The 115,343-nt window shown below is 36.3% G+C and carries 98 protein-coding genes and 1 tRNA gene (2 of these 99 running past the window's edge); 36 read left to right on the top strand and 63 right to left on the bottom strand.

Annotated elements, in window-relative coordinates; genetic code table 11:
• Both HW347_RS00930 and miaB read right to left on the bottom strand, forming a co-directional pair.
• On the bottom strand, positions 1-419 hold the beginning of the coding sequence (locus tag HW347_RS00930; protein WP_214610095.1) for a sigma 54-interacting transcriptional regulator. It extends 850 nt beyond the left edge of the window; 419 of the gene's 1,269 nt are visible here — the first part of the coding sequence; its start codon is at positions 417-419; the stop codon falls past the left edge of the window.
• A gap of 30 nt (positions 420-449) precedes the next feature.
• Complete coding sequence (gene miaB, locus HW347_RS00925) at positions 450-1,895, bottom strand: tRNA (N6-isopentenyl adenosine(37)-C2)-methylthiotransferase MiaB (RefSeq protein ID WP_214610094.1); 1,446 nt, start codon at positions 1,893-1,895, stop codon at positions 450-452.
• A 203-nt stretch (positions 1,896-2,098) separates the two neighbouring features.
• Between miaB and HW347_RS00920 the strand changes: the two genes are divergently transcribed.
• The 9 genes from HW347_RS00920 (at position 2,099) to HW347_RS00880 (ending at position 15,121) form a co-directional block, all read left to right on the top strand.
• Entirely contained in the window at positions 2,099-3,580 is a 1,482-nt protein-coding gene (locus tag HW347_RS00920; RefSeq protein WP_214610093.1) for an FG-GAP repeat domain-containing protein, read from the top strand.
• A 225-nt stretch (positions 3,581-3,805) separates the two neighbouring features.
• Entirely contained in the window at positions 3,806-5,098 is a 1,293-nt protein-coding gene (locus HW347_RS00915; protein WP_214610092.1) for an LVIVD repeat-containing protein, read from the top strand.
• Between the two features lie 121 nt (positions 5,099-5,219).
• Positions 5,220-7,733 carry a type I DNA topoisomerase gene (gene topA, locus HW347_RS00910; protein ID WP_214610091.1) on the top strand — a complete coding sequence of 838 codons (2,514 nt, stop codon included), beginning with the start codon at positions 5,220-5,222 and terminating at the stop codon, positions 7,731-7,733.
• A 111-nt stretch (positions 7,734-7,844) separates the two neighbouring features.
• Positions 7,845-9,002, top strand: a complete 1,158-nt coding sequence (locus tag HW347_RS00905; protein WP_214610090.1) for a formimidoylglutamase — start codon at positions 7,845-7,847, stop codon at positions 9,000-9,002.
• Between the two features lie 123 nt (positions 9,003-9,125).
• Positions 9,126-10,481 (top strand): T9SS ring complex lipoprotein PorK/GldK, encoded by a 1,356-nt coding sequence (gene porK / locus HW347_RS00900; RefSeq protein WP_214610089.1) that lies wholly within the window; start codon positions 9,126-9,128, stop codon positions 10,479-10,481.
• Positions 10,482-10,741: 260 nt separating this feature from the next.
• Positions 10,742-11,398, top strand: a complete 657-nt coding sequence (gene porL, locus HW347_RS00895; RefSeq protein WP_214610088.1) for a type IX secretion system motor protein PorL/GldL — start codon at positions 10,742-10,744, stop codon at positions 11,396-11,398.
• A 53-nt stretch (positions 11,399-11,451) separates the two neighbouring features.
• Positions 11,452-13,011 carry a type IX secretion system motor protein PorM/GldM gene (gene porM / locus HW347_RS00890; RefSeq protein ID WP_214610087.1) on the top strand — a complete coding sequence of 520 codons (1,560 nt, stop codon included), beginning with the start codon at positions 11,452-11,454 and terminating at the stop codon, positions 13,009-13,011.
• Between the two features lie 60 nt (positions 13,012-13,071).
• Positions 13,072-13,974 (top strand): type IX secretion system ring subunit PorN/GldN, encoded by a 903-nt coding sequence (porN, locus tag HW347_RS00885; RefSeq protein ID WP_214610086.1) that lies wholly within the window; start codon positions 13,072-13,074, stop codon positions 13,972-13,974.
• A 94-nt stretch (positions 13,975-14,068) separates the two neighbouring features.
• Entirely contained in the window at positions 14,069-15,121 is a 1,053-nt protein-coding gene (locus tag HW347_RS00880) for an NAD(P)/FAD-dependent oxidoreductase (RefSeq protein WP_214610085.1), read from the top strand.
• Here HW347_RS00880 and HW347_RS00875 read toward each other — a convergent pair.
• A complete protein-coding gene (locus HW347_RS00875) occupies positions 15,099-15,515 on the bottom strand; it encodes a DUF983 domain-containing protein (protein WP_214610084.1) in 417 nt (138 codons plus the stop codon). The genes HW347_RS00880 and HW347_RS00875 overlap by 23 nt on opposite strands.
• 136 nt (positions 15,516-15,651) lie before the next feature.
• Here HW347_RS00875 and HW347_RS00870 point away from each other — a divergent pair, with 136 nt between their 5' ends.
• The 7 genes from HW347_RS00870 to HW347_RS00840 all read left to right on the top strand — a co-directional run bounded on the left by HW347_RS00870 (position 15,652) and on the right by HW347_RS00840 (position 25,914).
• Positions 15,652-17,559 (top strand): ABC-F family ATP-binding cassette domain-containing protein, encoded by a 1,908-nt coding sequence (locus tag HW347_RS00870; RefSeq protein ID WP_214610083.1) that lies wholly within the window; start codon positions 15,652-15,654, stop codon positions 17,557-17,559.
• Between the two features lie 184 nt (positions 17,560-17,743).
• Entirely contained in the window at positions 17,744-18,616 is an 873-nt protein-coding gene (locus tag HW347_RS00865) for a leucine-rich repeat domain-containing protein (RefSeq protein ID WP_214610082.1), read from the top strand.
• Between the two features lie 171 nt (positions 18,617-18,787).
• Complete coding sequence (locus HW347_RS00860; RefSeq protein WP_214610081.1) at positions 18,788-19,924, top strand: efflux RND transporter periplasmic adaptor subunit; 1,137 nt, start codon at positions 18,788-18,790, stop codon at positions 19,922-19,924.
• Positions 19,924-23,229 carry an efflux RND transporter permease subunit gene (locus tag HW347_RS00855; RefSeq protein WP_214610080.1) on the top strand — a complete coding sequence of 1,102 codons (3,306 nt, stop codon included), beginning with the start codon at positions 19,924-19,926 and terminating at the stop codon, positions 23,227-23,229. The genes HW347_RS00860 and HW347_RS00855 overlap by 1 nt, the downstream gene beginning before the upstream one ends.
• A 2-nt stretch (positions 23,230-23,231) precedes the next feature.
• Complete coding sequence (locus HW347_RS00850; RefSeq protein ID WP_214610079.1) at positions 23,232-24,596, top strand: TolC family protein; 1,365 nt, start codon at positions 23,232-23,234, stop codon at positions 24,594-24,596.
• Positions 24,597-24,702: 106 nt separating this feature from the next.
• Entirely contained in the window at positions 24,703-25,722 is a 1,020-nt protein-coding gene (locus HW347_RS00845) for a Gfo/Idh/MocA family protein (RefSeq protein ID WP_214610078.1), read from the top strand.
• A 9-nt stretch (positions 25,723-25,731) separates the two neighbouring features.
• Positions 25,732-25,914, top strand: coding sequence for a CPXCG motif-containing cysteine-rich protein (locus HW347_RS00840; RefSeq protein WP_155598117.1), 183 nt, complete (start codon positions 25,732-25,734; stop codon positions 25,912-25,914).
• Positions 25,915-25,916: 2 nt separating this feature from the next.
• Here HW347_RS00840 and HW347_RS00835 read toward each other — a convergent pair whose 3' ends face one another.
• Positions 25,917-26,597, bottom strand: coding sequence for a head GIN domain-containing protein (locus HW347_RS00835; protein ID WP_214610077.1), 681 nt, complete (start codon positions 26,595-26,597; stop codon positions 25,917-25,919).
• A 216-nt stretch (positions 26,598-26,813) separates the two neighbouring features.
• Here HW347_RS00835 and HW347_RS00830 point away from each other — a divergent pair, with 216 nt between their 5' ends.
• From HW347_RS00830 to HW347_RS00805, 6 genes are all read left to right on the top strand, one after another.
• A complete protein-coding gene (locus tag HW347_RS00830; protein WP_214610076.1) occupies positions 26,814-27,875 on the top strand; it encodes a formylglycine-generating enzyme family protein in 1,062 nt (353 codons plus the stop codon).
• Between the two features lie 43 nt (positions 27,876-27,918).
• Positions 27,919-28,455 carry a YceI family protein gene (locus HW347_RS00825; RefSeq protein WP_214610075.1) on the top strand — a complete coding sequence of 179 codons (537 nt, stop codon included), beginning with the start codon at positions 27,919-27,921 and terminating at the stop codon, positions 28,453-28,455.
• Between the two features lie 58 nt (positions 28,456-28,513).
• Positions 28,514-29,701, top strand: coding sequence for a M20 metallopeptidase family protein (locus HW347_RS00820; RefSeq protein WP_214610074.1), 1,188 nt, complete (start codon positions 28,514-28,516; stop codon positions 29,699-29,701).
• Between the two features lie 73 nt (positions 29,702-29,774).
• The gene (locus tag HW347_RS00815; RefSeq protein ID WP_214610073.1) at positions 29,775-30,389 is read left to right on the top strand and encodes a hypothetical protein; all 615 of its coding nucleotides are present in this window, start codon (positions 29,775-29,777) and stop codon (positions 30,387-30,389) included.
• A gap of 16 nt (positions 30,390-30,405) precedes the next feature.
• Positions 30,406-30,900, top strand: a complete 495-nt coding sequence (locus tag HW347_RS00810; RefSeq protein WP_214610072.1) for a (2Fe-2S)-binding protein — start codon at positions 30,406-30,408, stop codon at positions 30,898-30,900.
• A gap of 2 nt (positions 30,901-30,902) precedes the next feature.
• Entirely contained in the window at positions 30,903-33,065 is a 2,163-nt protein-coding gene (locus HW347_RS00805) for a xanthine dehydrogenase family protein molybdopterin-binding subunit (protein WP_214610071.1), read from the top strand.
• A gap of 52 nt (positions 33,066-33,117) precedes the next feature.
• Here HW347_RS00805 and HW347_RS00800 read toward each other — a convergent pair.
• The 6 genes from HW347_RS00800 to HW347_RS00775 form a co-directional block, all read right to left on the bottom strand.
• Positions 33,118-33,191: transfer RNA gene (locus tag HW347_RS00800), tRNA-Arg, on the bottom strand.
• A 165-nt stretch (positions 33,192-33,356) separates the two neighbouring features.
• Entirely contained in the window at positions 33,357-33,752 is a 396-nt protein-coding gene (locus HW347_RS00795) for a response regulator (protein ID WP_214610070.1), read from the bottom strand.
• A gap of 4 nt (positions 33,753-33,756) precedes the next feature.
• Positions 33,757-35,319 carry a sensor histidine kinase gene (locus tag HW347_RS00790; RefSeq protein ID WP_214610069.1) on the bottom strand — a complete coding sequence of 521 codons (1,563 nt, stop codon included), beginning with the start codon at positions 35,317-35,319 and terminating at the stop codon, positions 33,757-33,759.
• 260 nt (positions 35,320-35,579) lie between these two features.
• Positions 35,580-37,697, bottom strand: coding sequence for a methylmalonyl-CoA mutase (gene scpA / locus HW347_RS00785; protein WP_214610068.1), 2,118 nt, complete (start codon positions 37,695-37,697; stop codon positions 35,580-35,582).
• 29 nt (positions 37,698-37,726) lie between these two features.
• Positions 37,727-39,115: a methylmalonyl-CoA mutase subunit beta gene (locus HW347_RS00780; protein ID WP_214610067.1), complete on the bottom strand. Its 1,389-nt coding sequence runs from the start codon at positions 39,113-39,115 to the stop codon at positions 37,727-37,729.
• 187 nt (positions 39,116-39,302) lie between these two features.
• Positions 39,303-40,136, bottom strand: coding sequence for a hypothetical protein (locus HW347_RS00775; protein WP_214610066.1), 834 nt, complete (start codon positions 40,134-40,136; stop codon positions 39,303-39,305).
• A gap of 428 nt (positions 40,137-40,564) precedes the next feature.
• Here HW347_RS00775 and HW347_RS00770 point away from each other — a divergent pair, with 428 nt between their 5' ends.
• Positions 40,565-41,344: a hypothetical protein gene (locus tag HW347_RS00770; RefSeq protein ID WP_214610065.1), complete on the top strand. Its 780-nt coding sequence runs from the start codon at positions 40,565-40,567 to the stop codon at positions 41,342-41,344.
• A 79-nt stretch (positions 41,345-41,423) separates the two neighbouring features.
• Here the strand turns inward: HW347_RS00770 and HW347_RS00765 are convergent, their stop codons facing one another.
• The 13 genes from HW347_RS00765 to HW347_RS00705 all read right to left on the bottom strand — a co-directional run bounded on the left by HW347_RS00765 (position 41,424) and on the right by HW347_RS00705 (position 57,563).
• Entirely contained in the window at positions 41,424-42,662 is a 1,239-nt protein-coding gene (locus tag HW347_RS00765; RefSeq protein WP_214610064.1) for a glycosyltransferase family 4 protein, read from the bottom strand.
• Positions 42,663-42,770: 108 nt separating this feature from the next.
• The gene (locus tag HW347_RS00760; RefSeq protein WP_214610063.1) at positions 42,771-43,952 is read right to left on the bottom strand and encodes a glycosyltransferase family 4 protein; all 1,182 of its coding nucleotides are present in this window, start codon (positions 43,950-43,952) and stop codon (positions 42,771-42,773) included.
• Between the two features lie 2 nt (positions 43,953-43,954).
• Positions 43,955-45,409 (bottom strand): oligosaccharide flippase family protein, encoded by a 1,455-nt coding sequence (locus tag HW347_RS00755; RefSeq protein WP_214610062.1) that lies wholly within the window; start codon positions 45,407-45,409, stop codon positions 43,955-43,957.
• A gap of 21 nt (positions 45,410-45,430) precedes the next feature.
• Positions 45,431-46,531, bottom strand: a complete 1,101-nt coding sequence (locus HW347_RS00750) for a glycosyltransferase family 4 protein (protein WP_214610061.1) — start codon at positions 46,529-46,531, stop codon at positions 45,431-45,433.
• Positions 46,532-46,699: 168 nt separating this feature from the next.
• Complete coding sequence (locus HW347_RS00745) at positions 46,700-47,188, bottom strand: serine O-acetyltransferase (protein ID WP_214610060.1); 489 nt, start codon at positions 47,186-47,188, stop codon at positions 46,700-46,702.
• 42 nt (positions 47,189-47,230) lie between these two features.
• On the bottom strand, positions 47,231-48,145 hold the full coding sequence (locus HW347_RS00740; protein WP_214610059.1) for a DUF1574 domain-containing protein: 915 nt from the start codon (positions 48,143-48,145) through the stop codon (positions 47,231-47,233).
• Positions 48,146-48,149: 4 nt separating this feature from the next.
• A complete protein-coding gene (locus HW347_RS00735; RefSeq protein ID WP_214610058.1) occupies positions 48,150-49,571 on the bottom strand; it encodes an MBOAT family O-acyltransferase in 1,422 nt (473 codons plus the stop codon).
• 67 nt (positions 49,572-49,638) lie between these two features.
• The gene (locus HW347_RS00730) at positions 49,639-50,742 is read right to left on the bottom strand and encodes a glycosyltransferase family 4 protein (protein ID WP_214610057.1); all 1,104 of its coding nucleotides are present in this window, start codon (positions 50,740-50,742) and stop codon (positions 49,639-49,641) included.
• Positions 50,739-52,067, bottom strand: a complete 1,329-nt coding sequence (locus tag HW347_RS00725; RefSeq protein ID WP_214610056.1) for an O-antigen ligase family protein — start codon at positions 52,065-52,067, stop codon at positions 50,739-50,741. Before HW347_RS00725 ends, HW347_RS00730 begins: the two co-directional genes overlap by 4 nt.
• Position 52,068: 1 nt before the next feature.
• Positions 52,069-54,471: a GumC family protein gene (locus tag HW347_RS00720; RefSeq protein ID WP_214610055.1), complete on the bottom strand. Its 2,403-nt coding sequence runs from the start codon at positions 54,469-54,471 to the stop codon at positions 52,069-52,071.
• A gap of 61 nt (positions 54,472-54,532) precedes the next feature.
• A complete protein-coding gene (locus HW347_RS00715; protein ID WP_214610054.1) occupies positions 54,533-55,282 on the bottom strand; it encodes a WecB/TagA/CpsF family glycosyltransferase in 750 nt (249 codons plus the stop codon).
• A 26-nt stretch (positions 55,283-55,308) separates the two neighbouring features.
• On the bottom strand, positions 55,309-56,130 hold the full coding sequence (locus HW347_RS00710) for a polysaccharide biosynthesis/export family protein (protein WP_214610053.1): 822 nt from the start codon (positions 56,128-56,130) through the stop codon (positions 55,309-55,311).
• Positions 56,131-56,207: 77 nt separating this feature from the next.
• Positions 56,208-57,563 (bottom strand): exopolysaccharide biosynthesis polyprenyl glycosylphosphotransferase, encoded by a 1,356-nt coding sequence (locus tag HW347_RS00705; protein WP_214610052.1) that lies wholly within the window; start codon positions 57,561-57,563, stop codon positions 56,208-56,210.
• A gap of 793 nt (positions 57,564-58,356) precedes the next feature.
• Between HW347_RS00705 and HW347_RS00700 the strand changes: the two genes are divergently transcribed.
• The 5 genes from HW347_RS00700 to HW347_RS00680 all read left to right on the top strand — a co-directional run bounded on the left by HW347_RS00700 (position 58,357) and on the right by HW347_RS00680 (position 66,219).
• A complete protein-coding gene (locus tag HW347_RS00700) occupies positions 58,357-58,860 on the top strand; it encodes a T9SS type A sorting domain-containing protein (protein WP_214610051.1) in 504 nt (167 codons plus the stop codon).
• 201 nt (positions 58,861-59,061) lie between these two features.
• On the top strand, positions 59,062-61,041 hold the full coding sequence (locus HW347_RS00695) for a T9SS type A sorting domain-containing protein (RefSeq protein WP_214610050.1): 1,980 nt from the start codon (positions 59,062-59,064) through the stop codon (positions 61,039-61,041).
• Positions 61,042-61,045: 4 nt separating this feature from the next.
• Positions 61,046-61,789, top strand: coding sequence for a hypothetical protein (locus HW347_RS00690; RefSeq protein WP_214610049.1), 744 nt, complete (start codon positions 61,046-61,048; stop codon positions 61,787-61,789).
• Positions 61,786-64,002 (top strand): hypothetical protein, encoded by a 2,217-nt coding sequence (locus HW347_RS00685; protein WP_214610048.1) that lies wholly within the window; start codon positions 61,786-61,788, stop codon positions 64,000-64,002. Before HW347_RS00690 ends, HW347_RS00685 begins: the two co-directional genes overlap by 4 nt.
• Before the next feature lie 480 nt (positions 64,003-64,482).
• Entirely contained in the window at positions 64,483-66,219 is a 1,737-nt protein-coding gene (locus tag HW347_RS00680; protein ID WP_214610047.1) for a c-type cytochrome, read from the top strand.
• Between the two features lie 19 nt (positions 66,220-66,238).
• Here HW347_RS00680 and HW347_RS00675 read toward each other — a convergent pair whose 3' ends face one another.
• The 15 genes from HW347_RS00675 to HW347_RS00610 form a co-directional block, all read right to left on the bottom strand.
• On the bottom strand, positions 66,239-67,552 hold the full coding sequence (locus HW347_RS00675; protein WP_214610046.1) for a phenylacetate--CoA ligase family protein: 1,314 nt from the start codon (positions 67,550-67,552) through the stop codon (positions 66,239-66,241).
• 183 nt (positions 67,553-67,735) lie between these two features.
• Positions 67,736-68,977 (bottom strand): WcaI family glycosyltransferase, encoded by a 1,242-nt coding sequence (locus tag HW347_RS00670; RefSeq protein ID WP_214610045.1) that lies wholly within the window; start codon positions 68,975-68,977, stop codon positions 67,736-67,738.
• Positions 68,978-69,105: 128 nt separating this feature from the next.
• Positions 69,106-69,669, bottom strand: coding sequence for a WcaF family extracellular polysaccharide biosynthesis acetyltransferase (locus tag HW347_RS00665; RefSeq protein WP_214610044.1), 564 nt, complete (start codon positions 69,667-69,669; stop codon positions 69,106-69,108).
• Complete coding sequence (locus HW347_RS00660; protein ID WP_225901787.1) at positions 69,666-70,856, bottom strand: glycosyltransferase; 1,191 nt, start codon at positions 70,854-70,856, stop codon at positions 69,666-69,668. Before HW347_RS00660 ends, HW347_RS00665 begins: the two co-directional genes overlap by 4 nt.
• Complete coding sequence (locus HW347_RS00655; protein ID WP_214610043.1) at positions 70,843-72,027, bottom strand: glycosyltransferase; 1,185 nt, start codon at positions 72,025-72,027, stop codon at positions 70,843-70,845. Before HW347_RS00655 ends, HW347_RS00660 begins: the two co-directional genes overlap by 14 nt.
• Before the next feature lie 98 nt (positions 72,028-72,125).
• Positions 72,126-73,244 (bottom strand): acyltransferase family protein, encoded by a 1,119-nt coding sequence (locus HW347_RS00650; RefSeq protein ID WP_214610042.1) that lies wholly within the window; start codon positions 73,242-73,244, stop codon positions 72,126-72,128.
• A gap of 155 nt (positions 73,245-73,399) precedes the next feature.
• On the bottom strand, positions 73,400-74,779 hold the full coding sequence (locus HW347_RS00645; protein ID WP_214610041.1) for a hypothetical protein: 1,380 nt from the start codon (positions 74,777-74,779) through the stop codon (positions 73,400-73,402).
• 52 nt (positions 74,780-74,831) lie between these two features.
• A complete protein-coding gene (locus tag HW347_RS00640) occupies positions 74,832-75,869 on the bottom strand; it encodes a CgeB family protein (protein ID WP_214610040.1) in 1,038 nt (345 codons plus the stop codon).
• Positions 75,866-77,239 carry a lipopolysaccharide biosynthesis protein gene (locus HW347_RS00635; RefSeq protein WP_214610039.1) on the bottom strand — a complete coding sequence of 458 codons (1,374 nt, stop codon included), beginning with the start codon at positions 77,237-77,239 and terminating at the stop codon, positions 75,866-75,868. The genes HW347_RS00640 and HW347_RS00635 overlap by 4 nt, the downstream gene beginning before the upstream one ends.
• 14 nt (positions 77,240-77,253) lie before the next feature.
• Positions 77,254-79,530, bottom strand: a complete 2,277-nt coding sequence (locus HW347_RS00630; RefSeq protein WP_214610038.1) for a GumC family protein — start codon at positions 79,528-79,530, stop codon at positions 77,254-77,256.
• A gap of 352 nt (positions 79,531-79,882) precedes the next feature.
• Positions 79,883-81,238 (bottom strand): exopolysaccharide biosynthesis polyprenyl glycosylphosphotransferase, encoded by a 1,356-nt coding sequence (locus HW347_RS00625; protein WP_214610037.1) that lies wholly within the window; start codon positions 81,236-81,238, stop codon positions 79,883-79,885.
• Between the two features lie 752 nt (positions 81,239-81,990).
• A complete protein-coding gene (locus tag HW347_RS20730) occupies positions 81,991-82,122 on the bottom strand; it encodes a hypothetical protein (protein WP_262886101.1) in 132 nt (43 codons plus the stop codon).
• 8 nt (positions 82,123-82,130) lie between these two features.
• Positions 82,131-82,607, bottom strand: a complete 477-nt coding sequence (locus HW347_RS00620) for a hypothetical protein (protein WP_214610036.1) — start codon at positions 82,605-82,607, stop codon at positions 82,131-82,133.
• Positions 82,608-82,648: 41 nt separating this feature from the next.
• Positions 82,649-83,467, bottom strand: a complete 819-nt coding sequence (locus tag HW347_RS00615) for an SDR family NAD(P)-dependent oxidoreductase (protein ID WP_214610035.1) — start codon at positions 83,465-83,467, stop codon at positions 82,649-82,651.
• 44 nt (positions 83,468-83,511) lie between these two features.
• Positions 83,512-84,330: an SDR family oxidoreductase gene (locus tag HW347_RS00610; RefSeq protein WP_214610034.1), complete on the bottom strand. Its 819-nt coding sequence runs from the start codon at positions 84,328-84,330 to the stop codon at positions 83,512-83,514.
• Positions 84,331-84,571: 241 nt separating this feature from the next.
• Here HW347_RS00610 and HW347_RS00605 point away from each other — a divergent pair, with 241 nt between their 5' ends.
• From HW347_RS00605 to HW347_RS00580, 6 genes are all read left to right on the top strand, one after another.
• Positions 84,572-85,084 (top strand): peroxiredoxin-like family protein, encoded by a 513-nt coding sequence (locus HW347_RS00605; protein WP_317195295.1) that lies wholly within the window; start codon positions 84,572-84,574, stop codon positions 85,082-85,084.
• A 173-nt stretch (positions 85,085-85,257) separates the two neighbouring features.
• The gene (locus tag HW347_RS00600) at positions 85,258-85,701 is read left to right on the top strand and encodes a hypothetical protein (protein ID WP_214610033.1); all 444 of its coding nucleotides are present in this window, start codon (positions 85,258-85,260) and stop codon (positions 85,699-85,701) included.
• A complete protein-coding gene (locus tag HW347_RS00595; RefSeq protein ID WP_214610032.1) occupies positions 85,702-86,457 on the top strand; it encodes an alpha/beta fold hydrolase in 756 nt (251 codons plus the stop codon).
• 237 nt (positions 86,458-86,694) lie between these two features.
• The gene (locus HW347_RS00590; RefSeq protein WP_214610031.1) at positions 86,695-91,620 is read left to right on the top strand and encodes a translocation/assembly module TamB domain-containing protein; all 4,926 of its coding nucleotides are present in this window, start codon (positions 86,695-86,697) and stop codon (positions 91,618-91,620) included.
• 1 nt (position 91,621) lies between these two features.
• Positions 91,622-93,943: a translocation and assembly module lipoprotein TamL gene (gene tamL, locus HW347_RS00585; RefSeq protein WP_214610030.1), complete on the top strand. Its 2,322-nt coding sequence runs from the start codon at positions 91,622-91,624 to the stop codon at positions 93,941-93,943.
• A 213-nt stretch (positions 93,944-94,156) separates the two neighbouring features.
• The gene (locus tag HW347_RS00580; RefSeq protein ID WP_214610029.1) at positions 94,157-94,597 is read left to right on the top strand and encodes a BLUF domain-containing protein; all 441 of its coding nucleotides are present in this window, start codon (positions 94,157-94,159) and stop codon (positions 94,595-94,597) included.
• Between the two features lie 89 nt (positions 94,598-94,686).
• On the opposite strand, the gene HW347_RS00575 is transcribed toward HW347_RS00580, so the two are convergent.
• On the bottom strand, positions 94,687-95,187 hold the full coding sequence (locus tag HW347_RS00575; RefSeq protein WP_214610028.1) for a Dps family protein: 501 nt from the start codon (positions 95,185-95,187) through the stop codon (positions 94,687-94,689).
• A 218-nt stretch (positions 95,188-95,405) separates the two neighbouring features.
• Between HW347_RS00575 and HW347_RS00570 the strand changes: the two genes are divergently transcribed.
• Positions 95,406-95,900 (top strand): YciE/YciF ferroxidase family protein, encoded by a 495-nt coding sequence (locus tag HW347_RS00570; protein ID WP_214610027.1) that lies wholly within the window; start codon positions 95,406-95,408, stop codon positions 95,898-95,900.
• 4 nt (positions 95,901-95,904) lie between these two features.
• Here the strand turns inward: HW347_RS00570 and HW347_RS00565 are convergent, their stop codons facing one another.
• The 13 genes from HW347_RS00565 to HW347_RS00505 form a co-directional block, all read right to left on the bottom strand.
• Positions 95,905-96,231 (bottom strand): DUF3817 domain-containing protein, encoded by a 327-nt coding sequence (locus HW347_RS00565; RefSeq protein ID WP_214610026.1) that lies wholly within the window; start codon positions 96,229-96,231, stop codon positions 95,905-95,907.
• A gap of 2 nt (positions 96,232-96,233) precedes the next feature.
• Positions 96,234-96,692 carry a hypothetical protein gene (locus HW347_RS00560; RefSeq protein WP_214610025.1) on the bottom strand — a complete coding sequence of 153 codons (459 nt, stop codon included), beginning with the start codon at positions 96,690-96,692 and terminating at the stop codon, positions 96,234-96,236.
• A 65-nt stretch (positions 96,693-96,757) separates the two neighbouring features.
• On the bottom strand, positions 96,758-97,351 hold the full coding sequence (locus HW347_RS00555) for a TetR/AcrR family transcriptional regulator (protein ID WP_214610024.1): 594 nt from the start codon (positions 97,349-97,351) through the stop codon (positions 96,758-96,760).
• Positions 97,352-97,540: 189 nt separating this feature from the next.
• Positions 97,541-98,569 carry a helix-turn-helix domain-containing protein gene (locus HW347_RS00550; RefSeq protein ID WP_214610023.1) on the bottom strand — a complete coding sequence of 343 codons (1,029 nt, stop codon included), beginning with the start codon at positions 98,567-98,569 and terminating at the stop codon, positions 97,541-97,543.
• A 42-nt stretch (positions 98,570-98,611) separates the two neighbouring features.
• Positions 98,612-98,758, bottom strand: a complete 147-nt coding sequence (locus HW347_RS00545; RefSeq protein ID WP_214610022.1) for a hypothetical protein — start codon at positions 98,756-98,758, stop codon at positions 98,612-98,614.
• Positions 98,759-98,976: 218 nt separating this feature from the next.
• Complete coding sequence (locus HW347_RS00540; RefSeq protein ID WP_214610021.1) at positions 98,977-101,973, bottom strand: PAS domain-containing protein; 2,997 nt, start codon at positions 101,971-101,973, stop codon at positions 98,977-98,979.
• A gap of 5 nt (positions 101,974-101,978) precedes the next feature.
• Positions 101,979-102,425: a response regulator gene (locus HW347_RS00535; protein WP_214610020.1), complete on the bottom strand. Its 447-nt coding sequence runs from the start codon at positions 102,423-102,425 to the stop codon at positions 101,979-101,981.
• Positions 102,426-102,434: 9 nt separating this feature from the next.
• The gene (locus HW347_RS00530; RefSeq protein WP_214610019.1) at positions 102,435-102,998 is read right to left on the bottom strand and encodes a helix-turn-helix domain-containing protein; all 564 of its coding nucleotides are present in this window, start codon (positions 102,996-102,998) and stop codon (positions 102,435-102,437) included.
• A gap of 301 nt (positions 102,999-103,299) precedes the next feature.
• On the bottom strand, positions 103,300-103,491 hold the full coding sequence (locus HW347_RS00525) for a hypothetical protein (protein WP_214610018.1): 192 nt from the start codon (positions 103,489-103,491) through the stop codon (positions 103,300-103,302).
• Between the two features lie 27 nt (positions 103,492-103,518).
• Entirely contained in the window at positions 103,519-103,680 is a 162-nt protein-coding gene (locus tag HW347_RS00520) for a DUF1328 family protein (RefSeq protein ID WP_214610017.1), read from the bottom strand.
• Between the two features lie 167 nt (positions 103,681-103,847).
• Positions 103,848-104,588, bottom strand: coding sequence for an SOS response-associated peptidase family protein (locus HW347_RS00515; RefSeq protein WP_214610016.1), 741 nt, complete (start codon positions 104,586-104,588; stop codon positions 103,848-103,850).
• A gap of 76 nt (positions 104,589-104,664) precedes the next feature.
• Complete coding sequence (locus tag HW347_RS00510) at positions 104,665-105,114, bottom strand: ferritin-like domain-containing protein (RefSeq protein WP_214610015.1); 450 nt, start codon at positions 105,112-105,114, stop codon at positions 104,665-104,667.
• 199 nt (positions 105,115-105,313) lie between these two features.
• Positions 105,314-106,384 (bottom strand): DNA topoisomerase IB, encoded by a 1,071-nt coding sequence (locus HW347_RS00505; protein ID WP_214610014.1) that lies wholly within the window; start codon positions 106,382-106,384, stop codon positions 105,314-105,316.
• Between the two features lie 238 nt (positions 106,385-106,622).
• Here HW347_RS00505 and HW347_RS00500 point away from each other — a divergent pair, with 238 nt between their 5' ends.
• Positions 106,623-106,796 carry a hypothetical protein gene (locus HW347_RS00500; protein ID WP_214610013.1) on the top strand — a complete coding sequence of 58 codons (174 nt, stop codon included), beginning with the start codon at positions 106,623-106,625 and terminating at the stop codon, positions 106,794-106,796.
• Positions 106,797-106,853: 57 nt separating this feature from the next.
• Here HW347_RS00500 and HW347_RS00495 read toward each other — a convergent pair whose 3' ends face one another.
• The 11 genes from HW347_RS00495 to HW347_RS00445 form a co-directional block, all read right to left on the bottom strand.
• Positions 106,854-107,954, bottom strand: coding sequence for an AI-2E family transporter (locus HW347_RS00495; protein WP_214610012.1), 1,101 nt, complete (start codon positions 107,952-107,954; stop codon positions 106,854-106,856).
• A gap of 79 nt (positions 107,955-108,033) precedes the next feature.
• Positions 108,034-108,933: a mechanosensitive ion channel family protein gene (locus HW347_RS00490; protein WP_214610011.1), complete on the bottom strand. Its 900-nt coding sequence runs from the start codon at positions 108,931-108,933 to the stop codon at positions 108,034-108,036.
• 11 nt (positions 108,934-108,944) lie between these two features.
• Positions 108,945-110,768 (bottom strand): SLC13 family permease, encoded by a 1,824-nt coding sequence (locus tag HW347_RS00485; protein WP_214610010.1) that lies wholly within the window; start codon positions 110,766-110,768, stop codon positions 108,945-108,947.
• Positions 110,769-110,814: 46 nt separating this feature from the next.
• Positions 110,815-110,976: a hypothetical protein gene (locus tag HW347_RS00480; RefSeq protein ID WP_214610009.1), complete on the bottom strand. Its 162-nt coding sequence runs from the start codon at positions 110,974-110,976 to the stop codon at positions 110,815-110,817.
• Positions 110,977-111,014: 38 nt separating this feature from the next.
• The gene (gene hpf / locus HW347_RS00475; protein WP_214610008.1) at positions 111,015-111,314 is read right to left on the bottom strand and encodes a ribosome hibernation-promoting factor, HPF/YfiA family; all 300 of its coding nucleotides are present in this window, start codon (positions 111,312-111,314) and stop codon (positions 111,015-111,017) included.
• Positions 111,315-111,426: 112 nt separating this feature from the next.
• Positions 111,427-112,083 carry an NADPH-dependent F420 reductase gene (locus tag HW347_RS00470; RefSeq protein WP_394370269.1) on the bottom strand — a complete coding sequence of 219 codons (657 nt, stop codon included), beginning with the start codon at positions 112,081-112,083 and terminating at the stop codon, positions 111,427-111,429.
• A 43-nt stretch (positions 112,084-112,126) separates the two neighbouring features.
• Entirely contained in the window at positions 112,127-112,732 is a 606-nt protein-coding gene (locus HW347_RS00465; RefSeq protein ID WP_214610006.1) for a nitroreductase family protein, read from the bottom strand.
• Between the two features lie 156 nt (positions 112,733-112,888).
• Positions 112,889-113,917: an AI-2E family transporter gene (locus tag HW347_RS00460; protein ID WP_214610005.1), complete on the bottom strand. Its 1,029-nt coding sequence runs from the start codon at positions 113,915-113,917 to the stop codon at positions 112,889-112,891.
• A 28-nt stretch (positions 113,918-113,945) separates the two neighbouring features.
• Complete coding sequence (locus HW347_RS00455) at positions 113,946-114,185, bottom strand: DUF7218 family protein (RefSeq protein WP_214610004.1); 240 nt, start codon at positions 114,183-114,185, stop codon at positions 113,946-113,948.
• A 24-nt stretch (positions 114,186-114,209) separates the two neighbouring features.
• Positions 114,210-114,953: an SDR family oxidoreductase gene (locus tag HW347_RS00450; protein ID WP_214610003.1), complete on the bottom strand. Its 744-nt coding sequence runs from the start codon at positions 114,951-114,953 to the stop codon at positions 114,210-114,212.
• A 153-nt stretch (positions 114,954-115,106) separates the two neighbouring features.
• On the bottom strand, positions 115,107-115,343 hold the end of the coding sequence (locus HW347_RS00445) for a YihY/virulence factor BrkB family protein (protein ID WP_214610002.1). Its footprint extends 669 nt past the window's final position; only the last 237 of its 906 coding nucleotides appear in the window; its start codon lies off the right edge, out of view; the stop codon is at positions 115,107-115,109.

The following is a 115,343-nucleotide window of genomic DNA, read 5'->3' as shown; positions in this document are numbered from 1 at the left end:
GAAGATCCTACTTTTAAAAACTCCCCATTTTCAAGCACCCTCAATAATCTAACTTGTGTGGTAAGGGGCAATTCTCCAACTTCATCAAGGAAAATAGTTCCGCCATCGGCTACTTCAAAATAACCACTTCTGGTTTGTGTAGCACCTGTAAAGGCTCCTTTTTCGTGACCGAAAAGTTCACTGTCAATAGTTCCTTCTGGAATAGCACCACAGTTTACGGCAATATATTTGGCGTGCTTTCTGTGAGAAAGTGAATGAATTATTTTAGGGATAGCTTCTTTACCAACTCCACTTTCACCTGTTACTAAAACAGAAATATCAGTAGGGGCTACCTGAATGGCTTTCTCTATAGCGCGATTGAGTTTTTGGTCGTTACCAATAATCTCAAATCGTTGTTTTATGGCTTGTATATTTTCCATTGTTCTGTGGTTCGGGGGTGTTGTTGGTATTTAATTATTTTCTGAATATCCTACGGCTTCTCCAATTAAGGTAGCAGAAGTGCATTCATCCATTCGTACCATAACAAAATCACCAACTTTATAATTCTCTCTAGGGAAAACGGCAACAGTGTTTTGTGAGTTGCGACCCATGAAATGTTCGTCTGATTTTTTTGAAGTACTCTCAATTAAAATCTCTTGAACTTTACCTAAGTGTCTTTGTGTGCGTTCTTGGCAATGTTGTCTTTGAAGAGCGATGACTTCTGAAAGCCTTCGTTTTTTTGTTTCTTCCGGAACATCATCTTCCATTTTACGCTCAGCCATAGTTCCCGGTCTTTCAGAATACGTGAACATATAACCAAAATCATATTTCACATACTCCATTAAAGACATTGTGTCTTTATGGTCTTGTTCTGTTTCTGTTGGGAAACCGATAATCATATCTTGTGAAATGGAACAGTCAGGAAGAATTCTACGGGCATTATCAATAAGTTCAAAATATTCTTCGCGGGTATGAAGCCTGTTCATCTCTTTTAAGATACGATTGCTTCCACTCTGCACAGGAAGGTGAATGGCGTTACAAATATTTTTATGCTTGGCCATGGTATGAATAACATCCAAAGTCATATCCTGCGGATTGGATGTTGAAAAACGAATACGCATTTTAGGGTAAGCCAAAGCGGTTCTTTCCAGTAATTGCGAAAAGTTTACCGCGGTAGCTTTTTGCATTTCTGTAGCTTTTTCAAAGCCTTTTTTTAATCCGCCACCATACCATAAATAACTATCTACGTTTTGGCCTAAAAGTGTAATTTCCTTGAAGCCTCTTTCGGAAAGGTCGTTCACTTCGTCTAATATAGATTGTGGGTCACGACTACGTTCACGGCCTCTGGTAAATGGGACCACGCAGAACGTACACATGTTGTCACAACCTCTGGTAATAGAAACAAATGCAGTTACTCCGTTAGAGTGAAGCCTTACAGGGGAAACATCTCCATAAGTTTCGTCCTTAGAAAGAATAACATTTACGGCATTACGGCCTTCATCTATCTCTTGGATTAAATTAGGCAAGTCTTTATAGGCGTCTGGTCCTACGACCATGTCCACTATTTTTTCTTCCTCTAAAAATTGATGCTTTAAACGCTCTGCCATACAGCCAAGTACACCAACCTTCATATGAGGGCGGTCTCTTTTTATAGCATTGAATTTCTCTAAACGCTTACGAACCGTTAGTTCAGCTTTCTCCCGTATAGAACAGGTGTTTACTAAAACTAGGTCTGCTTCATTCAGATTTTGTGTTGTGTCAAAGCCTTCGTTGGCTAGGATGGATGCAACGATTTCACTATCTGAAAAATTCATTTGGCAACCATAACTTTCAATATAAAGCTTCTTGCCATTAGCGTTTTTCTTCTTAAGTGCCAGGGCAGAACCCTGAAGCGATTCGTCTATAATTTTCTCCATATCTATTGTAACCTTTCTAAACTAACGGGCAGCAAAGATAACGCTAAAATCAAACTGATGACAAATTGACAGGTGTAAAGTTTTTATAAAAATTCTAAAATTGGCTGTTTGAGTAGTTTAAGAAAAAACAAAACACCTTAATAAAAACAATATGTTTTGATTTTTAATCATCTTTACATTTACTATAATTAATTTGTTTGAGTTTGAAGATTACGGTCACTTATAAGAATCCCTACAATTGGTTGTTGCCTGCTATTTTACTCTTTTCGCTAGTAAGTTGCGAGCCAAAGCAAAAACAATCTGAAGGAGAAGTGTTGGCAAGAACACTATGCGCTTCATGTCATATGTTTCCAGAACCATCCTTACTGCCCTCAAACATTTGGCTTTCCCAAACATTACCAGAAATGGGTTTAAGATTAGGGATGTCTAATCATGGTCCTGAATATTATGAAAAAGGTTCATCTGGAGATGTCTATCCAAGTAAACCACTACTATCTCAGAAAGAATGGGAAAAGTTGGTTATGTATTACAAAATAACGGCACCCAAGGGAATTGAGCTTTATAAACAACCTATTTTAAAAGACAACTCTATATTTAAAATTAAAACATTTTCTTATGATAGCATTCCTTCCTCAATAGTTACAATGCTAGATTATAATCCTAAAACAAGAAAATTGTATTTAGGTGATGGTAGAAATTCTTCTTTAATACAAGCTACTGTTGATGGAGAAATAGTTAAAAAAGAAAAGTTAGAAAGTCCACCCGTGAGGATTTCTTTTCTCAAAGAGGAACAATCTTTATTGACAATAGGGTCTTTGTATCCCTCGGACGAAGAGAGTGGGGTGTTGAAATTAGGAAACATATTTATTGATGGATTAAGGCGACCGGTAGATTTTTTGCAAAATGATGTTAATGGCGACGGGTTTGAAGATGTTGTGGTTTGTGAATTTGGAAATACAGTAGGTAGCTTGGCTTGGTATGAAAATAAGGGTGATTTATCCTATGAAAGGCATCTTATAAAAGAACTTTCTGGTAGTATAAAAATTGAATTCGTAGATATTGATAATGATGGCAAGGAGGAGTTATTAGCCTTGTTTACACAGGAAAGCGAAGCGTTATTTGCTTTTTCTTTTGAAAGGAATGAGGTTACTTCTAAAAAACTTCTACAGTTTCATCCAGCTTTTGGAGTGAATGATTTTGAAATTGTGGATATGAATAATGATGGAGATTTAGATATTATCGTTAGTAATGGCGATAACGCAGATTATTCTGAGGTATTAAAGAATTACCATGGAGTTCGTGTTTATGTGAGTCAAAATAAAGGAGGGTTTTTGGAATCATACTTTTATCCTTACCACGGTGCAAGTAAAATAAGGGTGGCAGATTTTAATTTAGATGGTAGAAAAGATATTATTACGATTTCTAATTTTGGAAATTTAATAGATGAAAACTTTAAAAGTATTGTTTTGTTGATAAATGAGGGAGGAGATAAGTATAAACCAACAAGTGTGGCTAATGCTCCAAAAATTGGTTGGCAAACTATAGATGTAGAGGATTATGATAAAGATGGAGATGTAGATGTTTTTGTTGGAGCTTTTGGGATAAAACTTGGTCCAAAAGAATCTATGTCATCGGATGAAAACAAAATATCATGGATGAGACTTGAAAATTTAACGAATGACTAAAAACTCTAATAACGTATAAATTAACCGTAGTCATGGGATTCTTATACCATAATATTTGAAACAATTTCGACTGGCTTAATATTTAAAAAAGAGTAAGCCTTGCTAGGCAGTTCAACGAATAAGTAAGTTTTTTCCATTTAGATACGCAACTTATATTAAGTTGGTGTATCTGATTTGTAGATGAGTCGGTAAGCATATCGACTGTTTTTTAAAAAAAGCCAAACTATGAAAAAGAACCTTTGTTTAATATTGATTGCAGCTATAGTAACTCTTTCTTCCTGTAGCGATGATAAAGATGATGTATCTGGAGAAGAATATCTAGTAGCAACACCGGTAACTACAGATTTAAAAAGATTTAAGGAAGAGGCTGTTGAGGTTACTGAACCTGTACCTATTAATGAATCTGGTAAAATTTATGCATACCAAGACTATGTTTTTGTTAATGACGTTAACAGAGGTTTTCATGTTATAGATAATAATAATCCCGTAAATCCAGAAGCTGTTTCATTTATAAAGCTTGAAGGTAATCATGATATTTCCATAAAAAATGACCGCTTATATGCAGATAGTTATGGTGATTTGGTCATAATGAATATTTCAGACATCAATAATATAACAATGGTACAAAGAATAGAAGACGCTATCTATCAGCAATTCTGGTGTACTGTTGGTTTTGATGTAGATTGGCCACAAGCAGATTTTTATGATTATGGAGACTTTGACGCTAGCAAAGAAGCAATTGTGGGTTGGGAAGTTAAATCTCAACGACTTTCGGAAGAAGAACTTAAAACTAAATATGGGGTTAATGATTCTAATGTTGATATAGCACTCAATGATAGTGCTGCGGAATCAATATCTGGGGGTGATACTGGGCAAGGCGGGTCCTTGGCTAGATTTAAAATTGTTGAAGATTATTTGTATGCAGTAGAATGGTCTAGTATTAGCGTTTTTGATATTTCAGATTTAGATAATCCAAAGACCCTTGAGGATGTTTATGTTAACGGTGCCATTGAAACAATATATAATCAAGGTGATATTTTATTTGTAGGTGGAACACAAGGCATGTATATATATGATATCTCATCACCTGAAAAACCGGAATATATTTCAGAGTTTGTACATGGTACGGCTTGCGACCCGGTAGTAGTAGATGGCGATTATGCTTTTGTAACCCTAAGAGGCGAAAATTCTTGCGGTGGTACTGAAAGCGGACTTTATATAGTAGATGTTTCTAACTTAGCAAACCCTGAACTGGAGAAGTTTTATCCATTAAAAGGTCCTTATGGTATAGGTTTTAAAGATAATTTGCTTTTTGTTTGTGATGGAGATGATGGTTTAAAGGTGTACGATAAGACAGACGTAAACGACTTGAAGTTGGTAAGTCATTTCAAAGATATAATTACTTATGATGTTATACCTCTTGATGATTCTCTCCTGATGATAGGGGATAAAGAGCTTTATCAATATAAATATTTAAACAACGATATAAGCTTGCTCAGCACGTTCAGTTTAAAGTGAATAACTGTCAAATGAATTAAAAACACCTCTATTTATTGGGGTGTTTTTTTATACCTATTATATAAGGTATGGCATCTAATTAAAAAATTCAATTACTTTTGTTTTATCAAACAAACCATGAATGGCTAAGAATTTAGTAATAGTAGAGTCCCCCGCAAAGGCAAAAACGATAGAAAAGTTTTTAGGAAAAGACTTTAAGGTAGAGTCCAGTTTTGGGCATATCGCAGATTTGCCTTCCAAAGAACTGGGTGTAGATGTAGAGAATAATTTTGAACCAAAATATATTGTCGATACAGACAAGAAAGCCCTGGTTAAAAAACTAGGTGACCTTGCAAAGAAAGCGGAGACTATATGGCTCGCGAGTGATGAAGATAGAGAGGGTGAAGCTATTTCTTGGCATTTGGCCGAGACTTTAAAATTAGATAAAAGCAAGACTAAACGTATTGTTTTTAACTCCATTACCAAATCGGCTATTCAAAAAGCGATTGAAAATCCACGTGAAATAAACTATAACCTAGTAAATGCCCAGCAGGCAAGACGGGTTTTAGACCGTCTGGTGGGTTACGAGCTTTCTCCTGTATTGTGGAAAAAAATAAAACCAGGCCTTTCTGCCGGTAGAGTTCAATCTGTTGCCGTCCGTCTTATTGTTGAACGTGAACGTGATATTGAAGGTTTTACTGCGGAAGCATCATTTAAAATATCAGCGGTTTTCAAAACCTTAGAAGGTAGTGTGTTTACAGCAAAGCTGAATAAAACATTCTCTTCGCAAAAAGAGGCTCAAGCCTTTTTGGATGAAAATATAGGAGCAGATTTTTCGGTTGGAAATTTAGATAAGAAACCGGCTAAAAAATCACCTTCAGCACCTTTTACAACTTCAACCTTACAACAGGAAGCTTCAAGAAAGCTCTATTTTTCAGTAGGTAGAACCATGCAAGTTGCACAAAGATTATACGAAGCAGGTCTTATTACCTATATGAGAACTGATAGTGTTAACCTTTCTAGTGAAGCCATTACGGCAACTAAAGATGCTATTATAGATAACTACGGTGAGAAATATAGCACCGTTCGTAAATTTAAAGGGAAAGCTAAAGGAGCACAAGAAGCTCACGAGGCAATTAGACCTACAGAAATTACAAATCAGTTTCCATCGCTTGAACGTGATCAGTCCAAATTATATGAATTAATTTGGAAACGTACCATAGCATCGCAAATGAGTGATGCCCAATTGGAGCGTACTAATGTAAAAATTCAAGCAAGTACGCATTCAGAACAGTTTACCGCTAATGGGGAGGTCATCAAATTTGATGGTTTCCTAAAGGTATATATGGAAGGGCTTGATGAAGAAGATACTGCTGAAGAGCAAGAAGGTATGCTTCCAGCAATGAAAGTAGGTGAAGCTTTACAGAATAATTATATAACGGCAACCGAGCGTTTTTCAAGACCACCATACCGCTTTACAGAAGCATCATTGGTTAAAAAGCTTGAAGAATTGGGTATTGGTAGACCGTCTACATATGCACCAACTATTTCTACTATTCAGAATAGAGGTTATGTAGAGAAGGGTACTATAGAAGGAACAGAAAGAGCTTATGTACAATTACTTTTAGAAGAAGGGGCTGTACAAGTAAAAAATCTCTCTGAAATGGTAGGTTCCGATAAAGGTAAGCTTGTGCCTACTGATATTGGAATGATTGTAAATGACTTTTTGGTAAGTCACTTTGCTACTATCCTTGACTATAATTTTACGGCGAAAGTAGAAGAAAACTTTGATGAGATAGCCGAGGGAGAAGAAGATTGGCAAAAAGTGATGAAGGATTTTTATAAAGACTTTCATCCTAATGTACTAGATGTTCAAGAAAATGCCGATCGTGCTAGTGGAGAACGTATTTTAGGTGAAGATCCTAAATCTGGCCGTCAGGTATCTGTTCGATTGGGTCGTTTTGGGCCAATGGTTCAAATGGGTACTGTTGATGATGAAGAAAAACCAAAGTTTGCAAGTCTATTGCCTGAGCAGTCATTGGCTAATATTACCTATGATGAGGCTATGGAGCTTTTTAAGCTTCCAAGAAAGCTAGGGGTTTATGAAGGGGAAGAGATAGAAGCTAATGTGGGAAGGTTTGGACCTTATGTGCGTTTTGGAAAGAAATTTGTCTCATTAGAGAAAGGTGAAAGTGCCTTTGATGTAGATTTTGATCGTGCCGTAGAGTTAATAAAAGAAAAGCAAAAGGCAGATGCACCTATATATACCTATGAAGATAAAGAGGTAACAAAAGGTACAGGTAGATTTGGACCGTTCATTAAATGGGACGGTATGTTCATTAACGTTAATAAGAAATATGATTTCGATAACCTTTCGAATGATGATCTTATTGAGTTGATTGAAGCTAAAAAGCAGAAAGAGATTGATAAAGTTGTGCAGAATTGGCCAGATGAAGGTATTCGTATCGAAAAAGCTAGATGGGGCCGTCACAATATCTTAAAAGGTAAGATTAAGGTAGAGATCGCTAAATCTGTAGATGCAACAAAAATATCTTTGGACGAGGCTAAAAAGCTTATAGAGCAAAAAACTCCTAAGAAAAAAGCTAAAGCAAAACCAAAGGCTAAGGCTAAAGCGAAGCCAAAAGCGAAAAAGTAACAGTCCTAAGTACGCAGGTATTGGTTATTAATTAATAGTTTTATAAGATAGAAAATAGAGACGCATTATATGCGTCTCTATGATTTAAACATAAATAATCTTTAAGAATAAATGGCATTTGATTTTTTAGTTCCAGTAGAAGACAAAGTAATGGCTCACTGTGAACTATTTGCCGCCCAATCTTTGGGTAAGCATACAAGAATACATAATAAAAGAGATGGTCTTCCTGATCTAGAAAATGTTTCCATTGCCCTTTTAGGGGTAAAAGAATCTAGAAACGCTTTTGAAAAGAAGACAGAAAAGCTAGATGTTTCCGCTATTCGTATTCAGCTTTATAAGCTATTGTTAGGAAACTGGAATTCAAAATTGGCCGATATGGGCGATATTGAAGAAGGTGCAACAGTAGAGGATACCTATTTTGTAGTAAAGAATACACTCACGGCACTTCTTGAAAAGAAGATAATTCCCATTATAATAGGTGCAACTCAAGATATCACATATCCTGCCTACCGTTCTTTTGACGGTATTGTAGACTTGGTAAACTTGGTTGCGGTAGATAGTAGATTTGACTTTGGCATGGATGATGAGCTTATCTCATCACATTCATACATGAGTAAGATCATTACTGATAAACCTAATAACCTGTTCAATTTTTCTAATATAGGATATCAAAGCTATTTTAATGCGCAAGAAGAAATAGACCTAATGGAGCGTCTTTTTTTTGATGCCTACCGTTTGGGAGAGCTTGGTTCAGATATTTCTTTGGCCGAACCTGTGTTGCGTAATGCACATATGATAAGTATGGATGCCCGTGCAGTTAGAGCTAGTGAAATTGGATTATCAAATGATTTTTCGCCCAATGGATTTACCGGAAGAGAGATATGTGCCATAGCCAGATATTCGGGAATTAGTGATAAAGTGAGTATTTTTGGCATCTATGAAATGGAAAATACCAATCAATCTTGTCAGCTGATGGCCCAGATAATATGGTATTTCATCGAAGGTTACAATTTTAGAAGAAACGAATCGCCTTTTGAGAGTAGTGAAAACTTTACAAAGTATATTGTACCCACAGATACCGAAGAGCTTACCTTTCACAAGAGTCACCTAACAAATAGGTGGTGGGTAGAGGTACCTTCTATACTAACGCCGCATACTAAATCAAATTCATCGGCGTTATTACCATGCACTAAAAAGGACTATTTGGAAGCGTGCGACCAAAACATTCCTGAACGGTGGTTCAAGGCCTATAAAAAAGGTTTTAATTGAGTAAAAAAAATATATAGTATAATTGCTATCGATACAATAATTTGATTAAATCACAGTTTTAGAGTGTAGAATTAAATCATAGTATTTGCAGTTTATAACCAGAATCGAAATTTAACCTAAAGTATGAAAAAGCTATTGTTATCATCTATAGCGTTTGTTTTTTTGCTCAGCAGTTGCGGATCAAAGACAAAGGGAGAGCTAGTTGGGGTCCAAGGAAAGAAGTGGTATCCTGAGAAACCTCATGGGATGGAACTCATTCCAAGAGGATCCTTTATTATGGGAAAATCCGAAGAGGACCAAGCAAAAACTCTGAACGCGCCAACAAAGACCGTAACGGTCAGATCGTTCTACATGGATGACACCGAGATTACGAATAGCGAGTATCGCCAGTTCGTAGAATGGGTACAAGATTCCATTACTAGAACAAAATTGGCCATATTGGCAGACGAATTAGGTCTAGGGCCAGAGGATGAAGGTATTGGCGAGTATGCATTTAAAGATGCGGATACGACTAAACTTTCGGCTTATGACAAGTATATGTTGGATAATTATGCCGGCATGGGCGAGACTGGTTTTGAAGGACGTGGATTGAATAAAGACCAAGATCTTGTTTGGAATATTTCAGATTATCCAGATGAGTACTATACAGAGGTTATGGATTCATTGTACATTCCTGAAGAAGAGTCTTATAACGGTCAACGTACTGTTGATGTTACAAAACTCAAGTATAAGTATAGCTGGATGGATATTGAAGCTGCTGCACGTTCTAGAACAGGAAGCAGAAAAGATTTTATCCGTCAAGAAGAATTAGAAATTTATCCTGATACAACAGTTTGGATTCGTGATTTCGAATATTCGTACAACGAACCGATGCATAATGATTATTTCTGGCATGATGCATACAGTGAATATCCAGTTGTTGGTATTTCTTGGGAGCAAGCGAAAGCATTTTGTAATTGGAGAACGAAATTCAAGAATGACGATCAAAAAAGTAAAGGAAAACAATTTGTGAATAAATTCAGATTGCCAACCGAAGCAGAATGGGAATATGCTGCAAGAGGTGGTATCGAAGGAGGAACTTACCCTTGGGGTGGTCCTTATGTAATAAGTGACACAGGTTGCTTTATGGCAAACTTTAAACCACAAAGAGGAGATTATGCAGCAGATGCAGCTTTATACACTGTAGAAGCTAAATCATATGAGCCTAACGACTTTAACCTTTACAACATGGCCGGTAACGTGTCTGAATGGACAAACTCTAGTTATGATCCATCATCTTACGAATTCGTTTCAACTATGAACCCTAACGGTGGCGATGGGGCAAATGCTAGAAAAGTTATACGAGGTGGTTCTTGGAAAGATGTTGCTTACTTCTTACAAGTAAGTACAAGAGATTACGAATATGCAGATTCTGCACGTAGCTACATTGGTTTTAGAACCGTTCAAGATTACATGGGTGAAGAAGATTCAACTCAATAGAATGTAAAAAGTAAATGCTATTAAAGGATAACATAGCTGGCTAAAAGTATTGCCTACAGTACAGGAAAACCAGTAGATAAAAATACAATATTAGTAGTATTTCAAAAATCAAGTCGGAATACTACTTTAGTAAAAGTTTTAAATACACAAATACAAATACACCATTGGATTCTTCTAGCCATAGAAGATGACGATAAACAAATCAAACAGTAAACCAAATCTTTATTATTAACATTAATTTTTAAATTAAACCTTAAATTATGGCACAGTCAAAATCAACAAAAAAATTATTTAACATGGCCTACGGCCTTGGTGCATCGGTAGTAATTATTGGAGCATTGTTTAAGATTCTTCACTGGGAGTTCGGACCTTTAACAGGTGGTCTTCTATTAGCGGTAGGTCTTATTACAGAAGCTCTTATTTTTGCAATTAGTGCATTTGAGCCAGTAGATGACGAGTACGATTGGTCTTTAGTATATCCAGAATTAGCCGGTGGTGCTTCTATGGGAGTTGCAAGAAGCAACGAAGCTCAAGAAATTAAAGAAGCAGAAGCTTCATTGTCTGGGAAATTAGACGACTTATTAAAAGAAGCCGGTGTTGACGCTAGCTTAATGGAAAGTCTTGGATCTAGTATCCGTAATTTCGAAGGTGCAGCTAAGGGTATTGCCCCAACAGTTGACGCTATGGAGTCTACAAGAAAGTACTCTGATGAAATGGTACAAGCTGCAGCTCAAATGGAGTCTTTGAACAGCTTATACAAAGTACAATTAGATAGTGCTAGCAGACAAGCTTCAGTTAATGAAGAAGTAGTACAAAATGCATCAGCTCTTAAAGATCAGATGGCATCTTTATCTACTAACCTTTCTTCTTTAAACGGAGTTTACGGTGGTATGTTAACCGCAATGACTAGAAACTAATTAGAGATTAGTTAACCCCAAATCAATTAATTAATCAAACCTAATTAGAAAACATGGCAGGAGGAAAAGCAACACCACGTCAGAAGATGATCAATCTAATGTATTTGATCTTCATCGCTATGCTGGCGTTAAACATGAGCAAAGAAGTACTTGCAGCTTTCGGTATTATGAACGAAAAGATGGAAGCTTCAAACGAAAAGACTACAGAAAGTAACCTAGCTTTCTTAGGTGGTCTAGAGACTAAAGCTGGAGAAGATTCCGAGAAATACGGAAAGCTTTATAAAGATGCTGAGAAAATCAAGCAGATGTCACAAGAGTATTATGACTATCTAGAAGGCCTTAAAGAAGGCATGACAGAAGGTTTAGAAGATGCTACTGACTATGCAAGAATGGATAATTCTGATTTCTTAGATCAAAAATTCTTTCAAGGAGATAATCTATCGGAAGGTGGAAAGGAATTCATGAGTAGAATTAGTGATTACCGTACACAAGTTGCGGCTATTGTACCAAAAGATTTGAAGGAATCTGTAAACGCTCGTTTCAAGACCGGTGATGAAAACGGTAAAGAAGAAAAGAGAGATGGTAGCAAGCAAGATTGGATCAATTACCACTATGAAGGTTATCCTTTAGTAGCATCTTTAGCTAAACTTACGGCGCTTCAAGCAGACGTAAAAGCTACAGAGGAAGACGCTCTTAAAAGAATGTTGGAAGGTGAGTTAACGAGCCAAGTATCGCTTAAGAATTTTGCAACATCATTACAGGCTAGTAAATCTGCTTTTTACTCTGGTGAAAAGTATGACGGTAAGATTATCATTAGTAAAACTGATAATTCTTCTACACCTGTAAAAGCTGAGTTAACGTTAGACGGAAGAAAACTTTCTGAAGGTTCTGACTATAAATTAGAAGCTGGTGGTGTTAAGATGTTGATTGGAGCAGGTTCTGCTGGTGATCATACTGTAGAAGGTACATTGTACTTTAAGCAGGATGGTGAAGAGATTCCAGTAGAAGTTAAAAACAGTTTTGCAACTATAAGCAAGCCTAACGCTGCTTTAATTGCTGCTGATAAGATGAACGTTGTTTATCGTGGTGTAGCTAACCCAATGTCTATATCTATACCAGGTATACCTAATAACAAAGTAAGTGCTCGTGCTCCAGGTTTAAAACCTGTAAGCGGTAGTAAGTACATTATGAATCCTGGTACGGGTAGAACGGTTACTATTACTGCTTCTGGTACATTGCCAGATGGTCAGGGTGTGTCTTCTAAGTCTGAATTTAGAATTAAGGATATTCCAAGACCTGCAGGTTCTGTAAGTAAGCAGACTGGTAGTACTAAAATGCCTAGATCTAACATGGAAATTGCTACTGTTGGTGCAATGTTAGAAGACTTTGATTTTGATTTAAACTTAAAAGTTAGTGGTTTCAAATTCAAAGTTCCTGGTCAGCCTACTGTAAGTGTTAACGGAAGTAGATTGAACGCTAATGCCAAATCAGCCCTTAAGAGAGCTAAAAGAGGTGATGCTGTTCAGATATTTGATATCCAAGCTTACATTACAAATAACAAGAGTTATAAATTGAAGAAAGTATCTCCGGTTGTAGTGGAGATTACAAACTAATAACAACTAGTAAAAACCGGGCAATCTTTTGATTGCTCGGTAATTTAAAATATTACAAAGATGAATTGGAAAAATGCTTTAGTAATTGGTGCAGTAACATTGTTGCCAGTTTCCATGATGGCTCAGGCGAACATTTTGAACGCTAAAAAGCCAGAGGAAATAGGCATTAAGACCGAAGCTCAAAAAGCTTTGGACAATGATGCTCCCCTCAAGTATGGTTATGTAGATGATCGTGACATTCTTTGGTCTAAGACCGTATGGGAAGTTATTGATCTAGATGAAAGGGTAAACTTTCCCTTATATTATCCTACTGATACTATAGATATAGGTAAAGATAGAAGGTCATTGTATGATGTTCTTTTGAAGAACATTCAGAATGGTACGCTAAAAGATGTTTATGCAGATTCTTATTTTACGGATAAGCGTAAATTTAGTGACCTTTCTAGTACGTTGCAAAAGGTAGATACTACAGATTATGGTTACGAACAGATCAACGCAGGTGAAGCACTTTCTCCTGAATATGTTATGAAGAGGGACCTTTCTGCCGCAGATATCGAAGAATACCGTATAAAAGGTATGTGGTATTTTGATAAACGCCAAGGAGAATTAAAATACCGTTTATTAGGTATTGCTCCAGTTGCACCAGACGTTAACTTTATCGATGATGAATCTATGAATCCAGGTGATGCAAATGTTGAGCTTTTTTGGGTATGGTACCCAGATGCACGGCAGATTTTGCACGAGGCTAAGGTTTTTAACCAGAGAAACTCTGCGCAACCTATCTCTTTTGATATGTTGTTAAACGCAAGAAGATTCAATGGTGTAATCTATAGAGAAGATAACGTTCATGGCGATCGTAAGGTAAATGATTATGTTACCGACAATGCCTTGTTTCAGTTGTTAGAAGCCGGTAGAATTCAAGAGGTCATAAGAGACCGTGAACAAGACATGTGGGCCTACTAGTCCCTAGAATATTCCAATTCAAATAGTATTGAACGCCCTGACAATTTTTGTCGGGGCGTTTTTTTTGATTGGCAATTTTCTACCTTTGCTATATATGATAGATTATTTAATTGTAGGGCTTGGTCTTGCAGGTATTTCGTTTTGTGAGCAATTAGAAAAGAACAACAAAACTTTTAAGGTAGTAAGCGATGCTTCTCAAACTTCTTCAATCGTCGCAGGAGGTCTATATAACCCAGTCATTCTGAAACGTTTTACATTGGCCTGGCAGGCGGAAGAACAACTTAAGCTAGCTAAGTCCTTTTATGCGGATTTAGAGCGTAAATTAGGGGTGAAACTGGATTATACCCTTCCTGTCTATCGTCGGTTTCATTCTGTGGAGGAGCAAAATCAATGGTTTGTAGCTTCTGATAAAAAAGGCTTGGACGTATTCTTAAATACCACGATTAAGCCAAATGTGAATAGCAATATAGATGCTCCGTTCGGATATGGAGAAGTTATGCATACCGGAAGGATCGATACTAAAAAACTGGTTTTGTCTTATAAAAAGTACCTTCAAGAAAAAGGCTTGCTGTCTGAGGAGACTTTTGATTTTGATGATTTACATCTTACTGAAAATGGAGTTGATTATGGTTCCTTTTCTGCTAAGCAAATTGTTTTTGCCGAAGGTTTTGGATTGAAGACCAATCCTTTTTTCAATTATTTACCAATGCAAGGCTCTAAGGGGGAGTATCTTTTTATAGAAGCTCCTGATTTAAAAGAAGAAAGAGCCATAAAATCTTCTGTGTTTATTATCCCTCAAGGAGATGATATGTATCGGGTAGGTGCCAATTATGAGCACAATGATAAAACTAATTTGCCTACAGAAAGTGCAAAAGAAGGTCTTTTGGCAAAATTAAGGACTGTGCTTAAATGTGAGTTTAAGGTTGTGGGCCAAGTAGCAGGTGTGAGGCCAACTGTGACGGACAGGAAGCCTTTGGTTGGTAGACATCCTAAATTTAAACAAATGTATGTGCTCAATGGTTTTGGCTCACGTGGGGTGTTAATAGGTCCCGCAGCATCAAAACAATTATACGCTTACGCTGAAAACAACGAAGCATTGGACCCAGAGTTGAACATAGCCAGATTTACTCAGAAATTTTTTCGCTAAGCTTTTTCTTGTATTTGGCCGGGGCGTTGGGGTCGTAATGAATAAAAAAGTTAATCCAGATGTTTCTGGAAAGACGGACAATTAGAGGCATGAAAACAATCATGGTGCCCACAATAGCAATAAATGTGTGAACCAATGTGGCGCCAATAAATAAGAAGCTAATAACAAATGCGGCCACGGCAAAAGCAATTCCCACACCATAACTAACATACATAGCACCATAAAAAAACGAGGGTTCTATTTTATATTTTGTTCCGCAGATAGAACAGCGCTCGTGCATATTGAATATTTTACCCAAATGATACGGGTTTTTGTCTTCGTACATGCTCTCTTCATGACATTTGGGACAACTTCCTGTTAAAATGCTGTATAGTTTGTTTCCTTTTTTTAACATTTGCAAAACTTTAGGTAAAAGTACAATTTTGACTTTTCTTTGGACGTAACGATCATTACAAAATATTGTTATTTTTCACAATTAGTAAACTACCTTTTAGGCATGATGCCTATTTGAATCTAGAATTTTTTAAAGTATGTTGAACATTCATAACCTTTCCGTTTCTTTTGGCGGAGAATATCTTTTTGAGGAAATATCCTTTCGTTTGAACGGTGGTGATCGCGTTGGTCTGATCGGAAAAAACGGAGCGGGTAAGTCAACGCTTTTAAAAATGCTTTCCAAAGATATGCCTATAGATTCGGGTACAATTGCAATGGAGAAAAACATTAAAATTGGATTTCTTCGTCAGGATATAGATTTTGTTCTAGGCCGTACCGTACTAGAAGAGGCTTATCAGGCTTTTGTAGAAATAAAGGCTTTAGAGCTTAGGCTAGATGATATAAACCATCAATTGGCAGAGCGAACGGATTATGAGAGTGATATTTATCATCAGCTCATGGTAGATTTGAGTGATATAACCCATCACTATGAAATACTTGGTGGTTATAACTATCAAGGAGAAACAGAAAAAATATTATTAGGTCTTGGTTTTAACCGTGAAGATTTTGATAAGAAAACGGATACGTTTTCGGGCGGTTGGAGAATGAGAATCGAATTAGCAAAACTTTTACTGCAAAGTAATGATGTGTTGCTACTGGATGAGCCTACCAACCACTTGGATATTGAATCTATTATTTGGTTAGAACAATTTTTAAAAGGGTATACAGGTGCAGTTGTGATTGTTTCTCACGATAAAATGTTTTTAGATAACGTAACCAACCGTACTATAGAAATTTCTTTAGGTCGTATCTACGATTACGGTAAGCCTTATTCAGAATTTCTTCTTCTTAGAGGAGAAATAAAAGAGCAACAAATGAATGCTCTAAAGAATCAAGAAAAGGAAATTCAGCAAGCAGAACGTTTAATAGAGAAGTTTCGCGCCAAAAGTTCCAAGGCCTCCATGGCACAATCTCTTATCAAAAAATTAGATAAGATGGATCGGATTGAGGTGGATCAAGATGATAACGCTGTAATGAATTTACGTTTTCCGGTGTCTATAACACCTGGTAAAGTAATAGCAGAAATAGACGAGCTTTCTAAAAGCTACGGAGAAAAACATGTTCTAAAAGGTGTAAATTTACTTTTAGAAAGAGACAGTAAGACGGCTTTTGTTGGGCAGAATGGGCAAGGGAAATCTACATTGGCTAAAATAATGGTAGGTGATCTTGACTATGGTGGTAAAATGAAGTTGGGGCACAACGTTCAAATTGGATATTTTGCCCAAAACCAAGCTGAGTACCTTGATGGTAGTAAAACTATCTTAGATACGATGATTGATGCTGCTAATGAGAAGAACAGGAGTAAGGTAAGAGATATTCTAGGTTCCTTTTTGTTTAAGGGAGACGAGGTAGAGAAATATGTAAAGGTACTTTCTGGTGGTGAGCGAAACCGTTTGGCACTTGCCAAAATGCTTTTGCAGCCTTTTAACGTTTTGGTGATGGATGAGCCAACTAACCACTTGGATATTCAATCTAAAAATGTATTAAAGCAGGCTTTACAGAATTTTGATGGAACGCTGGTTCTTGTTTCTCACGACAGGGATTTTCTTCAAGGGCTGACCAATAAAGTTTATGAGTTTAAAGACAAGGTAATTAAAGAATATTTAGGTGATATAGATTATTACTTGGATCAACGTAAGGTAGAAGATTTTAGGGCAATCGAAAAAAAGCAAGAACAACAAAAGAAAACCGCCGCTCCAAAATCTAGTGCAACAGATTTTAAGGAGCAGAAGAAATTAAAGTCACTAAAAAATAGACTTAGCTCTGTAGAGGCTGATATCGCTAGACTGGAAAAGGAAATTGCTGATATAGATCACAAACTCTTAATGGACTATGATAAAACTATTGAGGTTCCTAACTTTTTTGATGGTTATCAAAAGAAGAAAAAGCAGTTGGAACAAATGATGGTCAAGTGGGAAGATATCACCCTAGAACTAGAAAATTAATCGTTCTACAGCGTAAACTATAACTGCGAAATTTTGCTCACAACAGATTATTAGGTTTTCACAACAATATAGTGCAGTTAGACGATAATTTTTGTTTTTCATCTAGATTTAGGCTTATTTTTGTAGGGTAATTCCCAAGGAATTGCATAAATCCAAACTGTCAACCAAAAAAATAAGCAATTGTATGAAAAGTCTATTTAGTTTTTTAGTGCTTTTTTGCATCACGGTGCATACGGTCTTGGCCGAAGTTCCAAACAAAGAGATGGAGTCACTAGTGGCGCTTTATAATTCTACAAATGGCGACTCATGGGTAAGATCATGGGATATGACTGCTGATGTTAGTACATGGGAGGGTGTTACGATTAGAAATAATCGTGTGGTAGAAATCAATCTTTTCAATAATAACCTCCAAGGAGTTATTCCAAGTAGTATTGGTAGTCTAGAAAAGTTAGAATCTTTGAATTTAGCGTTCAATGGTATAACTGGAGAGCTACCTAAAGAAATTGCAGAACTTTCTAAACTTCGTATTCTGAAGATTGAAATGAATCGCATTAAAGGAGAGCTTCCGCAAGAACTTGGGAACATGAAAAGCTTAATGGAACTTACTGCCTTTAATAATTTTATTACAGGAAGTATTCCGGAAAGTATAGGAGATATTAAAAACCTAAAGGTTTTGAACTTATCAAGTAACAGCTTAAAAGGTAACATACCAAAATCTGTAGGTGGTCTAGCTCAGTTAGAAAGCTTAGGTCTTTTTGAAAATACATTGGAAGGAAGTATTCCTTCGGAAATAGGCGGACTAACAAAATTGAAGGAACTTGTACTTGCCAATAATCAATTGGGTGGCGAAGTTCCAGAAGAGTTTGGTCAATTGGCTAGTCTAGAGGTTTTACAGATTCAGAATAACAAATTTGATTCTTTCAAAAACCTTCATACAATGAACGAAAAGCAGTTCTTGGTTTTTGACTATGATAAAGAAGATGATAAAATAGATTTCAAAAATGTAGAATACGGCAGAACTAGAATGGCCGATACAAAATTTGAAGACGAAGAGTAGAAAATAGATTTCCATAATTTATTAGTTAATTTGGTTAAAGGGATGCAGATATGCATCCCTTTTTTTGCGATAGTTTCAAAAAAAGTAGTTTTAAGATACATTTAACTAAAGCCGCTTAAACTATTAAATAGATTTGCAGTCCAACCAACTGGCCAAATGCCCTCCTAACTTATGAATACACGTAAGATCCTCTTATCCGTTCTTGGTATTTTGTTGATTATTGCCGCGGGATTTGCTGCAATGGCAATTGTAAAAAGCAAGAAAACCTTAAGACCAAAACCAGAAAAAGTTATCAAAACTGTTTTTGTAGATACAGTTAAAAACGGAAACGTTCCTATTATCATTCCAGCAAATGGTAATTTAAGTGCTAAGCAGCGTGTAGAGCTTTATTCAGAGGTTCAGGGTGTTTTTAGAAAAGGAAATAAACTCTTTAAAGCTGGTCAGGCATATAAGTCAGGCGAAACAATTATTCGTATAGATGCGTCGGAATATGCGGCCAGTGTTCAATCCGCTAAAAGTAACCTCTACAATTTAATTACTTCCATAATGCCTGATTTAAGGCTAGATTATCCTGAGATATATCCAAAGTGGCAAAAATATCTTAGTGACTTTGATATGGAGAAAAGTACTCCGGCATTGCCTGAAATGACTAATGAAAAAGAAAAGTATTTTATTTCCGGTCGTGGTATACTATCCAACTATTATGATGTAAAGAATCTGGAACAACGGTTATCAAAATATCGAATTTCAGCTCCGTTCAGTGGTATTCTCACAGAGGCTTTGGTTACTGAGGGTACACTAGTAAGATCAGGTCAAAAGCTTGGTGAGTTTATTAATACAGATGTTTACGAAATGGAAGTGGCCATTGGTAAAGCATATAGTGACCTGTTAAAAGTTGGTGAAAACGTAGAGTTAATCAATCTAAACGGTACCAAAACTTATACAGGAAAAGTGGCGCGTATAAACGGGAGTGTTGATTTGGCTTCCCAGACAATCAGGGCCTATATAGATGTGTCAGACGAAAACCTTAGGGAAGGGATGTATTTGGAGGCTAATTTAGATGCTAAGCAAGAAGAAGATGCTATTGAAATAGACAGAGGTCTTTTACTTGAGGACAATAAAATTTTTGTTGTACGCGACACCATTTTGGATATCATAGACGTAAAACCGGTTTATTTTTCTGATAGAAAGGTGGTACTGAAAAATGTGCCAGATGGAATTACTATTGTTTCCAAACCAGTAGTAGGTGCCTATGCCGGAATGCTGGTCAAGGTTTTTGATGAGAGTAACATAAAAACCGACGAATAATGAGGAACATCATCTCTTATTTTATAAAGTATCATGTAGCCGTAGACGTCTTTGTTTTCGCTTTCATGGTTTTCGGTATATTTGGAGCACTTTCATTGAAATCCAGCTATTTTCCACTTACGGACTCTAAGAATATAACAATTGCTATTACTTACCCAGGCGCTTCCCCGCAAGAGGTAGAAGAGGGTATTGTGCTTCAGATTGAAGATAATCTAAAAGGTCTTGAAGGAGTTGACAGGGTTACGTCTACTGCGAGGGAAAATAGTGGTGTTATCAATGTTGAAATTGAAAAAGGGCGTGATATCGACTTTATGCTTTTGGAAGTCAAGAATGCGGTAGATAGAGTGCCTACATTTCCAACGGGAATGGAACCGTTGATTGTTTCGAAATTAGAAGTTGTCCGAGAAACTATAACTTTTGCTGTAAGTGGAGAGAATATACCCCTTGCTACTTTAAAACAAATAGGCAGGCAAGTAGAAAACGAGCTTCGTGCAATAGAAGGTATTTCACAAATAGAAATGAGTGGTTACCCCTTGGAAGAAATAGAGATAGCTGTTAATGAAAATAATTTACTGGCATACGATATATCTTTCAGCGAAGTTTCTCAGGCGGTAGCCAATGCTAATATATTGGTTACAGGTGGTAATATTAAGACCGATGCCGAAGAGTATTTGATACGTGCTAACAATAGGTCTTATTATGGCGATGAGTTATCTAATATGGTTATTAGGGCTGATCCTTCCGGTAGTACTATACGATTAAAAGATGTAGCGGTCATACGCGACCGTTTTGAAGAATCACCCAATGCTTCTTATTATGATGGTAACCTTTCAGTAAGCGCTTCCATTACAAGTACAAATACCGAAGATCTTCTTGGTTCCGCAGAAAAAGTAAAGGAATATATTGAAGATTTTAATCATAGGCATAATAATATACAGCTGCATGTGGTAAGTGATCGTAGTATCACACTTAACCAACGTACACAATTGCTTACCGAAAATGCCATTGTAGGTATGATTTTGGTACTTATATTCTTATCACTGTTTTTGAATACACGTCTTGCCTTTTGGGTAGCCTTTGGTCTGCCTATTTCCTTTTTGGGGATGTTTATTTTTGCAGGATTTTTTGATGTGACCATTAATGTATTATCGCTTTTTGGTATGATAATCGTTATTGGTATTCTGGTGGATGATGGTATTGTAATTGCAGAGAATATTTATCAGCATTACGAAAAAGGAAAAACACCTATACAGGCTGCTATTGACGGTACTATGGAGGTGATACCTCCCATTGTTTCGGCAATTATTACCACGCTGTTGGCATTTTCGATTTTCCTCTTTTTAGATGGAAGGATAGGTGATATTTTTAGTGAGGTATCTGTTATCGTAATTCTCACATTAGTGGTGTCATTGGTAGAAGCACTAATTATTTTACCAGCGCATTTGGCACATTCAAAAGCCCTGAAGACTATAGATAAGAAACCTAAAACAGCTATTGGTAAAGCTTTTGCTAAGTTAAGGGTCATAAATGAAATGGGAGACCGTTTTATGGTTTGGATGCGAGACAAAGCGTACAGTCCTGCATTACGTTTTGGACTACGATATAAAGTGCTGATGTTCGCTTTTTTTGTAGTTGCATTTTTTCTTACTTTAGGCTCAATTGGTGGAGGGATTATTCGGACTTCGTTTTTTCCGCGGGTGGCCAGTGATCGAGTTTCTGTTGATTTGTTAATGCCTAATGGAACTAATGAAAAGGTAACAGATTCTATAATCTCATTAATTGAAGAGAAATCTATCATAGTAAACCAAGAGCTTACTGATAAGTACTTGAAAGGTACTGGCAAAAAGCTGTTTGAAAATACCATCAAAAGAATTGGTCCGGGTAGTGCAGCGGCTTCGTTAGACATAAATCTTTTACCGGGTGAAGAGCGGCCTGATATTATCAGTTCTGATATGGTAACCAATAGACTTCAAGAATTGATGGGGCCAGTGATTGGTGTAGAAAGCCTTATTTACGGTACTGGAGGAAATTTTGGAGGCAGTCCGGTATCAGTTTCTCTTTTAGGAAATAATATTACAGAACTTAAAGCTGCAAAAAAGGAGCTTAAGGGAATATTAGAGAATAATGCGCTACTTAAAGATGTAGCGGATAATGATCCAGCAGGTATTAAAGAGATAAGACTTGAACTTAAAGAAAATGCCTATTTATTAGGGCTAGACCTTCGTACGGTAATGAACCAAGTAAGAGCAGGATTTTTTGGTTCTCAAGCGCAACGTTTTCAGAGAGGTCAGGATGAAATTAAAGTATGGGTAAGATATGATAGAGAAAACCGTTCGTCCATTACCGATTTGGATGAAATGCGTATTGTAACCCCAGACGGAAACAAAGTTCCTTTTAAGGAGATAGCGAGTTATATAATCGAAAGAGGAGATGTTGCTATAAACCACCTGGAAGGGCAACGTGAAATTCAAGTTTCGTCTGATATTAAAGATGAGAAAACTACAAGTGCCACAGATATCATGAGTGAAATTCGCACAGTGATAATGCCTGAAATTCAATCTAAATATCCTACGGTTACCGCGTCATATGAGGGTCAAAACAGAGAGGCCGCTAAAATGAGTAGTTCTATAAAGGTGGTTGGATTAACCGTGTTATTGTTGATTTACATTACCATCGCGTTTACATTCCGAAGTTTCAGTCAGCCATTGTTACTTATTTTGTTGGTGCCGTTTAGTTTAACGGCGGTAGCTTGGGGTCACTGGATTCATGGTTTCCCGGTTAATATTCTATCTATGTTGGGTATCATTGCCCTAATAGGTATTATGGTGAATGATGGTCTAGTTCTCATTAGTAAGTTTAATGGAAACCTACGTGACGGAATGAAATTTGATGATGCTATTTTTGAGGCAGGTCGTTCTCGTTTTAGAGCTATATTTTTGACCTCTATAACCACTATTGCAGGTTTAGCTCCGCTATTATTAGAAAGAAGTAGACAAGCACAGTTTTTAAAACCAATGGCAATTTCCATTGCGTATGGAATTGCCTTTGCAACAATTTTAACCTTGTTGTTGTTGCCTATATTCTTGGCATTTAGTAATAGGATAAAAGTGACTACTAAATGGTTAAAAACAGGTGATAATATTACCAAGGAAGAAGTAGAACGTGCCATAAAGGAACAAAAGGAAGAGGAAGAAATGATAGAGCAACCTAAGCCGTTGTTAAATGGTGCTTCCCAAGATGTAGTAAGAGGTTCAGAAATAGCGGGTAATACATCATCCCACACCAATCTTAAGAAACCAGAATAGGAATGATTAAACAATTTATAGCCGCCTTTATTTTTCTTTTTCTTACTGTAGGGATTTCGGCGCAAGAAAAACGTCTTTCAAAAGAGGAAGCAGTTCGTTTGACTTTAGAAAATAACTTTGGGATAAAAGTAGCAGGCAATCAAGTGAAAATTGCCGATAATAACCAAGGGGTGCTCAATTCAGGTTATTTACCTAGCCTAACAGGAACGGCCGGCGCCAATTATAGCGAGTTGAACAGTACTACTGCTTACCCAGATCAGTTTAATACGGATGGTTCGCCTAGGCAAGATTTAGAAATTAATCATGCAGAATCACAATCGTTCAATGGAGGGTTAAATCTTAACTATACTTTGTTTGATGGTTTAGGTAGATTGTACAACTACAAAAGACTAAAAGAGCAGTATCAACTTACAGAACTTCAGGCCAGAGAAACCATAGAAAATACCTTGTTGCAATTGTTCAGTATATACTTTGAAGTAGCTAGACTTACGGAGAATGAAAATGTATTTAAAGAGGCACTTGCAATTTCTACGGACCGTATTACTAGAGCTGAATATTCTTTTGAATATGGTCAGAATACCAAGTTAGATATTTTAAATGCACAGGTAGACGTTACTAATGACAGCATTAACTTATTGAATACAAAACAACAACTAGCAAATACCAAACGAGATTTAAATGTGGTAGTAAACCAAAGTCTTAGTGAGAAGTTTCAGGTAGATACCATTGTTCGTTTCGTGCCTAGGTTGCAATTAGATGAACTTATAGGTCAGGCTAAAGAAAATAACGTAACCATACTTCAGACAGAGCGTAATTTGGCTATTAATGAATACGATATTAAGGTAAATAGTTCTGGTTATCTGCCAACAATTGGTCTTACGGGGTCTTACGGTTGGAATTTGAATCAAAGTGCACCTAATTCATTCTTGCCAGGGCAGGTTATTCCAGGTAGTAATAGATCTAGTCTAACTTTAGGTTTGGGAGCCAGTCTTACGTGGAATCTTTTTGACGGTGGAAGAACAACCACTCTGGTACGTAATTCTAAAATTGCTTACGAGAATCAAGAACTGGTGCAAGAGCAAGTAGCTATAGAGGTGGATAGGGATATTCTTAATGCTTTGGCGAGCTATGAAAACCTATTGACTATTTACCAGATTCAAGAACAGAACGTACTTACCAATGAGAACAATTTTGAAAGATCAAAAGAGCAGTTTCAGTTGGGGAGAATTACATCCATTGAATTCCGTCAGGCGCAAATAAATCTTTTAAACGCTCAGACCAACAAGAATTTGGCCAAGTACGATGCTAAGCTAGCAGAACTTCAATTATTGCAGCTTACGGGGCAACTTCTGAATGTAGAGTTCTAAGAAAATCAATTTAAAAATTGAATTGAAAGATTATTCTAAATGGAGGATTCTTTGTCTTTTATATAATTTCTTCGTAGTATAGTTTCTGTAAAAATAGAACTATCATATGTCTTATATTGGCGTTGGAATCATCGGAACGGGTTCAATAGTACACACCTATGTAAAAAGTCTTTCTGAGATGGATGGAGTCCGGATTGTTGGGCTCTGTACAAAATCTGCAGATAGGGTAGAGCAGGTTAAAGCGGAATTTGGTTTACCTGTATACAGTTCTTACAATTCCTTTTTATCACTTCCGGAAATAGATTTAGTTTGTGTCTGTAATGAAAGCGGAAAGCATAGTGAAGCCATAAAGGCTGTTGCCATGGCTCACAAGCATGTTTTAAGTGAGAAACCTCTAGAAGTAACTACAGAGAAAATAGATGGCTTAATAGCCTTATGTGATAAACAAAAAGTGCTTTTAGGATGCGTGCTTCAGAATAGGTGTAGTACAGATTATAGAAAGGTAGAAAAAGCTGTGAAATCTGGAAAGCTAGGTAAGTTACTTATGGGTAACGCTAGCATCAATTGGTATAGGTCTGAAGCATATTATGCAAATAGTAATTGGCGGGGTACGATAAAATTAGATGGTGGTGCGGCTTTTATAAATCAAGGTATTCATACTGTAGACCTGTTAATGAATCTTATTGGCCCAGCAGTATCGGTCTTTGCCAATGTGCAAACTAGGGTGCATAAAATAGAAGGGGAGGATGTTGGTGCAGCGTTGGTAAATTATAAAAATGGGGCAATCGGTACGATTACCGCTGGCACAGCATTGTTTCCTGGATATCCAGAACGCGTTGAGGTGTATGGAGAAAAAGGAAGCATCATTATGGAAGGGGGTAAAATTACCTCATGGAACATTAAAGGAGATAAGGCCCCTAAGTTAAACACTGAATCTATAGGAAGCGGAGCAGCCGACCCGACTGCAATAGGGCATCAAAACCATAAAATTGTACTTCAGGATATGGTGGATGCAATTAGAGAAAATAGAAAACCAATGGTAAGTGGGGCAGAAGCAAGGAAGTCCGTTGCCCTAATAAATGCTATTTATAAGTCCTCTAGAAACAAAAAACAGGTTCAGCTTTAAGATGTAATTATGTACGAACATTTTTTTCAATGCCCATATTGCTGGGAAGAAATATCTATGCTAATGGATCCTTCAATCTCAAGTCAAACCTATGTAGAAGATTGCGAGGTATGTTGCAACCCTATTGAGGTAACCCCGCAATTTCAAGATAACGAACTGATAGCTTTTGAAGCTCATGATATAGAGCAGTAAGCTTAATCCATTTCTTTAATTTTTCCTCCAAAGACTTTATCTTTTTCAATACTTCTAGGCTTTCCGTAAATGTAGATGGATCCACCGGCACGTACTTTGGCTACTACTTTGTCTGAGGCGTTCACATCTGCTCTTCCTCCAGCGTTAACCACCACTGTAGTTTCTTTGGTGTCTAGTTGTTTGTTATAAGTTTTACCTCCGGTATTCACCATCACTTCTTGCTGAGTGGCAGAACCGGTAAGGGTCACTTCACCACCGGAAACAGATTTAGTGTAAAGGTCTTTAATGTCTATTTTTAAGTCGATTTTCCCGCCCTCTTGGGTTTTGATTTCTACACGATCACCTTTAACGGTTTCGTTAGATTTTATTTTTGCATTCTCGTTCGAATCAATTAGGGTAAGGTCCTCCGTGTAGTATAAAGTAGCTTTAGCCTCATCTCCGTCTAAGAAATTACCGAATTCCATTTTTATTTTTAAGAGACCATCTTTGTTAGAGATGCTTATTTCATCCTTGTCATCACCAGTAACAACAATTTTGTTTTCATTGCTTTTAACAAGGCTAACAACTATGCGGTCATATACTTTAAGCTCAGTAAATTTATCTAGGTCTTTTGTGTTTTCTTTCTGTGCTAAAACGCTTGCAGAAACGAACAAGGCAAGGGCTATAAATTTAAATTTTTTCATCTTTCAATTTTTGTAGTGTTCATTCAAATATACGCTATTTTAGATGGTTCCACCCAGAGTGTGAATATCTGTGAAGCAATGCTGCTGTTGCTATTGTGGCTTTTTTAAACAAAATATGTAAGTGTTGTTGTGGGGTTGAAAATATGATAGTTTTAAGAAGGTTGAGTCTGCTTATTGTGAATAAAAAAAACTATTTTTAGCAAAAGCATTCTTTAAATGAAAACCCAGTTAACCAAAATCACCTTAGTAGCCTGTATCATTGGTGTAGTATTCCAATCTTGTAAATCTTCGCAATCAGTTACCACTGTAGACAAAACCGTTGTTGAAACAACCGAGGAAAAAGTAACCGACCAAATACCTTTGGAAGCATCTACTGACGCTTCTAACGGCTACACGGAAACTGTTCCTGAAACCGACAATAGTTTTGATATGGTTTTAATACCAGAAGGAACCTTTAAAATGGGGAGCCCTGAAACGGAAGCGAATAGAAAAGCCGATGAAGGTCCGCAGAAAGATGTGGAGTTAGATGCCTTTTATATGGCTAAACACGAATTAACGTGGGACTTGTTTGAGCTTTTCTTTAAACAAAACAAAGAGCTTTTCGTAAAGCTAGATAACGACCGAGTTATAAAAATAGACGCCATTACACGTCCTAGTCCACCGTATGAAGATCCTTCTTATGGAATGGGAAAAGATGGTTTTCCTGCGGTTAGCATGTCTGCATATTCCGCTTTGGTCTATTGTAAATGGTTGAGTACGGTAACAGGAAAGTTTTACCGATTACCTACAGAAGCTGAGTGGGAGTATGCTGCAAAGGCTGGTACGGAGAGTGCTTATAGTTTTGGAGATGATGTTTTCGAAATTGATGAATATGCGGTGTATTATAAAAATTCAGAAAATAAATATGCAAAAGTAGGCTCTAAGAAACCAAACCCTTGGGGATTATATGATATGCACGGTAATGCTGCGGAGTGGACGTTAGACGAGTATAAGGAAGATGCATATGCTACAACGGAAAGCAAAAATCCTTGGGTAACCCCAGCGGTAATTCATCCAAGGTCTTTTAGAGGTGGTTCATGGGATGATGATGCAGATAAATTGCGTTCATCGGCTAGAACGGGATCAAGTTTAAAGCAACAGAAACGTGATCCACAGATTCCAAAGAGCTTTTGGTGGTTTACAGATTCTAATTATGTGGGTTTTAGATTAGTGAGCCCTAAAATTCAGCCTAGTGCAGAAGATCAGAAAAAGTTTTGGCAGAACGTTTTAGATGAGTAGTAAATTGATTTAGTAACGCCAACAGTAGTTGGTCTATTTAGATATGATGAAAAAAATAGTTCTATTAGTACTTTTTGTAGCTGGTTCCATTGTTGGGCATGCCCAAGATGAATATACTCTTTCGGATTCCAGTAAGTTGACCATCAGTGGTACTTCTACTGTTAGTGATTGGGATGTGGTGGCTAATTCGGTATCAGCAACTCTTAAGTATGATGGTGTGGCGCCAAAGCAAATTAATTTGGAAGTAGAAGTCGCAGATATTATGAGTGAAAGAGGAGCTTCGATGGATAAAAAAATGCATGATGCCCTTAAAAAAGAACAGCACCCGAAAGTTACTTTTAAATTAACGGAAGTGAAGAACAAGTCAACTTTGGTTGGTTCGTTAGCTATTGCGGGAGTTGAGAAAATTGTAGAAATTCCTGTAAAAATGGAAGCAAACTCTGAAGGATTAAAAATCTCTGGCAAGAAAAAGATAGTATTAAAGAATTATAACATAGAACCCCCAAGTGCAATGTTCGGTCAGATTATTGTTGGTGATGATGTTACCGTTAATTTTGATTTGGTCTTTTCAAAGAATTAGAATACTCAATTTTTTAAATTATAGTTTCGGTAGGTAGTTGACTTTAACCCCTTTTCTTATGGATGATTACCAAAAAATTAAAAGTCTTGCCGCACAATATGCTACTGAATTTGTAGCCGTTCGTAGATATCTGCATGAAAATCCAGAACTTTCTTTTCAAGAGCATAACACTTGTGCCTACCTCAAGGAACAACTGCTGGCACTTGGAATAACGGATATAGAATCTGTTGCTGAAACCGGACTTTTGGCTACTATTAATGGCAGCCAAAAAGGAAAAACGATTCTTCTTCGCGCAGATATTGATGCGTTACCAATACACGAGCAAAATAACATAGCATACGCTTCCAAAACGGCAGGAGTGATGCATGCCTGTGGGCATGATGCTCACAGTGCTTCTCTATTGCTCTGTGCTAAGATTTTAATAGAATTAAAAGGTGATTTTGCTGGGAGTGTAAAATTGCTGTTTCAACCTGCGGAAGAACTTAGTCCGGGTGGAGCTATTAGCGTCATAAAAGAAAAGCCGTATATCGCTTTAGGAACCATTCCTCATATAGGGCAACATGTGCGTCCAGATATTCCTGTGGGTAAGGTCGGTTTTCGTTCAGGGAAGTTTATGGCCAGTATGGATGAGCTTTTCTTGACCGTAAAAGGGAAAGGTGGTCATGCCGCTATGCCCGAAAAAATTATTGATCCTGTTTTGATTGCTTCCCATATTATTGTTGCCGCTCAGCAATTGGTCAGTCGTATGGCAGATCCAAAAACGCCTTCCGTACTTTCTTTTGGAAAGGTAATCGCCAATGGCGCCATCAATGTTATTCCTGATGAGGTGTCTATTGAAGGAACATTCAGAACTCTGGATGAAGACTGGCGGAAAATTGCTTTAGAAAAACTCAAAAAACTGGTGACTACAATGGCCGAAGCCATGGGAGGCAGTTGTGAACTGAAAATCAATCATGGCTATCCACATTTAAAAAACGACTCGACCTTAACGGAGGATTTAAGAATTCATGCAAAAGATTATTTAGGTGAAGAAAATGTAGAAGAATTGGATCAGTGGATGGCGGCAGAGGATTTTGCTTACTATACACAAAACAATCCGGCTTGTTTTTATATGTTGGGTGTTGGCAATGTGGAAAAAAACATTGCATCTGGTTTACATACACCTACATTCAATATAGATGAATCTGCTCTGGAAATAGGAGGCGGACTAATGGCATGGTTGGCTATTAAGACGCTTTTAGCCTAACTCTGCTCGGTAATTTAGACTTCTTTAATTAATCAGTAACTTTATAGCTATAGGCAAAATGCTTACTCTAGCTATGAAAATAAAAAACTACCTTCTAATTTCCTTTCTTTTGATGGCAGGGTTTGTATTGGCATCAATCTATAAACCTATAGAAACAGCGTATACTTCCACACCTGTCAATGAGCAAGAAAACAGACAAAATACAGATGTTGCATTCCATAAAATGATGGACGTGCTTACGCATCCACGTTGTTTAAACTGCCACCCCAGTGATAATGTGCCCAAGCAGGGAGAAGACAGTCATCCCCATCACTTTGATATTGCAAGGGGGGAAAGTCATAAAGGTTTTGAAGCTACCAAATGTGCTACCTGTCATCAATCTGAAAACAATCCGTATTCCAGTGCTCCGGGATCTCCACATTGGTCTTTAGCACCGCATTCTATGCGATGGCAAGGTTTAGATAGGTTTGAAATCGCAAAATCCATGATGGACACAGAGCGCAACGGTGGCCGTTCCCCAGAGGAAATCAAAAAACACCTAACGGAAGATGATTTAGTGCTTTGGGCTTGGGAGCCGGGCACGAACATAAAAGGAGAGCCGCGTGAACTTCCACCGGTATCCAAAAAAGAATTTATTAGTGCGGTAGAAGCTTGGTTTGAAAGTGGTCATACTATACCATCTAAATAATAGAAAAAATTCAGCTATGAAAATTTCAATGATAGTCAATGGCCAATCGCATGCTATTGAACTTACTGACGAATACACTCCTTTACTTTGGGTTATTCGTGATATACTCGGACTTAAAGGAACTAAGTTTGGTTGTGGCAAAGCAGCTTGTGGGGCTTGTACGCTTCATGTAGACGGAGAAGCAGTCCGTTCGTGTTCCTATCCGGTAAAATTTGCAGAAGGAAAACAAATCACAACTATTGAAGGTTTAGGAAATGCAGAGAATCCGCATCCTGTTCAGCAAGCCTGGATAGAAGAAATAGTGCCTCAATGTGGGTATTGTCAGCCTGGGTTTATGATGGCTACTGCAGCGTTATTAAATAAAATTCCGAACCCAACGGATGAGGACATCGATAATAATATTATAAATGTTTGTAGATGTGGCACATATTATAGAATGCGGAAAGCCATTCATAAGGCTGCGGATAAGCAGAATGCTATTAATGAAATTAACGAACCAACAAAAGCTTAGTAATGGCAGATAATCAATCCTCAGAAAAGAAATTGTCAAGGCGAAAGTTTTTGGTACGTGGTGGTTTGGGAACCATAGGAGTACTTGCTGTTGGTACGTATGTATTGAGAAACCCTATAAGAAGGGCCATTTTGGAAAAAGCCAATGAAATGGATTTGGCATACATGGGAAGCACGGATAATCCTATGTTGTGGTTTGAACTTGGCAAGGATAACGTGGTTATCTTGCATTCACCCAAGATAGAAATGGGGCAGGGCACCTTTACAGGCTTGGCACAAATGGCGGCAGATGAATTGGAGATTTCCATGTCAAATATCAAGGTGGTTCATGCAACAACGGCTACCGGTAATATTGACGGTATGAGTACAGGAGGGAGTACTTCTATTTCTGGCTTGTGGCAACCGCTGCGTGAATTGGCAGCTATTTTTCGTGAAATGATGAAGATAGAAGCTGCGAAAAAATTAGGAGTTTCCGTTGATGACCTTTCTGTAAAGGATGGTGTAGTTTCTGCAAATAGCAAAAGCCTTACCTACGCGGAAATTTCAGAAGGAGTAACGAACTGGACAATTCCAGAAAAGCCCATTTTAAAGGATATTAGTAGTTATAAGTATGTAGGAAAGCCAGTGCCTAGGGTAGATTTAGATGATAAGGTTTACGGCGCTCCCATGTTTGGTTTAGATGCCGAAATGCCTAATATGCTATATGGGGCAGTAGTAAGACCTTCAAAAATAGGAGCCAAGTTTATAAGTGCTACAACGGATAAAGCTGAAAAAATGCCAGGCGTGATCAAAATTGTAAGTGAAGATGATTTTGTTGGGGTTGTGGCGGAGTCGTACATAGAGGCGGAAAATGCCAAACAAGCTATTGAGGTTATTTGGGAAACTCCAGATAATTTACAACAAGATGCCATAGTGTCTATGATGACCGTGGGTAATGGTAAATCTACTATCATTCAAAAAGAAGGAGATGCGCTTGAGGGAGACGATATTGTTCAAATGGAATTTAGAAGTCCTATTGGAGCACATGCACAGATAGAGCCTAATGGCGTTGTGGCTTTCGTAGAGGAATCCAAAGCCACTATTATGATATCTACCCAGGTAATTGGTATAACCCGAAAGGAGGTGTCTTCTAGATTAGGATGGGATGCAGAACAGGTGAATGTAATTCCAACATATTTAGGCGGCGGTTTTGGAAGACGATTGCATACCCCACATGCGGTGCAAGCGGCAGTAATGTCTCAGGCAGTTGGGAAGCCAGTAAAATATATTTTTAGTCGGGAAGAGGAATTTCAACATGATATGTTTCGTCCGCCAACCCATCATATACTTAAAGGCCGTTTAAATGAGCAGGGACTTCTTGATGGTCTTGAACATCATTTTGTTAGTGGCGATGTTGGTAATAACTCCGCATTAGTTCCAAACATAGTGCCGCCCATTGTTGGAGCGGATATTGGCGCCATTAGAGGTGGATTTCTTCAGTATTCTGCTGTGCCTAATCATCGGTCAGTATACTGGCATGTAACATTGCCTTTTGCAACGAGCTGGTGGCGTAGTTTAGGTTTGTTGGCCAATACCTTTGCAATTGAAAGCTTTGTTGATGAGATGGCTTTAAAAGCCGGTAAGGATGCTATTGAATTTCGTTTGGCGCAGGTTAATGATGATGAAGCTGGGAAACGGTTAAAGGAGGTTATGCGTACTGCAGGAGAGAGAGCTGGGTATTCGGAAGAAATTAAAGATGGTAAGGCCATGGGTTTTGCTGCTTCGGTAGATGCGGGAACACCATGTGCACATGTAGTTGAGGTTTCTGTGGAGGATAATAAGATACGAGTGCATAAAGTAACTGTGGTATTAGATCCTGGTTTGGCGGTAAATCCAGACCAAATAAGAGCGCAATGTGAAGGTTGTGTGATTATGGGAATGAGCGCGGTTCTGTTTGAACAAATGAAAGTAGTAGATGGTTCGTTAACACCAACTATTTATGGTCCATATGAAATGGCTTTGATGAAACACGCTCCACGAGAAATTGATGTGGTTTTGTTGCAAGGTAAAGATACACCCGGTGCAGTTGGTGAACCTCCATTAGGGCCAATAGGAGCTGCGATAGCCAACGCCATAAGAAGGTTGACCGGTAAACGCTTACAATCTATGCCGTTAAAATTGACCTGATTTAAAGACATAAAAAAAGGCTTCCAAGAAATTGGAAGCCTTTTAGCTTTAGTGATGGCACTAGGATTCGAACCTAGGACCGCCTGCTTAGAAGGCAGGTGCTCTATCCAGCTGAGCTATGCCACCATTTTTAAAGCGGTGCAAAGATAGTTTATTTTCTTAGAAAAATAACCCTCATAAGTTCAAAAAATATGCTTTTCATGTAAAAAAATAAACCTAGCGAATTTAGAACGCTAGGTTTGAAAGTGTTTGCAGTGTGAAAAAGGTAGATTTTTTTTGCTCTAACTAGGATTATTTAGAATTTTCCAGCTTTGCTTTTAATAGCTTCTGTCTTATAATTTCAAATTCCCTGTTGAGTTCATACTCATCAATAGGTTTTCTGAGAATGTGAAGAGGTTCGGTTTTTTTTGCGTTTTCTAAGGTTGTATAATCAGAATTTCCAGTTATGTATACAAAAGGGGTTTTATACTTTTCTTTAAGTATCATAGCCGTCTCAATACCATTTAGTGCTCCAGAAAGCCCAATATCCAGAAGAACCACATCTGGCATATATTGTTCTATGGTACTCAGGGCATCCTCGCCATTATCAGCAGTTTTAACATGAGTTTTACCTGCATTAGTAATAATGTGTTCTAGGAACATTTGGATAATTAGATTGTCTTCTACTATTAGGACTTTTAGTTTCATAGTATTATGATATCTGTTCAATTTCTTGAAACGTTATTATATAGTGTGTACCATTCTCGGTATTATCTTTTTCTATGTTTCCTTTTAATTGTAGTGTTAGCATGTGAATCAATTTTAGCCCCAAAGACTTGGTATTTCTAAAATCTATTTCATCAGAGAATCCACTCCCATTATCTCCTATGTGCATTAGGAAATTAGGGTATTGTAATTTCTCAAACCTGATTGTAATTAATCCTTTCTCTAAATTTTTAAATCCATATTTTAAAGAATTGGTTATGATTTCATTAATCATAAGACCTAGTGGTACGGAAGTGTCTAAATTTAAATGAAGCTCTTCTGAGTCAACCTTTAAATCAACTTCCTTATCTGCTCCTTTCATGGAAGATATTAGGGTAGAGGCCAATTGCTTTGTGTAATCTGCATAATTTATTTTACTTAAATCTTTAGACCTGTACAGCATTTCATGAATTATAGCCATAGAGTTTATTCGGTATTGGCTATACCTAAAAAGCCCTTTTATTTTATCATCCTTAATAAAACTAGACTGTAAGCTTAAGAGGCTGGATATAACCTGTAAGTTGTTTTTTACTCTATGATGTATTTCTTTTAGTAGCGTATCCCTTTCGCTAAGCCTGTTCTTTATGGTTTTGTTTAAAGAGTTAATATGTTTGTTCTTCTTATAGAGCGTGTAAATAATACTTAAGAATAAGACTATCCCTATGGTAAGAACGCCTGCTGCTAAATAGGTAGATCTTTTGTATTCGGCCAATTGTTGGTGAATAGATAGAATATTGGGTTTTGTATAGATTGTCCAATTTTGATTCCCTTCCAGACTTATTTCTCTTTGATAATAAAAAGCATTGCCAAAACGGTCTTTCTTAGTGAAATCGGTTTTTGTTTTCGAGTAGAGGTTTTCACCCTCGCCACTATAGAAAACTTCGTTTTTAGAATTCAGAAATGTAATGTCTTGGTCTTTAAAACTATCAAGCCAGCTCTTTGCATTTAGATTAAGGCCAACCATGCCATTTAGTTCTTTGTTTAGGTGGATAGGTGTAAAAAAGCGAATGGTAGGTCTATATGGAATTTCTATCGTATCATTTTCAATATTTAGGTCCATGTTAGAAATATAAACATCGCCTTTTTGTAAGGTCAATACTTTTTTGAAATAATCTCTATGGCCTTTATATTGAAATTTAGAAACAACGGAACTGTCCTTATTGTCTACCCTTATAATTTCCATGCCCTTTGAATCAATTAATCTAGCTTGGAAGTAATTGTGGTCTATGTCTAGGAAATGGGATAATTTTTGTTCCGTTAATTTAAGTGGCGTACTGGTGTGTAAATCCAGTTCTATTAAGTCTCCTAAAAATGCTACATTTCTCTTGCTTATTTTGTAGAGTTCAAAAAGTTTGGACTCCGCATCTTTAAGCTTATTTTTTGCAGTTATTTCTTCAACAAGGGTAATGTTTTTATGAAATAATTTAATGCGCTGAACGGATAAATTCCATATAATAACACACGTAATCATAAAGAGTATAGTGGCCGTGATTATTAACTTTTTCCCCATGAGGTAAGCAATTGTAATTATTCTATATCTGATGTAGTTTTCGGGGATTTTACATATGTAGATAGACTTGGTAAGTGTAATAGTTACTCTAAATTTAACATAAAAGTATTTGTAAAAATGTTAAAATATGTTAAAATTGTAGTATTAATATTACAAAAATTGATTGTTTTGCCTGTTTTGAAACAATAGCAACATTGCGTACTTATTTGATTATTAGTAAAGTGTGTGTGAAGAGATTGATTATGTCCTAGCAGTGAAATTTAAGATTGCTCGTCGTTGATCAAGATTTCTAGAACAAGAATAGCAGCTTCGGTAATCTTCGTGCCGGGACCAAATACAGCAATAGCCCCACTTTCAAACAAAAAAGGATAGTCTTGTTTGGGAATTACTCCGCCCACTACAACCATAATATCATCACGGCCATACTTCTTCAATTCAGAAATAACTTCGGGTACAAGGGTTTTGTGTCCACCTGCCAAAGAGGATACACCAAGAATGTGCACATCATTCTCCACAGCTTGCTTGGCTACTTCTGCGGGAGTTTGGAAAAGAGGTCCTATATCCACGTCAAAACCTAGATCGGCATAACCTGTTGCTATAACTTTGGCGCCCCGGTCATGTCCGTCTTGACCCATTTTTGCAATTAGAATACGTGGCCGTCTTCCATCTAGCTCAGCAAATTGGTCTGAAAGCCTAGAAGCTTTTTTAAAACTCTCGTCTTCTTTTATTTCTTTTGAATACACACCTGAAATAGATTGAATGTTCGCTTTATATCTGCCAAACACTATTTCCAGAGCACTACTGATTTCTCCTAAAGTAGCTCTGTGTCTAGCGGCATCTACTGCTAAAGCTAATAAATTTTCATCTGAACTAGATGGTTGAGCTGTAGAGTCTTTAGCCATTACCATTTTCTGATGGGCCGCATCCGTTAGTTTTTTAAGTGCGTCTGCTACTTTTTCTGAGTCCCGACTTTGTTTTATGCTGTTTAAACGCTCCAATTGTTTTTTGCGCACCGCATTATTATCTACTTCTAAAATTTGAAGGCCATCATCATCTTCCGTCTGATATTTGTTAACTCCAACAATGGTATCTTGACAACTATCTATTCTAGCTTGTTTTTTTGCAGCTGTTTCTTCAATTCGCAATTTGGGTATACCAGCTTCTATTGCTTTGGTCATACCTCCCATTTCCTCAACTTCTTCAATAAGTTCCCAAGCTTTATGGGTAAGGTCTTCTGTTAGTTTCTCCACATAAAAACTACCTGCCCAAGGGTCTACCGTTTTGGTGATTTTTGTTTCTTCTTTGAGGAATAATTGCGTGTTTCTGGCTATCCGTGCAGAAAAGTCTGTAGGTAGCGCAATTGCCTCATCTAGTGCATTGGTATGTAGACTTTGGGTGCCGCCCAATACGGCAGATAGCCCTTCTATTGTGGTACGAGCCACATTATTGAAAGGGTCTTGAGCAGTAAGACTCCAGCCACTGGTTTGGCAGTGCGTCCGAAGCGACATGGATTTATTGTTCTTCGGGTTAAATTGCTTTACCAACTTCGCCCATAAAATACGGCCTGCCCGTAGCTTTGCAATTTCGGTAAAATGATTCATTCCAATACCCCAAAAGAAAGAAAGTCTGGGAGCAAAACTATCAATATCAAGTCCGGCTTTTAAACCAGTTCTAATATATTCAAGTCCGTCTGCCAGGGTGTACGCCAATTCCAGTTCTGCCGTAGCACCTGCCTCATGCATATGATAACCAGATATACTTATACTGTTAAATTTAGGCATGTGTTCACTAGTGTATCTAAAAATATCGGAAATGATATCCATGGAAGGCGCAGGAGGGTAAATATAGGTGTTGCGCACCATAAACTCTTTTAGAATATCATTCTGAATGGTTCCTGTCAATTCTTTAAGCGATACGCCCTGTTCTTCGGCTGCAACAATATAAAATGCCATAATAGGGAGCACTGCTCCGTTCATGGTCATAGAAACGGACATTTTATCCAACGGAATTCCATCAAACAAAATTTTCATATCCTCCACAGAATCTATAGCCACGCCGGCCTTACCTACATCACCAACAACGCGTTCGTGGTCACTATCATAACCACGGTGTGTTGGTAGGTCAAAAGCAATGGAGAGACCTTTTTGGCCTCCTTTTAAGTTTCTTCGGTAAAAAGCATTACTCTCTTCAGCAGTAGAAAATCCTGCATATTGGCGTATGGTCCATGGGCGCTGCACATACATAGTGCTGTAAGGCCCACGTAAAAACGGAGGTATCCCAGCAGCAAAATTCAGGTGTTCTAAATCCGTCTTATCTTGTTCGGCAATTGATTTATCTGCCGTTTTCTCAAAGGAAATATGTTGAATGTCTTTTCTCATGTAAATCTCTTTCTTGCCACTGCATGGGTTTATTTCCCTTGCCAACCTTCACTTTTCAATCGTTCTTTTTCCAACGTCTCTGTTAGTCGTCTTTCTAGAATGGGCTCGATCAATGTTTTCTCTTTTCGCTGGTTCAGAAAAGGGAATACTTCAAGCTGGTCTTTCATGATATCCTTTTCACTAGTATAGGCATTGGAGCCTACAAGAATTTCTTGAGAAGAGTTAAACTTATCTTGCTCTTTTTGGGCACTTTCCTTTAGTTTTTTATGAGCAGTGTGGTATTTTAATTGTTTTAGAAAGCCGCCATTGGCTTCAATATCTTTAAATAGAAGCAACCCTTTTTCCGCAAGTTGGTCCGTAATATTTTCAATATAATAAGCGCCTTCTGCAGGATTTTGCAGTTCGTCAAAATAACTCTCCTCTTTTAGTAAAACCAGTTGGTTTCTGGCAATACGTTCCGCAAACTCGTTATTTTTATGATAGATAAAATCATATTTGAGGTTGCAAACGCTATTCGCTCCGCCCAATATGGCCGCCATACATTCCGTAGTAGTACGGATCATGTTCATGTTGTAATCGTAAAGTGTCTTGTTTCGTTTGGAAGGCATTGCCTCTATATGGCAATCCGAAACAATTCCGTATTCCGCCGAAAGTAATTTCCAAAGTCTACGCAGTGCCCTGATTTTTGCGATTTCAAAGAAATAATTACTGCCTACAGCTATTTTGAAGGTAATAGTATCTATACTGGACCCAAAGTGATTTAGATATTCATTGGCGTGGGCTAGGGCATAGGCCAGTTGCTGAACCATAGTGCCACCGGCATTCTGATAAAGTGCGGCATTTATGCTAATGATATTCTTTGGTCTTTGAGTAGTTGGTGTTTGTAAAAGGGTATACAGATTTTGAAGATCCTGCCCCATGTTAATAAACCAATTTCCCTTGGATGCCAGTTGACCAATGGGGTCTATGTGAAAGGAAATATGTTCTTTTTCAATTTGAGTGGAGTTCGCAAATTTTTCTAAATCATCAGTCAATAGGCTTTCAAACTGACAGTGAATAGTAATAGTAGTATAATCAATGTTTTCTAAAAGCGACTTGAAATCAATGTTTACTGAAGGCAATGTAAAAAGAATACTTTCCGCGCCTCCTTTAATAGCGTTCAGAGCACTTTTGTTGGCCAAAGTAATATCTTTAACTACAATGTGCTGTGTAATTTTCCAAGGTGCTAGGACTTCTAAATGGGTAGCGGTGTTTGTTTGAATATCATCTGTATGATAAAAGGGTTTCACCTTAATACCTTCTGGGGATTCCCAAACCAATTTTTGATTGTAATCCGCACCTTTAAGTTCGTATTGAATGTTTTGCTTCCACTCTTTTGCGGAAACCTTTTTAAAATCGTCGAACAGTTTTTGTTTCATGCCAATGGAATAATCCTAATGTTCATGAAAAGTACGATTTTCAGAGGTACTTTAAAAGTATTTCCTGTTTGGTGTTAAGTTTGGATAAGGAGAGATGAACTTATTGTAAAATAGGATTAAGGCACTTTTTAATAAAGGCTTAAATGCGAAATTTTTAAGAATATTTATATTAAAATAAGTTGGGCTTCTAATTAATTTGCTCCCAAGTAAAGCCACTACTCTGTAACCAAACTATTCTTTCGTCTGCAGGTATGGTAAAACTTTGAACATGATTTGAATCATAATAACTAAAAGGTACCGTTACTTCAAACACGCCCAATTTTTTAATAACATACATTACACCTTCTGAATCTGCAGGAGATGGCAGGAAAATTTCGGTATCTCCATTTATTAATAAAGTATGGTGGTTTTCCGATGGACCAATAGTTCCTGAAAGAAATGTAATTGGTGTAGAAATACTACCTGAAACAGATAATCTCGCATTTGTTTTGTTAGTTCCGACCCCCAATTGTTCCTTAGTATCATCCCAGTATAATCTATTATTTTTCTCTGCCGGGGTACCATCATTAGCTGCAAAAAAGATACTACCCGGCTCACCTAGCAATAGCTGGTTACCGCCTTCATCCACACCGTCGAAAAAAATAAGTGTTTCTTGACCATCTTCATTGAAGTAGGTGTATGTGCCGTTTTCATTTCTTACGATTGTAGTTATAGTCTCATCACCCGTGCCTCCCTCTCCTCCGGGGGTAGTGGCGCACATGTTATTCCATTCGATTCCATTGTAGTAAAAGACACAATCTTCATCTATATTGTAGACCAAAGCTCCATTTAGAGGGGTAAGGTTTAGCATTTCAGTATCTGTAACCCTAGAGAGGACCAAGACCTTGCTCGTACTTTCTAGCTCTAGCAGTGAAGTTGGATCTATTGTAGTAGGGTTATCTCCAATTTTCACTTGGCCGTAACTGTAATAACAAGAAGTTATTAGAGAGAATAGTAGTAATTTCTTAAATATAAAGGACATAGTGGGAGAACTTTAATGTATTAAAGGTTCAATTGTTTTGAAAATTAAGATGTTAAACCTAGAGTATTGCAATAAATCGTTAATCACCTATATTATATCGCTCAATGTCTTAAAAAGTAATGGAATAATAAGAATTTTACTTTTTTAACGAGAAAGCAATTATTTTTATCTCAAATAAACCTTTCAACGTAATATGTTATTAGTACTAGAAAATATAATATAATATTTTATAACTTTAGCTCAGATAGTAATCGTCCACTACATTATTTTTGGTACCATATTTGATAGTAAATGTGTCGTGTAAAGGAAAACTACAACTGTAAAATTATAAACCATAAATACGTATTAAAACACCTTCTGAGATGTTGAAAAATAAAATATTTAGAGGTAAGAATATTAATTTAATATTTTTCTTACCAATATTTTTTTTGATTGTAAATTGTAGTAAAGAAGATACACCGCCTCCTACGCCTACAGGTCAGAGTAAACAGTATACTATTTTTAATACAAATCTGTCAGACTTAATTGGTACTGTAGATTTTATAGAAAACACTAATGGTTCTACGACCATCTATTTGAAATTGAATAATAGTACAAAAGGTAATAATAACCCAGTTAGATTAAGAAGAAAAACTGCCAATATTGGAGGAGGAATAGCTGTTGATTTACAAAGTGTAAATGGAGAAAATGGCACAAGCAATACCACTTTGACTAAGTTGGAAAATGGTGAAAGCATTAGCTATGAGCAGTTAGCGGAGTTCAATGGGTATATTGCCATTGAAGGTGAAAACGAAAATGAGGGAGCATTACTTGCTTATACGGATCTTGGGCCTAATGAATTAACTGGGGAGAAAGTAACATACAACCTTTACTCTCCAGATGGAGTATTCAATGGTCTAGCTACTTTGGAAGAACGTAAAAAAGGGACTGCAGCCTTAATGATCGGTCTTCTAGAAATTGATAATGAAAGTGAATTGCTGTGTACATTAAATATTCTTCAAGAAAATAGTGAAGAGGAATATGTACATCAACTATCCTCCATTACAAGTGAATCAAATGGATTTAGTTTTAATGAATTAACTGAGATTAACGGTGTAGCTACTACGTATGAAGAGATTTTGGAGATTAATGGCTATATTGAAGTAGGCGACCCAAATAATACAATCTCTTTTAAAGCAAAAGGAGGAATAGGGTCTAATACAGATTAAGAGGTAAACTCCTTTGGTAACCTGATTTTATTTACTACCAATTTCATCAAACATTTAAGAAAGGTTTAGTAGGTAAATTTTAATTTTCATAATATTTTTTAGTAAAAATATCTATTCTTCTTTCCCATGTACTATTCATGGCATGGGTATAAGCGTTGAGAGCTTTTTCTTTTCTTAACTTAGGATTGGATTGGAATTCTAATATTGCTTTAGCAATATCTTTTGCTGTACCATCTCCTTCGGAAGGGTCTATTTTAATGGCACAACTTTCTGGGACTAAGTTTCGGACACCACTAATGTTTAAAACTATTAACGGTAGACTGTAAGCCATGGCTTCCATGACCTGAATTCCTAAAGTATCTCTTAAAGAGCAGAAAAGCATAATGTCTGCCTTTCTATATTGTTCAGCTACTTGTTCAAAAGGGATTTGACCTAAAACTTCTATTTTGGAGGAATCTATGCCATATTGTTTTTTCCATTCATCTAGATACGCATCTGTCTCTCCACCTCCTACAATAGTTAGCTTATAAGGAGTGTCTTTTGGTAAAAATGAAAGCGCATGTAAAGAAAGGTTTAGTCCTTTTCTAGGTAAAAGTCTACCAATCCAAATAATGTTAAGAACCTTGTGGTCAGGTTTTTCAATAAACTGTAATGTGTTATACTTTTTAGGTATGGCATATATTTCAGTTAAACGACTCTTATTTTGATCTAACAATTTAGAGCTATCTAGAAGCTCTTTTGTTTCATGGTTGGTTGTAATTACGTAAGATGCTTTTTTAAGAGTAGCTCTTAGGCTATTACTGTATTTAACTAGAATTTTTGATACAAAACCCCTTATAACCTCAATCCGCCAGGCTTTTCCAAAATATGATTTGAATATGGGTAATGCCATTTGTCCCCCTCCAACCGGTCCGAATATAATTTTACAGTTATTTAACTTGTAAAGACATGTGCCTTGTTGAAAACTACCGTAAGTGACATGGTGCGCAATGTCAAAATTATATTTTAGATGAAGTTTTTTAGCCAGGTTTGCTGCTTTTTTCTTCCACAAGTAATAATGTAAGTAAATAGACTTCCCTGAAGGGTCAAATAATAATTTATCTAAGCCCATACCTAATTCTACGAATTCGAAATGTAGATTTGGAAGGTTTAATTTATGGTATTCTTTTTCAATTTTTTCTTTATCATCAAAATTGGTCATGCAATAAACAGTATACCCTTTTTCAGCCAGACCTATAGCCCAGTTCCATCCACGACCTTCCTCCGATCCTTTGGATGGTGAACAGGCGTAAGCGCTAAGAAGTATTTTTTTTGTCATAATTGTTTCTACAAAAGGTTGGGGCAAAGAGTTTATAAACAGCTCTTTAATTAATTCTTGAAAAGGGGTGTTTCCCTTTTATGTTTTAATTATATTTTCCTCAACTATTCAGGATTTATACAGTTCTTCTATTTTCGTTTTGTTGATTTCTTCGAATTGGTTAGAATATTGTATTTGATTTACGTTTTCTAAGAGCTGTTGGGCTTTTTGATGGGTTAAAAAATCATCAATTGTGTTCTCTATACATTCTTGTGTACCATCTTTCGCAATAATACCAGTTTCATTATGGAGTGTATATTCAGGAAGTCCGCCGGTGTTTGTAACTAAAACCGGGCACCCCAAGGCATATGCGGTCATAATCACGCCACTTTGAGTTGCATCTTTGTAGGGGCAGACTACTAATTTAGAATTACTTATGATCGTGGCCATTTCTACATTACTTAAGAACTTATTTTCAATTGTAACATTTTTACTTTTTACATTTAGAAAATCAGGATTATATCCATTTATACTCTTACCTCCAATATAGAATTTTACATCAGGGTGTTTTAAAATAAGCCCATCAAAGGCGCCAACAAATAATTCTATTCCTTTATAAGGCGATATACGACCTACAAAGCTTATATAATCTTTAGAATTGCTTTTACCGGTTGGCAAAAATGATTTGTATATCGTGTAAGGCATAAGCCTAGAGACTATTACTTTCTTACTCTTTCGTAATTGTGGTTTCAAAATTTTTTCACTGAATTCGCTAAAGACCACAAATTTATCAATGAGATTAAACCAAACCTTTCGATACAGTTCTCGTTGCCATTCAAATTCTCCGGTATGGGTTAATGGATCATGAATATTAGCAATCATTTTTTTTCTACGAAAAAAGAAGAAGGGTAAATTGAATAATGTACGACTGGAAAAATCATCCAAATGAATAAAATCTGGCTGTATTTTGGAAATGTGTTTTTCTAACTCCTTAGAAACAGCTCTGGTTTTCCAAAGTTTTTTTGTTGGGTAAACAACAAAATTTACCGATATACAATTTTCAAAATATGGCGAGAGATATTCTAATTTCCATTCTTCAACAACCTTTTCAAAGGATGTTAGCGCAGGAAACTTATTAAGGTCAGTGTCAATATTAAGAATATTTGCCTTAAGCTGGTTAGGCGAGAGTTCTATAAGAACATGCGTTTTATATCCTTCGGCAGCTAATAAGCGAATGTATTCAATTGCAGCATCTAAAAAATAGACTTGGGTACAAAAGACAATAGTTTTTAAATTTTCTTTTTGTTTCATCTCTATTCTTTAACTTTTAGACTTAAATCCCATTTTTTTTGGTATAAAAATAACATCACCATAGCAGCCACTATAACCCATAATCCAATAAATAGTAAGTATGGGGAAATAATTTTGGACAAGAATATATATGTTAGGACTATACTAGCAGTTCCTATAATAAATAAGAGAATATGAGAAAGTGATGTAAGTTTATTTTTTAGAAGTACGATATCTTGGGAAAGATGGAATACGGCAAAAGAAATAAAGATTGAATAATTAACCACAGAGAGGGACGACCAAAAAGAAAGCCCAACTAAACAGAGTGTAGTGTTTATTAGAATACTATTTATGTTGAACCACATATCTAGTTTTTCCAGTTTTAGAGCTATTAAAATATTAGCTTGAACTAAGGAGGTTGGGAAAACCAGCATGGTCAGAAACATTTCTTTGGTGAAAATTGCAGAATCTGCATATTTTTCTCCAAAAATTAATGGTAAAATCTCGTCAGCAAATGAATATGTGAACGTAAAAGCACCCAAACCATAAATTGTACAGAACAAGAAAACTTTATGATAAAGTGATTTGAGTCCCTCTGTATCTTGGTTTTTTGAATATTCTACAAATTTTGGCAACAGGGTTGAACTTAATACTACAGGTATAAGTTGTGCTAACGAGAAAATCTTAAAAGAGTTTTCATAATGTGCCACAGCAGATAATGGTAGCATTTTAGAAATAATTAATGTAGCAGATTTCCAGTAGACTACATAGGCACTTCCTATAATTGCGAAAGGCCAATATTTAGACAGAATATTTTTGATAAAATCTAGAGGCAGTTTAACTTTCCAAAAGCCCATAAGATTTATACCATCTGCAGATCCTATCTTCAAAAATAGATTCAGTGTTATAAATCTAGTTATAACAAGTAGTATTGTAAGAATAACAATGTTAAAAGGGTAGATGAACAAAATACACGCAATCCCAAATTTAGCAAAGGCCTCAATAGATAAGACGGTAACTGTTTTCTTTTGAGCAAATTGAGCAATGTTAATATTTTTGATAGAGTAAATAATATTATCAAAAATTATGTTTATCGCGAAAAGTATGGATAGCTTTTGGACAGTCGGGTTTTCATAAAGGACCAAAGCAAGGATTATATTGACTATTAAAAAGAATAGACCAAAATAGGTTTGCATTTTTAAAAACTTAGCGGCAAGCTCACTTTTGTTTTCAACATTTACAATTTCTCTAATGAACCAGTGCCCTAGACCCATGGCAGAAAACGCCACAATCATTTGATAGAGACTGTTTGCTATTAAATATTCTGAAAAATCCTCTACAGAATAATGACGCGCAATAAGAACATAAAATAGACTTAAAAGAATATTTTGCGTAAGACTGCCAGCTACACCCCAAAAACTATTTTTAAAAATTTTTGAACGAAACTTAGGACTAATTTTATTTAGAATTTTTTGCATGTACTTATGGTGAAATTCTACTTAATGCTTTAAAAACTCCGAAAAGTCTTTATTCATCTGTTCTGTTATTTTTTGTCGAGAAAAGTTTTTTCCTAGTAATTCGTTGTTTTTTGCCATTTGTTCCCGTAAATCAGGGTTTTCATATAATTTATTGAGAGCCTTGGTTACGCTTTTTGAATTTTGCCCATCTACCCATAAACAATTATCGGGCTCTTTTAGATGATCAATTGCTGCTCTAGTCTTTGTCGTGATTACTGGTAAACCACATGCAACCGATTTAAAAAGAGCCATAGGAAAGCCTTCGTCAAAATAAGTAGGAAATACTAAGGCATCAGTGTTAGCATAAAAGTGATCACATTCCTCTTCTGGTAAAAAACCAGTAAGATGTACATGATTTTCTATCTGTAATTCCTTTATTTCGTTTTTAAAAGCATCATACTCTTCTCCATCACCTGCAAAGATGAAAACACATTCATCCTTATGAATAAACTTTGGAATAGCTCTGATGATACTGAGAATTCCTTTTTCGGCAATCATACGTCCAGCAAAGAAAAATTTAAATCGTTTATCATTTAAACCATGACTTTCTAAAAAGGCAGTTGATTTTGTAGACCGTTTTGAGTCTATAATATTACCTGTAACGTAAGCTTTTTTGCCAAAAGTAGGAGCATGGTGAATAATGTTATTTTTTTCTTCATGAGATAAGAAAAACCATAGACTTACTTGGTGAGTTAAGTATGGTATTACGATACTATCAAAGAAAAATGATTTTTTAGTCAGTATAGAAAGATCGGATCCATGAGTTTTGATGGCGACATGTAATTTTCTCCAATAAAATAATCTGATTAGTACTATAGTAATAAAATCCCTTGTTGTTCCAACTGGCTCAAACCTAGAGTTTAGGTAAAGTAAATCTGGTTTCATCTTCCGTAATCGTTTTATAATAGCAAACGCATTACTTATTACACCAAGTAGCTTATCAATTTTACCTCCGTGTGGTTTGTTTCGGGTATAGATAATTGTTTCACATTCATTACCAAGATCTTTTAAACCTTCAACCTCATCCATGGCTAGGTTGATATGGTTCTTTGGAGGAATGCCAATTAATATTTTTGTTGCCATCTTAGTATTCTTTCATAATTACAAGCTACTGGGAAATTGCCCAATGGCTATTATTTAGTTTGATTTAGATTTCCTAAATCTGCCTGATGTTCTTATTAATGTTGATGCCTGAATTAGATAATGACCTGTTCAGGTCTATCTTGAAAACAGAGCTTATTTCAATTTCATTCAGGATTTGTTTACTACTCTTCCTGGGTTTCCTACAATCGTGCAATTATCGGGTACGTCTCGTATAACCACACTTCCACTAGCTATTTGTACATTATTACCTATGCGAATAGGTCCAAGTATACAGACATTGCTGCCAATGTGTACATTGTTTCCAATAATTGGAGATCCGCTATGATTGGTTTTGTCAAACTCTTTTCCTCCTATGGTTGTACTTTGTCGTATTGAACAATTATCTCCTATTACCGTGCTTGGGCTAATTACCAAAGCTTGACCATGATGCACAGCAAGTTTTTTTCCAATACGTGTACGCCAAGGTATTTCTACACCTAAAACCCACTCTATCGTAAACCTGTAAAACAGCAAGTAGGGAAGTCCTAGAAAAAATAGAATCTTATTTTTTGTACAAAGACTAGCAAGCCTGTACATTACCATAATAAGTTTTCCCTTCTGTTCATTTAATTTCCAGTCTTGAAAAATGGATTTCATTCTTTTAGTTATATCGTTAAAACTCTAAGCTGTATTTTATATTTATTGATTTTTTAATTTCCCTTTCACCAAGTCAACAACTTTATCTGAAAACAGTGTAGCACCATCATCGTTTAAGTGCGAGATATCGTCAAAAAGATATGGAGCTTTCAAGAAGTCCGTATTTCTAGTAAAATCAAAAAATGGTACTTTTTCCTCATCACATAATTTTTTGCAAAGAGCAATAGAATAATCACTTTCGTAATTGTAAAAAATAGGCGAGACTACAACAATCATTGGAATTTTGTTCTGTTTACACAAATCCAAAAACTCTTTGAATACAGTAATTTTGTTTTCATCAGCCTCATAAGGTTTAACAGTGTCATGAAGAGCTATGGGATCTTTCCATTCTCCAAATAACGGCACGTAACCTTTATTAGCTTTAGTTCGCATTCCCTCAATATTTACATTTCCAATTACAATATTCCCTATGGTAGAATTGTATGGGTAGATGCCTGATACATTCTTAAAGGGTTCGTAAGGGCTTCTTAAATCAACAATGTTCCTTATTTCCGGGTGGTGTTTATAATAGGGGAGTAAAGATGAGAGACGGTCGTAATCACCTTCGTCATAGGAAAATTTTCCGGCAAAATCATATAATATTAGCTTTGGCTTATAACGTTTCAGTACGGAACGAAGAATGGCTGTTTGATAGAAAATAAAATTACCGTCTCTACCGGTGTTATAGAAAGTACTGTTCAGTTTTTTTTCAAAAACATCTGTTTTGTAATGGTGGTTAGCGCGTGAAGAACCGAATACTAGAATATCTTCATTCGTGTGCTCAATACTATAAGTAGTACGATGTTGAAAACCAGAAGTTTGCTTGAAATAAAAGTACTCTAGTCCTTTACCTATACCAAAGTCTAGTATGAAGACAATGATAAGACCAATAATACAATGAAGAACAAATTTTTTCATACGATTAAAACTGAAAATAGATAAACTGTCCTCCGTCGAAAACTCCGAGAAGAAGAATTATTACAATTATTATAGAATATGATAAATAACGAATAGTACGCACTTTGCTTGTAAAGAATAAATTTCCGTCAGGATAAAATTCATCATAAGCATCTTTTAGCATCAATACAATTATAGCAAACAGGCTATATGCAAAGGAGCTTTTTTCTCCAATAAAAAGACCCCCTGGTGCCGTTACCATACGTTCAATTACGGTTATGGCATCTGACAAGCTATTGGCTCTGAAGAAAATCCAAGAAAAAGAAATAAGAATAAAAGTGAGCAATAGGTTCCCAATGTAAACCAGATTAAAACGGCTTCCCTCTTTTTTTCTTTTAGGAGAAATACCCAATATTTTAAAGATAACCTGGTAAAGCCCGTTTAGACCACCCCAGATAACATAGGTCCAATTTGCACCATGCCATAAACCGCTTACCAAGAAAGTAATAAGAATGTTACGATAGTTTTTTGATGTCCCTACGCGATTTCCTCCTAAGGGAATGTAGACATAATCTTTAAACCAGGTAGAGAGCGATATGTGCCACCTAGACCAGAATTCAGCACAGGATTGGGCAAAATAGGGTCGTCTAAAGTTCGTCATCAAATCAAAGCCCATTATTTTTGCACATCCAATTGCAATGTTACTATATCCCGCAAAATCACAATAAATTTGAAAGGCGAAAAATATAGTAGCAATTATCAGTGTAATCGCACTATGGTACTCAGGTGCTCCATAAACAGAATTCACGTAAATAGCTAAACGGTCTGCAACAACTATTTTCATAAAGTAGCCCCAAATCATAAGTTTTATACCTTGGACTGCTTGTTGGTAGTTAAATATTTTGGTCTCCTTAAACTGAGGTAATAAGTTCACCGCCCTTTCAATAGGACCGGCTACTAATTGAGGGAAAAACGAAACGAATAGCGCATATATACCAAAGTGTTTTTCACTTTTAATATCTCCTCTGTAAACATCTATGGTGTATCCTACTGCCTGAAATGTATAGAATGAAATACCTACAGGTAATAAAAGGTCAAAGTTTGGTAAGGTCATGCGAATCCCCCAATCATTCAATAATCCAAAAATGGAGTCGTTAAAAAAATTGTAGTATTTGAATAGAAATAAAATACCCAAATTAATAATTAGGCTTGCTGTTAAGTACGCTTTTTTTCTGCTTTGAACCGGTGTACTATCAATTTTTAAAGCACATAAATAAGTTACTAGTGTAGAAGTAAAAATCAGAATGGCATATATAGGTTGCCAATTCATATAGAAATAATAACTAGCCACTAACAAAAATACCCAACGATATTTTGGAGTGATTAAATAGTAGAGAATAGCTACTATAGGAAAGAATAATAAAAATTCAAAAGAATTAAAAAGCATAACAAGTTAATTTGTTCTCAATTTGTGTTTAAAGGAATAGGATGAGCTTTAAGTAGTCTATTCTGTTTTAATATTTTTGGTCAAGTAGTTCATCAAATACCTTATCCATCTCCATACAAACTGATTCTTTAGAGTATTTATTTCCGAGTTGTTTATTGTTTTTTTGCATTTGAATTCTAAGATTCTGGTTGTTATACATTGAATTAAGAGCCTCAGCTACTGAAAGTTCGGAAGTGCCATCTACCCATAGACAATTATCCGGTTCTGTCAGTTGGTCTTTAGCTGCTCTAATTTGCGTTGTAATTACGGGTAAACCACATGCTATGGACTTAAATAATACCATAGAAAAACCTTCGTCAAGAGAAGGAAATACCAATGCATCGCAATTGGCAAAGAAGTGATCGCATTCTATTTCTTCGATGAAGCCTGTAAAATCTAAATACTTTTCAATTTTAAGTTCTTTAGAGAGTGTTTTTAAGCTTTCTAACTCATCTCCATTACCAACCATTATAAATTTACAATTATCTCTCCCTTCAAAATGGGGTATAGCTTTCAGGATGCTGAAAACACCTTTATCTTTAACCATTCTTCCCACGAAAAGAAAGTTGAATTTAGTATCGTCTAAATTATGCGACTTTTTGAATTCATCAGACAAGGTTGAACGTTGAGAATCAATAATATTAGCGGTAACAAAGACCTTGCCTTTTAGTTTAGGAAAGTACTTCAGTAAATTTTGTTTCTCATCTTGGGAGAGCATCAAGTATGCATCTACTTGAGCAGAAATAAACGGGGCTATTATGTTTTTATAAATGAAAGGGTAACCCTCCATAAAGCTTGTATCCGATCCGTGCGATTTAATTACTACTTTTAATTTATGCCAATAAAGCATACGAAATAACAGTAGTGAAATAAAGTCCCTAACAATACCCAAAGAATTAACTCTAGAGTTCAGATATAGTACATCTGGTTTAACTTTATATAACTTCTTTACAACATTCACGGCATTTCTTAAAACGCCATAAATACGGTCAAGAGTGGTAGCGTTCCATTTATTTCTGGTATAAATAACGGTTTCGCAGTGGTTCCCTATTTTTTGGAGGCCATCAAATTCATCCATGGCAAGAATGACATGTTCTTTTGGCGGAACTCCTATTAGAATTCTTTTTTTCATGGTAACTCAAACTTTTGTTTTGGCTTGGTAAATATGGTATGTTGGGTAGGGGGTATAATTAAAACTATGGTAAAAATTGCGACCATCAATAATAATCTATAATCTAAAAAAGAATAGACTGTATTAAAAGCAACAATCCATGATATTAGTGCTGCCATCATAAAACCTTTATATCTTGGTAGTTTACTTAATAAAGCTAAGTATACGTTTCGTAAAAAAGGAATTAGCAATAAGAGTATAAAGATTATAAAAACTATATAGCCCTGTTCAACCAATATTTTAAGGTAGCCGTTCTCTGGCTGTGTAAAATATATTAAATCACCACCAGATTCTATTTGTAAGTATAGTTCCTGATGATATTTCATTAGATAACTTTCAAAATTTCCAAAACCAATTCCAAATATGGGATACTCTTTAATTATACCAAAAGTTTCTGTCCATATAGACTGTCTAAAAGATAGGTCATCTCCCAAATTCTCTGCTCTCCCAAATATTCCTGAATCTGGCTTGTAGAGAAAAAAGACAAATGCACCAAAAAGTAAAGATAAAGTCGTGTATATTTTAACTCTTACACTAGATATGGAAACTAAAAATATGCAACCAAAAGCAAACCCTCCAAGAGCAGACCTACTACCGGCTAGTATAATAGCCAATATGCTTAAGGCAAAACCAAAATAGTTTAAATAATTACTGTATTGGTCTTTGTATTTAGTAGCTATAAGGAAAACAAAACTGCCCAATGCAAGGAACTGCCCGTTGTATTGAGATTCACTAAACATACCAGGGTAACGGATTAGCCCTGTAGATTCACTAAATGTATTTTGCCCTAGTTCCTTATAAAAAGTGAAATTCAATCCAAAAACTATCTGAAGCGTCATAAATCCCAAAATAAAAAATAGCGACGTTTTAAGAGCAGGTAGTACTTTGGTAAAAAGCTTGTCGTTATTCCGCAGGTATAAAAACAGAAAGCGACCAAATATAAAAATGTTAAATACTGGGTAGAGGAGATAAAGGTCAGTTGTAGGGAATTCAGAACTAATTTTACTCATTAGGGTTACGGCCCAAAAAAGAATAACTAAAGTGGTGTAAAACCAAGTGTTTACTTTTTTGTTAAAGGTCAAAAATTCTTTCAGAAAAATTAAAAGTGCAACCACGGTAACTACATCAAAAGTTTTAACAAAACCATACTCTAATGGAAGAATTTTGGTGTTTATAAAGGGCAAGTTGTAGAAGACAAATAGCACATAAGTCTCTATGGTAGGTTTATTTACAATAAGGTAAATAAACACCAAAATGCTAATTAGTGCTATAATGTATTGTAGCATTTTAGTTCTTCTGTTTTGCTATATATTTTTTAATAACACCCAAAAACCTTTTAACGTCGTTAATCTTTTGTGTTAACACATCGGCTAAGGTTTCATTTTTTAAGTCAGAGGCAGTTTCGTAACCATAGCCGTAACCATAGCCGTAATTTTGTTTAATTATACCTCTAGCCTTTACTCCATTAAACACCAAGCTACAGTTTGGCAATCTTTTTTTGCTAACGTTTTCATCTAACCGCTTGGCTGTAAATTTAGGAGTGTGATTATGACGGACAGTCATAAGTGTCTTATCACAAAAGCTTCCAAGTATTGTGGCATCCGATACTAGAGAAGTGGGTGGAGAGTCAACAATTATAACCTCGTATTCTTCCTTTAGCTTAGAGAAGAAATCGGCCAGTGTCTGTCTTGCTAGTAATTCTGATGAATTCAATGCTTTTTTACCTGCAGGAAATACATCCAAGTCATTTTCTTTCTTAAAGCTAATATTTTGCAATGAAGCAGTAGATGAAAGATAGTCACTTATGCCAGGCTTATTCTTTAGACCAAAAATTTCTGAAACACCAGATTTTCTTAAGTCCATATCTACAAGAGCAGTTTTTTTTCCGGAAAGTGCTACACTAATAGCTAGGTTAGCGCTAACATAACTTTTTCCTTCTCCGGCAATACTAGAGCTTACCATTATTGTTTGAACTGATTTTTGAAAATCGTATGTGCCCAAGTAAGATAGTATTTGTCTAAACTGATCCGCTATAAAAATATCATTGTGCTTAGTTATCAGTAAATCTTCCTGAGGTCTATCTACAAATGCCAATTCACCTAAGACAGGTATATCTGTTCTAGATTCTAGTTCAGAACGAAACAATATTTTTGAGTTCAAAAGTTCTTTACCTACTACCCACGCCAAGCCCATTGCTAGGAAAAGGAAGAGAATAATGGCGTAGATAAAAAGTTTTTTTGGACTAACCGGTCCAACTGAAGCCTCTGCACTTTCTATTACTCTAACGTTACCAGCGGTAGGAGCGTAGGAGAGAGCTGTTTCTTCCCTCTTTTGTACAAGAAAATCATATAGGTCGGAAATGCTCTTTTTCTTACGGGTAATTTCAACGTATTTACGCTCTTGTTCAGGAAGAACTTCTAAAGCATCATTGTACTTTCCACTATTGGTGGATAAGCTTGATCGGCTAGCTACTAAGTTAGATTTTTGACTTCTTACATTTTCTAGAATACCAGGGCGTATCTTTTCAATTCGGTTTGTTATAGCAACTAAAATAGGGTTGTTCTCAGCAGTAGTCTTGCGCAATTGTTCGTACTCTATTTCTGCATCGTACAAACGTTGTAGAAGTTGAGAAAGAATAGGATCGCCTATTCCCAATGTAGATGGGACTATTCCTGAAGTTTTATTCTTGGAGAGTACATAACTTTCTACCTTGTTAAGAACTGAAAGCTGTAAATCAATGTCTGCAATACGCCTATCATAATCACCTACATTCTGTAGATATAAATTACCTTGCTCGCTCAGATTAATAACACCTTCAGAAGACCTGTATTTTTCAAGCTCTTTTTCAACGCTGTTCAAGTCTTTACCAACTTGTTCCATTCGTTTTTCTACGAAATCTAAGGTGTTGGCCGCTAAACTGTTCTGGTCTGCAATAGAAGCTTTTTGGTATGAGCTAATGATTCCGTCTACAATGGCGTTTCCACGATTTGGTGCAGCATCTAAATAATTAATTCTAACAACAGTACTTAGTTTGCTGGCAGCGCCAACAAACAAGCCGTTAAGAAGTTGTTTGGTAACCACTTTAGGATTCTGTAGCTGGTAGTAGTAATTATTTTCAGCAATACGCGGTGCTCCTGGATTTTCAATAAATTTAATATCACTGCCTCCATAAGGGTTTTTAGACCATGTATCCAAAGGAAACGAAATATCTTCTATTATTACGGAATTTGTTTTGGCATCATAGGTAAAATCTACGATTTCTGCGTTTTGGTAAGAACGCGGGTCATTTGGGTCTTTAAGACGCACTTGAATAGGCGAGTCGGAAAAAGCCGATCTGTCCTTAAAAAACTTGGAAGCATAAACAGGAGCGTATAGCCCAAGGTCGTTCACCACTCTACCAATAATGTTTTTTGATCGTAATACCTCTATTTCGTTTTCTACAATCTTTTTAGATTCAAAAACATTCATAGATTCCATAATCTGAGATTCGTCAACGCCCTTTTTTTCGTCGTTAACGATTATTGCCGCGCTACTTTCATAAAGTGGCGTTGTGAACTGCAAGTAGATACTTGCCGTAATAAGGCCAATAACGAAAAGACCTACAAACAAGGGCCAGAACGGCAAAAACTTACTTATAAGAATGCTAAAGAGATTCTCTCCACTATCGGTATTGTTATTTTCAACTGACATTATTCTCTAGATTTGGTACACGTACTAAAGGTAGGTGTATTGTGTACAACAGATTTTACTCTTATTTATTTTTGCGTTTGAAAATCGCTTTTACTTTTTCTTTAATAAGGTACCAAGAAAAAACAGCACCATAATAAATATATCGTTTCCACATTCTACGTGGTTCTTTTACCAAACGACCTAACCATTCTAAGCCAAGGTTGATCCATACTTTAGCTGGTCTATTGATGGTTCCTGCATAAAAATCGAACACTGCTCCAATAGAACAGATAATACCAACTTCAAGATGTTTTTTGTTGTCAAAGGCCCATTTTTCTTGTTTTGGGGCAGTCATTCCCACAAATAGAACATCTGGTTTCATTGCATTTACAGCATCAATCATCGCTTGGCTCTCACTTTCATCAAATTTTGCTTTGAATGGAGGAGAGAAGGTACCTATTTTAATATTCGGATACTGTGCCTTTATGCGTATTTCTATTTTTTTCAATGTGCTTTCAGAAGCACCAAGGTAAAAACAAGATCCACCTTCTTTATTCAATTTCTTTAAAAGAAAGTCATGAATATCTGCACCGGCAATCTTGGTAATATCTCTATTGTTCAAAAAACTAGATGCAGCTACTATGCCTACACCATCCGCCAGTAATACATCGCTTTGCATTAGGGCATTTTTGAATTCTATATCTTCTTCGGCAATACAATATGAGTATTGGTTGATTGTACTTACTAAAACCTTGTCTTCATACTTTAATTCTTCTAAAGAATCGTTGAAAATAGGGTAGCCCATACATTCAACACTTTTATACTTGCTCATGGGGGAACTTTTGTTAAATGAGTTTATTACTTAAAATTAACAATGGTAATGATAGCAAGCGAAATTGCGCTCAATACTACCGGTATCCATTGCTTTATAAGACTAGATTCAGCCACTTTAGACTTCGTTGGAGCTACGTAAATAATATCGTTAGACTTCAAGTGGTAATAAGGCGAGCTAAAAATCTCGTTAGAGGTAAGGTCTATACGGCGTACTTTTTTAACACCGCCTTCTTCTCTTATAAGAGCAACGGTTTGCTTGTTTCCATATATAGTTATATCTCCGGCAAGGCCCAATGCCTCTAAAAGAGATACCTTTTCGTTTGGTATAGTCAGTACCGACGGATTCTTTACTTCTCCCAATACGGAAACTTTAAAATTTAAGTATCGTACATCTACAATGGGGTCGATCAATAACTTCTCGGTTTCTAAGGCCGTTGTTATTTCTTCACGTAAAACTTTCTTTGTTTTGCCACTAGCCATTATTCTGCCTAAAATAGGAAACCTTATAAAACCTTCTTGGTCAATTAGGTAACCAGATGCTTGGGTCAATGCACCTGAAACGGTAGATGATTGTGTAGCAACGGTATTGGAAGTATTAAAAATTTCAGCAGCTTCTGGATTTACACTACTTACAGAAATACTCAAAAGATCATTCGGATGAAGTATAGGTTCTAAGTCCTCAATATTAGAGTTTAGATATGTAGAATTAGAAGTCTCATGAAAATAGGTAGACTTCTTCATATTTACGCAAGAACTCATACTTGCCAGCAATAGCAAACCTGCAAAATAGCGGGAGAACTTGCTTTTTTTTAACTGAGCACCGTATTTGGTGTTATTAAGTTTCATTTTCATTTGTTTAGTTAGTGTTATTTTATGTGTTTTATTTATAGTTGTGTTTAGTTTAGGGTCGGCTAAGATACTCATTAATAGGCTTTACCCTCTCCTTTTACTGCGTTTACTACAGTTTGTAATACTATTCTTATATCAAGTCCCATAGACCATTTTTCAACATAAAATATGTCTAGCTTGGTTCTGTTTAAGATATCTGCTTTTTCTTCTATCTCACCTCTGTAACCACTTACCTGTGCTAAGCCTGTAATTCCTGGCTTTACAAAGTGTCTTACTAAGTATTTATCTACAGATAATTCATAATCCATAGTGTGTAGTTCCATATGCGGTCTTGGGCCTACAACGCTCATATTACCTACAAAAACATTAAAGAACTGAGGTAGTTCATCAATACTGGTTCTTCTAATGAACTTACCTACTTTAGTAATGCGCATATCTCCTTTGGTGGCCATTTTGGTATCTGCATCCGTAGAAGGCCGCATAGATCTAAATTTATAGCACCAGAACGTTCTGCGTTTAAGACCGTGTCTTTTTTGTTTAAAATAGAGGTCTCCAGGAGATTCTAGTTTTATTAAAATATACATTAATGGCACTAGCCATGATAGTAAGGTAACGATAACCAAGGTAGAAAATACAATGTCAAAAGTACGTTTTGCAATACGCGCAAACTCCGTATCCAAAGGTACTTTTCTCAGGTTTAAGACAGGTATGTTGTCATAAAGTTCAATAGACATCCCTTTTGTATAAATCTCTTTATTGTCCGGGATGATTTTAATTCTGATAAGATTATTATCTGCAAAATCAATTAAGTTCAGAAGTTCCTTTTGGTTAAACTCTGCCGCCGAACAATAAATCTCATCAATTTTATTTTCTAGAATGTAGAGAAAACAGTTAACGATTGGCCCTAAATAGGTCTCGCTCTTAGATTCTTTATCGTCAAAATAGCCGTGGTACCTGTATCCCAATTCTGGCTCGTCAAAAACTTTTCTTATTTTCTTTAAGTTTTTATCTCTACCTATGACCACTACGTTTACTGAATTTCCACCCCATAAACGATACTTTCTTCTTAACCAAAAGAAAAGTACCCTATACCAAGTTAAGGTTAAGCAAACTACGCCGTAAACTACAAGCTGGTATTCAAGAGACTCATATATCTTACCGGTTATACCAAACAGGGCAAAATAGGCAAGACCGTAGATAAGATAGAGCTGAAGAACTTTATGAATATTGGTAAAAAACTTTTCTTTACGAGATCTAGTATAATATTTAAGCCCGTAGGTAATTAACAGCCAAGAAATATTATAGTGTAGGATATGATAAAAATTACTGTAGGTCTCGGGAGTAAGGAAAAGCAATAAGCCGTTAATGATACACAAGTGCATCGTTAGCGTTATTGGTAAAATTAAATCTGAATTTTTTAAACCTCTCATTTCCTAAATCAAGTAATTATGGTAACCGGGTTGTCTTTTTAATTTTTGGGATTCAATCCAAAAAAATAACATTTTAATACGGTTACAATTTCATGAACTACTTCTTTTTTTAGAAGTCGTTTCACTAGTGTTTAATTTGATTAAAATCTATAGTAACATAGAGTTTAGTAGGAAGTTAGTAAGCTTGGGGGAAGCTTTAATATGTGTATTCAAAGGTATTGTATAACCCAGCATATGCAAAATTAATGCCACGATTTGGTTAGTAAAAAACAGGGTTTGGGCGTATTTTGGATTTGCATTTTAACGACTGTACCTGTTTTTTGTTATACTTGGCACAGGTTGAATGTTTTTCACTTTTTTTTTGTGATGAAAATGGGGCTTCTCGGTCAGATACGTTTAAAATCGGTGAAGGTGAATTCATGATGTAAAGTAGGCTTATATTATGTAGGTATTACAATTACGTTAAATGTAATTCACTTGGATTTTTGGGAGCGTTTTTTTTAAGAATCATGTAATGGTTTTTTCTTAGTTTTTTTTGACTTCAAAAGAGTGTGGTTAAAATTAATAGTCATTTGAGAGGTAAATTTTTTATGATTGAGAGGTTTGGGTTTTTGTGATGTTTGCAAAAATAATTTTGGATATAGAAAGAGCTATCGTTAGGCTTTCTTTACTTTTTCCAACCAAAATTAATGGGTAAAACCGATGAAAGGTATTTGATTGTGTAGTTAATCGAAAACTCTGATGAATCCTTGTGCTTCCTATAATACAGGGTACTGCTTGTCGTTTCAAAATAATGAAACAAATGCTTACCTCCCTTATTTTACTTGCCTTTTGCGTTATAGCTCAGGCACAAAATGAATCTAAACCTGAAAATTCAAATGCTTCCATGGCATCTATAAACGTTTCAGGCGGTGAGGCAAGGAGTAGTGAAGGTTCTGTTGTGTATTCTGTTGGAACTGTTTTTTACACGAATATCGTAGCGCAGCATACTACCGTTTCGCAAAGCATACAACAGGCTAAAGAATCAAAAATGGATTTATTGGACAAGATGCAATTGGTAAATGTGCTTGCTTATCCAAATCCAACTACGGATTATGTGTTGATTGATATTATTGATTATAAAAAAGAAAATGCCCAATATCAGTTGTTTGATTTCAAAGGGAGCCTCATAAAAAATGTACGAATTACCAACTCAACTACGAAAGTCCCGATGGATGATTTAGAGTCTTCTACCTATTTTTTGAAAGTAAGTGTTATGAATAAATTTGAAGAAACTTTGACGCTATTAAAGCAATGAAAATTGAACAAATTGATTAGTTGTTTTTTCCTACAAAAATGCACTTAATAGACAAGATATAAGTATTTTGTCGATGTTATAATATATTACGTCGATTATTCGTTATTCAATAAAATTTGATTTTTTCGAATAAATGACTGATCCAAATCATAAAAATGCACGTATACAAGTAGCTGTTTTTCCCCAAATATGGCACTACTTATGAAAAAAACAATTGTTTTACTAGCATTTATTTGCGGTTTTGCCTGTGTGCAAGGTCAAAAAAATAAAGAGTACACGTCCACTAATATGGTGGCCTATAATGCATCCGGAGGCGATGCTCTTTCCAACCAAGGTTCTGTAGCCTATTCCCTAGGGGGAATTTTTTATAGCGTAATTGAATCTCCCCATACGTTAGTTTGTGAAGGTGTTCAGCAAGCTGAATTTGCTGAAAATGAAGAAGTTGTAGAGGAGGAGGAAGTCATAGAGGAAGAGCCCGTTGAGCAGGTAGATCCTGTTGTAGTAGAAACCACCGATCCCGAACCAACCCCCGAAGCGCAAGAAGAAGTTATCGTTGAAGAGGAGGAAGAAGTTATACCAGAGGAAATACCTGATACTCCAGAACCGATTGTAGAAGAGGAAACTCCAGTTTTCGAACCAGAGCCAACTCCCGAAGCACCGGAAGAAGAAGTTGTTCTTGAGGAAACCGCTGATACTCCAGAACCGATTGTAGAAGAGGAAACTCCAGTTTTCGAACCAGAGCCAACTCCCGAAGCACCGGAAGAAGAAGTTGTTCTTGAGGAAACCGCTGATACTCCAGAACCGCTTGTAGAAGAAGAAACGCCAGTTTCTGAACTAGAGCCGACTCCCGAAGCACCTGAAGAAGAGGTTATAGTAGAAGAGGAAGAAGTTGCTCCTGAGGAAACACCTGATACTCCAGAGCCGATTATAGAAGAAGAAACTCCAGTTTTCGAACCAGAGCCAACTCCCGAAGCACCGGAAGAAGAAGTTGTTCTTGAGGAAACCGCTGATACTCCAGAACCGCTTGTAGAAGAAGAAACGCCAGTTTCTGAACCAGAGCCGACTCCCGAAGCACCTGAAGAGGAGGTTATAGTAGAAGAGGAAGAAGTTGCTCCTGAGGAAACACCTGATACTCCAGAGCCGATTATAGAAGAAGAAACTCCAGTTTCCGAACCAGAGCCAACCCCGGAAGCGCAAGAAGAAGTTATCGTTGAAGAAGAGGCAGAAGATGTTCCAGAGAAAACATTTGATACTCCAGAGCCAATTATAGAAGAAGAAACTCCAGTTTCCGAACCAGAACTAACTCCCGAAGCACCAGAAGAAGTTATCGTAGAAGAAGAGGAAGAAGTCATTCCAGAGGAGACTTCTGATACTCCAGAACCGATTGTAGAGGAAGAAATTCCAGTTTCCGAGCCCGAACTAACTCCCGAAGCACCAGAAGAAGTAACCGTTGAAGAAGAGCAAGAAGCTGTTCCAGAGGAAACACCTGATACTCCAGAGCCGATTATAGAAGAAGAATCGCCAGTTTCTGAACTAGAACTAATTGCTGAAGCACCTGAAGAGGAAGTTATCGTTGAAGAAGAGGAAGAAGTTGTTCCAGAGGAAACACCTAATAATCTTGAGCCGATTATAGAAGAGGAAACTCCAGTTTCCGAACCCGAACCAATTCCCGAAGCACCAGAAGAGGAAGTTACAGTAGAAGAGGAAGAAGTTATTCCAGAGGAAATACCTGAGGAAGAAGTTGTAATAGAAGAGGAAGAAGTTGTTGAGGAGGTAATTGATACGCCAGACTTCCTTACAGAACAAGAAACACCGGTTTCAGAACAACAGCCTTTAGAAGAAGAAATTCAAAATAGTAGTGAGAACACAATAATTATTAGTAACAGCCAGCCCATTGTAGGGCGAGATATTCTAAATCATTCGCTTCAGGAAGCGGATGAAGTTGAAATTGTAACTTACCCCAATCCGGTGGTAGAAGGATTCTCAATCGGCATTAAAAATTATGAAAGCGAGCGCGCTTGGTATCAGCTTTTTGATTATCAGGGTAGGTTAATTACAGATGGCCAAATTACAAGTGGAAATACCAAAGTCATGATTTCCCAATTGAAGTCAGCAACGTATTTGCTCAAAGTATTTATGACAAACCAAACATTCAGAACATTAAAAATTTTAAAAAAGTAACGCTATGAAATTAAGAGTACTATATGCTTTTATGCTACTCGCCGTATTGGAAATATCGGCGCAAGCTCCAGAAAAAATGAGCTATCAGGCCATCATACGCTCTAGTGATAACAGTTTGGTGTTAGATGCACCGGTAAATTTAAAAATTATTGTCCGTCAAGGCAGTGTAAATGGTACCAGTGCGTATGAAGAATCGCATTCTGCTACTACTAATGCTAACGGTCTGGTAAGTCTAGAGATTGGTGCCGGTAATCGTATTTCGGGGACTTTTAAAGACATACCATGGAGTAATGGTCCTTTCTTTATAGAAACACAAGTAGACCCTAATGGTGGTAGTAACTATTCTATTATAGGAGTTAGTCAGCTATTAAGTGTGCCTTATGCGCTCTATGCCAAATATGCAGAAAATATTACAGGCGCTACCGCAAGTGCACCGGTTGAAAAGGATGCTACTATAATTTCCTTTGAGTCTACACGTAATATTGCCACTAGTGATGTTGGTAATACATTAGAATGTACTAAAACTGCCACCGTTACGCTAACTTCTGGTTTCTCTAACATGAAAGTTGGAGAGACTGTTAATTTAGAGGCTCACAATGGCGCTTCCCTTACCGTAAAAGCAGCTAGTGGTGTATCTTTGAATTATACTAATGGTGGTACTGCCATTTTTGAAAGTGCAAACGGTAACGTACGCTTTGGACTATTGCGAAAATCAGGAACTAACGCCTATATAATTTCAGGTCAATGAAGTATTTAAAATTTCTCTTTTTATTGTTAGTGTCTTCTGTAAGTGCACAGAATTATCAATATAGTTTAGATACGCCAAAGGCACTTGAGCCTCAACAGATAGAGGAAGAAAGTAGTTTGGTGCGTGTTATACCACAAGATTTTGATTGGGAAAATATACCAACGGACTATAGTGATTCTGTTTGGGAGATACGCTTTGACTTTGATCTTGCAGGTCAAACAATTATTTTACCAGAAAATGTTACCATGCGTTTTAATGGAGGCATTTTAGAAAATGGAACCGTGCGTGGTGATGAGAGCATTATAGAAACTAATACGGAAAATCAACTTTTTGAAGAGTTAAGCTTAGAAGGGTCTTTTGCGAGCGAATATTTAAAGCCACAGTGGTTTGGTGCCGCAATGGATGATAAAACGGATGATCGTGAAGACTTTGTTGAAACTTTGGATGAAGCTGAAAACATTGGAGCTAAGGTTTTGGTGGATAGAAATATGTTTCTTGACCTTGAGGAAACCGGTAAGAAGTCTATTTTTCTAGCAGACAACACCTGGTTAGAAGGAGCTAACGAAGCTCATATTAGAATTAATAATTTGCTGTCTCCGGCATTTTATATGGCTTTGACCAAAAACATTACAATAACGAATGTTACCTTTTTGTATGACCAAAAGTATGATGCTTCTTTTGGTTGGTCATATGATAGTAATACGCTAAATATTAAGCAATTAAGGGGTTATCTTGCGGATGAACAGAGTATTGATTTTGATGGAAATAATCCTATTTGGAGAGGTCCTATTCTGCTTCGCTCGACGATTGTTATTGATGGTGCGCACGATGTTTTAATTGATAACGTGAAATTTGTGGCCAAGGGAGATACTCCCGATAAATTTATTCAATGGGCTATAAAATTAAAAGAGGAATATAAGGCAGGTCAAAAAGTAGTAAATGATATTGGTACCACTGTTATACCGAAAAAAATTATTCTTAGAAATGTTACAATGGATGGGGTAATTATGGGTATACAAGGGGTTGTTAACGGTTTTAGTTCAAACGGATTAACCTCTTTGAGGTACTCGGATGTCCAAAGTTTAGAAGGGAATTATATTGGCGGTACTGGATATTGGATGCCACCGCCACATTTAATTTATTTTAATGGAGACAATTCTACGGTTTATGATTCGCAAAACATAGAAATTCTTAATACAATCGATAATGGCGATTATGTTGGAAGTGAAAAAGTTAGAACAGATGTTAGCGGATACTGTAATTCTTTAAAGCTTGTAGGCAACGTTAAAAATGTTGTTGTTAAAGATTATAAATCATATAGAAGAGATGGTCTATGGGATTTGGAAAATATATCAAATGGAAAATTTGAGAATATATACGCAGAAAGTAAGTCTGATATTTTTAAAACTACTTATAAATATCCTACAGCTAGGTTTGTTGGTACATTGGATAATTGCACATTTAAAAATATCCTTATTAAGGATACAGCTAATAAATCACTTATCTATCCTTGGAGTTCTGCTCACGGAGACTATGTCTTCATAGAAGACCTACATATTTATGTAAATGAGTTACCTATTGAAGAAGATGGTCCGTTTGATTTTTTTGGGTCGAACAATACCATTTTGAATTCTAGTTTTCATATTCAAAATCATACAGCAACTAAAAATTATCTTGGTGTAGTAGGCCTTGATACAGATACACGCATGAACGGTAGTAATAATCATTTCGATGTAGAAGTCTTTGGTTGGAGAAAAATTGATACAAAAACTTTAGGAAAATCTGTGAAATTGATATTTCAAGACCTTTCTAATTCTAATTCTAATTCTGCAAGGATTGTCGATGTAAGTAACAGTTTTATTTCTAAAAAGATAAATCACGTAAAAACGGATACTTGGAATCATACTGAAATTATAGAGGTAGGATTTGGAGCTAGTCAGCTTTTGAATATGGAAATTCCTTATGGGTTTGCTGTCAAAAAGGTGTCAATGAAAAATATTGAGCCCATGGTTTCAGGGCTTAGTGTGGCAATTGGAACGAAGGATCAAGCTGAAGTGCTTATTGATTTAGATTCATCTAGTACTAGAGAAGTGACTAAAGATGTCAACTTAGAAGCCACCCCATTTAACCGCTCACTTTACCTATATGCTGACAAGGGTTTACAAAATAAAGGCAAAATTGAAGTAACAATTGAATTTATACGAAAATCTTAGCCTAACCACAGCATCCACTTCAAAACCAAATATTGCAGACCATTATAATGATATGATTATTTCATTTTTTTAGTCGATTTTGAATGTGTCATATAATATTTAAAACTGTCATGCTAATCATTTGGTTTTAGAAAAAACATAGATGGCAAGTGGAGCGATGAATCTTATTTTTGGATAAGTCACACTTTAGTCTGATAGAGTAATTACTAGCATCATTGTTTCAGATATTAATACATTAATACTACTTACTTACAAAGATGTGAAAAATATTTTTTATAGTTTATCTCTAATTTATCCGCTATAAAAAAGAAAGAATATTTAGAATTTTCATCATTTTGATATTCCTTTTGTCTTTTTCGTGATAGATTATATAGTATTTTTAAGAGAAGAAAGAGTTTTAAGGTTCTGGTTTACAATATTTTGTTAAATGTAGCTTGTTGAGGTTTTTTCTAATTCTACAAATAAACGGTGAGTAATAAATTGAAAAAGGTTTTAGTAGTCATCCTAGCTGCAGCATTTGTATTTATTTTATTTTACCCTAATAGGTTAAATAGATACATACAAAGAAGGATTCGGTTTTATAAAACAGCTCCCAGCGGTTTGTTAGAGGATGTTATGTTCCAAAAAATAGCATTGGGTAATACTGTTCAGGGCCAATATACCAGTTTGGTAATAGGCCCAGATAACAAATTGTATGCCGGTGCTATAGATGGTAAAATAAAACGGTTTGTGATACGTCCAAATGGTGATTTGTCGCTAGAACATATTTTTAAACCATTCGGAGAGGAATCAAAACTCACCATTGGATTAGCTTTTGACCCAGCGTCAACCGCGGATAGTCTAATCGTTTGGAATACATACTCTGAAACCAACAGTAGTTGGGCAAGTTTTCATAACGCAGAACAGGAGATAGACAAATCAAAATGGGCTGGTAGTATGAATCGCTTGCAGTTAGATGCGAAAACTGATCGGATTTTAGAGAGTGAGCATATACTAAAAGGCTTACCTTGTTTTGGGCCCAATCATGAGAACTTTCCAAATTCTATTGTTTTTGGTCCAGATGGAATGCTTTATTTTGCGCAAGGAGCTAACACAGGTATGGGATGGTGTGATTGTGAAGAAAATCAAGAACCTTCCCGGGAGGCATTACTTTCTGGAGCTTTGTTGTGCCTTGATACAGGCAAGTTACCTTCTATTTTACCCATTGATGTAAAAACGTATGACGGAGGTGGTAGCTATGACCCTTATGACAAGGAAAAGCCCCTAAGTATATATGCAACGGGTATTAGAAATGCGTATGACATAGTCTGGCACAGCAACGGACAACTCTATGCAACTGTAAATAGCTCTGGCGGTAATGAAAATACCCCTACCTCAGACCAACAATCGCCTTACTATATTAGACCTTTTTCAAAAATAAAATATACCGGGCCCAATAATATCCCGGCAGTATTTGGCGCTCAACCCGATCAAGATGATTTCATGGTGCGAGTAGAAAAAGGGGGGTATTATGGCCACCCTAATCCACTAAGGGCTGAATATGTCTTAAATAATGGGGACGAGGATTTGGAGAATTCTGAATACAACGGGGTTAAGCCCGATACTAATTTTAGAGGATTTGCCTATGATTTTGGACCTCATATGGCTCCTACTGGTATTTTAGAGTATACCAGAGAAACCTTCGGTGGAAGGCTAAAGGGATGCCTGATTGTTGCCTTAATGGGCCATAAGGATTTGGTTATACTAAGACCAGGGGGTGAAAAAAAAGACATTATTCAGGATTATGATGGCACAAAAATGGGCCTGACCTTGGATACTAGTCCATTAGATTTGGTAGAAGATAAAAATACAGGAAATATTTATGTGTCGGAATATGGTAAGCGCACTATCACCTTATTTCATCCTATTGAAAATGGGGTGCGCAAGGCTGTGCTTGTTTATGATGAAAATACATCCAATAAAATAAAAGACCCCCTAGAAGATGGAAAAATAATTTACCAACACAACTGCCAAATGTGTCACGGTGTTAAAGGAATAGGGGCAATGGCTCCAAGTTTGGTAGATATGGAATGGATATATGGTATAGATTCAATATTTTCGGTAATTCAAAACGGATCAGATAGCGGTAGCATGCCTGCATGGAAAGATAAATTCTCAAAAGAAGAAATCATAAGCGTTGAAAGTTATATTTTGTCTTTAGTAAAAAAAGAAATATAACAATATATAGTATTCTAATTTAAGGCAATTCACTAATTATCAACGGTTTCTTGTTGCTTTTTGTTTGTAGTTCATCTACTCTGTTAGGTGTAATAGCTATCTCGTTCCTTGTTTTAATCCTAAGTTCCTTCAATATCGTTTCAACTTCGTCTTCCACGTTTTCGATTGAATTAAAAACATAGCGCAGCTCTACTGAATAATCCTTGTTTTGAATTAGTTGAACTTCCCTAATCGTATGTAGTAATTTTTCAAAGAGAATAGTTAAGTGCTCACTGCGTACGGTTAGACCGGATGGAGTTTTCAATACTACAGATTGTCTACCCCTTACGTTATCCATTAAGGGTAGTGGAATGCCACAGGAACAAACGGTATCCAATAACTTACCTCTATCTCCAATTTCATATCTAATCAGCGGAAATACCTCGTTGTGCAAATCTGTAATTAGGATTTTACCTGTTGTGCCGGCAGGAACAGGGTTGTTTTTTTCATCAACAATTTCAACATGTACGGCGTCATGCATGATATGAAGGCCATGCTGTTGTGGACATTCTGCTGCTATGGTAAAAACTTCAGTATTACCATATTGATCACATACTGGGGCGCCGAATGCGGCTTCCATAGTTTTTCTTTGATTTTCAAAAAGAGGGGCAGAAGTTACCCAGACCATTTTTGGTGGGTGTATTTTTAAGTTGTTATCTAATAAAAAGAGCGCAAATTCATAAACAACGTCTACATAACCTTGTAAGAGAGTAGGTTTTAATGAATTGAATTGATTTACAAAATGTTTAACATTACGCAGATTCATCTCTGATCCTGTTAAAAATATACGTTGGGTGGGCCACCACAAAAAAGTATTTCCTAATCTTTTTATGAAAGGTCTTTTGTAGCGGTAAATAAAGGCTTGGTTTTCGTAGGGTTTTATGTTCCACCAACCTAGTATGCGCCATTGGAGTACGGTGTAGGGAAACCGGGTGTCATGTAACACAGAAATAGGCCTTCCGGTACTGCCAGATGAGGATACTTTTCTATACGTATTTTTAGATGGATTTCCTGCAATAAATTTTTCGAAATTTTGGGCTAAGTCATCTCGTGTAACTGGAGGTAGATTTTGAAAATCTTCCTCATTGCTCATGTGGAGCTGGTTTTCGAGACCTTGGTACTTGGATTTATAAAATGCCGTATTCTCAAAAGCATGATTTATTATACGTTTCCTTTTTTCGAAATTAAGTATCTGAATTTGACCAGATTTTAATTCGTCTTCCGCCCTTAAATGTGACCTATGAATTTTAGGCTTTAAAGTTTTTGTTTTTAAATCAAACAAAAACTTTTTCAAGTTTATTTTGTTTTGTTTCAAGCTATGGTTTTTTTGGTAACTGGTAACTGGTAACTGGTAACTGGTAACTCAAGAGGGGGAAGAGCCTTAAGGTCAGTTAAATGTATACCATATTTATTTTTTTAGCAATAACATCTCGACCAGATTCGTTAATTTAAGGTAAACGACATGTGCAATTAGTAACTATAGTAAATTTTTGTCTAGAGACTTCATAATGGTGTTAATATCTAAATATTTTTTGGCGTAATTATGAGCGTTATTTTTTATACAACATAAATTTTTGTTTTGGGTTAGGTCAATAATTCCTGCAGTAAGTGCATCTCTATTTTCTGCCTCAATCAAATAACCCATATCATGTTTGGATACAATAGAATAGAGGTCGGTTCCTTCATTTGCTGTAACTAATGCAGCGCCTCCAACAGCTAAAATGGTCGTAAGTTTAGATGGCATGACTAAATCACTTGCGTTCTTTTTTTGAATTACCAAATGAATATCTGCCATGTTCAAGAATTCATTAAAAGCTTCTTTGGGCTGTAATGGCATAAAATGAACATTTTGGAGTTGCATGTCTTGAGCTTTTTTCTTTAGAACTTCTTTATAGGGGCCTGAACCACAAATAATAAGTTTTACTTTAGGTTGCCCCAGTAGAGCTTGGGCTGCATACAATATGTTTTCTAGGCCTTGTTTTTCGCCAATTCCACCAGAATATAGAACTGTGGTATCATCCGCCTCAAAACCAAATTTTACTTTTAAGTTAGCGTTATTTGGAATTGGATAGAAAAAATCGGTATCTGCCCAATTCGGTAAAAATGTAACTTCCCGCTTCGTTTTTTTACTGATTCGTTTTATCATAGCATCTGAGATACTACTAATATTCTGGGAGTTTTTGAATACAAAATTTTCAACTCTAAATAAAAGCTTAACTAAAGTCGCAGATTTGATCATACCCAATTCTGCAGCGGCTTCAATTTGTAAATCTTGTATGTGATGCAGATGTTTCGCTTTTTTTACTTTTTTGTAAAATGCACCTAAAACACCAGCTAAAAATGTTGGTGCAACGCTAATTACGTACGTATATTTTTTCTTGCAACAGAATGTCATAATTTGTAGTAGGGCGGAAGCGAAAAATGAAAAATCCGAAAGGATACGCGTTAGCCCACTAGGTTTTTTAGGTACATACATAGGGCAGCGATATACGGTAAGCCGACCACCGCTGGGGTAATTGGTGGTCTCTTTTAGGAACCAGTATCTATTTTTTACATAGGGTTTTTGAACTTCCCACTGTGGATAATAAGGGTAACTGGTTATGACGGAGCAATCGTGGCCAGATTGTGCAAGCCATTCCATCATTTCACCACTGTACTTACCTATGCCGGTCAGTTCTGGCGAGAAGTTATATCCTATGTATAGTATTCGTTTTTTCATAGATTCTTATATGATGTATTAGAAACAAGTCTAATGGGTCATTGTTTTTTAAAATGACTAAAATTGTAATGAATCTTAACCTATCCAATTAAATTTCACAAAAACATCGTTTAAAATTCACTTTGCTTTTATTTCCACCTAACCTTAGTTTGAGGTGCTATGGGTTTAGTGATTACTTTGTTTCCTTCTTGATTTGAAACGATAACCGAACCCACAGTAATTACAGTATCCGTACCAATGATAACATTAGGACCAATAAAACAGGATGCTCCTACCCATGCTCCATCTTTTAAGGTTATAGGGCCATTACGGTAAGGCATAGCAGGCTCTCTATAATCATGATTTCCACCACATAAAAAACTACGTTGGGAGATACACACATTGTTTCCAATAGTAAATTTTTCAAAATTCAATAAAAAAGCTTCCTCACCAATCCATACATGATTACCAATTTCAAGTTTCCAAGGAAAATGAATATTTACCCTTGGTTTTATGACTAGACTTTGCCCAATTTTAGCGCCAAATAATCTTAGTAGCTTTGTTTTTAGACTACTTGGATAGGGCAGAGCACTAAGAAAGAAAATTACCTTAATTAAATACCAACATAGTTCTTTAAACCTGCTAGCACCGCGATCTAACCCAACCGAAGCGTTAAAATCTTTTAAGGATACTTTTGAAGTTTCTTCTATCATATGACCTGCGCTTTAAGGTTGTTAGTCAAACTTCTGGCCGCTTGTGCCACCGTAAAATGTTTCTGGTAAACTGCGTAGGCATTTTTACGCATTTGGGTAAACTCATCGTTCGTAAGCTTTGAAGCCTGTTCAAGTAACTGGCATGTACCCTCGTAGGTGTCTTCCGTTACTAGGCCCCCATCACCTTCAGCAATTTCTCTCCAAATATTAACTTTGTTTGAAATTAGAACAGGACAATTACAGGCTAATGCCTCTACAACGGCTATTCCAAAATTTTCTTGATGGCTTGGTAGTACAAACGCTTTTGCGCCAGTAAAAGCAGCCCATTTTGCATTGCCAGTGACCATTCCCGCATATATGATGTTGCTCTTTAAGAAACTGTTACTCTGAACAATTTGATCTAAGCTTTTTCCGAATTCTGAGTCCATTCCTGGTCCTGCGATAACCAGTTTTGGTAATTTATCTTTTGCTGTTTCAAATGTAGCGTATGCCTTTATTAGATTAAGAAGACCTTTCTTTGGGTGTATCCTACTTAGAAATAATAGATACTCTTCATTTGGTAATAGGCCACATTTTTTTTTGAATGCCGTAATGTCTGTTGCTTCTATTGGTGTAGGAGGTAGAATGCCGTAACCTACATTAATTTCATTTTTTGGACGGTAGCCGGTAAAAGTTTCACGGGCCAAGACCAATTCTTCTTGGCAAGTAAATAAAATACCGTCTGCCCCATTAAGAGTGTTCTTTTCAACTAGATTCCAAAAAAGTTGATTTCTAAGGGCTTTTATTTTGCGGTCTGGAGCTTTTTGGAAATAGGGGTCCAGCATGCCGTGAGGCATAATGAAAAACTTAGGAGTTTTCTTATTTTCTTTTTTTAGCCAATTTATAGCCTTTCTAACGGCATAGCCATAATATTGCCACAGGCCATGAACAATGACTACATCGTAAGATGATAAGTTTTCTTTAAGCCATGCAATTAATTTGGGGGCATAACCCCATGGTCCTTTTCCTGGGCCTAGTTTAAAAATCTTAAAATCATCTTGATTCTCCCATTTCGTAGCTTCACCGTCAATAGAAACAACAGAATTATCTGTTTCTAAAGTCTGCATTTCTGGAATTGAATTACGAATACCTTGACAAGGCCCTCCATAAGAAGGATCCATACTCTCTATAACTCTAAGAATTTTCATGCTGCCCATGTTTTAAATTATATACCTTGGTGTAGATATCATTTATTTCAGCAATAGTTTTGGTGCTGTCAAATCTCAAGGCATTTTCTACCCCCTTTTGTTTTGCATTTTTGAGTTCTTCCTCTCCTTTGCTCAAGAAGCTTTCTATTATGTTGGATGCACTTTTAGCCCATGAATCTAGGTTGTCAAACTTGTTTACATTTTCGATGTAAACAGCAGCTTCTCCGCCAACTTCGTTCATTGGAGCACTATTTGTAGTTACTACGGGACAACCGCAGGCCATGGCTTCCGCTATTGGCCAACCAAATCCTTCTGCTAAAGATGGAAATACGAAAACAGAAGCACCTTGATAAGCCTGCTTCACCATATCGTCTGACAAACCGGAAGAAAAAATAATATCATTTTTGTATTTAGAATTGGCATATTCTTTTTGTGTACGCTCGTCAGGTGCGCTGCCAATCAATACTAATGGAATTTTTAAAGCGGAAATATCGCGCCAATAGTTATAAATTTTAATTAATCCAATACGGTTTTTGTAAAACTGATTGCCGCCAACATGTAGGAAATAACCATTAGCCATAGAGGCATTTAAAAACTTTGTCAAGTTTTCTCGCGCAGTTATTTGACTACCTACTTCAAAAAGAGAATTTAAGCCATTATATACATACGTACTTATCTGAGGTTTCTTTGGAAGTAAGTCTTCCAATTCCAACATGGTATTTTTTGAAACTGAAATAAAATTTTCAGCTTTGCTAAAACCGTTATATATCATTTTCTGGTACAATTTTCCTGTAGCCCCTACTGGATTCGCGCTAACCTCACCTTTAGCCGACTTAAAAGCCAAAAAATCATGACAGTGAACTACATGTGCTTTATTGGAAATGATAGGCGCCCAAAGGCCTAGAGCTTGATCTGATAGGACATAAAGATTCTTTTGACTGGTAAACCGAGTTTGGAAAAACAGGGATAACGAAAAAATTACATATTGATCAATGTACCCAATCCATTTTTTAGCAGCTCCTTTTAGAGGGAGTTTAGAGAGGTAAGGTTTTGGCCTTACAACTTCAACAGAATGACCAAGTTTCTGCATACCTTCAGAAAGATAGCTTGCAAAGCGAGGCATGCTTTTACTGCCAAAAAAAAGAGGGTGAGATAATATTATAATTTTCATAGTTTTCTAATTGTTACTGGTGCCCGGTTAGCTGAAATGGTTATGGTTGATTAAAAATTGTTTTAATTCAGGGCTTCATATCTTGTATCTTACTAGGGTTAACTTTTGGCGGTAAACTGGATTAGTTTAAGGTAATTCCTGTCTAAAAATGTCATTTTCCATCGGATTGAATGTTTTTCTAAATGGTAGCAACAAACTATAAAAAGAGGTAAAAAGAGTAACTGATAAATTAGACTAACCCCTTTCTCCTGAAAGAAAATGAGTAAAGGATAGTGTAGCGCGTAAATGGCGTAACTACCCTCTCCTAATTTGTAAAAAATAGCGTCAATAAATTTTTGGATTTTTTGTGTGTTTAAACCATCAGTAAGTATCATGGTAAAGTAGAAAATGCCGTTTAAAAGCATTCCTTTTCCTATTAATTCTATACTATCTGAAGGTATTTTTCCATTTGCAATGGTTATAGCAAGACCAACTAATAAATTAAGAAAAAAGAATAGGTTTTTCTTCTTCATCATAACAAAACAGTAAGAAGAAATGTATCCTTGTATCCATATAATAAAACCAATTAAGAAAAGAAAATATGGAATGAACACTACTTTTTTATTTATTATGATGCCAAGTAAAATAACAAGTAACAAGGCAACGTATTTAGTATAGAGTCCTAGTTTTTTTAAAAATTTTTTATTGATAAAGTATACTAAGGGAAATAGGACATAGAAAAACATTTCATAGGACAGGGACCATAAAGGACCATTCATACCATAGGGTATTACCCAAGATTCTGGTAATGAATCGCTGGTTTGTAGAAACACTAGATTTCCCATTAGATTGAGAAAACTAAAATCTCTTAAGTACAATAGGTTTAGGCCAATACCGACTAGTAGTGATAAAAATATTGCTATCCAGTAAATAGGAAGAATACGCTTAAATCTTCTGTAAAAATAGCCGTTTATGCTTTTTCTATCATTTAGAGGGCGTTTAAGGGTGCTTAATCCTATTGAAAACCCCGAGATAATAAAAAACAGTAATACAGCTTCTTTGTTAAGCCCAGATACAAAATCAAAAATGACGAAAGACGTATCACTAAGGTTATTTTGAAAAACTTCTTTATTCAATTTGAAAATGTGGTGATATAAAACAACTAGAGCAGCAATACCCCTAATACTATCTAAAATTTTAAGCCGCCCGAATTCTCTTCTTTTAAGTTCTTCCATCATTGTTTGTTATTTAAGAATTTGTACTTTCTTAATCCTTTTAGAAAACTCATATTGTGATATAATATAATTAAGGGTAGTATAAATAAAAATAAGAGTACGAGATAATAATATTATTTTCACAAACTATAGTTTAAATTGAAACTAGGTATGAAGTTTCATACTTGGTCATTTTTTTTTTTTGATAAAGGCATTTTGTTTGACATAATAATAAGGTTTGTCTTGTGTAAAAATATTATTAAAGCAATAACTAGGGTATATGTAACAATATCAGCCAAAATACTATCTAATTTTTTTTCGGTGGCAAAAGCTAATTTGAATACAAAATAAACTACGTAAAGCGAAGCGATTGTTTTTCCAAAAAAAAATTCTGAACTATCAGAAATAAAAGTCAATAACTTAAAGACAATAAAGTATATTAAAACTGTGGCAATTGCGCCTAACATTGAGTAATCTGCCAAAGCCAAAAGGAGAACTGAGTCGGCTGAATCTTTATTGGTATGTTGCCTAGCTTCCAAGGTAAGTTCTGATCCGAGGCCTTTTGTTGGGTTTAGAACTTTTGGTATGGCATGGTCTATAGCACTTAACGTCAAATCGCCCCAAGTAATATCTTTGTCATTATCGTTTAGCGCCACCCAGTAAATTGCTCTATAAAGATATATGGCTCTGCTGTCTGTCAAGTTTGCAGCGCGATCGTTCGCATCATCCGAACTACTTATCCCATAATCATAAATAGCTTGTATAGAAGTTACTGGACTTTGTATTTCAAATTTTACAGGAGAGCGTCTTACAATATTATAAAATGGGAAATATACTAAGTACAAAAACATTCCAAAACTAAATGCGTATAGCATCAATTTTTTATTTATCAAATCTCTATTTAAGCTATAAAAAATAATTGCTCCAAACAAAATGAACTCTAGAAGGGTTCTTCTCGGAAGTAGTAGTAGGTTAACTAAAAATAGCAACAACGAACCAACCGCTAAAATATCGTATTTCTTTTCTTTGAAATTCTGAAGAAATAAAGTAATTGAAATAATCAGGCCAAGTGTAAAAATAGTGCCGAAAAGTTTTACCATCGAAGATTCCTCATAACTGGCGCGCACTCCTGCTTGTTTTATTTCTTCAAAAGCCGACATCGTTGACATATGCGGGACGTAATAAGTAAGAGCGAAAATCGGAAGAACTATAAGAACTAATTTTAAGGGCAGCTTGGCTTGAAGCGATGAGTAATTCTTCAAGAAATAAGTTACGTTTAATGGTGAATTCGATTGCGGTTTTACAAGATGGCTAGCAACTAATAAAGTAATAAAAAAAAACAGTAAATAAAAAAACACTAAAATTGAAGTCGTGCTCGATATTTTTCCAAGGACCTTATAAACTACTTCATCTGACTTTAGTGGAATCAAGACAAAATATAATGTGTTAAAAATTATAAGCAAATCAAAAAAGTTCAAATCTTTCTTTTTGAACAATTTTTTACTAACAAAAAAGAAGGGCAATAATAATATTAAAGATAATAGTTTAATTAAAAGCATAATTTTTTTTAGAAAGATTCAACTAGCATATTACTTTGATTTTATATTTTGTTTATTTCAATCCTAACACAATATTCAACATTTTTTCTACTGTCTTTTCGTTCGAATACCCTGATGCCTGACAACGTTTTAATCCTGCGTTTGAGATGTTTTTTCGCTCTTCTTCATTTGAAAGGTAGTATTTGCATATTTCAAGAAGTTCTTCATTGGATGAAAAAAATAAGGCTTCTTTACCTTCTTTGAATAATTCTAAATGTTCTTCTGTTCTTTCAGCTACCATAAATCCGCCACAAGCTGGTATTTCCATAGTTCGGGCAGTTTGCTGGTCATAATTCATTTTTCTTAAAAAGCACAAGGAAATTTTGAATGTTTGCAGGGCTTTTGGATAATCCTCTGAAAATAGACCAGGTAATATTGTTAGATTGTCATATTTGTCTTGATATTCATTCCATTTACCATCTCCAAAAACTTTTACTTTTACTCCATTTTTTATTAGATATATGATACTGTCGCACCGTTCTTTCTCCCAAACGCCTACAAATCCGACATCAGCAGCAAGTCTTTCTTTCTCTTTATTTGATATTTTTCTTGGGTAATGAAAATTTTCACTATATGTTTTATGAATGAAATTTACATTTTTGGCACCTAGGTTCATTAAATCGTTTAAAATGAAAGATTTTGTAGTAAAAGTGTAGTCATAAAAAGGAATACTTTCCAAATAGTTCTGACTTTGGTTGTGCCGCAACGCCATATTATCTGGAGAGAAACTCACTATTTTTGCATTGGGAAGTTTTTTTTTAATAAAAAGAAGAGTACTTGCATCTACAGTTAGTCCTTTGTCAATCCATACTATATCATAACCATTTTGAGTTATTAGTGTTCTGATTTTTTTGTTGACGTCCATCTGATCTGGCAGTTTCACTGGTAGACCCATCTGAAACGAGCGAAAAGCAATTCGATAAGCAAGAGAAAGACTTGTAGGGCCAGCTTCAACCTTGTCAATATAGGTAGAATGCTTTTTCAGAGCCTCATGCCTGTGAAAGGATGTATTACTCGTTTTTCTAAACCAACCTACAGATAATATTCTCATGCTTTTAACGAATTAAGTTTATTTTTTAGTTGTTTGTAGAGAAAACGAAAATCATCGTACCCATTAAGGAGCAGTTCTTTTGGAGACATTCCCATTAGCTTGGAACCAGCAGGTATTACTAAGAAAACTAAAATAATCTCTAGTGAAACTGCACCCATTGCTGCACCAACAAGACCATATTGTTTTGAAAACACATAAGTTAAGACTACCGAGAATAATGAAGCGCCAATACCGTACATAGCCATTTTCCTTGGTTTGTTCACGGCGCCAAAAACCATTTCGGTCGTCCACCATAGTGAATTTAATAACATACCGGAAATAAATAAATACCAAACTGCCTTTGGAACCTCCAGTTCATTATTAGTCCATATTCGATAAAACCATAGCCCAAAAATAGAAAGAAGTATAAAACCGATTGATGACATAAGAAATACACTTAACATGGCAACTCGATATATTTTTTGGGCGGTTAACCAGTTTTGTTTTCCGATTTCAAACTGTAATTCCGGAAAAATTGCAGCTTTAATCATGAAGAATAATTGGTTCAGTGATCTGCTAAGTGTTCGCACCGTATTGAAAATAGCAACAGCTTCTGGTCCTAAAACAATGCGTACTATAAATGTGGTGCCTTGAAAATAAATAGCTTGCCATACTGGGGACATTAAATAACCCAGACCCTTTTTGGTGATATTTTTTTGAATAAGTCTATCTCTTTTACCTTTATGTGTTTTAAATAAACCTAAGACTTGTTTTCCTTTAATCCAATAGAAAAAGTTAAATGCCAAAACCACTAGAAGTTGGGAAAGCGCAAATTGAACTACACCATAACCTAATAACAACACAAATAGGCCGGCACCTAAATTTAACGCAGCGTATATTGATAATAGGTTCATACTCATAGCCGCTTTTTGTGCAGAACGGTAATAAGCTTGAAAAAGCTGAGAATAGAAATTTAGTAATCGCGCTAATATCAGAATCGAAACAGCTATTATAGCATCTGTTTTATGTATTAAAGACTTTTCAAAAACTTCAAAATAATTTAAAAAATAAATTGTGACTATACTAAGAAGCATTGCAATGCCTATCATTACTGTAATAATATACATACCAGTTTTACTGATATTTGCAGCTTCCTGTTTTTTATCGGATGCATAACTCAAAACAAAACTATTGGCGGCCGCGGTTCCGAAACCCATATCGGAAAATCCAATCACGGTAGGTATAATGGTTAAAGTTATCCATTCCCCATAATAGGCCGCCCCCCATGCCGAAATAAAAAATGGCACTAGAATCAATTGTTCCAGTACTCTCACGCTTTTCTGAAAAACGGAGGCTATTCCGTTATTAAGCAGCCTTTTTTTTAATGACATTTTCTAAAGAATTATTAATCGTTGATTTTAGGTCCGTAACCATACGTCTGTGCAGCGTTTGTGTCATTTAACAAGACCATTGTATTTCGTAGTTTTCCATTTTTATGAATGGACTCAATGGTTTTAGCATGCTCACTTTTTGTTACATTTTTTCGAACTACGTAAATCGTACCATCTATATATGCATTTAAAGCAAAAGCATCGGATATAACTCCAATAGGAGGTGTGTCAATTATGATGCGGTCAAAATCTTTCTTTAGTTGATTGATAAGTAGTTCTATTCTTTCGCTCAACATTAAACGGCCTACTTGATTAACCTCTGTACCTGCGCCTATTAGTGATAGGTTGTCAATGGTAGAATGCTTTTGAATGATGTCTGATATAGTTAGGTCTTTCTGTACTATAAAATCTGTCAATCCAGGAGTGTCCGACAAGCCAAAAGTTTTCATTAATTGTGGCATTCTTAAATCGAAGGATAGCACTATTACACGTTCACCATTAGAAGCCAAAGTAATCGCTAGATTGGAGGCAATAAAGGTTTTTCCCTCGCCTTGAACCGTTGACGTAATTAATAGCGTCTGATTCTTATTGGTCTTTTTAAGATATTCTAAATTGAAACAGAGTAACCGAAACAATTCTGCCGATGGAGTTCTGCTGTAGCCCTTGGTTGCTATCAATCCCCCATCTTTGCTTCTCGCTATTTCTCCCAAAATAGGAGCAGAAATTAAATTAGATAAATTCTCTATTGAAGTAATTTTATTATTTAATAGGTCTTTGGTATAAATCAAAGAAAATGGCAAGAATAACCCAATAAGTAAGCCGCCTAAATACATAGCTGTTTTGTTAGGGCTAACAGGGAAATTCCCTGCTTTTGGAAGACTGACTATTCTTGTAGAAGAAACAGGTGCTGCTAACGATAGAACTTCTTCCTCACGTTTTTGCAAGAGATATAGATAAAGTCCTTCTTTGGTGCTTTTATCACGGCTAATATCAACCAGTTGTCGCTCCATAGAAGGTACTTTGGCAATCTGTGCTTGATATTTATTCGCATTAGATTGCTGATTGCGCTGCGCAATCAATAACCTGTTTTTGGCGCTCCGTACATTTTCAACAATAGCCTTTCCTAAGTCATTTAATGTTCTGTCTAAATTAACAATAATAGGGTTGGCACTAGAAGCAGATTGTGCCATTTGTCCTTTTTGCAATAAAGTTTCATTATACTGGTCAATCATACCTGTCAAAGAAGGGTCATTGGCACTTAAAGATGCTGGAATTGGCGTGTCTGGATTTCCTTGCTGAAGGTACATTTCTATAGAGTTGATTACATTGATTTCAGTCTGGTAGTCTGAAATTAACTTTTTGTAATCATTGGCTTGGGCAATATAAAGCCCAGCATTGTCAGTGACATTGGTAGGGTCATTACTAGTTTTAAATTTCTCAACAGATTTTTCTACGCCTTCAATTTCGCCAGATAGTAATTTTAAGCGATTATCTATCATTTTAATTGTATTCTCGGCGAGTTCATTTTCGTATTTAATCATCTCCTCCACATAAGTCTCGATAAGACCAGCAACTAAATCTTCACCTTTTTTCTTGTTAATGCTCAAGAACCGGATACTTAATAAATTTCCATCAAGATTTATAAGGTCTATACTAAGATTCTGTAAAAAGGTACCTATCACTCGGTCAGTATCAAGAATGGTAAAGTACAATGGCTTCCCATTGTCTTCATATTTAGATGCTTCTTTTGCGTTAATGGTGAAAGTTCCAAAGGGCGCGGTTACAAGATCACCGTAGGTATGTTGCGTTTTGTAACTTTCGTTCTTTACCGTAGTTTCCAGTTCATATTCGGTGTCGTTGATGAATTTTATATAAATAGGTAGGTCATAAATTAAATCTGTAGCGGTCTCATCTACTAAAATTTCTATAGGTACATCCTCTCCATAAATCTCAACATCGCGAACTTTGCCTTCAATATAATAGTTGATATTTAGAGAACGGTCGGTAATAACCTTTTCCATTAAACCAGTTGATCGTAGTATTCCTATCTCATCTTCAACATTGGTATTACTTTTAATGAGACCTAAATCCTTTATATTTTGTGATTTCACGGAGCCTTGCCCAGTGTCTTGGTTCTTTACAAGAAGGGTGCTAGTTATTTCATATTGGGTTTCGGCTTTGTATCGTAAGTAAAGAAATACAGCTGCCAAGCAGACCACTAAACCTATGGCAAAAAGAGGCCATTTTTTTAAGTACTTTGAGATGAGTTTGGTAATATTTGTCTGTTCCATATGATGAAATCCGTTTAATGTAAATCTTTAAGTTGCTTGAATAAGAAGAGCGATGCTAGTTGCTTAGCCCTCCGTCCAGTTTGTTTTATGGTTGGTATTGGTAATTTTAAATTTGTTGCTTTATATCAAATTAATACAAGAAAAGGCATTTTTTGTTCACCTAAAACTTTTAGATACCTTTTAAAAATCAAGGCTAGATTATTGATTCCTAATCTGATTATTTCTTGTGTAACCTATTGATTTAATGTAAATTATTCTACTTTTTAAATTCTAAAAACGAATTTTTAAATCCTTTTAATAAGAATATGAGATTTAACATTTAAGCTATTTTTTTTAGGTTTATAGTACTTTTTTAATATGCATTTTCCTCTCCTCGCACGGCATTAATAACCGTTTGTACAATAATCTTTATATCTAATTTTAACGACCACTTCTCTACATAAAAAATATCTAGTTTGGTACGGTTTAAAATATCTTTCTTTTCTCCAATTTCTCCGCGGTATCCTTTTATTTGAGCGAGTCCAGTAATACCAGGTTTAACAAAATGACGCACCAAATATTTATCTACAGATACTTCGTAATCCTCTGTATGCAGCTCCATATGTGGTCTAGGGCCTACAACACTCATTTCGCCTAGAAACACATTTATAAATTGTGGTAACTCATCTATACTGGTTTTGCGAATAATCCTGCCTACGCGCGTTACACGCATATCGCCTTTAGTGGCCATTTTGGAATCAGCATCGGTAGAGGGGGCCATAGACCGGAATTTGTAACACCAAAAAGTTTTACGTTTTAGACCGTGTCTTTTTTGTTTAAAGTAAAGGTTACCTGGAGATTCTGATTTAATGAGAATGTACATTATTGGTGTAAGCCAAGAGAGAATGGTGATGATAACCAAAGATGAAAAGAAGAGGTCAAACGTACGTTTTACCACACGCGCAAAAAGCGTGTCCAACGGTACTCTTCTAAGGTTTAGTACAGGAACAGTTTCATAGAGTTCTATGAACATACCCCTAGAATAAATTTCCTTATTATCCGGTATGATTTTTACACGAATAAGGTTGTTGTCCGCAAAATCAATAAGGTTACGAAGTTCCTTGCTATTGAATTTAGAGGCTACACAGTAAATCTCATCTATGTCGTTTTCTAAAATATAGAGAAAGCAGTCCATGACCGGCCCAAGAAACGTAGGGCTTTTAGATTTCTTGTCGTCAAAGTAGCCCATGTAACGGTATCCCAGTTCAGAATCATCAAAAACTTTCCTGATTTTCTTTAAATTCTTGTCACGACCTAAAACAACTACTTTTACGGAGTTACCACCCCACATGCGGTATTTTCTTCGTAACCAGAAGAAAACTACCCGATAGGCCGTTAGCGCTACACATATCATGAGGTAGATAAACAATTGCTGCTCCAGAGATTTATAGATTCTTCCGGTAATGCCAAACAAAGCAAAATACGCAAGACCATAAATTAAATAAAGCTGAATAACTTTATGAATATTGGTAAAGAAACCCTCTTTACGTTTTCTGGTATAATAACTTAGTCCATATGTGATAAGCAACCAAGAGATATTATAATGTAAAATATAGTAAATGTGAGTGTACGTTTCCGGAGTAAGAAAATAGAGAAAACTGTTTATAATAAACAGGTGTACTGCTATTGATACAGGGATAATCCAGTCTGAGTTCTTGAAGTTTTTCATTTCCCTATTTCTGATAATCGTTTATAACTAAATATTCGATAGAATTAAAACCTGTGATTTGCGGTCTATACCAGATATTTTCGAAATATAGCTCTTGTAAGATTCCTCTTAGTGTTATCTTCATGGTAACAATAAATTTGTACAAGTTTAATAATCTTTTACACCTTATTCCATAAGATATTCTCGAGCTTCAGGGGGAGGTTTTTAATTGCGCTGGCAAATATATGATTTAGGGTAGTATAGCCCAACTAAATATCATTATTTAACCATTAGAAAATACACCAAAAACTATTTTTTAATCGTCCTCTAACAGATCAGCTCAATATTATCAGTGCTTGCAAGGAATTAGGCGCTTATTAATCTTATTTAAAAATAATTTTAAGCTTCTTCTCTTGACTATGTGAGGATTACATTTAATATTTTAATGTTGAAGGAGGTGACTATTCGCTTCTATGTGTCATAATTACAAATGTTTGGATTTGAGGTGCAATTTTTTGATTATTTCATAATAGATAGGACTTTTGAGTAGCATCTTCTAAAAGAGTAGCACAGTGAAGTTTTTTTAGAAATTTGTCTGTAGAAATTTAGACAAAATAAAAGGGAGCGTTCCCCAACGCTCCCTTTCCGAGTTATTATAATAACTATCTCTATGTTGAGATAGATATTCAACCTACTTATGAGTTACAAATATCCGAAAGTCTTACAAACGGCATTGATTCAAAAGGAATCATAATTGACTCATTTGGCAATCGCTAATTAATGACATAGCCCAATAACCAATACAAAATAATGAATACAAAGATTCCGCCAATGCAACCGCATTTGCCACCTCCTATTTTCTTTGCGCCCCAACCGGCCAAAATTGCTTTCAGAATATTTTTCATAGACGTGTTTATTGCGTTTTTATAGGTCCTGTTTTGTACTTGGTATTATAATCCATCTTTAGGCTTTGGATGTTGTTATTTAAATCTTCTGCCTGAGATTGGAGTAAGGCACTTGTGGTCTTAGGCAAACTATCAAAAGCCAACAGATTTTGATAATGTAAAACCAAGTTTTGCTCATTGGCAGTAAGTAAAACATTTACTTCCCTGTCCGATAAGTTCTTCTCCAACAGCTGTTTTTCAACTGACTCAAAGATAGGGGTATCCGTCTGAATAGAATTCGGCACTTTGTTTTGGGTGACCGAGTGATATTCGTCTGCTAATATTTTCTCAAAATCCTTTTCTTCAAAATGGCGTTTCTTGAAATAAATCTGCCATGTGGGATACCGGTCCGATTGTACTAGCGTACCATATGTTCGCTCGCAAGCGTGTGCTTGCGCTATAAGTTCATTAAGTGCATTTTCCCATGCGGTTCGTTCTCTTTCCATGTTTTTAGATTTAAAGGTTCTACGTTCGTTTTAGCTATTAATCACCCGAAAGCAGATTCTACAGCACCACCATCTATACGTACGTTGGTTCCGTTTACATAACTGGCATGTTCAGAACACAAGAAAGCTACAACGGCAGCAACCTCTTCTGGTTTTCCTCTACGTTCCATAGCAATATGTGGTCTTTTATTTTTTACGAACCATTCTACAGCTTCTTTAACGGAAATATCTTTTTCCTTGGCCAAATCTTCCATCATAGCATCTGTCATAGGAGTTTCAATGTAAGCGGGCGATATACAGTTGAATAATAGATTCTCTTTGGAATAGGCTCTGGACAAACATTTTGAAAGGTTTATAATAGCTGCTTTACAGGCATTATATGGGCTTTCATCTACATAAGGCTGAAAAGCATTTTCACTGGCTACCATAACCATACGACCCCATTTTAGTTTTTGCATTTGTGGTACAAAGGCACGTGCCACACGAACGGCGCCCATCAAGTCAACTTGTATGGTTTTCATCCAATCGTCATCGGTCAGTTCTAAAAAATCACCAGCTGCGCCTCTTGCTCCCGCCGAGTGAAAAACAATATGTGCGCCCCCAAATTCGGTTTCTACCTTTTTTGCTAGATCCAAAACCTCTTGGTTCTTAGAAATGTCAGCGGCAATACCCATTACTTTGGCACCGTCTTTGGTATCCTTTTCAACTTGCTTTACGGCATCTTTTAAATCCTTGCCATTCTCTCTATCGGATAAGATGATATTTACACCTTCTCTCGCCAAAAATTTAGCGGTTTCTATTCCTAATCCTGAATCTCCTCCTGTTATGAGGGCTGTTTTTCCTTTTATATTTAAATCCATTGTAATCGTTTTTAATTTGTACTTATTTAATTCAATTTTTTATACTATCCGTTTGTGGTAAAACCAGGATAGCAAGTCATTCCACCATCCACGAAGATGGTAGTTCCGTTTATATATTCAGATTCGTCCGAAGCCAACCAACTGGCCACACTACCAATATCCTCTGGTACACCAATCTGTTTGTAGGGTATAAGTTTTAGCATGTTCTCTCTGCCTTCTTTGGTACTCCAAACATCTTTATTGATATCTGTTTTAATGGCACCAGGAGCAATACTATTACATCTAATTTTATGAGGTGCGTAAGCTTGGCAGATACTCTCCATCAACATTAATAGTCCTCCTTTTGACGCTGCATAATTTGCATGACCCGCCCAAGGGATTTCTTCATGTACAGAACTCATATGAATAATTTTCCCCAGGGAGTTGGAGACGTCCTTACGTATACCTCTGCGCATGAACTCAATAATAGCTTCCTTGGCACATAAGAACTGTCCCGTAAGGTTTACGTCTATAACTTTTTTCCAAGCGTCTAATGGCATTTCGTGCAACGGATGGTCTATCTGTAGACCTGCATTGGGAACGCAGACATCTACAGTCCCAAAGTGGTTGATAGTCTTTTTAAAAAGCTCTTTTACATCTTCTTCTTTACTAACATCACCATGTAGAACTATGGCTTCGCCAGATGTTGAATTTTTATTAATCTCATCCGCTACTTCTTCTGCAGCTTCTTTTGAGCTTCTATAGTTCACTACAATATTGGCACCTTCAGCACCCAAGGCTTTTGCAACGGCGGCACCTATACCACTACTAGAACCCGTTATAATACAGGTTTGATTTTCGAGTCTATTGTTTGGTTTTTGCATTTCTTATGTAATTAGATGATAAAATTACATTGGTAAATACTGAGAGAATTGTCCGATACATAAAATTCATAGCTCAATGCAATTAGTGGTAAAGTGATTGTAGTCAGGTGGTTCACTTTTGTTTTAACGACATTAATTTTCGCTATCAAGTCTATATAAGGAATTTGGTTGCCCTTAATTTGTGAGAGCGATGATAGTTGCTATCCTCGCCTTAAATATAAAATGAATAACAAAATATAGAATGATGATAAAACCTAAAACGGAAGTACCCAAATTAGAGCTCCCTCTTATAAATGATGCCAGATGGAATTTGGCCGCTCAGAAAAGTGAAACATTTACCATCCTTGTTTTTTACCGAGGATTGCATTGTCCTGTTTGTAAGAATTACTTAGAAGAACTAGCGAAGAAATTAAAGGATTTCACGGATAGAGGAGCACATGTTGTTGCTATAAGTAGCGATAGTGAGGAGCGTGCTAAAAAAGCAGGTAAGGAGTGGGATGTTCCCGGATTGCCAATAGCCTATGGACTATCTATTGAGGAGGCTCGCAATTGGGGGCTATTTGTTTCTAAAGGAATAAAAGATTCAGAACCAGATATGTTTTCTGAGCCCGGAGTTTTCTTGGTAAGACCAGATAATACTTTATACGCTAGTGCAATACAGACCATGCCTTTTGCAAGGCCTAATTGGAAAGATATTCTGAATGCTATTGATTATATAGAGAAGAGCGATTATCCAGCTAGAGGAGGAGAATAGGTTTTAAAACCTGACAGTTTAAGATTTTATTAGTGCAAATAATCTCAATATGATAATAGGCACATTCAATTTTATATCTAGGTTCTAAACTAAGAATGTATTTCGTAACTTTAGGTAGGAGGGCTACTACATTCCCTTTTGTGAGGCAGAGAACCTACTAAATTATAAGGCTTATGGAACTGGATTATAAAAATTATCGGAAAGTAAAAATCTATTTTAACAAGGTCTGTAGGGCTTTGACAAATCTTGAAAAACTACAGGAAAGGTCATCACTGTCTTTTGGAAATGCTCTACTGGTATCACGAGTACAGGAAATGCAATTAGTGCAGGCGCAATTGGTCAGTTTTTTTATAGATCCCAATTTAAAATTGCCGTACGTACCGGCTTCCCGCTGTAAGGCCTTAACCACTTGGTATATGGATGACAAACTATTCTCTTGTAGAAGTTTGAGTTCTTTTAATGCTATGCTGATAAAAGAGGATGAAAAGGCTCTGAAAGAGGTAGGTTATATTACTGACGATTTGCTTTTGTCTTCTGCTTTAAAAACGCTGTTTGAAGAACACAGAGAAAGATTAAAAAAACTTAGAATTACTAAAGACATTTTAAACGAATTATAAATGGACGAATACACAGGGTTGAAATACGAGAAAATAGGCGAAGGAAAGAAGACCATTGTGTTCGTACATTATTTTGGAGGTGATGCCGGAAGTTGGAAATGGCTGGCTAAAAGACTAGGTAGAAAATATACCTGTATCATGCTAAATTTACCAGGTTTTGGAGGGACAAGGCCTCTTGCAGAACCTTCCATTTACGGCATGGCACAATATATAAATGTCTGTATTGATGAGTTAAAACTAAAAGACTATATACTTTGCGGGCATTCTATGGGTGCTAAACTGGTACTTTATGCCGCACAGATTAAAAATGCTAATCTACCCAGTAAATTAATGTTGATAGCCCCATCGCCACCTACGGTAGAAAACATGCCTGATGAGGAACGCAAGCGCATGTTGAATCACCCAGATCGAGCCGAAGCTGCAAATACGGTGCATAATGGTATCAAGAAAAAATTAGGTAAGAAAAAGTTGCTATACGCCGTCAATTCTCAATTACGGATCGAGGAGACCACGTGGAGATGGTGGTTGAACGTGGGCATGAAAAATAATATTGCCGAACGTGTTAAGGGTCTGGATATTCCAACAGATGTTATTTTCTCTAATGACGACCCCGTAATATCTACAGATGCCATTTATAATGAGGTACTTCCTAATCTTAGCAGCCCTTCTACAGTGGCGTTAAGCAGAGTAGGGCACTTAATTCCTATGGAAGCACCGCGGAAACTAGCCAGAATCATCAAAAAAATTAACAAATAAGGCTTGCTAAAGCACCTATGCCGGCTAATTTGTATACCCAAATATGAGCCCTAATCACTGAAAAGGGCAGATATCGTCAACATCAAAAGCAAATAAGTTAATATATGATTGTTAAAAGTGTAGAAATCATGCGCTTATTACTGATCTTTGCCCTTTATGCAAAAGGAGAAAAGAAAAAATAGGGGATTGCGGCGCTTAGGACGAGTGTCCTTAGGGGTCCTACTTATATTTCTTTGTTTGGTACTTTTTATTAGAAGCCAATGGGGACAGGATATTATAGTTGGTAAACTTACTAATTACGTTTCTCATAAGACAAATACGAAGGTTGAGATAGACCGCCTGTTTCTTACTTTTTCAGGCAATGTTTTCTTAGAGGGATTGTATTTGGAAGATACCAAAGGCGATACGCTTATCTATTCTAAAAATTTAGAAGTCAACTTACCGCTAACACCTTTAATTTTTGGTAATGAGTTGAGCTTAAAGTCCGCTACTTGGGAAGGGCTTCGTGCACATATTAAAAGAGAAGAGGCATCGGAAGATTTTAATTTCACTTTTTTGGTCGATGCTTTTGCATCTGCAGATACTACAACAACTACTACAGATACTGCGCCTATGCAAATTAGCATTGGCGAACTGGATTTCAAAGATTTTAAGATTGACTATGACGACCAATTCTTAGGTATTGACAGTCACATTCAGCTTGGAGAGTTGGTATTGGATGCCGATGAAACTGACTTGGATAAATTAAGGTTTGAATTAGACGAACTTAAATTATCCAACACAGAGATTTTTTATAAACAGACCAAGCCTTTTGTGTCCGAAGATGCTACAGAAAGTACCATGCCATATTTTGCAGTAAATAATCTGCAGCTTCTAAATGTAAAAGCGGACTATAATTCGGTTCCTGATGCTATTACTGCCCAGCTAAATCTTCAGGATTTTATATTGGAATTACCAAAAGCAGATTTGGCAACGAATGATATAGAAGTAGATAGAATAGCACTAAAAGGCTCTTCATTTTTTCTGCGACTTCCCGCTGCTAATGAGGTGGTAGATTCAACCGCAACGAATATTTCGGATACTACTTTTGAGTGGCCTAAATTTTTGGTGAGTGCAGATGAAATCGATTTTAAAGATAATACGATCGTTTACGTCATGGGAACGGCACAGCCGGAAAAAGGCAAATTTAATGCGAATTCCATCTCACTTTCCGATTTTAAACTTCAGGCGAATGATGTAAACTATCAGCCTAAAAAAGTAAAAATAAATCTCAAAGCTTTTTCTTTTTTAGAAGAAAGTGGAATTGCACTAAAAAACTTGACATTCAATGCTAATGTAGATGATACCTCTGCTGCACTGGAAGAACTGCAATTGCTCGTAAACGAAAGTTCTTTGGCAGGACAAATGATATTGGATTATCCATCCGTAGAAAAATTGATGGATGCACCAGAGAAGACCCAAGTAGACATCAAACTAAAAGAGGTATACCTCAATTTAAATGATGCATTCACTTTACAACCTAAACTTGCGGAAAACACTTATTTGCAGGCAGCTTCAAAGCATTCGGTTCAAGGAGATGTTTCAGCACAGGGTACTTTACAGAAAATTGACATAAAAAATTTAGATTTAAACTGGGGCGAAACCACACGGTTTGCTGCCCAAGGAAACCTACAAGATGTAACGCAGCCAGATTCGTTGTACTTCAACTTTGACACCATTAAACTGAATACCGTTAAGGAGGATGTAGCGCAATTTGTTTCTGAACAAGAATTGGGTATTACGCTACCAAATACCATTGTTCTTAATGCTCAGGCAAAAGGAAGAGTAGATGATATAAGTGCCACAGCAGCATTAATTATTCCTGAAGGCGCTATTGCGGCAAAAGGGACCTACCAAGATGGTAATGAGATGCGTTTTGATGGAAACATAAAAGTAGACAGCCTTCAAATTGATAAACTGTTGAACAATCCGGAATTGGGCGTTGTTTCGTTCACTATGGATGCTTCTGGGGGTGGTGACATCAATAATTTAGATGCAAAAATTAAAACAGATTTCACCCAACTCATACTAAGTAATTATGATTTTTCAGCGTTAAAGCTGGAAGGTGATATTGAAAATGGAAAAGGGGTGGTTGACCTCTCTTTCAAAGATGATAACCTTAACTTTTTAGCCAAAACCAATGTTGTTTTAGATTCGCTAAGCTCAAAACTAGATTTAGATTTGAATGTTATTGGCGCTGACCTATATGCTTTGGGTGTTACAAAGGAGCGTATTAAGGCGGGGCTTCAGCTTAATGCAAAATATAACGGAAATGCCGAAGCTTATCAGATAGATGCCCAGATAAAAAACGGGGTAGCAGTCTATGATAACGACCAGTACCAAATGGGACCGGTTAATCTAAAATCGGCTATAGATAAAGCTAATACAGATGTTACGGTAAATAGTGATTTCTTGGTAGGGAGTTTAAAATCTAATGCTCCGCCAAAAGCATTGACCGACGCGCTAACCCGTCAATTTGAAAATTACTTTAAAGAGGCTACAGAAGAGGTAATAGCTCCAGATTCGGTACAGCTCAAAATGAATTTGAAATTGTCTCCAACGCCTTTCCTTACAGAAGTGTTTTTACGAGATGTGGACCGCTTGGATTCGGTTTTGGTAGAGGCAGATTTTAATGCCCTCACTAAGAAGTTGAATGCTAATTTACATGTGCCGGCCATTTCATATCAAGGTAGCTCTATAGATAGTTTGAATGCAAAAGTAACGGGCAATGCTACCAACCTAAATTTCACGGCAGGTTTTGCAGGTCTTGTATCAGACCCCATTCATATTAAAAGAACTTATATTGAGGGCGACCTGAAGAACAAAAAGCTATTTCTAGATTTTGTAGCTATGGATGATAGTGTGGCTATTGCAAAAGTCTCTTCCCAACTCACCCTTTCAAAAGATACTACGCTTATTCATATAGACCCGTCTAATTTGGTTTTAAACAAGAAAGAATGGTCCGTTCCAGAGGATAATCAGATTGCTATAGGGGAACAATTGTTGCGATTGAAGAACATGAAATTTACGCGCAATGAACAGTCGCTAACCATCAGCGACCAATTGCCTAATCAGGAAAAAGAGCATATCGGAATTGTTTTCGATAATTTTAAACTACAAACTTTTTTAGGGTTTTTAAATCCAGATGAAACTTTAGCATCTGGTTTGGTAAAGGGAGATTTAATTATAGAGAATCCTTTTGGTGCAACAGGCTTAGTGGCAGATTTTAAAATCAATTCCTTGGAGGCGTTACAAAATCCTTTGGGTAATCTTACCCTAAAGGCAAATTCTACCGGTAACGCTGCATACGACTTTAACCTTGCCTTAAAAGATGGTGGGGCAGACTTGGACTTAAAAGGAGACTATGCCGCGGCGGAAACAGGAGCTAAACTCAACTTAGACCTTGATCTGAACCGTATAGAACTAAAAACGCTGGAAGCTTTTACAGAAGGAGTCATCAAAGATGCTCACGGGGCATTATCGGGAAAAGTAAATGTTTCCGGTACTACAGCTTCACCCGAATACAATGGGACTATAAACTTTGCGGGTGTAGATTTCAATTTAGCAGAAGTGAATTCTGTTTTTAAAGTGACTGATGAGCAACTGAAACTGGATACTGACGGTGTGTATTTTGATAGTTTTGAAATCACGGATGCAGATGGTAGCGATTTTACGGTACAAGGTGCTGTACTAACAAAAGACTTTTTAAACCCTTCGTTTGATTTGAAGTTGAAAGCGGAAAACTTCCGGGTGTTAAATTCCACAAAAGAAGATAATGAGTTGTATTACGGTACGGCCAGTTTGGATGCAGACCTAAAAGTAGAAGGAGATTTAGACCTTCCTAAAATAAGTGGCAAACTGCGTGTCCGGAAAATTACGGACGTTACCTATGTAGTGCCAGAATCGCAATTAGATGTTGAGGAACGGGATGGCGTGGTACTTTTTGTAAACCGTGAGAACCCAGATGCTATTTTAACGAAAAACGACCAAGAAGAAACACCTTCCCTTTTAAAAGGAATGGATATTAGAGCGGTGTTGGAAATTGCCGAAGATGCAGATTTTCATGTAATTATAGATGAACGCACTGGAGATAATCTACAAATTTCCGGTGATGCGGCCCTGAACCTAAATGTTGAGCCCAACGGGAGGATAAACCTCTCCGGAAGGTATGAGTTAAAATCTGGGCATTATGAAACCAACCTATACAATCTTGTAAAACGGCGCTTCGAAATAAAACCAGGTAGTACCATAACATGGCTGGGAGACCCTACAGATGCTAAATTAGATGTTACTGCGGTCTATAATATAGAAACATCCGCAGAGTCCTTAATGTCTTCCGTTACTTCTAGTGAGGATGCTAGTGTAAGTTCAAAATACAATGAGGTCCTGCCTTTTATTGTATATCTCAATGTGGATGGCGAGCTTATGCAGCCAGAGCTATCCTTTGGGTTAGATATGCCTGAAGATGAACAGGGAGCCTTAAGTGGGGCCGTTTATGGGCGTGTTCAACAATTAAACGCACAAGAAGCAGAACTGAACAAGCAGGTCTTTTCACTGTTAGCTTTGAGCAGGTTTTATCCGGATTCTGGTAGTGACGGTAGCTCGGGAGGAACAGCGGCAATTGCTAGGGATAACGTTAATAAGGTGCTTTCTGGTGAACTTAATTCGTTCTCTGATAAAGTTTTTGGTAACACAGGTGTTGAGGTAGGTTTTGATCTAGACAGCTTTACAGATTACCAAGGAGATAGCCCAGAAGATAGGACGCAATTGAACATCAGCGCAAAGAAAAAGTTGTTTGATGATCGTTTGGTCGTGACAGCGGGCAGTGCCGTAGATGTTGAAGGTAGTGCGCAATCAGAAGATGAGGCGACGTCTATAATAGGGAATGTAAGCTTGGAATACACGCTTACCAAAGATGGTAGGTATCGCTTGCGCGGATTTCGTAAGAGTGAATATGAAAATATTATTGACGGTCAGTTAATAGTGACCGGAATGGCGGTTATTTTTAATAGGGAATTTAATAAATTCAGTCAGTTGTTCAACCCCGTTAAAAAGGATTCCGATAAAAAAGGAAAGAAAAAGAAAACGGACAAAGAGGAGAATCAACCAAAGGAAGACAAGTAATATGAAGTTGAGAACAACATCTATTTTTCGAGTTTTTATACTCCTCTGTTTAACGATTCAGTATGCGTGTAGCGTTGGAAAGTATATACCTGAGGACGAAATTTTGTTTAGCGGTACGGAAATTATAGTAGATTCTGAAGAGGAAAAACGGGCATTAAAACCAGTGGAACAAGAGTTGGAAACTTTGATTACCCCAGCCCCTAATTCAGATGTTTTAGGAATGCGCTTGGGACTTTATTACCATTATAAGGCACAGAAGAAAAAACCAGGTTTTCTCAATAAATGGCTGAATAAAAAGTTTGGTGAAGAGCCGGTGTATTTAAGTGATGTAAATACGGACCGTATGGAAGAGCTAATGCTAAACCGTCTTGATAATCGCGGTTTTTTTTACAGCAAAGTTGCTTCGGAAATAGATAGTACTAAAAAGTATGCTTCGGTTACCTATAAAGCTGAATTAGCCAAGCCCTATACTTTACAGGAATGGAAGATTGATAAGGATAGTCTGCCCATTTATGACCAAATAGAAACGGCAATGACCGGCACCAAGCTAAAGGCTGGTGAGCGTTTTGATTTAGAATTACTGAAGTACGAACGCGAGCGAATAGATACCCATCTTAAAAGCCAAGGGTACTATAATTTTAATTCGGACTTTCTCATTTTTGAGGCTGATACCAATCGCTATGATAATAGGAAATTCGATTTGTTTCTTCGGTTGAAAAAAGGAACGCCAAAGAAATCTATTGTTCCATATAGTATTGATTCTATTGCGGTCTACCCTAATTACTCCATTGAAAATGATAGCCTGCCTCAGCCTTCTGCAATTACTGAGGAAAACGGTATTTATTTTATTCAAGATGAGGAGTTTTTTAAACCTAAAAGATTAGAGCCTTACATACTTTTTGAAAAAGGAGGGTTGTACAATTCAGAAACTGCGCGGCTTACAAGTAACCGGTTAGCTGCCTTGGGGAGTTATAAGTTTGTGAACATCAGATTTAACGAAACAGATACCACTAATATTGAAGATAAAGGTTCGTTAAATGCAGATATCTTTTTATCGCCTTTGACAAAAAGGTCTATCCGTACGGAACTACAGGTTTTAACGAAATCCAATGGATACGCAGGGCCGGGAATATCTGCAACGTATAACAATCGTAATATATTTAACGGAGGAGAAACGTTTAGTCTAACAGGAGATTTTTCTTATGAAAGTCAAATCTCTGGAGGTGATGATGCCGGACAAACCAGTATTGCAGGCGGACTGACGGCCAATTTATTACTACCTAGGTTAGTGCCTTTTTCACCTAGCAGATTTAACTATTCCGTTCCCAAGACCAAAATAAGTTTAGGAGGCGATATTTTACTAAGGAGCGATTATTATACCCTCACCTCTTTTAATACTTCTTTTGGGTATACATGGAAGGCAAACAAGTTTGTTTATCACGAATTGAATCCTATTAGTATTACATATGTGAACCTTGCTGATACTACTGAAGAGTTCGAGGCAATTTTAGATGAAAACTCCTATTTGAGGAGTAGTTTTGAACAACAGTTTATCGCCGGTATCAATTATACTTTCACCTATAATGAACTGGTAGATGAGAATAAAGACCGGCCCGTTTATGTGTCTACAAGTTTAGATATTGCTGGTAATACCTTAAACTTATTGAGCGGAGGAAAGAGTTCCGTGTTTGGATTGGAATATGCGCAATACGCCAAGGCAGATATAGATTTTAGGTACTATTTAAAATGGGGTAAGGAAAGTGCTTTAGTAAGTAGGTTATATGCAGGCTGGGGTATTCCCTACGGTAATTCTGCTACATTACCTTTTGTGAAACAATTCTACTCTGGTGGACCATACAGTGTTCGTGCATTTGAAATTAGGTCTTTAGGGCCTGGTACTTTTGTTAGTGATGAAGATAGTACCAGCTCTTACTACGATCAATCTGGTAACCTAAGGTTAGAAGCTAATCTAGAATATCGTTTTCCTATTTGGTCTTATCTAAAAGGAGCATTTTTTGTAGATGCGGGTAATGTTTGGTTAACTAGCGAAGTAGAAATAGACGAGGATGATGATGAAGATAGTATTGCATTGAGTGAGGAGTTAATGTCAAAAGGAACCTTTGGTTCCGATTGGATGAAAGAACTGGGCATTGGAGTTGGTTTTGGGCTTCGGGTAGATATACAAAGCTTTGTAATCCGGTTTGATCTTGCTTCACCATTACAAGTCCCTTATAATGATGAGGGCGAACGATTGCGAACCCCTTTCTTTGGCGGTGGGAGCGGTAATCTGGTCTTTAATTTTGCTATTGGCTATCCTTTTTAATAACGAAAATACTCCTTCAGCCTGAAAATTACGGTGTTTTTATATGTCACTAGGTGAAAATAATAGCAAATAAACTTTACTTTTGCTATCTTATTAAAATCTTTCTTTCATGCTGGGTAATTCAGTTGCAGAAAAGTGAAGATAATTTGATTTCTAATGATTGCTTTGCGCTCCGTGCGATAATAAACGCTAGCAGTAACACTTCTTTCTATATTGATACATACCCTAACTTACGAGTCAAAAGCAATTAAAGAATTGACTATTGCCGATGTAGAAGTTATTTTGGCCACTGCTAAACAGTTTAATAGTCAGAATGATATTACAGGTTGTCTTATTTTCTATAAAAGAAGGTTCATTCAGATTTTAGAAGGTGACAAGAAAAAAATATATGACCTTTATGAAAAAGTCAAAAATGATAAACGGCACAAACAGGTTTATCTCTTGTCAGAAGATGCCATTGAGGAACGTAATTTTCCAAATTGGGGTATGGTCTATTATCCTATAGATGATAATGAAGCTAATAGAAACGAGTACGAACAGTTCAAAAGGAACCTATTATTATTAGCAGATTTAACGGTGCATTCTAATCAGACCGCAATTCTCTTTTGGAAACGCATGAAATTACTAATTACTACACCTCCGGATCATATATAAACTGGGTATAATACTTTGCTTCACGGAATAAAAAGCATAAAAAAAACGGCAATGAAATTGCCGTTTTTTGTTTGTACAGTTCTTTACAATTAATCAAATTGCTTTAATGATGCTCTTAACATCCAAGCCATTTGCTCATGAGCTTGTAAAATACCTGTTATAAAATCTGCAGTACCTTCATCATTATGAGCTTCTGCGTTGTCTCCAATACTTTCTCTAATAAACTTGATAACCTTATCGTGGTCCTTTAGTAAGGCGGTCATAAAGCTTGCGCTGTCTGTTTGATCAGGTTTGTTCTCTTCTAAATGAGACAATTCTAAAAATTCTTTTAGTGTACCTGGAGAATAGAACCCCAGCATACGGATACGCTCTGCTACTTCATCTATAAAGTTTTCCAATTTCCCGTACTCTTCTTCAAAGAATACATGCTTGGTATGAAAATCTATACCTTCTACATTCCAGTGTGCGTTACGTGTTTTAGTATATAATAAAAACTCGTCAGCCAATAATTGGCGCAACATTACTACAACTGCTTCACGATTTGACTTCTTTATGCCTATCTCGGCTTTTTGGGCTTCTTTAACCTCCATGATATTTTGTTTTTTAGATTCAAGTGCAAGTTACGGGCGAACTACTCTTTAAGTTGACCTGAAAAATTTATTAATTGCTTCAAAAAAATCAAATTTGAAATAATTATTTTGGCATTTTATTAGAGTATTTTTTTCTTCAATTAAGTCAATTTAAAATAGTATTTCTAGTTATTTTTAAAGTTAGAGATAAGGAGTATTAATAAGTAACGAAAAGAGATATGAAGACGTTAAACGACTTATTCGAGCATCAGCTTAAGGATTTATATAGCGCAGAGGTCCAGTTGATAGAAGTGCTTCCGGACATTGTGGAACATGCTAATGACAAGCGCTTAAAGCAAGCTATTGAAAATCACTTAGAAGAAACAAAAGAACAAAAAAATAGAATAAAAAATATTTGCAACAAATTGGATATTTCACCAAGCGGTGAAACTTGCCAGGCTATGAAAGGGCTCATCAACGAAGCAAAACATTTTTTAGAAGAGGTAGAAGATGATGAGGTGATGGATGTAGGTCTTATTGCAGAAATACAGCGGGTACAGCATTATGAAATTTCAGGTTACGGTAGTGCGGTTCGTTTTGCAAAAGAATTAGGATATAGACAAATAGCAAAAACCTTACAGGAAACTCTTAATGAGGAATATGATGCAGATAATACGTTAGAAAAACTGGCAGAGACCCGACTGAACAAGAAGGCTATTGGGGGAAACTCCTAATTGCTTATTTAATCCCTTGGTCTGCGGAGTATAGTCCACTAAAAATTTTTCTATCAATATAAAATGTGCCAAACGGGATAAAGCAGGCCAAAATAACCTTCCATGTTGTTGTACGAAATCTCCAATTTTGCTCAACCCCTACACTTAAAGTATTTATTATAAAAAGCAAGAATAGTGCTCCGTGTATTGGCCCAAGAGATTTGGTTAGACTTGGGTCTAAAAAGTAATACTTCATAGGAACGGCAATAAATACAAGAATCAAAAGAGAAATACCTTCTAAATATCCGATTATTCGAAGTCGGCCTAGTTTAGTTTTAAATAGATCTATCATAATTATCTAATATAAGGTCTGTTTGCTAGAGGTGAAAAGGGCCAGGGTATGGCTATCACAATTATAAAAAGAGCAATAGAGAACCATAGTAACATGGTCTTAAATTTTTCTTTATCAGTCATTTTTCGTTTCGCCAAAGAAGAACCAATAGTAAGTATTACAATGGCCGATAACATTAGGGTACTATGAATTGCCCCAAAAAATAAGCTGTCTATATGGTTTAGTGCTAGACTGAAATCCTTCCAAAAATATGTTACGACGGGACTTTTTATATAAAGTATAATACCAACAACTAACTGAATATGGGCAATGGTTGCAGTCCAATGTCTAGCCAGATTATCGGTCTTGGAAAAATGTAGGTTTTGAAAATAGCCTTTATAAGCCCTGAAAGTGGAGTACAGGATGCTAAAGAGTACAAACCAGCGGACTAGGGAATGTAAAAATGTGAGTGTTTGATACATTAATAATGAATTCAATATTAATGCAAATATAACCAAACATACTAACTAGTATGTTCCATTTGAAATTATTGGCTAAGATTTTTTAAATATAATTTAAGTTCCTCCAAATAAAGGTGGTAGCAATCCGTACTATTAGAAACTTTTCCAAAATTTCTTATACCCCAATAACCAGATATTACAAATAAAGCAACCTGTTTTGGGTTTGCAGAATTGATTATGTTACCTTTTTCTATCCCTCTTTTAATACTGTTTTCTACAGTAATTTGCCATTCTAAAACTAATACACTAAGTGCTTCGGAAAATTGAGAGTTCCAAGGAGTCATTTCTTGGGATAAGTTGCTTGCGGGACAACCATATTCAAGTTTTAGAAAAGGAGTTTCTAGTAATAGGGATTTGGTCATTAAATAAATATCCTGAACCGGATTTGAGCTGTCTTGCAAGGGAGTGATAAAAGCATCGTGCATGTTGGGTTTTACAATTTCATTGATTATTGCAACGCCCATATCATCCTTAGTTTTAAAGTGATAATAAAAGGCACCCTTTGTTACTTTTGTGGTTGCTATAATTTCATCAATGCTAGTTGCCTGATAGCCCTTTTTATATATAAGGTCAAAGGCTTTCTCTAGAATGGTATGCCGGGTATTGGATGCTTTTGTCATAAAAGATACTAATTAGTATGATGTGCAAAGTACTTAAAAAATAGTAGTAAGTGGGTGCTATATAAATTGAAAAAGAAATCTAGTAATCTTCTTACCTGTTTGAACAACCACAACTTATAAGCACAAAAAAACCGGCACTAAAAGTGCCGGTTACCATTATTAACAACCAAACTATTCTAACCAATTTTCTTATAGAGACGCAGCTACCATATTTTGCTTGTCTTTATACTGTTTTGGACTACAGTTATATTTGTTTCTGAATATTTTTGAGAAGTAGCTACGGCTAGTAAACCCAATGCTGTATACTACTTCTGAAATGTTCAAATCTGTATTTTTAATAAGTTCTTCGGCTTTTAGAATACGTACCTCTCTAATGTAATCTGTAACGGTGGTACCATGCATTAATTTAAAACCTTCTTGTAATTTGCTAGGAGATAATCCTGATTTACGACAAAGCTCTGAAATAGATAATTGTCTCTCTGGATAATTGTTTACGAAATCTGAAATCTCTCTTACTGATTCCATTTCTCTCATATTTAAACTACCTGTTTGAGTTTCTTGATTCTTAAGGTCATCTGTATGCTGTTGTACCTCTAGGGCCAAAATCATATGTACCAAACCTTCAATCAATAAACTTCTTACGATACCTTGTTGCTTGATAGCCTTAAGTTGACTGATTTGATCAGCAATTTTTAAATTATAAGACCCAATATAAATACTGTTCTCTGCAGGCTTACCGTTTAACATAAGCTCTTGCAGTCTGTAGTTTAAACCATTTTTCTTAGATGTATCTGCGTGAGCTACAGTTCTAACTACTATTAAAGATGTTTTAACACGTACATCCTTTTGGAAGTAAAGTACGTTATCAGCATTACTGGCATTTGTTAAAATACCTGTCTGAAAGTTCTCTAAAACATTCTTTTTAGTTTCATTATCAAAGCTATGTGCTATTCTACCAGCTGAGCAATATGCAAAACAAATTGGTGCGTTTTCATCAGAACCTGTTTTTAAGGTAAAGTCCTCATTAAACTCCATATCAAATTCTAAATAAGAAATACCACCTTTAAAAGTTATTCCTCTTATATGGCCTCGGCCTAATTCGTTATCAAGTGTTAAAATGTGTTCTTTTACGTTTACTGAAAGAGAACCACCAAAATTTTGGTGAAGTTGTTGGAACATATTTTTAATAGCTGCAGATGATAGTGTGATAGATTTCATAGTGTGTTTTTTAGGTTGTTAATTTCTTTTGACTGAAATTGATTATCTTTTTAATGGTTGAAGATTAGCATTATTCATTGCCATTATTAAGTTCTCTGGTGTCGCATCATTATTAGAATACTCATGAATTGGTCTTACACGACCCACTCTTGCCATTTGCTCAGAGACTTGTTCGATTAAATTTTTCATAGACACCAGGTTTATTATTTGTTCTGGTACAAAGATCGTGGGAGAGCCTACTTTTTGTGTTACACAATTATTGCTTTGTGTTATAGAATTGTCGCTTTAAGCGCAAAAAGGCGTTAAAATGTCCTAAAATCCAGGGTTTTGGATGTATTTCTTTAATCCACATACCTATATATATAGTTGTAGATTTCTTTAAAAGGAAGTAATTGTAGTTTTGGAAACTAGGCAGGCAAGTAGAAAATAAATGCGGAGCCTTTACCTAATTCACTAGTAGCGTATATAAACCCGTGGTGGTTTTCTACTATTTTTTTACAAATGGCAAGACCAATGCCTGTACCTGAATATTCTGATTTTTGGTGCAACCTTTGAAACACTTCAAATATTTTATCTGAATGTTCCGTAGAGAAACCAATACCATTATCTATAATGGTAATCTTGTAATAGTTGTTTGCCCTCTTAAAGAAGTTTTCCGGAATTTGCTTGGAATGTACTTTCTCTGCCTGGATGGTAATGGATGGCTTTACATCTGCTACCTTATATTTAAGAGCGTTAGATATAAGGTTGTTCAATAGCTGCTCTAATTGATAAGACACGCCTCCCAGTCTAGGAAGGTCTTCACTCTTAATGATAGCGCCGGTATTCTCAATAGTGGAGGAGAGGTCTTCCTTTACCTTTTCTAATACCTCATTCAAATCTATAAGTTCAAAATCTTCATGTTTTGAATCTATTCTAGAATACGTTAGCAAGTTCATAACCAAAGACTGCATACGAGAGGCGGCGTTAACCACCTTCTTAAAGTAGACACGGCCTTTGTCCGATAAATTGTCTATCTCCGTACTTTCTATTCGAGAGATGAACATCTGGGTCTTTCTAAGCGGCTCCTGCAAATCATGACTAGCTACCCTATTGAAAGATTCTAATTCTGCATTACTATGCTGTAACTCCATATTACTGGCGCGCAATTTCTCTTCTGCAGCAATGCTCAATGAAATATCTTGGGCAACTCCAGACATAATTTGTCTGTTGTCTTTATGAATAAATTGACCGTTTACCTTTAGATGTTTGATTTCTCCACTTTTGCTGATAACACGGTAGCGGTGTTCTTCTACAATAAGATCGTTCGTAGATTTTTGAATGCTATGCTCGTACGTTTTTAAATCATCAGGATGCACAAATTCTGCAAATTGCTCTAATGACGCTTCAAACCCTTTAGGTTCGTAACCCAACATTCGGTAAAAATTATCCGAGATTTCAATTTCATCGGTACCTACATACCATACAAAGCTTCCTATTTTAGCAATTCTTTCGGCATCGGTAAGAATGGAGTTTTGAATAGAAAGTTCTTGGTTAAGTTGTATTACACGATCTGAGTTTTGCTTTTCTTCGGTAACATCTACAATTACACCTACAGATGCTTTTCTACCATGACGAATAAGTGCACGCCCATTAAGCTCTATGTGTTTTACGTCTCCTTGTTTGGTGACGATTCTGTATCCAGATACTTTTGATTTTCCATGTTCAATTGTTTCTTCTCCTAAGAGATTATAGGTAGATAAATCATCTGGATGAACAAATTTGCGATAACTGTCAAAGGTTACCGTAAAAGAGTTGGGTTCATATCCCAATATGCGATAAAAGTTGTCGGAAATTGTAGCTTCTCCGTTATCTAAATACCAGATATAACTTCCTATGTTCGCTACATTTTCAGCATCTGCAAAAATTGAATTTTGAGTCTCTAGTTGTGTATTTAACTGTACAAGTTGGTTTGTTTTTTCTTTTTCCTCTGTAATTTCTCTTGTAGTAAGTGTTATACCATCTCCCAATTTAATAGCCCTGGCGCTAAACCATTTTTCATTACCGTCTATTGCAGTATAGGGAACTTCATATGAAGTTGGCTCCCCGGTTTCGACTACATTCCTTAAGTATCCAAATATTTCGGATTCAAACACGGTCGGGAAAATTTCCGAAATATTCTTGCTAGTAATTTCCTCCGGTAAATCTCCGGTAATTGGGGAAATCTTATCGTTTATGAATAGAATTTTAAAGTCTACAATTTTATCGCTTTTGTCCCTGATACTCTCAAAGTTCATGATTACATGAGGAATACTTCTAAAAATATTATTTAGAAAAGCACGGTGGTCCAGTAGTTTTAAATTCTGTTGTTCTAAACGTTGGTTGAGTAATAATTGCTCTTCTTTTGCTTTTTCTTCTGCGGTAGAGTTACGAGCGGTTACCATAATTCCTTCCGCTAAGGGTGTAAGTAGCGATTTAAACCAAAGTTTCTCTCCTTTTGCAAAAATTTCTCTGTCTAAGCTAATTTTTTTTCTTTGTTGAAAACACTCAACTAGTTTTTGAAATTCACCATTGAGCATTAAAAAAGGAAAGACCTCAGATACGGGTTTACCCATAATTTCATTAGGGTCCAGTCCCAAATAAGAGCGGTTGCATTCATTGGCAAAAATGATTTCAAAATCTATGATATCCTTTTGTTTATCATAAATAGGCTCATAATAGTTAATGATGTTATCTGTGGTGGCGAGTACACTTCTAAGAAAATTTTCTGACTGGCGAATACGCAACTTGTTTCTATATATTTTTAGAAAAGCCAGTATAAAAACTATAAGGGCAAAGAATGCCAAAAGCAGGGAAGTAAAAGGAGCCAAGTACTTATTGGCGTCATATTCTTCTCTTGTTTTTTTGATGGATAGGCGTTCCTCGGCCAGCATTTGGTTTCTTATGTTCCTAATGCGGTAAAGTGTAAAGTTAATGTCACTTTTCTTCGCTTTTTCAGACGCATTAACACTGGTAATTGACTCTTTGGGATGTTCTGCTAGGGTTTGAAGTTCATCATGCAAGGTGTCTAATAAAGCTTCCATTGGAGCTAAACGAATTTGCTGAGATGCATTTCCTTGGGTAAGGTCTTCAAGCGTATTTAGTATGGTTTCACCGTCTTTTACATAATCATCAAATACGGTGTTATTCTCATCTTTATTTTGGATTTGCGCTCTAAACTCTTCGGATTCCGCTAGAGTAGAGTGGGTAGAGAGTTCACTAATGGCATTGTTTACTTGTAAAGTATGCGCTACTTTTTCCGCTAGATTTTGCATTCGCATAATCTGATAGTATGCCATGCTGGCCGTAAACAGAATAATTACAAAGGCAACGAACAATAAAGCTATGTAGGTCTTGGAAGAAGAATATATTCGTTTGAAGTCCATAAGCTCTATATGCGAAATAGAAAGGTATCCTTATTAAGATTAGAAGTGTGGTACTGCCAATTTAGCTGTAGTACCCGTTCTACAGAAGCTTGCAATTTAACAAAGTTATTGGGCTTATTCAGATAAATATTTGCCCCATTTAGAAAAGTCTCCTCCACATCTTTTTCTGATGACGAGGTAGAATATATGGCAATACAAAGGTCTTTTAGGTCTGGATTCTCCCGTATTTCCTTTAAACATTGTAAACCATTTTTTATGGGCATGTTTAAATCTAGAAAAATAAGATTGGGTAAGACAATATTGGGTAAGGTTAGATAATCCATCAACTCCTGCCCATGCTTAAAAAGCGATAATTTGGTTCTTATACCAATTTCATCAATAGCCTCACTAAAAAGCATTCTGTCATCTTCATCATCATCTGCCAAAGCAATGTTTAATAGTTGGGTATCCATAAGTATGTATTACGTTTTGGGGTTAACGGTGTGTTTAATTTTCTTGCTCATAATGCGCTGAAAACTGCTTGGAGTAAGCCCCGTGGTTTTCTTAAATTGCCCGGACAAATGTGCAACACTACTATAATTAAGCCTAAAAGCAATTTCTGTAAGCGTAAGGTCCGTATTGCAAATCAGCTCTTTTGCCAAATCTACTTTACGTAAAATAATATAATTTTCAATAGAAGTGTATGTACTCTCCGAAAAAACAGAAGAAAGGTGCGCATATGAATAATGCAAGGTGTCTGACAAATATGTCGAAACCTTTATTGACTTTAAATCCTTGTCTTTTAGAAGTTCATCAATAGCATTTTTGATGCGTTCTACTAAAGTGATTTTTTGACCGTCAAGAATTTCAATTCCATATCTCTTTAGAGAAGTAGCAAGAGAATTCCGTTGCTCTTCAGATAGACCGCCTTTAATCTTTACTTCGCCTAAACTCCCTAGAGAATAGCTTACATCAAAAGCATCAAGATGTTCCCTTAACAGGGTCTTGCAGGCTAGGTCAAAATCATATTTTACAAAAAAAGTCATGTTTAAGATTACAGTATAAGTGAACTATTTTTCGGTATACGAAAGATATGCACTTTATTTTAAAAAATTGCGGTATAAAATCCACTTGCGAATTATTGGCCAAACATAATACGATTTTTTGTTCAGGTTTAGTTCTTTTTGATTAAACAAAATAAAATCAAAGACATAAAACCTGAGTTTTTAAGTAGAAAAATTGGTTGTTTATGTTGATTCAAATAGCGATAGGCCCTAGTTGGTGTAAAAAAAGATTGGGCGATTCCCGAAGGAAACGCCCAATCTTACAATCAACCAAACTTTAATCTTAATTGTCATCTACGGCATCTTCAATACCGTCCTCAACGTCTTCGGCGCCTTCTTCTATGGCATCTCCGGTATCGTCAATTGCGTCTTCTATTTTGTCTCCAGTAGACTTTGCTTCATCTCTACAACTTGTTAGTGTAGATACAGATACGGTCATTAAGACAAATAACATTAAATATAGTGTGCGTTTCATATGTTTAGGGTTTTTGAGTTAATAGATTTATACGGTCTTCTTTCCGGTGAATAATGAAATCACGAAAAGGATTAGAAAAATAAAGAATAATACTTGGGCGATACTTGCAGCACCAGCTGCTATTCCACCAAATCCAAATATTGCGGCTATAATCGCCAATATTACAAAAGTGACTGTCCAACGTAACATAGTATGTAGTTTTTAGATTAGTAATTTCTAGTGTCGTACTTATCCGACTTCTATGATACAAAGATGCAGTATGTTCAGGGTTTAGATTATCGCAATAAATTTATATTTTACCTTTAAACAGCAGGGATGAGGGGTAGAATGAATTTGTAAAATACTATACTAATTTATTAGTTAGCGAGATTTATACTGTTACTATACAGAAGATCATGTAATGTGGTAGGAAGAAAATCTTCTCGGTCTAAACCAGATAAATTTTCAGAAGCATCCGTTGGCACATTTTCAAAGAAATCCTCAGAAACCGGTTCTGCAATCAAGTTATGGGTAGCTCCCGCAGTATCTATATCACGGACTGAAATTTTATGGTCTAACCAATCTTTTTGTTGATAACCGGGCACCATAATAGGCATTTGGTCACCTATATTATGGACTTCTGTAATGGTTCTGTTTGCCTTGTCTGTAATTAGGGAACTTGTGATAAAGCCATCTTCTAACTCATTGTAAATACCAGCAAGACTAAATGGCTCGCCAGATTTTTGAGTCATATGAAAGAAGAGTAGCTCTCCTTCTGAGATAAATGTGGTGAAAAAACCGGTTACAAGTAGTAGGCACCGATCAGTATCGTCTGTATGGGCGTACCATGGTTTTGTTTGTAAAGAGGCTAACGGTATGGTTAACGTATTTACGTGTTTTTGAAAATTTGCCCAATCTCCCTGAAATTTCTTAGGTAGAATTCCCCAGATAGATGTAGATATGGTATTTTGTTGTTTTGAAGTTATAATAGGAACGGTACTTTCTTCAAGTCCGTTTATGATATTTCTGGGTCTATAGATGTCAGGAAATTGAAAAAGAGCGCCATACGTTTCTTCAATCTGCTGTCTATCTGCCTTGATGGATAATTTATTGAACATAGGTATATTTCTATAGTTAGTGAAATGTAAAAAAAAGGGATGCATTCGCATCCCTTTTAATTTTTCTCCGTTACTCTTATAGTACGTCTTCCAATCTATTGATGCTACTGAGGTCGCTACTAATCTTATTCATTTGCTGGGTTAGCAAAGTAGCGGTTGTAGTTGGTAGAGAAATTTCATTCAATACCTCTTTATATTCATCTACGGCGGCTTTTTCTCCTGTAATGGATTCTTCTAGCATGGCTTCGTCATTATCTCCGCTAAACCAAGCTTTAACATCCATCCATCCGCGGTGCATTGCTCCAGTGGCACTTCCACCTTTGTCAAATTCTTGTCCGTACCGGGCAATTTCAGTTTTTAAATCATGTCCAAACGTATAACGCTCATCTGCCTTGCGCGTAAAAAATGTTTTCAAATCTGTGCTTTGGGCGTGTTCCGCTGCCTTTTTAAAGCCTTTTTCCGCGTCGTATGTTTTTTCTAATATGTTATTCAATTTTGTGTGTACTTCTTCACTATATGTACTCATTGTAATTTAATTTTAAATGAGCGGCAACTTGCTTTTTGGGGGATGCGTGCCGCATGGCATCTTACTTACTGATAGTAAATTTACGAGGAAGTCTTTGTTGGTCTTTATCTGAAAAAATGAATTATTGATGCAATCCGTAAAGGGCAGATATATAGCGTGTGCATTTATTCTTTAATGCGAAAGAAAATGTAAAATAGCTCTAAAACTGGGGAGTGTACTGTTCAAAAAGTTCAAGCATAACCATTTCTGAAGTAGAGAAATGCTCGGATTTGGAATCGCTTTTGTCTGCCTTATCAAACCATTCTTTTAGAGAACCGTCTTCATAGGAAGTAACCAAGACGGGATGCACATAATACTTACGGCATACATTTCTGGTGTTTCCTAAGGCGGTTGCTGCAGCATCAAAACCTACGAGTAGATTTTTCTTGGCATCCTTTTCAGTTTCGGCAAGGCCAAGGTCTAAAAGTGTATCAAAGAACACAACTGAAGCTGCCCAAGTTCTAAAGTCCTTGGCGGTAAAAAATTCTCCGCTTATATCATGTAGATATTCGTTTACCATAGAACTGTCTACGGATTGTTTATCGCCATCTTCATCATAGTATTGAAAAAGCTCCCAACCCGGTATATCTTCACAACGGCTAATAAGGCGCATCAACTTTTTATTACGAACGGTAATGGAGTGTTTTTTGCCCTTTTTACCTACAAACTCAAACTTAAAATTGTTTTTAAAAACTTCTACATGCCTTTTACGCATGGTAGAAAGCCCGTATGATTTATTGCGCTTTGCATATTGCTCGTTGCCTATGCGTATATGGGTTTCATCCATAAGTTTTATAATGAGCGCAACAACCTTGGCTTTTGACCATTTTTTTAGTGCAAGGTCTTTTTCTACCTGTTCTCTAATAAGTGGTAGCTTTTTACCAAACAGAGCCATCTTGTAGAATTTGGTCTGCTTTCTAATTTTTACCCAAGTAGGATGATAACGGTATTGTTTTCTATTTTTTAAATCCTTACCAACAGCTTGTAGATGGCCGTTAGATAAATCTGTGATTTTTACATCTTCCCATGCCGGTGGTAAAACCAGACTGGTAATACGCTCCAGTTCTTTTTTATCCGTAACAGGTTTCTGTTTGTGTAAATAGATGAAACTCTTTCCTTTTCTGGAACGGGAAATAGGCATTTTACCATTATCTATATAAACCAAATTGAGATTTTCAATCGCCAATTCTGGTGCTCTCAATAACTGACTTAATAGTTTCTCTTTGGTCATCTGTGTAATGGGGTTGATGGTTGTAATGTACTGATGAGGTTAAAGATATCTCTATTATCATATCCGGTTTGAACTCAATCAATTTTTAGATTAACCGTTTTGGTAAAACGCCATAATAAAGTAAAAAATGAATGTATATTAGAGTAAAACGATGTAAAAACTCATGATTTTGAATGAATCTGAGTCGTTTTTGAAAATTTTAAGTAAGTCGAAAAACAAAAAAAATATGGAAAATACAATGAAAGACGAGAAGATAAGAAATGAAAAAACTGAATTTGCTAAGGAAGCTCACGATCCTAAGGAAGAGTATATCTTTCAGAAAAATGGAATCACTAAAAAAGGATTCTTTATTATCGTAGCCGCTTTAGTTATTTTAGGAATTGCACTTGTTACATCTGGTGTAGCCTTCTAATTATTCTGGTCTAGATATAGTAGAAATAAAAGACTCTTATTGCAGAACATCTATAAGTTACAGCCCTCTAGTTAGGGCTGTAACTATTTTATTTTTAGAAACAAATTGTTTTAAAATTACCTTTATAACAGTGTAGCCAGGAACGGCCACCATCATACCAACAATTCCAAATAGCAGACCCGCACATAGTATCACCAAGAATATTTCTAACGGATGCGACTTTACGCTGTTACTAAATATAATGGGTTGAGAGAAAAAATTATCTATAAGCTGGCCAATCGTTACTCCAAGAAGTACATAGCCTACTTTTGGTAGAATCATAGTACTAAAATCTAATTCTGGATTACTGGTAACCGTAAACATTACCATAATAATAGCACCTATCATTGGTCCTAAATAAGGGATAACATTAAACAGAGCACACATAAAAGCAATGAGAATGGCATTCTCCAATCCTACCAGAATTAAAGTTACGGCATACAACGAAAACAGAATGAACAGTTGAAACAGTAGCCCAACAAAGTAGCGAGACAATAGGTTTTTAATCTTTGCTATAGATCGCATAGTTTTCATTCTGTGATTATCAGGTACAGATGCTAAAATGGACCGTTGAATAATTTTGCTGTCTTTAAGAAAGAAAAACGAAATAAATAAAACGGAGAATATACCAATACCAATAATGTCCAGTACCTCCAAAATGGATTTGAAAAATGACGGGACCAAATCTTTGCTCAATCCTTTTACCGCATTTTCATCCAAAGCTGCATTTTGCACTAAATCTTCAACAACCTTTTTAGTTGTCCCAAAATACTCGGAAACTATAACGTACAGTTTATCAAATTCAGCTTGTATTACCCCAAAATCAAATAGATATAGATTTTTTCCCTGTTCGGTAAGTAGCGGTACAATCAATACAATAATACCTCCAAACAATGCGGTTAAAAGTAGCATTGTGAGAATTACGGCCATAATGTTAGGTAGCCTAAAGTGCTGTTTTAGGAAAAGAACAATTGGTCTTCCTATGAGGGCCACAACACCAGATATGACCAAATATGCCACTATGGATTGTAGTTCGTAAATTAGAAATAAGAGAAGCAGAAAGCCGCTTACTGCGGCTACTGCTTTCAAAATTCCACTGGCTATCTCATTTGATTTCATGGATGGGTATTGGGTAAATTAATTTACTTCAAATAAGCTGTTAAATTAAGTCCGAGATTTTATTTCTCTTTCTACTATTTTAAGATTGCCCTTTGATTGAATTGGTATTCATATTCAATGTATTCTTGCCAAAATCCAACGTACGGATAGGGAAAGGAATATTAATGTCTTTCTCGTCAAAGTGAGATTTAATCAACTTTACTGCTTCATGTCTGGCAGCATGTTCTTGTTTAGCACCTTTCATATCAATCCAAAAACGAACCATAAAATTAATGGAGCTATCTCCAAATTCAGTAAAATAAAATTCTACTGCTTCGTTGTTTTTCTGAGGGAAACTATCACCAATAATTTTTACGACCAAATCTTCTACGTCTTGTAGTTTACTCTCATAACCAACACCACAGCTAACAACAATCTTACTTCTGTCACTAAGCGAATAGTTTTTAAAAGACCCATCAACAAATTTGGAGTTGGGTATAATTACATAATTATTGTCTGGCTGGCGCACCACAACATTTCTTAGGCTGATTTCTGAAACAAAACCCTTTACACCATCACTTTCTATAAAGTCGTTAATATTTATTTTCGGCATAAAAGAAAGTATAAGTCCGCCAAAAGTGTTGCTTAAAGTTCCTTGTAATGCTAAGCCAATAGCCAGACCAACAACACCTGCACCTGCAAGAATACTGGTAAGAACCTTATCTAGTTCCAATACACCCAAGGCTATAAAGAACCCAACTAAAATAACAGCCAAGAAAATAAATCGTGCAATTATATCTTGAATGGACTGCTGGCTGATACGGTTAAGCAAGAACTTTTGCATTAGTTTACGAATGCCCCGCGCAATGAAATAAAACAGCACCATAATAAAGATGGCCATAACAATATTGGGAAGTTTTAGTACAATGGCATCTAGCCACCCGTCTAACTTGTCCCATAACTTACTTATTGAGTCTTCTATTGAGAATTTACTTTCCATAATATTTTTTCTTATAACATGTTGGTTAATAAAAATGTAGCCACTACTGCCAGAATGAGGCTCAAAAGGCCGCCAATTCCCAGAAAGTGACTAAATCTATAGTTTCCTAGACTATAGATTAAGGTGTTGGTCTGGTACCCAACAGGGGTGAAAAAGCTAAAATTAGCAGCAAACATTACTGCCAGAATAAAGGGTTTAAAGTCTAACTGCATGCCCTGTGCTACGGCTATAGATATGGGTGTCATTATAATTGCCGTAGCATTATTACTTATGACTGCACTTAAAATCATCGTAGAAAAAAATAGGGTTCCTATAACCACGTATCCAGGTTGGTCAAACAGGAAACCCAGTAGTTTTTCTGAAATAAATGCATCTGCACCTGTGTTGTGCATGGCAACACCTAAAGGAATCATACCTGCCAACAAAAAGAAAATTTGCCAGTTTACCTTCTTGTAAACAGTGGTTAGGTCCAGATTGTTGGTCAATAATAATATACAAACACCGGTAAGTGCGCTTACCATTATAGATAATGTTCCGGTAGCTGCTAAACCTATAACCAGTAGGAGCACACCTAAAGAGAAATAAAGTTTGTATTTAGAGTTGGAGCTTACTTTGTCAAACTCTTGGAGGAGTATAACATTCTCCATATTATTTATGGTTTCGAGCTTTTCTTTGGAGGTCTCTAAAAGCAGGCGGTCACCCACTTTCAATACCAATTTGTTCATGCTGCTGCGAACCAATCTTTCTTTTAAGTTGGTTAACGTTTTTCTTTTTTTAATGGCGACGGGCACAATATCCTGCATCATAGAACTTCTTAGGTTACCTAAGGTTTTACCAAGAAACTGGGCTCCCGGAAGCATAAGCAACTCTATAAATATTCGGGCATCAAGTTCGTTCTCTTTTTTATCTTTTTCTTTAGAGCTATTAAGCTCTAGTGGAGCAAAGTATTGTTCTTCGTTAAGGCTGAGGTTTTCAGACTCATTTATTCGGGTTAGGTTTTCTAAGTCGCACATTAATAGCAACTCATCATTGGCCTTAAAGGTGATATACTTCCCCGGGGAATTATGAACTCTATTGTTTCTCGTTAGCTTTAAAAGCGAAACATCTGGATTCTCAAAAAGAAAACTTTCTTTAATAGTTTTACCTACCAATTGAGAATCTGCATTTATATGAACATGGGTTACATAGCTGTTTAGATTATAATCCTCATCCAAGTTTTTACCTTTTCCCCAAGGCAACCAGTGTAACGTTAGAGTAAGGTAAACGATTGATATTCCAAGAAATATTAGCCCGAGCATGGAGAATTCAAAGAAGCCCAATTTTTCGGCACCTAAATCTGTTGCTACGGAGTTTACTATTAAGTTGGTTGAGGTACCCATTAGTGTACAAGAACCTCCTAGAATACCGGCAAAGGAGATGGGCAGTAATAATTTACTTTGAGATACATTGTATTTCTCCGAAAGCTGGTTCACTATTTTGATGAAAACAATGACCACGGCAGTGGTACTAATAAAAGCGGAGATGCCTGCGGTAACAAACATGAATATGGGTGCCATAACATACAGGGGTAAACCCTTTACCCGCCCCATACCTGATGCAAGCCAATTGATAACACCATTTTCTTCTAAGGCAATGGCAAGAATCATTAAGGCAAGAACAGCAATTGTAGCGCTGTTAGAAAAGCCACTAATAGCTTCTTCAGGTTCAACTAAGCCTAATAAAGTAAGGGAAACAATAATTAAGAAGGCAATTTTATCTACTGGAAAAACCTCGAATACAAATAGTAATACGGTTACCAGTAGAACACAAAACATTAAAGTTATTTCCCAGGTCATTTTATATATTCGGTAGTACGCCAGAATTGTGTACTACCATAATTTGTTATGCTTTTAATTTCTTTCTTTTTTTCTTGCCTTTACTTGTCTCGTTTTTCTGCAATAGCTTATATCCCAAATAAGCGAATTGCATTCCTACGAGGGCCAGTTTTAATTTTCTGCTATTTGCCAAAGCCGAAGCGATGCCAATTAATGATGTCGGTTTCATATCTATTTTTTTTGGGTTACAAATTGATAAGATGGCGGCTAGTGAGCCGACATCTTATCCTTTACTTTTCTCAATTGATCTTGTAAATCACGAACGGTTTTACTCATGGCCGCTTCAAAAGTTTCGGCATTAGATGAGGCAAAAATTCGTGGTCCGGGCATACTCAAACGAATGTCACAAAACATTTCTTGATCATCGCTTCGGTTTTCCTTTTTAAAGAATACATCTGCACGATGTACAAAATCATATTTGTGCTCTAATTTTTCTAGTTTTTCCTTAACAAGTCCTTCTAAACGGCCGCTGGCAGATACATCGTGATATTCGTAAATGATTTGCATATTATATATTTTTGATTAAATTTTTAAGTGGATGAGCTTTTGCACATCCTTTTTAATATGATATTTATTCTAATCTAAATCTCTATTTTATATGAGATTGATAAGCATACTACTAATACATTCTTATGGAATCTACCAATTGTTTTAACTCATCATGCGGTAAGGACTTACCGTAAATGGCCTGGTCTGGGTCCATTATTTTGGTGTCGGTAAGATTGCCCACATAGAGCGTATCAAAACCCATATCTTCAATTAGTTTTTTTGTCACGTATCTGCTCTCGATATCTTGGGCAGCATAGGGTATGGTTAGCTTATCGGTGCTTTTAAAAGCTTTGTCACGCAAATCGTCGGCTTTAATAGAATTGAATGCTTTTGCAGTTTTAGCTGAACTGAATTTCATGGCAGTATATTCTGATGCTGTATAATTGGCATCTCGCACCTTCTGAGCCATTTCACCATCTCTTTCCGGATACGGATTTGTGGCATCTATGATAAGCTTATTGCTATATTGTGAGGCGTAAGTTTTAGCCATCTCATCAACTGCTTTAAAAGGCATTGCTAACAAGTAAACATCTGCATTGGCCTCAAAAGCTTCTTTGATGCCCATTGCCTGTGCGTTGTTTCCAGCTTCGCTTGCTAAGTCTTTTAATTCTTCTGGATGACGTGAGCTAAAAAGTACTTCGTGCCCTGCTTTTGCCCAATGCTTTCCTAAATTTCCTCCTATGTTTCCACTTCCTATAATTCCTATTTTCATAACTGTTTGTTTTATGTTACATCCGCAGTTGCGGATAATCTGATTTTAATTCCTTTATCTATGCGTCCCAATCGCCGTTAAAGGCAAAAGACGACAAAGGCATTCGTTTCCTGTCTGCAGTTTCCTGTTCTTTTAGGTCATCTGGTAATTTGTTAGAATCACCACCGTAGTAGCCCACAGCAATTGCTGAGGATATGTGGTATTCCTTGGGAACGTTAAATTCTTTTTCGGCTTTTTTCCAATCAAGACCTGCCATGTGGTGGAGGCCAATACCTAGATATTGTGCCTGAACCGCCATGTTGCCTAAGGACAACCCTAAATCATGAGGAGCGTGAAAATTCTCATCACCATTATCTAAATGTGTCTTATAGATAGCCAGTACCAATAATGGCGCATTCCCTGCCCAACTCTTGTTGAAATCGCTCAGGCAATCATAGATTTTTTTATAAGCATCAGTTCCTCTCTCAGCATAAATAAATCGCCATGGTTGCAGGTTATTAGAGCTTGGAGCCCATCGCGCAGCTTCAAAAAGTTGGTGAGTATGCGTTTTAGTAATCAAATTTTCTCTGAATACTCTAGGGCTATACCGCTGCTTTAATAGTGCGAATATTTCGTATTCGGTATCTGCTATATTTTCTAATCTTGTATTTTCTCCATCGTTCATCTCTCAGTATATTTTACTGCTATATTACATATATAGATGAAAGGAACTTGTCTCAAAAGATGGCATTATTAGTGCTAAAGCGATTGAGATATAGTACGGAGTGATACCGTTAATTTTCTTGGTGAAATCAGATGAATTTGGTCAGGTAGGATGAAGTTACACAGTTGTGTTATCACTACTTTCTTTACCGTATTCTTCTTTATAAATCTGTACGATAATAAGAAATAGACTAACGAATAATGGGCCGAATATTAAACCGATAAATCCAAAAAGGGGTATCCCAATTAAAACACCGATCATAGTTATTAAAGGATGTACATCATCCAATTTTTTCAGCACATATAGCCTGATAATATTATCAGTGGAGCCCACTACCACTATCCCGTATATTAAAATACCCCAAGCTTGAAAATAATCGCCAGTGGATAAGGCCAGAACAAACACAGGTAATGTACCCAACATATTTCCAACAAATGGAACCATAGATCCAATAGCTACGATTACTGCCCAAAAAAATGGGTTTTCAATGCCAAAAATCAGAAATCCTATAAGTGCGACTACACCTTGGGCAATAGCTACTAATGGAATTCCCAGTGCATTTGCACGTACCATTCGTCTTATTTTAGTACCAATAGTTTTTAGGTTTTCTGTGCTTATGGGAATATATTCATAAAGAGACTCACGCATTTCTTTACGGTTCGTCAACATAAAATAAAGAAAGAAATACATGATTCCTATGGCAATGACTGACGTAAACGTACTTCCTGCAAAACCTTGTAAGCTCTTGGATAACCAACCAGAAACTTCCGAAGCATCTATTTGAGAAGAGAGGTCATAGCCTGTATAGTTCTCTATGCTCTGAAGCTGTGTTTTTAAGGCTTTGGTAACCTTTTCGGAATTCTTGACCGCTTCGCTCACCTTGTTTCCCAACATAAGAACCGCTCCAGAAACCGGTATAAGAATAATCAATACAGAAGCAAACATTAAGAAACTAGCGGCTAGGGTAGGTTTCCAGCCCTTTTTGACCAATTTGGCCATGGGTTTCTTCAGTAAAACATACAAAGTAATAGCACCCAAAACCCCAGAGAAATAAGGTGCCATTTCTTGAAATATGAGCCCGCCAATAAGTACTATTAACAATAGCACAAAAAGCTGGCGTATTACTTTGGGGTTTATAGTTTTCATTAGCTGTATGTATTAGATGAGTGTAGTACTAGTTATTTCTTAAGGCATGGATAAGCTCCGCTTTGTCCATTTTGGAGCGCCCGTCAATACCAATATTTTTGGCTTGTTCATAGAGCTCCTCTTTTGTCCGTTCTTCATAAGGTTTTGCCTTGCCGCCTTTTTTACCGCTGTTAGGTGAATTGGCTATGCGGACAGACTTCTCTTTGCTATAACCTTTTTCACGGAGTGCCTCATACTGGTCTTCGTTTTTTATGCTGGGAATGTCCATTGTCGTTTCTTTTATGTTAGTAGCCTATTGTTGCTGCTGTGTTGGCATGATAAATACGTCATTAATATTGGCGCGAGCTGGTTGTACTAACGTGTAATAAATAGCCTCGGCAATATCTTCCGCTTCTAGGAAAGTCATTTTTTGCATATCCTTGAACATCTCCTTTATGTCCTCATCGGTAATAGTATTCGTGAGTTCTGTTGATACCGCTCCTGGCTCAATAGAAGTAACATTTATGCCATATTTAGGTGCAAGCTCTTGTCGCAGACCTTCGGAAAACATTTTTACAGCAGATTTTGTAGCGCAATAAACTGCTCCTCCCGGAAAGTATTTGTGTGCTGCGCTTGAAGATATATTAATGATATTTCCACTTTTGTTTTTTATCATAGTTGGTAGTACTGCAGCAACTCCGTTTAAAACACCTTTAATGTTTACATCTACCATCTTCTCCCACTCATCTGTCTTTAGCTTTTCTACAAAAGAAAGGGGCATTAAACCAGCATTGTTAATTAATGCATCTATAGTTTTGAACTCCTCAAGTGTTTTTTTGACCAACTCCTCGTAGTCAGATTTTTTAGTGACATCTCCAGTTACTATCAAAGCTTCACCACCTTGGCCTTCTATTTTCTTCTTTAACTCTTCTAGTTTTTCTTTACGTCTAGCGGTAAGCACCACTTTTGCTCCTTCATTAGAGAGTTTTAGTGCTGTAGCTTCGCCTATTCCACTAGATGCTCCTGTAATGATGATTACTTTACCTTTTATGTCCATTTTTTCTTTTTTATAAATTGAATATTTAACTGATGTAAAGATTTCAATAACCCACGGCATAGCTTAATCACATCAATATAAATATTAACTATAACCGTAAAAATGAGAGGGTAGAGGTGGACTGAAGTTTTAAGTATGCCGAATAAAACCTAGTTATTCAATAAGTTCTTCAGAAGATTTAAGTGGTACGCCATGTCCGTATCGTTTGGCATAGACCCAAGTAAATTCAGCACCAAAAAAGAGAATCAAACAGGAGTAGGATACCCATAAGAGAATTAGAACTATTGTGCCTGCTGCACCATAGGTTGAACCAGGGTCTGCTTCACCAAAATAGTAGCCTAACAATGATTTACCTAATACAAATAAAACAGCGGTTATGAGAGAACCGAT

The sequence above is a fragment of the Zobellia barbeyronii genome, assembly GCF_018603515.1.
Taxonomy (GTDB): domain Bacteria; phylum Bacteroidota; class Bacteroidia; order Flavobacteriales; family Flavobacteriaceae; genus Zobellia; species Zobellia barbeyronii.
The sequence above is the reverse complement of the archived record's forward strand: the minus strand, read 5'-3'. Positions and strand labels throughout refer to the sequence as shown.

Coding starts and splice junctions, on each gene's coding strand:
- miaB (WP_214610094.1), bottom strand. CDS start 1,895: ATGGAGAAAATTATAGACGAATCGCTTCAGGGTTCTGCCCTGGCACTT.
- HW347_RS00915 (WP_214610092.1), top strand. CDS start 3,806: ATGAAAAAGAACCTTTGTTTAATATTGATTGCAGCTATAGTAACTCTT.
- topA (WP_214610091.1), top strand. CDS start 5,220: ATGGCTAAGAATTTAGTAATAGTAGAGTCCCCCGCAAAGGCAAAAACG.
- HW347_RS00905 (WP_214610090.1), top strand. CDS start 7,845: ATGGCATTTGATTTTTTAGTTCCAGTAGAAGACAAAGTAATGGCTCAC.
- porK (WP_214610089.1), top strand. CDS start 9,126: ATGAAAAAGCTATTGTTATCATCTATAGCGTTTGTTTTTTTGCTCAGC.
- porL (WP_214610088.1), top strand. CDS start 10,742: ATGGCACAGTCAAAATCAACAAAAAAATTATTTAACATGGCCTACGGC.
- porM (WP_214610087.1), top strand. CDS start 11,452: ATGGCAGGAGGAAAAGCAACACCACGTCAGAAGATGATCAATCTAATG.
- porN (WP_214610086.1), top strand. CDS start 13,072: ATGAATTGGAAAAATGCTTTAGTAATTGGTGCAGTAACATTGTTGCCA.
- HW347_RS00880 (WP_214610085.1), top strand. CDS start 14,069: ATGATAGATTATTTAATTGTAGGGCTTGGTCTTGCAGGTATTTCGTTT.
- HW347_RS00875 (WP_214610084.1), bottom strand. CDS start 15,515: ATGTTAAAAAAAGGAAACAAACTATACAGCATTTTAACAGGAAGTTGT.
- HW347_RS00870 (WP_214610083.1), top strand. CDS start 15,652: ATGTTGAACATTCATAACCTTTCCGTTTCTTTTGGCGGAGAATATCTT.
- HW347_RS00865 (WP_214610082.1), top strand. CDS start 17,744: ATGAAAAGTCTATTTAGTTTTTTAGTGCTTTTTTGCATCACGGTGCAT.
- HW347_RS00860 (WP_214610081.1), top strand. CDS start 18,788: ATGAATACACGTAAGATCCTCTTATCCGTTCTTGGTATTTTGTTGATT.
- HW347_RS00855 (WP_214610080.1), top strand. CDS start 19,924: ATGAGGAACATCATCTCTTATTTTATAAAGTATCATGTAGCCGTAGAC.
- HW347_RS00850 (WP_214610079.1), top strand. CDS start 23,232: ATGATTAAACAATTTATAGCCGCCTTTATTTTTCTTTTTCTTACTGTA.
- HW347_RS00845 (WP_214610078.1), top strand. CDS start 24,703: ATGTCTTATATTGGCGTTGGAATCATCGGAACGGGTTCAATAGTACAC.
- HW347_RS00840 (WP_155598117.1), top strand. CDS start 25,732: ATGTACGAACATTTTTTTCAATGCCCATATTGCTGGGAAGAAATATCT.
- HW347_RS00835 (WP_214610077.1), bottom strand. CDS start 26,597: ATGAAAAAATTTAAATTTATAGCCCTTGCCTTGTTCGTTTCTGCAAGC.
- HW347_RS00830 (WP_214610076.1), top strand. CDS start 26,814: ATGAAAACCCAGTTAACCAAAATCACCTTAGTAGCCTGTATCATTGGT.
- HW347_RS00825 (WP_214610075.1), top strand. CDS start 27,919: ATGATGAAAAAAATAGTTCTATTAGTACTTTTTGTAGCTGGTTCCATT.
- HW347_RS00820 (WP_214610074.1), top strand. CDS start 28,514: ATGGATGATTACCAAAAAATTAAAAGTCTTGCCGCACAATATGCTACT.
- HW347_RS00815 (WP_214610073.1), top strand. CDS start 29,775: ATGAAAATAAAAAACTACCTTCTAATTTCCTTTCTTTTGATGGCAGGG.
- HW347_RS00810 (WP_214610072.1), top strand. CDS start 30,406: ATGAAAATTTCAATGATAGTCAATGGCCAATCGCATGCTATTGAACTT.
- HW347_RS00805 (WP_214610071.1), top strand. CDS start 30,903: ATGGCAGATAATCAATCCTCAGAAAAGAAATTGTCAAGGCGAAAGTTT.
- HW347_RS00795 (WP_214610070.1), bottom strand. CDS start 33,752: ATGAAACTAAAAGTCCTAATAGTAGAAGACAATCTAATTATCCAAATG.
- HW347_RS00790 (WP_214610069.1), bottom strand. CDS start 35,319: ATGGGGAAAAAGTTAATAATCACGGCCACTATACTCTTTATGATTACG.
- scpA (WP_214610068.1), bottom strand. CDS start 37,697: ATGAGAAAAGACATTCAACATATTTCCTTTGAGAAAACGGCAGATAAA.
- HW347_RS00780 (WP_214610067.1), bottom strand. CDS start 39,115: ATGAAACAAAAACTGTTCGACGATTTTAAAAAGGTTTCCGCAAAAGAG.
- HW347_RS00775 (WP_214610066.1), bottom strand. CDS start 40,136: ATGTCCTTTATATTTAAGAAATTACTACTATTCTCTCTAATAACTTCT.
- HW347_RS00765 (WP_214610064.1), bottom strand. CDS start 42,662: ATGACAAAAAAAATACTTCTTAGCGCTTACGCCTGTTCACCATCCAAA.
- HW347_RS00760 (WP_214610063.1), bottom strand. CDS start 43,952: ATGAAACAAAAAGAAAATTTAAAAACTATTGTCTTTTGTACCCAAGTC.
- HW347_RS00755 (WP_214610062.1), bottom strand. CDS start 45,409: ATGCAAAAAATTCTAAATAAAATTAGTCCTAAGTTTCGTTCAAAAATT.
- HW347_RS00750 (WP_214610061.1), bottom strand. CDS start 46,531: ATGGCAACAAAAATATTAATTGGCATTCCTCCAAAGAACCATATCAAC.
- HW347_RS00745 (WP_214610060.1), bottom strand. CDS start 47,188: ATGAAATCCATTTTTCAAGACTGGAAATTAAATGAACAGAAGGGAAAA.
- HW347_RS00740 (WP_214610059.1), bottom strand. CDS start 48,145: ATGAAAAAATTTGTTCTTCATTGTATTATTGGTCTTATCATTGTCTTC.
- HW347_RS00735 (WP_214610058.1), bottom strand. CDS start 49,571: ATGCTTTTTAATTCTTTTGAATTTTTATTATTCTTTCCTATAGTAGCT.
- HW347_RS00730 (WP_214610057.1), bottom strand. CDS start 50,742: ATGAAAAAAAGAATTCTAATAGGAGTTCCGCCAAAAGAACATGTCATT.
- HW347_RS00725 (WP_214610056.1), bottom strand. CDS start 52,067: ATGCTACAATACATTATAGCACTAATTAGCATTTTGGTGTTTATTTAC.
- HW347_RS00720 (WP_214610055.1), bottom strand. CDS start 54,471: ATGTCAGTTGAAAATAACAATACCGATAGTGGAGAGAATCTCTTTAGC.
- HW347_RS00715 (WP_214610054.1), bottom strand. CDS start 55,282: ATGAGCAAGTATAAAAGTGTTGAATGTATGGGCTACCCTATTTTCAAC.
- HW347_RS00710 (WP_214610053.1), bottom strand. CDS start 56,130: ATGAAACTTAATAACACCAAATACGGTGCTCAGTTAAAAAAAAGCAAG.
- HW347_RS00705 (WP_214610052.1), bottom strand. CDS start 57,563: ATGAGAGGTTTAAAAAATTCAGATTTAATTTTACCAATAACGCTAACG.
- HW347_RS00700 (WP_214610051.1), top strand. CDS start 58,357: ATGAAACAAATGCTTACCTCCCTTATTTTACTTGCCTTTTGCGTTATA.
- HW347_RS00695 (WP_214610050.1), top strand. CDS start 59,062: ATGAAAAAAACAATTGTTTTACTAGCATTTATTTGCGGTTTTGCCTGT.
- HW347_RS00690 (WP_214610049.1), top strand. CDS start 61,046: ATGAAATTAAGAGTACTATATGCTTTTATGCTACTCGCCGTATTGGAA.
- HW347_RS00685 (WP_214610048.1), top strand. CDS start 61,786: ATGAAGTATTTAAAATTTCTCTTTTTATTGTTAGTGTCTTCTGTAAGT.
- HW347_RS00670 (WP_214610045.1), bottom strand. CDS start 68,977: ATGAAAAAACGAATACTATACATAGGATATAACTTCTCGCCAGAACTG.
- HW347_RS00665 (WP_214610044.1), bottom strand. CDS start 69,669: ATGATAGAAGAAACTTCAAAAGTATCCTTAAAAGATTTTAACGCTTCG.
- HW347_RS00660 (WP_225901787.1), bottom strand. CDS start 70,856: ATGAAAATTCTTAGAGTTATAGAGAGTATGGATCCTTCTTATGGAGGG.
- HW347_RS00655 (WP_214610043.1), bottom strand. CDS start 72,027: ATGAAAATTATAATATTATCTCACCCTCTTTTTTTTGGCAGTAAAAGC.
- HW347_RS00650 (WP_214610042.1), bottom strand. CDS start 73,244: ATGATGGAAGAACTTAAAAGAAGAGAATTCGGGCGGCTTAAAATTTTA.
- HW347_RS00645 (WP_214610041.1), bottom strand. CDS start 74,779: ATGCTTTTAATTAAACTATTATCTTTAATATTATTATTGCCCTTCTTT.
- HW347_RS00640 (WP_214610040.1), bottom strand. CDS start 75,869: ATGAGAATATTATCTGTAGGTTGGTTTAGAAAAACGAGTAATACATCC.
- HW347_RS00635 (WP_214610039.1), bottom strand. CDS start 77,239: ATGTCATTAAAAAAAAGGCTGCTTAATAACGGAATAGCCTCCGTTTTT.
- HW347_RS00630 (WP_214610038.1), bottom strand. CDS start 79,530: ATGGAACAGACAAATATTACCAAACTCATCTCAAAGTACTTAAAAAAA.
- HW347_RS00625 (WP_214610037.1), bottom strand. CDS start 81,238: ATGAAAAACTTCAAGAACTCAGACTGGATTATCCCTGTATCAATAGCA.
- HW347_RS20730 (WP_262886101.1), bottom strand. CDS start 82,122: ATGAAAAATATTCTGAAAGCAATTTTGGCCGGTTGGGGCGCAAAGAAA.
- HW347_RS00620 (WP_214610036.1), bottom strand. CDS start 82,607: ATGGAAAGAGAACGAACCGCATGGGAAAATGCACTTAATGAACTTATA.
- HW347_RS00615 (WP_214610035.1), bottom strand. CDS start 83,467: ATGGATTTAAATATAAAAGGAAAAACAGCCCTCATAACAGGAGGAGAT.
- HW347_RS00610 (WP_214610034.1), bottom strand. CDS start 84,330: ATGCAAAAACCAAACAATAGACTCGAAAATCAAACCTGTATTATAACG.
- HW347_RS00605 (WP_317195295.1), top strand. CDS start 84,572: ATGATGATAAAACCTAAAACGGAAGTACCCAAATTAGAGCTCCCTCTT.
- HW347_RS00600 (WP_214610033.1), top strand. CDS start 85,258: ATGGAACTGGATTATAAAAATTATCGGAAAGTAAAAATCTATTTTAAC.
- HW347_RS00595 (WP_214610032.1), top strand. CDS start 85,702: ATGGACGAATACACAGGGTTGAAATACGAGAAAATAGGCGAAGGAAAG.
- tamL (WP_214610030.1), top strand. CDS start 91,622: ATGAAGTTGAGAACAACATCTATTTTTCGAGTTTTTATACTCCTCTGT.
- HW347_RS00575 (WP_214610028.1), bottom strand. CDS start 95,187: ATGGAGGTTAAAGAAGCCCAAAAAGCCGAGATAGGCATAAAGAAGTCA.
- HW347_RS00570 (WP_214610027.1), top strand. CDS start 95,406: ATGAAGACGTTAAACGACTTATTCGAGCATCAGCTTAAGGATTTATAT.
- HW347_RS00565 (WP_214610026.1), bottom strand. CDS start 96,231: ATGATAGATCTATTTAAAACTAAACTAGGCCGACTTCGAATAATCGGA.
- HW347_RS00560 (WP_214610025.1), bottom strand. CDS start 96,692: ATGTATCAAACACTCACATTTTTACATTCCCTAGTCCGCTGGTTTGTA.
- HW347_RS00555 (WP_214610024.1), bottom strand. CDS start 97,351: ATGACAAAAGCATCCAATACCCGGCATACCATTCTAGAGAAAGCCTTT.
- HW347_RS00550 (WP_214610023.1), bottom strand. CDS start 98,569: ATGAAATCTATCACACTATCATCTGCAGCTATTAAAAATATGTTCCAA.
- HW347_RS00545 (WP_214610022.1), bottom strand. CDS start 98,758: ATGAAAAATTTAATCGAACAAGTCTCTGAGCAAATGGCAAGAGTGGGT.
- HW347_RS00540 (WP_214610021.1), bottom strand. CDS start 101,973: ATGGACTTCAAACGAATATATTCTTCTTCCAAGACCTACATAGCTTTA.
- HW347_RS00535 (WP_214610020.1), bottom strand. CDS start 102,425: ATGGATACCCAACTATTAAACATTGCTTTGGCAGATGATGATGAAGAT.
- HW347_RS00530 (WP_214610019.1), bottom strand. CDS start 102,998: ATGACTTTTTTTGTAAAATATGATTTTGACCTAGCCTGCAAGACCCTG.
- HW347_RS00525 (WP_214610018.1), bottom strand. CDS start 103,491: ATGAAACGCACACTATATTTAATGTTATTTGTCTTAATGACCGTATCT.
- HW347_RS00520 (WP_214610017.1), bottom strand. CDS start 103,680: ATGTTACGTTGGACAGTCACTTTTGTAATATTGGCGATTATAGCCGCA.
- HW347_RS00515 (WP_214610016.1), bottom strand. CDS start 104,588: ATGTTCAATAAATTATCCATCAAGGCAGATAGACAGCAGATTGAAGAA.
- HW347_RS00510 (WP_214610015.1), bottom strand. CDS start 105,114: ATGAGTACATATAGTGAAGAAGTACACACAAAATTGAATAACATATTA.
- HW347_RS00505 (WP_214610014.1), bottom strand. CDS start 106,384: ATGACCAAAGAGAAACTATTAAGTCAGTTATTGAGAGCACCAGAATTG.
- HW347_RS00500 (WP_214610013.1), top strand. CDS start 106,623: ATGAAAGACGAGAAGATAAGAAATGAAAAAACTGAATTTGCTAAGGAA.
- HW347_RS00495 (WP_214610012.1), bottom strand. CDS start 107,954: ATGAAATCAAATGAGATAGCCAGTGGAATTTTGAAAGCAGTAGCCGCA.
- HW347_RS00490 (WP_214610011.1), bottom strand. CDS start 108,933: ATGGAAAGTAAATTCTCAATAGAAGACTCAATAAGTAAGTTATGGGAC.
- HW347_RS00485 (WP_214610010.1), bottom strand. CDS start 110,768: ATGACCTGGGAAATAACTTTAATGTTTTGTGTTCTACTGGTAACCGTA.
- HW347_RS00480 (WP_214610009.1), bottom strand. CDS start 110,976: ATGAAACCGACATCATTAATTGGCATCGCTTCGGCTTTGGCAAATAGC.
- hpf (WP_214610008.1), bottom strand. CDS start 111,314: ATGCAAATCATTTACGAATATCACGATGTATCTGCCAGCGGCCGTTTA.
- HW347_RS00465 (WP_214610006.1), bottom strand. CDS start 112,732: ATGAACGATGGAGAAAATACAAGATTAGAAAATATAGCAGATACCGAA.
- HW347_RS00460 (WP_214610005.1), bottom strand. CDS start 113,917: ATGAAAACTATAAACCCCAAAGTAATACGCCAGCTTTTTGTGCTATTG.
- HW347_RS00455 (WP_214610004.1), bottom strand. CDS start 114,185: ATGGACATTCCCAGCATAAAAAACGAAGACCAGTATGAGGCACTCCGT.
- HW347_RS00450 (WP_214610003.1), bottom strand. CDS start 114,953: ATGGACATAAAAGGTAAAGTAATCATCATTACAGGAGCATCTAGTGGA.